Source organism: Psychroflexus halocasei (assembly GCF_900107595.1).
GTDB lineage: Bacteria > Bacteroidota > Bacteroidia > Flavobacteriales > Flavobacteriaceae > Psychroflexus > Psychroflexus halocasei.
This window is the reverse complement of record NZ_FNQF01000003.1, coordinates 1-115,343: the sequence shown is the minus strand read 5'-3', so window position 1 is coordinate 115,343 and position 115,343 is coordinate 1. Positions and strand designations below refer to the sequence as shown.

The following is a 115,343-nucleotide window of genomic DNA, read 5'->3' as shown; positions in this document are numbered from 1 at the left end:
TCAAATAGGTTTTGTTAACATAAAACTTAGTTTTAGAAACTTTTTTCACGTTTAAGCTAATATTTTTTTGTAGTATTTGCTGTTTGTAATTTGTTAGGATAGCTTCTGTTAAGTGATAAATATCTAGTTTTTCAACTTCAATATTTTTTTCTTTGTTGTCAAGTCTTGCCAATACAAGTAATTTTTCCAATGTATTGGCCATGCTGTCTATTTTATAGACATTCTGTTGTATTTCTTCAACATATTCTTCAGTTTGACGCTCTTTACGAATCAAAACTTCTAAGTTACCTTTAATGACAGAAAGTGGTGTTCGTAATTGATGTGAAGCATCAGCAGTAAATTGTTTTTCACGTTTGATAGCTGCATCAATACGGTTTAAGAAATCATTGATTGCTTTCGATAAAGTTTCCAATTCATCTCCACTACGTGGTTCTGGAACACGCTTGTTAAGATTGCTCGAATTGATTTCATCTACTGTTTTGGCAATTAATGTAATTGGCTTAATAGTAACTCTTGAAATAATTCTAGAAGTGAAAAAAGTGACTATTAATAAAATTGGATAGATTATTAATAGTGTGTCAGAAAGAGACTTTAAAAGTAATTCAGAATCATCTATGGACATTGATATAGCCAGGTATCCATATTTTTTCCCTTGATTAATTAAAGGTAATTGAATTTGTCTAATCTTTTTGTTTTCTAAACGCTGATTGACTATAAATTTAGTATTCCTGTTGAGGTCAAACTTAAGTGAGACATTATATAGATTAGGAGACTTATCAATTATGTTACCATTTAAATCAACAATTTCAACATATAAAGGAAAGGTTTGAACTTCTATATGTTCTCGCTCTAACCACTCGTCTTTATACACAAAATAGACGCTGTCATTTACATATGTAAGTTCGTTTAAATGTTTTTGAGCCTCAAAATTTAAATGTTTATCAAATTTATTGAAAATAGTATTTTTAACAGTGAAATAAATAGCTATAAAAACTATTAAAGATAGACTCGCTATACCCAAAACAGAGTATGTAGCAATTCTATTTTTAATTGATAATTTATTCATCATTTGCTATAAAACCAACACCTCTTACGGTTTTGATCAATTTATTTTTTTCAAGTTTTAATTTCTTTCTAATCGCATTCATATAAACGTCTAAAATACCTGTATCATATTCAAAGTGGATATCCCAAACATTTTCAATAATGGATTGTCTAGTACAGACCTCACCCTTATGACGAATTAAATGCGTTAGAAAATTGAATTCTTTATCGGTTAATAATATTTTTTTGTCACCTTTCTTAACGGAATGTTTACTTATATTAATTTGGATATCACCAAGCACTATAATTTCATCAATTTTATAATGTAGCCTTAAATGTGTTTCTACTCTGGCAAGTAATTCTTCAAAGTTAAAAGGTTTCTTAATATAATCATTAGCACCACTCCTTAAGCCTTCAATTGTATCTTCTACTGTGTCTTTGGCAGTTAAGAAAATAACAGGAGTGGTGTTTTTTTTATGTCTTAATTGCTTACATACATCAATACCTTTCATTTTTGGCATCATCCAGTCCAACAATATAATATGAACTGTATTTTGTTCTAATACTTTAAAAACATCTTCGCCATTTTTTACAACCAGACAACGATAGCCTTCTTCACTAAGGCCTAATTTTATAAATTTTGCAATATCAACTTCGTCTTCTGCTATTAGTATTGTAAAGTCTGAATTGTTCATATATTAATGTTAATGTCCAGCTGAATCACCAGTCAATAAATCAAAGGTTCCTTTTGTTAAAAAGACAGTATTCATATCAATTTCAGCGGATGTGATTAAAGGTTTAAATGAATTTTGTTGTTCAGTTTTCTCAACTTCTATTTTTTCAAAAACATAATGATCACCGTCTTGTTGCTTTAACTTTAAAACATAAGTATGTCCATCTAAATCAGCAAAGGCTGATTCGGGTAAGGCAAGTTGTTTTTTGGTATTTTTATTAAATGAAGCTTTTACAAACATCCCAACCTTAAATCGTTCAGATTCTTCTTTAGGATGTGCATGAACCTTGATGCTTCTGTCACTCTCGATTTCAGCACCGATTAACCTCACGTAGCCTTCATAAATACTATCTGAAATTTCAGGAATTTGAAATTCTACAGCTTGATCTGGTTTGATAAAATTGAGATCTTTCTCAAAAACTTTCAATTCTAAATGCACGTGATCAGTATCGATAATTTCCATCATCGGTTCAGATTTAGCTACATAAGTTCCTTGAGAGATAAACATTTTAGAGATTTTTCCAGAAATAGGCGAGTAGATTTTTATCTTTTCAGAGAAATGTCCTTCTAAAATTCTTTTTGAACTTAAGTTCATCAGCTGAATTTTTTTCTTCAAAGCATTGTCTTTTGCCTGAGCAGCTTTATAAAGACTCCGTGTCTCTTGAAAAACTTTTTGTGAAATAACTTGATCATCATAAAGATTTTTCTTGCGCTGAAATTCAGATTCTAAAAACTCTAATCTGGCATTGTTTTCAACATAGTCTTGTTGAATTGTAATATAATCCGGATTAGAAAGCTCGGCTAAAACATCGCCTTTATCGACCATGTCACCGATTAAAAGAGATGTTTCTGAAACATAACCTTCAAAAAAGGTTGACACAGACGCTTTGTTTTTTGGTGGGACATCAATTGAACCTCTAACACTAACTTTATTTGAAAAGTCTAAAGAATCAGCTTTGCCAAGCTCAAAATTTGTTGTTTCAAATTGCGTTTGAGAAACCTCAATATGTTCATCATCATGCGAAAGATTATTTTCATTTTTCTCATCCAAATTTTGATTTGATTCAGAGGAAGTACATCCTGTAATGATGATAAATAGTATATATATAAATTTTAAATTTTTCATGATTAATAGTTTAAGGTGAAGTAATTAAGTTGGATAACGCTTGTATTATAAGCTCTGATCAATTCAATATATGCTAATTTGATGTCTTGTGCATTTTCAATACTTTGCACATATCTAAAGAAATCAATCTCCCCGTTTTTGAAGCTTGATTGAGAACTTTCAATTATTTGATCAGCGACAAGTAATTGGTTTTCCTCAAAGTTATCTAAACTCTTTTTTTGTGTTTTATAAATGTTTAAAAGCTTTTCTTTTTGACTCTCAAAATCTAATTTGGCTTGAGCTTCATTGGCTTGTGCCGCAATTTGTTTATGTTTTTTTGCTTTGATGTCTGATCGATTTCCGAAAAATAATAATGGTACTTTTAAGCCAATTTCATAAATATCATAATTTCTTGAAATGTTTGAATTCGTTTTTATTGAGTAGCCTAAACTAATGTCAGGAAGAAGCTCATTTTTGGCTAAAGCAGCTTCTCGTTCACTGATTTTAGTATTAATTTTTTGTAGCTCTAAACCAGGATTATTTTCTATTTGATTCAAATCTAAGGTCAATCTAGAAAGTTTTTCTCCTTTGAGATTGAGTTTTTCGGCTTGAACAATTTGCTTTAAACTTAAAATTGCATTATCGAGTTCTTGCATCATGTTATTGCGTTGGACTTCAATTTGTTGTTGCTTAGATTTTGCGGTGATTTTCTCTAAATATGTCGATTCGCCTTCTTCAAATTTGCGTTTTGCCATATAGGCAAAGTCTCTGTAAACACTATCTAATTGTCTATAGATATTCAGTTTTTCAGTTGCTGCCAAATAATCTTGATAAGCGATATAAAGTGCTTTCGTTTGAACAATCTCTGAAAGTTGAGTTTGTGTTTCAGCATATAATGTTTTCGTTTTTAACAAACGTTTTTGGGTTCCGTATAAAGTAGGGAATTTAAAATCTTGAGAGATTCCGTACTTCATCATAGGTTCACCTTTCACTGGATCAACTTCCAAGTTATCATATCCGAAACTCAAATTTGTTTTGTCAAACTTAAATGCATTGCCTTCATTCATCTTTTCTGACTCAGCTAAAAGTGTTTGAGCTTTTAAACCTTGATTATTCAGAAGCATCTGATTTTTTAATCTTTCGATTTCAGACTCTTGCGAATAAGCTGAAAAGCTGCAAATAATAAAAATAACAATGCTTAAAGCTGATTTAGAAATTTTCGGTTTTTTTATTTTATTTTCTACAATCATATATAAAACAGGTAAAACAATTAAAGTTAGAATTGTTGAAGTGATAAGACCGCCAATAACAACAGTAGATAAAGGTCTTTGTACTTCAGCACCAGCCCCTGTTGATAAAGCCATTGGTAAAAAACCTAAAGCTGTTGAACTGGCTGTTAATAGAACAGCACGTATACGATCTAAAGTCGCTTTTGTAATGTCATTTTTAGTTAAACGATGTTTGCTCTCTTTAAGATCTTTAAAATATTCTGCGAGAATAATTCCGTTAAGAACTGCAATTCCAAAAAGAGCAATAAAACCAACACCTGCAGAAATACTAAAAGGCATATCACGTAACCATAAAAGGAAAATACCGCCGATAGAAGCAAAAGGTATTGCTGTAAATATCAATAAGGCGTCACGGTGCTTTTTTAATGCGAATAAAAGCATAAGATAGATGAGTACAAGAACAATAGGCACGACAATAAGGAGATGTCTTGTAGCACTTTCTAAATTTTTAAATTCACCGCCATAGGTCAAACTATAACCAACAGGAAGATTTAAATCTGCATTAAGTGTATTTTGGATATCTGTCACCACCGATTTAAGGTCACGGTTTCTCACGTTAACACCTACAACAACTCGTCTTTTTGTTTCGTCCCTTGAAATTTGTGCTGGACCTTTTTGAAGCTGAATATCAGCGACTTCACTTAATGGTATTTTTCCAGAACTAGGCGTGTCAATCATTAAATTTCTGACATCATCAATATCTTGTCTTTTGCTTTCATCTAACCTGACAACAAGGTCAAAACGTTTCTCTCCTTCAAAAACAACACCGACTTGTTTACCTGCAAAACCTGCGGCAAGCATCATGTTAATATCTTCGATGTTGAGACCGTAACGAGAAATTTTTTCACGTTTAAAATTAACAGTCATTTCAGGTAAACCAACTATCTTTTCGACGCTGATGTCAGCGGCACCTTCAATAGATGAAATGAGCGCCCTTGCTTCGTTTCCTTTTTGAGCTAAAACATTAAGATCTTCACCGAAAATTTTAACTGCAATATCAGTTTGAACACCGCTAACCAATTCATTAAAACGCATTTCGATAGGTTGCGTAAACTGGATTTCCATACCTGGTATAACGCTAAGTTCTTCTTTCATTTTATCAGCTAACTCATCTTTTGTTGATGCTGATTCCCATTCTTTTTGAGGTTTTAGTCTAATGATAATATCAGAGTCTTGCATTGACATCGGATCAGTTGGGACTTCGGCAGCACCAATTCTGCTGACAACTTGCGTAACTTCTGGGAATTTATTGAGCAAGATTTGTTCTATTTTTGTCGTTCTTTCGATGGTGCTTTCGAGAGATTTACCTGTTTTTAAGACGGGCTGAATCACAAAATCACCTTCGTCTAAAGTGGGAACAAATTCGCTTCCCATTTTGGAAAAAGTAAAGGCACCAATACCAATTAAAAGAACAGCTGAACCAATAATTATACGTGGATGATCCAAAGACCATTTAAGAACGGGCAAATATCCACGCTTTGTGCTATTGATAATTTTATAAGAGAAAGTTGATTTATTTTCTTTTTTAGGTTTTAGAAATAGACTACATGCAACAGGAATCCATGTAAAACATAAAAACATAGCACCAAGTAGGGCGAAACTAAAAGTTAACGCCATAGGTCTAAACATTTTTCCTTCAACGCCTGAAAGTGTTAGAATAGGTATAAAAACAATCAGAATAATCAATTGTCCGAATATGGCTGAATTCATCATTCTAGAAGCGCCAGAACGAGTTAGTTTGTCTTTAAGATTTTTGAATTCTTCAGAGTTTAATTTATTAAAATCTTTATGTTTCATCATCATTTTAAAAGCGACAAACTCCACAATAATGACGGCACCATCAATGATAATCCCGAAGTCGAGCGCACCCATACTCATGAGGTTTGCATCGATATTAAAGATATACATCAAGCTAATCGCTATGAGGAAACTTAATGGAATAACAGAGGAGATTATAAGTCCAGAGCGTAAATCACCGATTAATAAAATCACGATAAATGCGACAACAAATAATCCGATCAATAAATTTTCTGAAATTGTAGAAGTTGTTCTGCTAATTAATTCACTTCTATCTAAAAACCCGTTGATGTGAACACCTTCAGGTAAAGATTTTTCAATTGAATTGAGACGTTCTTTGACATCATTAATAACTGTATTGGCATCAGCATCTTTAAGCATCATCACTTGACCGAGAATTTTTTCACCTTCTCCGTTTCCTGTAATAGCGCCAAATCTTCTGGCGTGCCCGTACCCAACCTTAGCAATATCACTGATGTAAATAGGATTGCCATTTCTATTTTCGACACTGATGTTTCTGATATCATCAAGACTTTTAACCAAGCCTTCACCACGTATAAAATACGCCTGATTGTTACGCTCGATATAGCTACCGCCTGCAACAGAGTTGTTTTTTTCTAAAGCTGTAAACACCTTATCAATGCTAATATCAAAAGCATCGAGTTTTTCAGTATTAATGGCAACTTCATATTCTTTAAGATAGCCTCCCCAGGTATTAATCTCAACAACACCAGGAATTCCTGAAAGTTGACGTTTCACAATCCAATCCTGAATACTTCTTAACTCCATTACTGAGTATTTGCCTTGGTGTTCTTCTTCAACTTCTAAAGTATATTGATAAATTTCTCCAAGGCCAGTTGTAATTGGTCCCATTTCTGGTGAACCAAATTCTTCAGGAATTTTTTCCTTTGCCGCATTAATTTTTTCTGCAATTAATTGTCGAGGTAAGTAGGTTCCCATATCATCATCGAAGACAATAGTCACAACAGAAAGTCCGAATTTACTGACAGAACGAATTTCAGTCACGCCAGGTAAGTTGGACATCTCTAATTCAATAGGGTAGGTGATGAATTGCTCAACATCAGCGGTTGATAAATGCCTTGAGGTTGTAATAACCTGAATTTGGTTGTTGGTAATATCTGGAACAGCACCAATGGAAATTTTTGTGAGGGAAAATAGTCCAAAACCCACTATAAAAGCTGTTAATAATAGAATGAAGTATTTAGACTTCAAACTAAAATCAATAATTTTAGATAACATGTGTATAAGTATTTAATTAAAAATCTTGTTGAAAACAATATTTAATTAAATCATGCGCGGAGGTTGTAGTATTTTGGAAAGTTCAGCAGAATCAAAGTGCTTAATGTAAGCGACATTGAGTTCTGGTTTGTAATGTTTAAAAATTAACTTAAAATCGAAATTTAAATTTGGTAATGCTAGATTATGATTGTGTGTATGAAATTGACACTCCTTAAAAGGTAAATTTTCATTGTCAGAATGACCGTGATTATCTGCGTGGGATTCTCTATCTATACCAAAATGTTGATCCAAAAAATCATAAACATCATCATTAAACTCTGCTTTATGTAATTGATAATGTTTAAAAAGTTCATTTATGTTATATAAGTTTGTGCTTGTCAACATAAGTGATTGCGACAAAGATAGAAAACTCAATATGTAGATAAATAAAATTTTCATTTCAGCAAAATTACAATAATTTTTATCAAAATAATCAATTTAACCTGATATGATATGTTAAAGAATTTATTAATGGAGTTCACAATAATTATTGAATAAAAGCAGATGAAATAAATTATGTTTAATTTTGTCGAAAATTATATTTCTTGAAAAGATTCATATACCTTTTATTCATTTTTCCTGCGTTTCTTTTTTCGCAAACGAAAGACATTTATTACGAAAGTGATCGAACAAATTTAGATGAAGAAAAGTACCCCGATGCTGTTATTTTTAATAAAGTCAATAATCAAGTTTATTTCAAGCATGAAGGAATAGAGGTGTGGTGTGATCAGGCTTTGTTTTATCAAAAAGATAATTTTTTTAAAGCTTATGGAAATGTGAAAATGAATCAAGGAGATACTATTAAAATGAACAGTAAATACGCTGAATATGATGGGAATCTAAAGTTTGCTTTTGCCAGTAATAATGTCAGTTTAAGAACACCAGATAATCAACTCACGACTGATTCATTGTTTTTTGATCGTCAAAAACAGGAAGCTTTTTACAGAAGTGGCGGAAAAGTTAGAGACTCGTTGAGCACAATTACAAGCCAACGCGGAACTTATTACATGGAAAAGGAAAAGTATAGTTTCCGTCAAGATGTTGTTGTGACGCATCCTGAATATATTATTCACTCTGAGCATATTGATTTTTACACAAAATCTGCACATGCATATTTATACGGGCCTTCAACTATTGAGGGAGAAACCAGCACGGTTTACTGTGAGAGAGGTTTTTATGATACACGAGCAGATGAAGGTTATTTTGTGAGAAATTCACATGTTGAATATGAAAATCGAGATCTTTATGGTGACAGTATTTATTTCAACCGAAATAAAAATTATGCGGCAGCCACAAACGATGTTAAAGTGATCGACACAGCGAATGCATCAACTTTGTATGGTCAATTTGCTGAAGTTTTTAGAGATAAAGATTCATTAATTGTGACAGGTTTACCTCACGTTGCGACCTTACAAGAAGGCGATGCGAAACAAGATTCTCTTTTTATAGCAAGTGATACTTTAATTTTGAAAGGAAAAGAAACAGATAGAGATATCAGCGCTTTTTATGATGTCAGGATTTATAAATCTGATCTCAATGGAAAGTCTGATTCACTTCATACCAATGAAAAAACTGGGTTGACAAAAATGATTGGTAATCCTGTTTTGTGGTCTTTTGATAATCAAATCACAGGCGATACAATTGAATTGATATCAAACACAGAAACTGAAAAGTTAGATTCTTTGAAAGTTTTTGATAATAGTTTTATGATTCAAAAAGACAGTATTGATGGTTATAATCAGGTAAAAGGTCAATATTTATATGGTTTATTTGAAGACAACGAACTCTACGAAGTAAATGTGATTAAAAACACGGAAACAATTTATTACGTTCGTGAAGATGATGGTGAGCTTTTTGGAATAAATAAATCTCTTGCTGCAAAAATCAAGATGCTATTAGAAAACCGTGAAGTGACAGATATTTATTATTACAATCAACCTGAAGATAAAACATATCCAGAGGATGATTTTCCGCCAAACGCAAGGAAGCTTAAAGGTTTTTTATGGCGAGGAGACGAACGACTTCATCAAAAATCAGATTTGTTTTCCAATCGTAAAGCTTACAAGAAAACTGAAATTCAAGGGATAGAAGATCCTGAAGAGGAAGAAGAAAAACCATCTGAATTTAAGATTAATGAAAAATCTTCATTGCGAGAAGCAAAAGATAAAAAAGACAAATTAAAGTCGGAATAATGCAAACAGATTTTAAAAAATTTCAGGCGCAAACAACACCTCATCCATTAGGTTTAGAGGTTGACTATGCAAAAGGAAGTTATATATACACGACAGATGGCGAAGCGCATTTAGATTTTGTTGCTGGCGTTTCTGCTTGTGGTTTGGGACATTCCAATCCTAAAATTATCTCTGCGATTAAAAACCAACTTGATCGCTATATGCACGTGATGGTTTACGGGGAGTATGTTCAAAAACCAGCTGTTGAGTTTGCAAAGCTACTCGCCGAGAATTTACCAGAACCTTTATCAAAAACATACTTGGTAAATAGCGGAACTGAGGCCATTGATGCTTCTATGAAGTTAGCGAGACGCGCAACTGGATGTCAAGAAATTATCGCAGCCAAAAATTGCTATCACGGTAATTCTTTCGGTGCTTTAAGTTTGATGGATTATGAAGAACGCATTGCACCATTTAGACCTTTAATTCCTGAAATTCGTCACATTAATTTTAATGCTGTTGAAGAATTAAATCAAATTACTGAAGAAACCGCAGCTGTTATTTTAGAAACAATTCAAGGTGGCGCAGGTTTTGTTGAACCTCAAAATAATTATTTACAAAAAGTAAAAAAACGCTGTGAAGAGGTAGGCGCTTTATTGATTTTAGATGAAATTCAACCTGGCTTTGGGCGAACAGGAAAGCTTTTTAGCTTTGAATATTACGGCATCGTTCCAGATGTTTTAGTGATTGGTAAAGCGATGGCTTCAGGTTTGCCAATTGGCGGATTTGTGGCTTCAGCTCAGCTGATGGATCAATTGAGCGATCATCCTAAAATGAGTCATATCACAACTTTTGGAGGGAATCCTGTGATCGCATCAGCTGCTTTAGCAACTTTACAAGAGTTATTAAATAGTAATCTTATTGCAGAAACTTTAGAAAAAGAAAAACTGTTTAGAAAGCTTTTAAAACACGATTTAATAGAAGAGGTTAGAAGCAAAGGCTTGATGATTGGCGTTATTTGTAAAAATGAAGATATCGCTAACCAACTTGTTCTTGAGGCTAAAAAGAATAATCTTATTTTGTTTTGGTTGCTTTATGAGAAAAAAGCAGTCAGAATTTCACCTCCTTTAACGATATCAAATGAAGAGATAGAGAAAGGATGTCGTATTATTATCGATATATTAGATAAAATAAAAATTAACCATCAATAGATTGTTGATAAGATTTTAAAGAAAGCAGATGTGATTTCTTTAAAGAGACTTATCTTGAAAAAAAATTTTAGAATGAAGTTAGATCCATTTCAACACGAGGATTTTAATTTTCCGATTGATAAATTTGAGACGATGCTCAAGACTAATGAGATCTTGTTTTTCGACCTCTCTGAGTTCGAAAACATCGTTGGTCATTATATGGATACTGGTAAGATGACTTTAGCAAAAAAGGCTTTAAAGTTAGGTCTTGATCAGCATCCAGTTGCTGTCAATTTACTTTCTTTAAAAGCTGAACTTCTTATTCTCGAGAATCGTTTAGAGGAAGCTAATAACTTGTTGTTTGAGTTGAAATCAATTGAACCTCATAATGAGGAAATCTATATCATGATTGCAAATGTGTTGTCTAAATTGGATCAACACCATGAAGCAATTTCAGTTTTAAATGAAGCTTTAAAATACGCCTCTGAACCAGTAGAAATTCATTCAATGTTAGGGATGGAGTATTTGTTTTTGGAAAATTTCACTTCTGCCAAAGAATCTTATATCGAATGTGTTAAACTTGATAAATCCGATTACACAGCTTTGTATAACGTGATTTATTGCTTTGATTTTTTAGACCAAAAAGCAGAAGCTATTCAGTTTTTGAAGGAGTTTATTAACGAAAATCCTTACTCGGAAATTGCTTGGCACCAAATGGGGAAACTGCATTTTGAAAATCAAAACTATCATAAAGCCATTGAAGCTTTTGATTTTGCGATTATTTCTGACGAATATTTTGTTGGTGCTTATATTGAAAAAGCTAAAGTACTTGAGCGACTCAAAAAATACAAACAAGCCATTTCTATTTATCAATTAACATTGCAACTTGATGATCCTACTGCATTTGTTTATTTAAGAATTGGTAAATGTTACGAGGCTTTAAATGATAGAAAGAAAGCGCTTAAGAATTATAAGCAAGCCATTCATGAAGATCCTTTGATGGATAAAGTTTGGTTGGTTTTATCAGATTTCTATGCTAAAGAAAACGCTTATGAAAAAGCTTACTATCACATCACAAAAGCGATTAATATTGATGAAGAAAATGTTTTGTACTGGAAGCAATTAGCTTTTATCTCTAATGAGCTTGGCAGAAAAGAAGAAAGCATGCATGCTTTAGGTCGCTGCCTTGAGTTGGGCAACTATGAATACGAAACATGGATTACTCGAATAGATTTGCTCGCTGAAATGAATCAATTAGATGCAGCTTTATTAACAATAAGTGAAGCTTTGGACTTTTTTCCAGATGACTTTAAACTTATTTATAGAAAAGCTGGTTTATATTATTATAAAGGAAAACAAGAAGATTCTTTCAAACTTTTAGAGAAAGCTTTGCAGCTGCATACAAGTTATGTGCTTTTAAGTCAAGGTTTATTTCCGCGTTTATTTGAAGAAGATCGAGCGATGGAATTGCTCAAAAAATATTTTAAAGAATAAAACGAATTAATTTCTGATCGTACTCAACTAATTTGAAATTCTTTTCATTTTTGATGTACTCAAGACTTTTTTCACTGTAAAAAAAGACGTGAGTTTCATCATCTTTATAATGCCAGTTCTCGAAATCTTTTTGATTATTTTTTTCAAGAAACAAACTTGTTTTACATAAAAGTTGACCTTTGGGTTTTAGCATTTGTCTTAATTTTTCAAACTCAGCTTTTGGGTTGTAGAAATGCTCCATCACTTCACAACAGATAATAAAATCATATTGATTTTCTAAGACTTCTGGCTTGTTATGAAAGAAAGGATCATAAAGCTTGATATCTGTATAACCTTTCTGTTTTAATACGTAAGTCGCCACTGGGCCAGTTCCGCAGCCATAATCTAAACCTTGATGATGCTCTGAAAATTCCTTTTCAATGGCTTTTGTGATCGGAGAAACAAATCTTTGATATCGCAGATCTGTTACATCGTTATTATGTGTTTCATAGCGCTTTTGCTCATCATTTGAGTTGACATAATCATCTGGACGCATAAAAACTGACGCACAATGTTCACATCTAAAATAGATTTGCATGTGTTTAGATGTTGTAAAAAAAGAAGCTTGACTATTGCACAAAGGACAGGCAAGAGTCAAGCTTAAAATATCATCTGAAACAGACATGTGTTGTTCTTAAAGTTTCCTGATTTGATCTAATTTAGTTTTCCACATGTCAAGATCTTCTTTTCTTTTTTCAATTTTGGTATAAACATCTTTAACCAAAGGATTTTCTTTATTTGCCGTTGAGAAGAATTGGAGGTTATTTTCTAATTGGTTAATCTCCGATTTTGTCTCGTCAATTTTCTTTCTTAAGAAAGACTCTTCACGCTTAATTTTCTTCGTATCAGTCGCTTCATCAAGATCTTGAAGCTTATTTTGATACTTCATCAACTCAGCATCTTTTCTGCTGATATCAACGGTTTTGAAAATTTGGTCAAGCGCACGATTAAATTTTCCTTCAATATATCTTTTGTGCTGAGGTACAAAACCAAGCTGATTCCATTTTTCAATGAATTGCTTAATAACTTCTAGTTTCTCTTCATCTGAGCCCTCAAGTTTTAATGCTTTAAGTTCATTGACCAAATCCTTTTTCTGGTTAAAAGCTTCAAACTCTTCTTTGTTTTCCTCTTTTTTCTGACTGTGATATTTATCGAAATAATGATTGCAAGCCGCCTTAAATTCTTTCCAGATTTTATCAGAATCTTTTCGAGGCACGTGCCCGATTTTCTTCCAATCTTCTTGGATTTTCTTCATTATCGGCGTTGTCTTCTTGAAATCTTCACTGTCTTTATGTTCTTGGGCAACCTTGATTAATTCTTCTTTCTTTTTAAGATTTTCGTATTGCTCTTTCTTTAAGTCTTTATAAAAACGATTTTTCTTTCTATTAAATTCGCGAGTCGCCGTTTTGAAAGCATCCCAAGTTGCTTCATTATCTTTACGCGGCACTTTTCCTGATTTGAAAAACAATTCTCTTAGTTTTTCAACGTTTTTAATTTTCTGTTGCGCGTCATTATGAGAGCTAACATCTTTATGTGCTATTTTTTGAATTTGAGCAATAATGTCATTTTTAACATCAAGATTCTTTTCACGATCTTTATCTAGCTCTTCGAAATGTTGATTGCGTTTATCATGAATTTTCTTGGTAGCTTCACTAAATTTTTGCCAAATATCTTCACGATATTCTCTAGCAACCGGGCCAAGTTCTTCTTTCCACATTTTGTGTAGAAGTTGTAATTCTCTAAACGCGCGATTGATATCCTTTTCATCAGCAAGCTCTTCAGCTCTTGTGATCAGCTTTAATTTTTGATCTAAATTATGCTTAAAGTCAAGATCTCTAAACTCTCTATCTAAGTGTAAAAAGTCGTAAAAACGCTCAACGTGATGATGATAATTATTCCATAGTGTAGAGTAATCTGCTTTAGGAACAGAACCCGCATTTTGCCAACGTTCTTGTATTTTTTTAAATTCTTGAAAGCTTGCAGACATGCTTTCTCCAGAACCAATCATGTTTTTGAGTTCCTCAATAATACCTAAACGAACTTTAAGATTTTCGTTGAGATTTTTCTTGAGTTGAGAGTAATATTTATCTCTTTTCTCACGGTAGTCAAAATATGTTTGGTAGAATTTTTTCTTGATAGGTGAAGAGTAGTGAAAGTCAATGACGTTTCCGCCTTCTTCTACAAATTCTTCTTTTTTCTCTTCAATAATTTCATTGAATTTTTTGTCAAATTCAGTTTTAATCTGATTAACGTGATCACGAATGTTTTGAACTTTTTCGTTTTTAAGCAAACTGTTTAATTCCAAAACGAGTTCGTCGATAGACATCGCCTCATAATCTTTCATCAAGATCTGATGACGACTTGCATTATCAACATCTTCACTTTCCTCCGCATTTGCATCTTCAATTTCTTTGTGATGCTCATCTTCTTTTTCTTCACTTGATGAAGCTTCGGCTTCGTTTTCCACATCAGTATTTTCTTCCGTAGAATCTTCTTGAGGAGAATTAGCTTGTTGATCTTGAGTCGTTTCTTGAGAATTTTCTTGTGAGTCTTTCTCTTGATTTTCAGTAGGCTTTGTGTTGTCAGACATTTGTTTCAATGTTAAAGTTCGTAGAAGTTGGAAATATAAGAACTCGCCAGCAAATACACAAAATAATTGCCATTTATATATGCTTAAAAATCATTTGATTTTAGGCTATTGATGCCAAATTTCCCATGCTTTTTCAGCTTGAAATTCTAACATTTTTTGACCGTTATAAACTTTTGTATCATGTTCTTTCCCGAGTGCTAAAAAAGTTGTGATTGGCGGATTATAAACCAAATCATAAAGCAAGTGCTTATGAGAAAGATATTTGTATGGAATTTGTGGATGATTTTCAATATTTGGGTGTGTGCCAAGCGGCGTACAATTCACAATAACTTGATGATCTTTCATAATCTCGGCATTTAAATCATCGTAAGTTAAAACGCCTTCTGCAGCTGTTCGAGAAACTATCTGAGTTTCAAAACCCATTGAAATCAATGCTTTTTTTATAGCTTTTGAGGCGCCACCACTTCCTAAAATAAGTGCTTTGTGGTGATGATTCTCAATTAAAGGAAAAAATGATTTTGTAAAACCGTAAATATCTGTGTTATAACCTTTTGTCTTTCCTTTTTCAATTTTGATGACATTAACTGCTCCAATTCTTTTAGCAGATTCATCAATTTCATCTAAGTGCTTGATTATTTCTTCTTTGTATGGAATTGTAACATTCAAACCATTCAAGTCAGGATTGCTATTCAAAATATTTTTCAATTCAGATAAGTCTGAAATATCAAAGTTTTGGTAAGTCGCTTCTATTCCTTCGTTAGTGAATTTTTTTTCAAAATATGGTTTGGAAAAGGAGTAATCTATATTTCTTCCTAAAAGTCCGAAATTCTTCATGTCAAGCTTTTGTTCTTTTGGATGACCAAATTAACATTAAAACTATCAAAATCCCAATGATTATAAAACTAATTTCCAGCCAACTTCCCATCATTGAAAGTTTTGGAAAATAACGATCATAAGTTTCAATAATAAAATTGCCATTACTGTCTTTAAGCATTTGTCCAGCTTCATTTGTTTTGATCACTTTTGTTTTCCATGGCCAAACAACGCCTAAACTGCCTGTGATAAATCCGATGATAAATGCAAAGGTTAGGTTTTTGAAATGTTTTAATAAATAACCTAATGCATGTGATAATGTTACTAGTCCGAACATGGAACCCGCTGTAAAAACGGCTAAAACTTTTAATAAATTGATGCGTTCTGGGTTTGAGGTAAAACTGAAATCCCACTTGATAATTTCGGCAAAAGTATCGTATAAGGCATTGACAGAATCGACAAGAAGCAGAACGTAATTTCCTAATAAGATGAGAATGAAGGAGCCTGACAGACCAGGAAGTGTCATGCCAGAAACGCTGATGATACCACATAGAAATACAAACCACAGATTGTCATTTTGTGTTGCTGGTTCAAATAAACTGATGCTTACACCGCCTAAAACGCCAACAACAATCATGGCAATTTCCTTTTTATTGGTGACTTTAAAGTCCATTGCGATATAATATATCGAGCCTAAAATCATCCCGAAAAATAAAGCCCAAACTTTGATTTCATAATGAACTAAGAAATAATCTAATATTTTAGAAACGCTGAAATAGCTAAAAATCATTCCTAAAATCAGTAGACCTAAAAATCTAATATTTAAGTAATTATATAAACTTCTAAATCGACCATTAACCAGTAAAAGAAGAGATTTAGAATTAAACTTTTGAAGAGAGTAAATAAACTCTTCATAAAATCCAGCAACAAAAGCTACAACACCGCCAGACACGCCAGGAACTTTGTTGGCAGCGCCCATGGCAACACCTTTTAGAAAAAGAAGAAGTCTATCTGTAAAAGTCCGTTTCTTTTCCATTAGTTCGTTTTTTTATCGCCTATTTTCTCTAATAAAATGATTGTTAAAAAGCCTACAATAGATAAGAAGATTGCAAAGATCATGTGATTCTCACCATCAAAATTTGTAGGCAGAACAGAGCGTTCAGCAATGATTCTTGTTTTGCCACCAATAATTTCTGTTTTTAAAACTTCTTTCCAAGGCCAAATTTTATTAAGTGAGCCAAGAATAAAACCACCTAACAAAGCGAGAGTCATGTTTTTATAATTGCTAAACAACCATTTTAAGAGTTTTGAAAAGGCCAATAATCCTGTGATACCGCCGATAGCGAAAATTAAAATAATTTCAAAATCTAAACGACTTACAGCTTCGCTCGCATCCTTGTAAACGCCTAAAAGCAGGAGGATAAATGCCCCTGAAATACCAGGAAGTATCATGGCGCAAATTGCAATTGCACCAGAGAAGAAAAAATAAAAAAGACTGTTTGTTCCGCCTGCTGGGGTTAATTGCGTGACACCAAAAGCAATAATGGCACCGAGTGCAAATATAATATAGGTTGATAATCGCCATTTTGTGACTTGTTTGGCGACAAACCAAACGCTAGCTAAAACGAGACCAAAGAAAAAAGCCCAAATTTTGATAGGGTGATTTTCGATCAGAAAATGTGCTAAACGCATCAATGTAAAAAGACTAATACCAATACCTATGGCAAGTGAAATCAGAAAATTTCCGTTAAGTTCTTTCCAGAAGGATTTAATTCCTTCTTTTTTTAAAGTTTTAAAAAGCCCTAAATTTATATTCCCGATGCTTGTGATCAGCTCTTCATAAATTCCTGTAATAAAAGCTATTGTACCACCCGAAACACCAGGGATAACATCTGCAGCTCCCATCGCTAAACCTTTAAGCGAAATGCCGATATAATCTTTAAAATTTCTACTCATGCGTTATTTTCAATTGAAATTTGATGTATATGATATAAACTTAAAACGCTTCGCAAATTACAAATATCATTTGTGGAATGCACTTTTTTATAATCAAAATTATAAGTGTCAAATGAGGATTCATTTTTCTTAAATATTTATTATTTAATTTTTTAAAAGCTTGCTATTAATTAATTGTTAATTGACTTGAGAAGATGTTTTTTGTCTTCATTTTGATAGAAATTTGCATAATGCAAAATACAGAACGCGTTACAGACAAGCGCACAGAAAAAATTATTTTATTAGTCTTAGGAACATTAATTGCAATCGGTCCGCTATCAATTGATATGTATTTGCCGAGTTTTGATCGCATTGCAGATTATTTTCAAACAACAAAAGCACAGGTTGGTTTTTCTTTAACCAGCTACTTTATCGGTATTGCTTTTGGACAATTAGCATACGGTCCCATCATGGATAAATTTGGCCGTAAAAAACCTTTACTCATCGGTTTGGTGATTTATATAATTTCTGCTTTAAGTTGTTTTTACTCACCAACATTATGGTGGTTAATTATTTCAAGATTGTTTTTAGCAATTGGCGCATCAGCTGGCATGGTTGCCGCTAAAGCTGTTGTACGTGATGTTTTTCCACCTGAAGAAGTGGCAAGAGCAATTTCTTTCTTGATGTTGATCATGGGTGCCGCGCCAATTATAGCACCGACTTTGGGCGGATTCATTATTGCTCATTTTACATGGCAAGTTATATTTTTAAGCTTAGCCATTATTGCAAGTTTAATGTTTATCAGTACTTATTTTTTATTACCTGATTATTTTACACCAGATAAAACTGTACAATTAAACGTGAAAGATGTTTTAATAAAATATAAAGACATCTTTAAGGATAAAATATTTTTTACATTTTCCCTGGCAGGAAGCTTAACAGTTGGAGCTTTGTTTGCGTACATTTCAAAAGCACCTGGTTTGTTTATGGATAAATATGAAATGACAGAATCTGAATTTGCGATTTTGTTTGGGATTAATGCTTCAGGACTTATCCTGGGAAGTCAGTTAAATCGTTTTTTACTCAAAAGGATTCGAACTTATGAACTCACTTTAAAAATCAGTTACATTTTAATTTTCTTATCTACAATTTTAGTCGTCAACGCTTACACCTCTCAAAGGTTTGATGTGACTGTTGGAAGTCTTTACTTGATATTGTTTTTATTAGGTTTTCAAAATCCGAATACCACAGCATTATCGCTTTATCCATTTATAAAAAAGGCAGGAAGGGCCTCAGCTTTAATAGGAAGTTTTAAAATGATATTTGGAGCAATAGCTTCTTACATTATCAGCTTATTTGTTGATAAAAACCTCATGCCAATGTCTATTGTTATTTTAGTTAGCTTTGTGCTAAGTAGTTTTTTCTTACTCAGGTTTAAGTTTAGAGAAAAAGATGCTCTTGCACATGTAATGGGATAAAGAGATTTCATTTTTTGCGATTTTTGTTTTGTTTAAAAGCTTCATAAAATTTTTATAATAAAAATTGAGATTCATGTTTCTATTTACTTAGTTTAATTAACTTGTAAGCTAAGCATTACTTCATTTATGAAAATACTTCTTACTGGCGCTACTGGATATATTGGCAAAAGAATTTTACCAATTTTGGCAGGACAAGGTCATCAAATGGTTTGCTGCGTTCGCGATCCGCATCGTTTTAATCCGCCGCAATCGATTAAGGACAATGTTTCTGTTATTCAAGTAGATTTATTAGATGAAGATTCTTTAGATAAAATTCCTCAAGATATTGACGCCGCATATTATCTTGTGCATAGCATGTCAACTTCTGCAGATTACCAGAAAATGGAAGAAGACTGTGCGATTAATTTCAGAAATGCTGTTGAAAAAACCAATGTACAGCATGTTATTTACCTCAGTGGGATTGTTAACGAAAACAATCTATCAAAGCATTTAGAGTCTCGTTTAAATGTTGAAAATAAACTTTCAGAAGGAAATTATAATTTTACAAGTCTTCGTGCTGGAATTATTATTGGTTCTGGGAGCGCTTCTTTTGAAATTATTCGTGATTTAGTTGAAAAACTACCAGTGATGATTGCTCCAAAATGGCTTAATACGAGATGCCAGCCCATCGGGATTTCTGATGTTATGATTTTTTTGACTGAAACTTTGATGAATGAAAAAACCTTTAATCAACATTTTGATATCGGAGGTCCAGACATTTTAACTTATAAAGAAATGCTTCTTGGTTTTTCAGATGCAAGAAATCTGGGACGTAAAATATATACCGTTCCTGTGATGACGCCAAAATTATCATCATATTGGTTATATTTCGTAACTTCTACAACTTATAAATTGGCTTCATCACTTGTCGATAGTATGAAGGTTGAAGTGGTCTGTTCAAATAATGAAATAAACAAAATTTTAGATATTGAACCCATTACTTATTCTGAAGCCTTGAAGAAAGCTTTTCAGAAAATAGAGAGCAATGAAATTTTATCGAGTTGGAAAGATGCTTCTGTCAGTAGTAACTTTCCAGTGAATGCTTCAGAGTTTATCAAAGTTCCAGACTATGGTTGTTTTAAAGATAAAAGATCTAAAGAATTTGCAAGTCGTGAAATATGTTTGGAAAAAATATGGAGTATCGGTGGAGAAACGGGTTGGTATTACGCTACTTTTCTATGGAAAATTAGAGGTGTAATGGATAAGTTTTTAGGAGGTGTTGGTTTGCGTCGTGGTCGAACAAACCTTCATAGAATTGATGTTGGAGATTCTTTAGATTTTTGGCGTGTACTTTATGCAGATAGACAGGAAGGTCGTTTATTATTATATGCTGAAATGAAATTACCAGGAGAAGCTTGGCTTGAATTTAAATTAGAAAAAGATAAATTGGTGCAAACTGCAACTTTCAGACCTATTGGAGTTATGGGACGCTTGTATTGGTATTCTGTTTTGCCATTTCACGCCTTTATTTTTCAAGGTATGTTGAATCGGCTGACATCTAAAAAGTTATCTTGGGTGATTTAGAGATTTTTTTTAAATTTATGAATCAATAAATTTAAGATGTCAGAATTTTTTGAAAAATGGGCTGAATCCGCCTACATTAGTTTAGGTTTTTTCTGGATGGCTTTGTGGGCTTTTATTTTGGGTTATGCTATCAGTGCGATGATTCAAATTTTCGTTACCGAAAAGCGTATGCAAAAAACAATGGGTGATGCTAAAGGGAAAAGTATGTTGCTTGGTACTTTTTTTGGTTTTATCAGTAGTTCGTGCAGCTTTTCAGCATTATCAACCACAAAATCTTTATTTAAGAAAGGTGCTAGCTTTTCATCTTCGATTGCATTTTTACTGTCGTCAACAAACTTAGTGATAGAACTCGGAATTGTGATTTCAATATTTTTAGGATGGCAATTTGTGGTTGGCGAATATATCGGAGGTATTTTATTAATTCTTGTCAGTTGGTTTTTGATTAAAATTTTAAAGCCAAAAAAGCTCATTGAAAATGCTAGAAAAAAATTAGATGATAAAGATAGCTCGCATGATGGAGAAACAACATCTTTTAAAAAGAAAATAAAATCTTCTGAAAGTTGGAAAAAGGTTGGTAGAAAATATGGGATGGAGTGGAAAATGGTATGGAAAGATGTCACAATAGGTTTTACTATAGCCGGGATTATTGCAGCATTTGTGCCGACTTCTTTTTTTGAAACTCTTTTTATTAATTCAGGTTCAGAGCAAAGCTCTTATGATTTTTTAACTTTATTAGCACATACAATTATTGGTCCTATCGCAGCCTTTATTACATTTATAGGTTCTATGGGTAATATTCCATTGGCCGCTTTGCTTTTTGATAATGGTGTTAGTTTTGCAGGAGTCTTTGCTTTTATATTTAGTGACTTGGTCGTGTTTCCTGTGTTGAGAATTAATGCAAAATATTACGGATGGAAAATGTCATTTTTTATTTTATTTCTGCTTTTTGTATCTTTAATAGTGAGTTCAATTTTATTGCATTATGGATTCAATTTTTTTGATGCTTTACCATCTCAACCTGAAAAAAGTATTATTGATCAAACTTACTTTAAGTTGGATTACACTTTTTATATGAATATTATTTTCTTCCTTATTTCAGGTTTATTAATTTATATAGGTTTTTTTAAATCTAAAAATGAAGGACATAATCACAGCATGTCTTCCAAAAGTTCTTTAAGCGAAAAGCTTTTAAAATATTTAGCTATTATAAGCTATGTTTGGCTTTTGGGAGGGATGATACTAAAAATAGCACTATAAAAAAAGCACATTCCAATTGATGAAATGTGCTTTTTGAATTTTATAAAAACATCTTATGAATTAGATGATTTTGTGACGCTTACGGTCAACTTCTTTTAAGTAGATTTTTCTTAAACGTAAAAAGTTAGGTGTCACTTCTACATATTCGTCTTTCTGAATATATTCAAGCGCTTCTTCCAAAGAGAATTTCTTTGCAGGAACTATTTTCGCTTTATCGTCAGCACCAGAAGATCTCACGTTAGAAAGCTTCTTAGTTTTTGTAATATTCACTGTGATATCATCTTGACGAGAGTTTTCACCTATGACTTGTCCTTCATAAATTTCTTCACCTGGATCAACAAAAAACTTACCACGATCTTGTAATTTATCAATAGAATAAGGAATTGCTTTTCCTTTTTCCATAGAAACTAAAGAACCATTTAATCTTTGAGGAATATCTCCTTTAAGCGGTTGGAACTCTTTAAAACGGTGTGCCATAATTGCCTCTCCGGCAGTAGCGGTTAACAACTGATTTCTTAAACCAATGATACCACGAGAAGGAATAATAAACTCAATGACCATTCTTTCACCTCGTGTTTCCATGCTTAGCATTTCGCCCTTACGCATGGTCACCATTTCTACAGCTTTACCAGAAACTTCTTCAGGTAAATCAATTTTTAATTCTTCAACAGGTTCACTTTTAACACCGTCAACTTCTTTGATGATAACTTGTGGTTGCCCGATTTGTAATTCGTAACCTTCACGACGCATCGTTTCGATTAAGACAGATAAGTGCATGACGCCACGTCCATAAACGATAAATTTGTCTGCAGAATCAGTTTCTTCAACACGTAGAGCTAAGTTTTTCTCAAGCTCTTTCATCAAACGATCCTTAATATGTCTTGAAGTCACAAATTTTCCATCTTTTCCGAAAAATGGAGAATCGTTAATTGTAAAAAGCATACTCATCGTAGGCTCATCAATTGTGATTGATTTTAAAGCTTCAGGATTTTCAATATCGGCAACTGTATCACCAATTTCAAAACCTTCTAAGCCCACCAATGCACAGATATCTCCAGCTTTAACCTCCTTAACTCTTAATCGGCCAAGACCTTCAAAAGTATATAATTCTTTAATTTTAGTTTTGGTAATGCTGCCATCTCTTTTGACCAAAGAAACTTGCATACCTTCTTTAAGTGTTCCTCTTTGCAAACGACCAATCGCGATACGACCCGTATATGAAGAGAAATCAAGAGAAGTAATCAGCATTTGAACTGTTCCTTCTTGAACTTTAGGCACTGGAACGTGTTCAACAACCATGTCCAACAAAGGTTCAAGATTTTCAGTTTTCACCTCAGGGTCTTCACTCATCCAGTTGTTTAAGGCAGAACCATAAACAGAAGGGAAGTCAAGTTGCCATTCTTCAGCACCTAATTCAAACATGAGGTCAAAAACCTTCTCGTGTACCTCGTCTGGCGTACAGTTAGGTTTATCAACTTTATTAATAACGACACAAGGTTTTAAACCTAGGTCAATTGCTTTTTGTAATACAAAACGCGTTTGTGGCATTGGGCCTTCAAAAGCATCAACAAGAAGCAAAACACCATCAGCCATGTTAAGAACACGCTCAACCTCTCCGCCAAAATCGGCGTGACCAGGTGTGTCAATCAAGTTTATTTTTGTGTCTTTGTATTGAACAGACACGTTTTTTGAAACAATCGTGATCCCACGTTCGCGTTCCTGATCAATATTATCAAGAACTAAATCTCCAGTATTTTCATTATCTCTAAAAAGTTGACAATGATACATGATTTTGTCAACCAAAGTTGTTTTACCGTGGTCAACGTGGGCTATAATTGCGATATTTCTAATATCCATAAAAAGTGATAAATTTAAGGCTGCGAAGTTAAGTTTTTATTTTTTCTTATCACTTTTTTTTTTGACTTATTCAATTGATAGGCAAAGCCGTATAATTAAAGACTTCATGGATGCTAAACACACTTTGTGTATTGCTGATGTGTGGAATTTCTGTCAATTTTTCGACCATAAATTTCCTAAAAGCTTTCATATCTTCTAAATTAACTTTTAAAAGATAGTCATAGGAACCACTGATGTGAAAACAAGCAACAACTTCGGGTAATTCTTTAATATTTTTTTCAAAATCGGCGATATTTTTAGCTGAATGCTCAGCAAGTTGGAGCATTGCAAAGGCAATAAAATCTTTTTTGACTTTTTGAGGATTGACCATCGCCACGTAATTCAAAATGTAATCATCGCGTTCTAATTTTTTAATACGCTCGTAAACCGCAGTGGGAGAGAGGTTAAGCTTTAGGGATAATTGTTTTGTTGTCAATCGCGCATTTACTTGTAAAAGGTTAAGTAATTTTTTATCAATAATATCGAGTTCTTTCATGCTGAAAATTTTTCTTTATAAATATGTATTTATTAAAAATTAGTGTTTAATTTTCTTTGTTAATTTATTTATTTAGATAAAAAAACTAAATATAACAATACCTATTGATAAAATATCTTATTAAATCGATATTTGATTGAAATAAAATATAATAAAATGAAACATAATCCAGCGAACGCCATTCAAGATGTCCATTATACTGATGCACACGGCGGAATCAATCCAGCAATTTCAGATAGCTCAACTTATACTTTTAAGAAAGCACAAGACATGGCCGATACTTTTGCAGGTGAAAAGTTAGATGCCTTTTTGTATTCTCGTCATTCTTCGCCGAGTACAAATCAGCTTTGTGAAGCCTTATCAGCGATGGAAAACACAGAAGCAGCTCAGGTTTTTGCTTCAGGAATGGGTGCTATCACGTCTGTGATTTTACAATTGTGTAAAGCAGATGACCATATCATTTCTAGCCGTACAATTTACGGAGGAAGCTATGCTTTTATGAAAAATTTTCTACCTGATTTTCATATCAAGACAAATTTTGTAGATATCACGGATTTGAAAAGTGTGAAGGCAGCGATCAAACCAGAAACTAAATTACTTTATTGTGAAGCAGTGAGTAACCCACTTTTGGAAACTGCTGATTTAGAAGCCTTAAAGAAAATAGCAACTGAAAACAACTTGACTTTTGTTGTTGATAATACTTTTACACCACTTGTGATTACGCCAACTGATTTTGGTGCGGATGTGGTTGTTTATAGCTTAACTAAATTCATCAATGGCTCGTCAGATACCGTTGGTGGTGCTGTTTGCGGAACTTTAGATTTTGTTAATAGTTTAAAAGATGTGAATAATGGCGCAGCAATGCTGCTCGGTCAAACTTTAGACAGTTTACGTTCGGCTTCAGTTTTAAAGAATTTACGCACTTTGCCAATTCGTATGGAAAAGCACAGCGAAAACGCACTTTATTTAGCTGAAAAATTTGAAAAAGATGGTTTAAAAGTTGTTTATCCAGGTTTAGAATCTCATCCTTCTCATGATTTAATGTCATCGCAAATCAATAAAGAGTTTGGTTATAGCGGATTACTCACAGTTGACTTTGGCTCAATTGAAAATGCCAATTTGATCATGGAAAAAATGCAGGATAAAAATCTAGGAAGTCTAGCTGTTAGTCTTGGTTTTTATAGAACCTTATTTAGTGCGTCAGGAAGCTCAACATCTTCCGAGATTTCACCAGAAGAACAATCAGAAATGGGACTTACAGAAGGTTTAGTTAGATTTTCTGTAGGTTTAGATTTTGATATTAAGCGTACTTATCAAATGATGAAATCTTGTATTGATGAGGTGATGTCTTAAATTTTAAACTTCAATACAATTGTAAATAAAAGCTCAGAAATATATTTTTACTGAGCTTTTTACTTTAGTTTTTTTTGGATGCTACATGGATTTCCAAAAGCTAAAACATCATTGGGTATATCTTTTGTGACGATGCTACCAGCACCAATTGTTGTATTGCTTCCAATAGTGACACCTGGTAAAATAATTGCGCCACCACCAATCCACACATGATCACCGATAGATACTGGTTTTGCAGAGGTGATATATTTTGTTTGCATATGATCTTTTATGATTCTTCTCTCTGCATTTAACGGATGTTGTGCTGTGTAAATTTGAACATGAGGCGCAATCAGAACGTTTTTACCAATACTAATTTTATTATTATCTGAAAAAATACAATTTGAGTTAATAAATGTATTTTCACCTATACTTATATTTTCACCATACTCACAATAAAAAGGCGCTTCAATCCAAACTCCACTGCTGTTTTGTGCTAAAAGCTTATTGAGTATTTCATTTCTTTCTTGAAGTAACTTAGAATCAAGTTGATTGTATTCTTTTAATAACCTTCGTGATTGATGATACATTTTTAGCAATTCAGAATCTCTAGAATCAAAATCTTCACCGTTTAGCATTTTTTGTTTTTCTGTCATAGGTTATTTTTTAAATTTATAAGTGCCATAATTGAAAAGCTCAAATTCAAGTGAAAGAATTTGAGCTTTTTTAATTTTTTAAAGAAACTTTATTGATTTAATATTCCACATTCGCTTCTAAAACTGTAAAAGTTCCAGGTGATGCTTTATCAACTTCATCCTCTGCTGAAATCACCAATCGTAAAGGTTTATGTGGTGTTGAAGTTTCAAGCTCAGCATATTTTTTTGAACTTAACATCGCTTCTTTTACTTTAATTTGACCCAAATTTTGACTCCCATGTTCTGTTTCAGCCCAAAAAACATAATATTTTTTAGGAGGATTCAATCTGTCAGGCTCAGTGAGGTTATCAATCTCTAATTTGATTTGATAGTTTTCATTATTGTCCTTCTTGACGACAGCTTTAGCTTCAGCAGCAGGAATAATGTCTGATACTGGAAATTCAACCGTGTTGCTGCAAGATGTGAATAATAGGACAGAAAAAATAAATAGTATGTAGTGTGGTTTCATCGTTTTCATGGTTTAAAGGTGCTGCTTTCTAATTTTAATAATTTATTTTTGTATCAAATTTACAATAAAACAAATGAGAATCTTAATTTTTCTATTAGGAATTAGTCTTTTTTCTTGTCAAAGTCCCGATTTAAAAAAAGTCAAAACAACTGGTAAACAAGTTGAAATCAATAAACAAATTGAATCTGATCAAGAAATTGAAGATTTCGTTAAGCCATATCGTGATAAAATAGCTGATGAACTCAACACAGTTTATAGCTACACGCCAAACTCGATGTACAAAAACGATTCACCTTACAACTCTGCAATTGCAAATATGATGGCAGATGCTGTGATTGAACTCGGGAGTCCTGTTTACGAAAAACGAACCAATAATCAAATTGATGCTGTTCTTTTAAACTTTGGTGGTATTCGCTCTGGCATTGACAAAGGCGACATTACGATGCGAACGGCATATAACATTATGCCTTTTGAAAATGAAATTGTCGTGGCTGAACTTTCTGCAAAAGAGATGAAAGAGCTTGCCGATTATCTAGTAAAAAGCAAAGGGAAACATCCGATCTCAGGACTGAAAATTCAACTGAATGCTGATGGTAAACTTGCTTCTTATGAAGTTCAAGGTGATAAAATTAATGATGATGAAACCTATCACGTCGCGACATCTGATTATTTGGTAACGGGTGGAGATCATATGAATTTCTTTAAGAAAGCAAAAAATGTGACTGTTCTCGATTATAAATTGAGAAGTTTACTTGTTGATTATTTTAAATCTAAGGACACGATTGACATCAGTAGTGATGATCGTTTTACGCAAAAAAATAAACATGAAAAGAAGTGATTTTATAAAAACAGGCGTTGCTGCAACTGCTTTAAGTACAAGTGGTTTGAGTTTATTAAGCAGTTTTTCAAAACCTGATCAGCAAAAGCGTATAACAATTTTGCATTCTAATGATGTCCACAGCCATATTGATCCCTTTCCGGCTGATCATTCGAAATATCCCAATTTAGGTGGAGCAGCGCGACGCATGAATTATATTAATAAAGTTAAAGCACAAAATCCAAATACATTAATTTTTGATGCTGGTGATGCTTTTCAAGGCACGCCATATTTTAATTTTTATGGAGGCGAACTTGAGTATAAAGTGATGAGTAAATTAGGTTATCATGCGTCAACCATTGGGAATCATGAGTTTGATAATGGTATTGATAATATTGCGGCACAGCTTGAACACGCTGATTTTGATTTGATTAGTTCAAATTATGACTTAAAAAACACAAGTCTTGATGGTTTGGTGAAAAAGCATCAAATTTATGATGTTGGTCAATTCAAAGTTGGTGTTTTTGGTGTCGGAATTGAGTTAGAAGGTTTAGTCTCAAAAGATTTATACAAAGAAGCAAAATATCTTGATCCGATCGAGATTGCTAAAGATGAAGTGAAGTATTTAAAAGAAGAACAGAAATGTGATTTGGTTATTTGTTTGTCTCATATTGGTTATAAATATAATTCTGATAAAATTGATGATATCAAGCTTGCAAAAGCGACAAAAGATATTGATTTAATTATTGGTGGCCACACGCATACATTTTTAGAGGAGCCACAAGTTTTTAAAAATAGTGCAGGAAAAGATGTGATGGTTAACCAAGTCGGTTGGGCAGGATTGCAGTTAGGTCAAATTGAGTTTTATTTTGATGATGCCAACAATGTGCAAGCTGTGGAAAGTTCAATAGCACATATTTAAAATATAAACTTTGCGCGGATGAATTGAAAAATTATATTTGCATAAGTTAAAATCGGCCTCGTGGCGCAACTGAATAGCGCATCAGATTTCGGCTCTGAGGGTTGCAGGTTTGAATCCTGCCGGGGTCACGAATAAATAGAAAGACCTTAAAAGAGATTAAGCTTGCTTAAAATTTCTTTTAAGGTCTTTCTATTTTCAAAGCGGAGCTTTCAGGAAGCGCGCTAGCGAATCCTGATTCGTGAACTTTTAAATCGGACTATTTTTTTGAAACCAAGCTTGCTTAAAATTTCTTTTAAGGTCTTTTTATTTTCAAAGCGGAGCTTTCAGGAAGCGCATTAGCGAATCCTGCTTCGTGAATTTTCGAATTGGACTGATTTTTTTTGAAATCAAGCTTGCTTAAAATCTCTTTTAAGGTCTTTCTATTTTCAAAGCTGAGCTTTCAGGATGCGCGCAGCGAATCTTCATATTAACTATTTTAAGTTCTCAAGATGATATTAAAAATTATTTCTTTTTACTAAATATTATTTTTGAATGAGGAGTTCTCAGTAAATATAAATTACTGATTAATTAGATTTAAAAATTTATTCAGAATATGTTTTTAACAAAAGTCTTTGTTCTAAAGAATAAGTCATTTATGAGAGCTTGTTTTTAAGTTACTTTCTGGCTATAGCTAATTGTTTGTTTTTAATTAAAGTTTAACTTTGTACATTTAATACAATTCAGTTCAACTGATTTTAATCATTTGATTCCAAGAATTTTAAAAGTAAATTTATATTCTATTCTAAACACATTTGTAAAACAATCTATCATGAAGACTAAATTAATTATCATACAGCTTTTGTTAGTTTTTATAATAAGTTCTTGTAGCGAAAATGAGGTTAAAAAGGAAAATATAATTCATGTCAAAACAGATACAATTACTGCATATGAAAGTGGGAAAAGCATGGTTTTTCCTGGGCGAATTAAAGCAGGTGATGATATCAATCTCTCTTTCAGGATAGCTGGTCCAATAGCTTCATTAAATGTATCCTCAGGGAATTTTGTAAAAAAAGGACAGGTCTTGGCACAAATAGATCCAAGAGATTATCGTACGCAATTATCTGCTACTGAAGCAAAATATAATCAAATTAAAAATGAAGTTGGACGAATTGAAATTCTATATGAAAAAGATGGCATTACAGATAATGAATATGACAAAGCAAAATATGGATTGAAACAGATAAAAGCGAAATATAATGCTCACAGAGACGCTTTAAATGACACTAAACTTATTGCTCCTTTTGATGGTTATATACAAAAAACTTATTACGCTACTCAAGAAACCGTAAATGCAGGAATGCCTGTCGTCTCAATGATAAGCACAAGCTCAATGGAAGTAGAAATAAATATTCCATCTAATGTTTATGCTAAAAAAGATGAAATTGAAAAATTCATTTGCACAACTGATATGTATCCAAATAAAGAATATCCTTTAGAGGTAAAAGGAATCAATAGAAAAGCCAATTTAAACGAACTCTTTACTGTATATCTTAACCTAAAAACTCCTGAAGGCTTCCCACAACTAACACCAGGAATGAATGTCAAAGTTGAAGCCAAATTTAAAAGCAATTCACAAGATCATTATTTAGTACCTATAAATGCATTAATTAGTGGGAAAACAGGAGATTCTGTTTGGGTTTATGATGAACAAAGTGGTACTATTCATAAACGAGACATCAAAACTGATGGTATAAATAATAAAGGATTCTCGATTGTGTTGTCAGGATTAAAAAAAGGAGAAATTGTTATTTCTGCTGGCGCAACTTCATTAGAAGAAGGACAAAAAGTACAGCCTTTAAAAAAACAAAGTAAAACTAATACAGGTAATATATTATGATAGACTTTGGAAAATGGGCATTGAACAATAGCAAGTTTGTTTACTTTATAGTCACAGCTTTAGTTATTGGTGGTATTTTCTCTTACTCTAGTATGAGTAAACTAGAAGACCCAGAAATAAAAGTTAAACAAGCCATGGTCGTAACCACTTATCCTGGCGCTTCTGCACATGAAGTTGAATTAGAATTGACAGAGCCTTTAGAACTTAGCCTAAAGTCAATTAAAGGTGTGGAAACATTGATAAGCAGATCTATGGATGATGTTTCTATCATAGAAGTCAAGCTATTACCTAATGTACCCGATCAAGAGGTTGAGCAAACTTGGGATGTGTTGAGAAGAAAAGTAAGTGATACTAAAAACGCTTTACCGCCAGGTGCAAATCCGCCAGTTATTAAAGATGACTTTGGTGATGTTTTCGGTATGTTTTATGCCATCACAAATGATGGTTATACAGAGCGTGAAATGAATAAATATTTAGAGCTTCTAAAAAGAGAAGTTCAAAACATTGAAGGTATTTCAGCTGTTGATATCTATGGATTACAAAAAGAATGCATAAATATCGAATTACTTCAAGAGAAAATGGCCAATCTGGGTGTGCATCCAATAGAAGTCATTTCTACACTTAATGGTCAAAACGAAACAACCTACTCTGGGTATTACCTAAGTGGCGACCACAGAATTAGAGTTTCTGTTAACGATAGATATAAGAATGTAAATGATATCAGTGAGCTTTTGCTTCAAGGTCATGAACAAGATCAATTGCGACTTGGAGATATTGCATCTATCACTTTAGGAGTAGAGGAAACTATAAGAAACGAAATGTTTTATGATGGTAAAAAGGCTTACGGTTTTTCAGTTTCTGCGCTTAGTGGTAATGATATTACAAAACTAGGAAAAGAAACAGAGGCCGAAATGGAGTTGATAAAAGAAACTCTTTTACCAGCTGGTATTGATTTTCATAAAGTATTCTACCAACCAGAAAGAGTAGAGGATGCTTTGAGTGATTTTTTGGTCAACTTATTGCTATCTGTCGTGATTGTTGTCGTTGTTCTCATGTTTGCTATGGGATTTAAAAGTGGTGTTATCATTGGCGTTAACCTAGTGATTATTGTATTTGGTACTTTTTTGGTTTTAAATAATTTTGACGGGACTTTGCAAAGGGTTTCTTTGGGCGCATTTATACTAGCCATGGGAATGTTAGTAGATAATGCCATTGTAATTATTGATGGCATACTGGTCAATAAACAAAAAGGTTTAGATCGAACTGAAGCGCTTACTTCTGTTGGAAAAAAAACTGCCATACCTTTATTAGGCGCGACATTAATTGCCATTCTTGCATTCTATCCTATTTTTCTTTCACCGGATACTGCAGGTGTTTATGTAAGAGACTTATTTATAGTTTTAGCTGTTTCACTTTTGATAAGCTGGGTTTTAGCTTTAACACTAGTGCCATTACATGCTGGCTTTTCTTTATATCGACATAAAAAATCAACTAATGTCAAAAAAGAAACGAATAATGAGGTTAAGAAGAATGATAATTTAAAAGAAAATAAAACAAATAATTCTCTTCCATATCGTGTTTTAAGAAATGTATTAACATGGGTTCTTGGCCACCGAACAGTTGCTATAATTATAGCCTTTATTTTGGTTATTGCGAGTGTTTTTAGCTATCAACTTTTACCACAAGGTTTTTTTCCTGATATGGAGTATAATCAACTTTATGTAGAATATAAATTACCAGAAGGAACAACAAGTGAAACGATAAAAGAAGATTTGTTTCAACTCTCTAATCATTTAAAGCAAAACGAAAATATTACCCACATAACAACTTCAATTGGAGGGACACCAACGCGATACAATTTGGTAAGAAGTATAGCAGTGCCTTCCATGTCTTATGGTGAACTTATTATCGATTTTAAGTCGCCTGATGCAGCTGTTAAAAGTATTAATGATATTCAAAAACATCTTGTAGAGCATTTTCCTCAAGCTTATGCTAGGGTAAAACGCTATAACTTGATGTATGAAAAATTTCCTATTGAAGCAGAGTTTAGTGGTCCTGATCCAGCGATACTCAGAAATCTGACTTTTCAGGCACAGAACATCATGAACCAAAATGAAAATACGGTATTAGAGCGTATTGATTGGGAGCCAAAAACCCCTGTCGTTGTTGTAAATTATAGTCAACCTGCAGCACGCTCATTAGGGCTTTCCAGAAAAGATATTGCAATTTCATTATTAGCGGCAACTGAAGGAATTCCGACTGGCGTATTTTATGACGGTCGAGATCGTTTTAATATTTATTTAAAAACTGTAAAAAAACCAGGTGTACCTCTCGTAGATTTAAACAATACTCAAGTTTTTGGGACTATACCACCTTTTGAAAATCTTTTAAATAAAGAAACAATTTTAGGGCTCATGAATGGCACTGTAAAAGAAGAAGATGTGATCAGTGAATTATTAAGAACAGTCCCTTTAAGTCAAGCCGCAACAGGAATAACAATAGAGTGGCACGAGCCGCTTGTGATAAGAAGTAATGGCCAGAGAGCAATGCGTGCGCAAAGTGAACCTGCTCCAGGAGTTAGCGCTCAATCTGCGAGAGAAAGTATTTTGCAAGACATAGAAAACATAGACCTTCCTGATGGTTACACTTTAGAATGGCAAGGCGAACATAAAGCAAGCTCACAATCTACAAAGTATTTGTTTAAAAACTTTCCGCTTGCCATTATACTCATGATAGCTGTATTGATTTTATTATTTAAAAATTATAAAAAACCATTAATCATATTGCTATGTATTCCATTGATTTTAATAGGCGTCGTTTTTGGTATGCTGCTATCTGGTAAAGAATTTGGTTTTGTTGCAATTGTCGGGATTTTAGGATTAATAGGGATGATGATAAAAAATGGCGTTGTTCTCATGGAAGAAATTGGAGAGCAATTAAATTCAGATAAATCTCCAATACAAGCCTTGATAGATAGTTCATCTAATAGATTAAGACCTGTCATGATGGCTTCTGTAACTACCATTTTAGGTATGATCCCTTTGTTGGGTGATGCACTATTTGGCTCATTAGCCGTGACCATCATGGGTGGATTATTAATAGGGACAATTATCATCCTCATTTTCATACCTACACTTTATGCCATTTTCTATGGGATAAAAATTAATAAATCTCATAAACGCTTAAAATAACATGAACAAGTCAGGACATACATATATAAGTTTGATAATTGTTTTATCCATTTTTGCAAGCAGTTTTACAATTATCAGTGCTCAAGAAGTAAAGCCTTTAAAAGATAAATTGACGCTTTTAGAGTGTAGAGAAATGGCATTGCAAAACAATTTAAAATTAAAAATTGCTCAAGAGCAAGTGAAAGCTGCCGAATATAAAACAGCCGCTTATAAAACCAACTATTTGCCTAAGTTATCTGCAACAGGACTCTATTTATACAGTGACGCAACTTTAAATGAAAATATAGAAGGCGGATATTTACCTACCTTTATACCTGACGGACAAGGGAACATGATACCTAATGATGGTTTTGCTTATCTACCTGACATTCCTTTGGAACTAAAAGTCGGTGGAACTTATAATGCTGCTTTGCAAGTAGAACAACCTATATATATGGGTGGTAAAGTAACTGCAGCTTATCAAATGGCAAAAAAAGGTCAAGAAATGACTCAAGTTAAAGAAAAACTATCTGCAGTAGAACTTAGTGTTTTATCAGACAAAGCTTATTGGAATACTGTAAAAGTCAAAGCAATGATAACATCCGCAAATCAATATAAAGCTACATTAGAAGAACTTCATAGGACAGTGAAAAATGCTGTGGATGCTGGGATGACACATCGTAAAGATTTACTCTCAGTACAAGTAAAGCTTAATGAAGCAGAACTTAATTTAACACGTGCTAAAAACGGCTATAGACTAGCTATCATGAATCTCAATCACATTATTGGATTACCATTAAATAACGAAACAGAAATAGCAGATTCTTTTACAAATGAGACTGATATCTCAATTTCAGCCGATATTTTAAAAAATTTTAATGAGTTTGATGTGAGTTTGCGTCCTGAGCATCATTTACTTTCAAAACAAATCGAATTAAAAGAGCATCAAGAAAAATTAACGCGAAGCGATTTCTTACCTAATGTAGGTGTTAAAGCTATGTATGGCTATACAAATGGATTAAAACTGAACGATGAAACGATGCTAGATGATACCAATTTTGCAGCAGTATTATCTGTTAATATACCTATTTTTAATTGGGGTGAGGGGAGAAACAAACTAAAAGAAGCTGAAGTGGAACGTTCAATTGCTCAAATGCAGTTGAAATACGCTCAAGAAGAAATGACTTTAGAGGTCACAAAAGCTTTTAATAATTTACAAGAAGCTTTACTTGAAATTACTCTGTCTTCAAAATCGGTAGAGCAAGCTGAACAAAATATGAAAATTAGCAAAGACAGATACAAAGCGGGTATGGAAACGCTTGCCAATTATATGGAAACACAAACAATATGGCAGAAGGCCATGAGTGATCTTATCGCAGCAAAGGCAACATATCAATTATCTCGAACAGAATACTTAAAAGCTGTAGGAAAGCTGTAAATATTAAATTTATTTAAGTTAGTTAATTCATTTAAATTAGATACTACTGAAGAGTTGAGTGCATATATTCAATTTGATTATTGCTCTTGGCTTAGATTTATAATAAATTATAAGCGATAGGAATTGTTGAATACAATCCTTATTTCAGGTTTAAAGCTTTACGATAATGGTTAACTAATTGAAAATAGTGTTGATAAAATCTAATACTTTTCAGTTTTGATACTGTTCAATTATTTTAAAATAATAACGTTAAGGATTGAGAATAAATGCTTTATCATTTGCGAAAGTTTGCTTTCCATTTTTAAATCCTGCCAGTGGTTGAGCGATTGTTCTTATTACATCTGTAGCATTTTTTGCTTCTAAAACAACAAAATTTGCGTGTGCACCTTCATCTATTTCTATTTGATGAGATAGCAATTTTGCAGCATTATGGGTAATCATTTTGTAAATTTCAATGATGTTTTCGTCCTTAGAATATTGCGCAATATTGGCGTACATATTTGCCATTCTCACCAATGAAGCATCACCATAAGGTGTAAATGCATTTAATATATTATTACTTGAAATGGTCGTGTTAATTCCTTTTTGAGCCAATGTATTCGCATCAACCACTCCACGAGGTATAAGTTTTCCATAATCTCTACCGTTTAAAAATAAATCTGTAGCTGGTAAAACTGTTAATGTAATATCAGCTTCTTTCAGATAATCTGTCATACGACTTTTTTGTGTTAAAGACATTGCAGAAAGTTTGGTGACGTGACCTATAGAAACACGACCTTGATATTTACGTTTTTTTGTTTCTTCAACAATTTTGGGAATGCTTGAATTGTCAGGATTTAAGTCGAAATCAAGATGGAAGTCAACATTGACGTTAAATTCCTCTGCAATATCAAATATCATTTCTATATGTTGATCAGGATTCTCGTCCTTGTAAGGACAACCGCCTATAAGGTTGGCACCGTTTTGCAATGCAAGCTTTAGCAAATGTAGTGTCTTTTCATCTTGTGTTAAACCTTCTTGAGCAAAAGCGCAGATTTCTATATCGATAGCGAAATTATAATCATCACGTACTTTTTTTATGGCATTAAAAGAGCGTAATTCGGTTTTAGGGTCTGTCTCAACGAAAGTTCTTAAACCCATCGTTCCTTTTTTTATCGCCATTTCAATTACACGGCTAGCTCGCTGATAAACATCTTTTTCAGAAAAACTCTCTTTGGCTTTTCCAGTTTCTGTTACAGCTTCATCTAAAGTGCCTTCTTCAATTGTGCATCGTTCTAAAATACAAGCTTTATCTAAGTGAATATGACTTTCGTAAAATCCTGAACATACAAATTGTTCTGCCGCATCATATTTTTTCTTTATTAAAATATCATTTGATATTGACTTATTAGCATTGGTGATTTTTGCAATTTTATGATCGTTAACCCAAATATTGACTGGACTTTCATAGTCATTGATCATTGCATTTGTAATAAGTAAGTCAGCTTTTTTATTCATTGTATGATATTTGGATTTCAGAATGAAAAACTACGAGTATAAAAATGAGAAATATTTGGTTAACACAATTTATTTAAACTTTATTTTAATAAGAAATTTATAATTCCGAAAAATAAAAATAGTAATCCTATGAGTTTAATAAATGTGATTTTCTTCATTATAATACAGTTCTTTCATTGTTTAGATATGTATTTTTGTTATTGATTCTGTACTTGTTTGTAGTCAATTAGAATTTTGTTTACTTATTAAATTTTCTATTTGGTAAACCCCATAGCCCTCTCAATAAACCATGAATAATTGCAATTGGTAAAAAAATAATACCAGTTATCAGCATTCCTAATTCATAGAATAAAGAGCTTTTTTTGTAGGGTTGACCTTGAAGTCGAGACAAAAACGCACTAAATGGTATTCCGTAAATGTTTCCTGCTAACATTATTTGGACGGAAGAAAGAATAATTTTGGCTTTTTTTTGACCGTATTCCTTTACAATAGTATCATAAGCGTAACTTTTAGGAATTCCTCTTGCATCAGCAAAATGCTGGGCAAACATGATTGCTTTTGCCTCATTGGGTTTTGTGAATTCATTACCACCACTCAAAAAGGTATTAATTTCTTCATTACTCATACCTTGTTTTAAAGCCATTTGTGTATGCTGATATGAACAAGCTGCACATCCGTTTACTTCGGTTACAGCTAATTGCAGGCGTTTTATAAATTTTTCATCAACTAAGTTATTTTTCTTATTTCTCACTAATTCAATTATCGCTCTTGGTATGAAAATAAGAGAAAGATATAATTCTCTTAGGCTGAATTTTCTTTTGAATTCATCTCTCTTTATGACTGATTCTGCCAGACTAGCTTTTTTTGTTGTTTGCATAATTTTAGTTTTAAACTCATCAAGAATAAGAGTTTAGTTGAGCTTAAGGTAGTAAATTTTCAATGCTAAGTATAAATTTGGATATTAAAAGACTTAATTAAATGCTGAAGAGCGTCTCAAATTCTTAAAACTGTAGTTAAAACATGATTGATTAAGATTATTAAAACGTTGTGCACAAGCTGAAAAAAATCCTATATTTATTTCTCTTTTAATGTCAGTTATCTATCTGACCCAATCTCAGTGAATATAATCCAAACCAGAAAATACTAACGAACAAAAGGAATCTGCTTTGAAATGGATAATTCCAAGATGAATATGATTAAAGAAATTACGCAAGAACTGAATTGCGGAAATGACAGCTAATACAACTTTAAAACTGACAAAATTATAGCAGTTTCGAATTTTTTACTTACTTATCAGACAATCAGCTGCATTTATTTTAATTATTTCCTTTTAATTTTTTTTTGGTGTGTTATCTGTAAACTTGATGTTTTCTATCTTTGCTGTATATTCTTTTCTCTCTGTATTTTCTAATTTCTTCCCATCTTTCAGGATCAACTTTTTGCCAATACCTTCTGTAAAACTTTGTTTTATTTGGTTTATTTGCTCTAATCATTTTCGAAAAATAATCTATCAGTTTAGCTTTATATATGGAGTTTTTAGATAGTAAATCATTGTTATTCATATCAAACACCATAACTGAGGCATAAATTGTTTCTCTGTTTTCAACAGCATTTGCTGCAACTTTAAATTGAGTTGTATCATTATCAAAAAGCTTAACATTATTCCACTGCAATATTGTTTTATTTGCATCATTCTTGAAAGCACGGGTTTTGGATATGACTTCACGAATTATTTGCATAATAAAGTTAACAAAAAAACTAATAAAATAAAACGTAAGTTTATGAAGCTCAAAAGTATAGATACGGCAAAAGCTTAACCTATTTAATTTTTAAAATTTAATTCAGGCGATTTCTTACTTTTTATTCTCAATTAATTTGATTTTTTTAGTTTTCCAATTGAGAATAAACTTTTTATTAAAATTCTTTATAGGTTTTGAGAATCTCAGATTTTTGATATCCCCCAACTTTAAGAAAGTAATCGCCTTCAGGTTTTATGATCATAAAACCTGAAGGCGATTATTATGGAAAAATAGTTTTAAACATTTTGAAATAAACAATAATTGATTGAAAAAATAATACTGTTTTTATATTTTGTTCTTACAGTTAGGAACAATTAGCATTGTAGAATTCAACCAACTCTTTTGTTTTTTTTCGTTTAAATTTCTTTTTGATTTTTTTCACTGTTAAGGGGCAATCTTGAAAATACTCTAAGGCTTTGGATTTAAACCCTTTAAAATTGATAACACTATTATTCCCTAGTTTTGTCGCTATTGGTTCATTTTCTCTCATTGCATAGTAAGATGTTACAGCGCCTGGAGAGCCGCCAACAGAGCCATAATAATGAGTTGATGATAAACTTTCATATAAGTTGCATTTTCCAGAAGCGATTAACTTCATCATTGAGCCGTTGCGCTCACTTATTTTTACATATTGCTTTGTGATTTTTTGTGTTTCTTTTTTATTTTGAATCTCATATTCCACCTTATCTAATTGATTATAAGGTAATTTCAGATTTTCTTTATTTTCAAAAACTAATTTTAAGTATTTCGCTTTACTCGAATATCTTTTAACTTTCAAGATGGTTCCATCCTTTTTAGTTACTGTAATGCTTTCGTTTTGTCCGAATGATAATGATACTGTTAAGAGTAAAATTAGGAAGATTTTTGTTTTCATGTTTTTTCAATTTTAATAATTGGAATATTTAAATTTAAGCTGAATTGTAAGTTTGTTATTTTTGATTCGGGTACAATCTCAAGGACACCGTATTTTAATTGGGTTGATATAACGAAATCTTTATAAAATCTGTAACCTAATGATAAATAAGCTTTTAAGTCAAAATCATTGATGTTTTCTATCTGTTCAGATTTCAATATTAAAGACGGTGTAAACCCAAAACCATAAACTAATTTTGAAGGGACTGCGGAATTATAATTAGAAACACCTAAATCGAAATCAACATAATCATAAATGAAATCTTTTTTGTCTTGAAAGCCATATCGACTATAATGAGGTGTGAAATCAAGATGTAGAAAATCTGAACCAACATCGATGAAGGCATAAATACCAATCTGAAATCCATCAAGACCTTTAAACCGTTTAACGCCTTCTTCTATGGTAATTTGATCACCATCAAAGTTAACTTGATTATCTGGCTTTGAAGGCATTGATTTGGTATAGCCTGCTTTAATTCCAAAAAAATGATTTTGAGCTTGACTATTAACAATAAAAACTAATGTTAAGATTGAGAAAAATATAATTTTTGTATGCATAACTGATATTTAAAAAAGTCTCTTACATAATAAATGAAAGAGAGTTTAATAATGTTTTAATTAATTATAATGAATAAAGAAGCCCAACGTTAAAACTACTTCTTCCGTTTCTAATTGTACTTCCTTCATTTTCTTCAAAAATATCAGTCAAACCTGCTTGTCCATCATATTCAACATATAGTTTGATACTTTCATTAATTTCAAACTTGTAACCAATACCGTAAGCTAAACCAAAGTCATTGCTTTTAAACCCATCTTTAAAATCTATTCCTAATTCTGAATCTTCAGCTTTAACTAAAAAACCAACATAAGGACCAAAGTTTAAGTACCAATTTCTGTTTTTACCAAAATGCCAGTTTGCCATAATTGGAAGAGTGACATAATCTACTTTAAAATCGGTTGTCAAACTAATCATATTTTCATCAGTGATGAAACCGTCAGACCAACCTTTTCTGTCGTAAATCAATTTTGCTTTGACTCCCCATCTGTCTGAAAAATAATATTCTCCAGATGCGCCTGCATTGAATGAAATTAAGGATGATGCGTTGTCTTGGTTATCAATAGTAGAAACATTTGAGATGTTTAATCCCACGCCAAATCCTAATTCAAAGTCACCTTTGTCTTGGGCGTTAGAGCTGAAAATTCCGATTAAAGAAAGCGCGGTAATTAGTAAAGTTTTTTTCATGTGAAAATTTTGATTATGATTTAAATTTTCACCAAATATATGTTATTTTAAGAAATAATTAAGAATCTGATTTTGATAAAATCTACTTAGAATGATGAGTAATCTTATAAATTTTCATCTTTTTCTAGAAGAGACTTTATGGGGTGATCATAATATTCTTGGTAGCCTCTATAAAATTTGCCGTTGGGTTTAATAATGAAAAAAGCTTGACAAAGTTTATGTTCTGTAAAAACATAATTATGAAAAAAACCAGAATCCAACTGATATTCAGGCTTGCGTTCATAAATATCTTTATAAAAAGTTTCTTGAGCATAAACTAAAAAATTAAGCGCATCATTATCTGATGTTATTTGATTTGTGGTTTTAATTAACAAGTCAACAGACTCTTCAAAACTTTCTTTTCCGAAATGTAGACCATGACAGTGAGATGATTTTTGATTATAATTAATGAGAATAGATTTATGAAGTGGAATTTCAGTTTGTAACTCGATTTGCAATTTTTCTATTAATGCCACATACTCACTTTTGCTTAGGGTTCCTTCATAGAGTTTTATGTTTTTTCTAAGATCATGATTGAAAAGTGGATTAACTTTTTTACCGTCAACTTTTATTTTTGTAGAAGAACATGAAGCGATCATGATGATTGTGAATAGATATATTATTCTTAAAGTAATTTTTTTCATATTTTTTAATTAAAATTGATTATTTTATTAAACTAGAAGTTATTAATCTTCTTTCATTTCTATAATGCGTATCGCTATGCCTTCAAGATGTTCTCCGTGTCTTTTATAAAATTTTCCATTTGGTTTAATGATCATAAAAGCTTGACAGACTTTATGGTCTGTAAAAACATTGTCATAGAAAAAACCAGTATCTAAATAATACTCAGCTTTTCGCTCAAATATGTCATTATAAAACATGTCTTTATGATAAATCAAAAGATTAACCGCATCATTGTGAGATGTAAAATTATTAGTGATTCTAATAATATTGCCAATAACATCTTCAAAATTTTCCTTATCCATTTGCATCAGATGACAATTTGGTGCCTTTTGACTGTAATGGATGTGTATAGTTTTACCATTTGGAATTTCTACATTTAATTCTTTTTCAAATTTTTTCTTTAGACTTCGGAATTCATTTTTGCTAAGCTGACCTTCATAAGCTATCATGTTTTCTGCATATTCAGAATTAAAAGCTGCATTAATCTCCATGTCTCCATGCACTACTTTTTTTGAGGAGCATGAAGCTAAAAAGATAAATATAACGGAGTAAAAAAGTGAATTGATGATATTTTTCATAAAGGGAATAACTTAAGATTTAAAAAACTTTTCAGATTCACTCCATACAGTTTGTTTGCCATGTTCACCCAAAAAGTAAAAGTATTCTCCATTTGGCTTTATTAAAATGAAGTTTCCGTACTGAATTTCATATGGAAAAAACAATTTATTGAACAAATTGTTTTTATCTTTAATCCAATTGATCTTTTTATTTCTGTAGTATTCAAGATTATCGTTTTCAGGTGTATGAATAAAAAACTGATTGATATTTGCAATTTTATGAAGTTTCTTGATGTAATTTCTATCTAAAATATTCCAATTTGATTTGGAGTTACTGAAGTTACTTACTTCATCTTTGCTTGGATATAATGTCAAATAATTGATGACAAGGTTCTCAGTTGGGTCAATCTTTTTTTGACTGATTTCTGTGAGATAAGATTTTAAATGATTAAAAGTTTTTTTGTTGAGTTTTCCAAACCTTTTTCTTGTGACTAAAATACCTATTTGAGATGTATCGTTTTCAAAATATACATCCAAATTTTCTTTGTCATTTTTAGCTTTTCTGAATTCATCTTGAGTGATGTTTTTCCCATTTTCATTGTAATAAACCAATGCTTTTTCTTGCGCATTCAACATACATGTGAAAAGAATAAAAATAATAGTAAATCTCATTTATGATATTTTTATGAAATATATAACAATTTACCATAAATCTTATTTTAAAAACCTAAAATTAATACAGAATATCTTTTTAATAATAAACTTTAATGTTTCCTGTTTTTTTATGAAACTGCATAAACTTTCTCATTCTTACAGGTGTTTCTGTATTTTTGAGATAAGTTACTTCCCATTTTTTAAGTAGTTTAACGACTTTTAAAATATCTTTTTCAAAATCTGTTTGAGCTTCTCTGTACTCAATATTTAGGGGTTTATTCAAATTAAAAATTGTATCAATGATTACTTCATTCTCAGATTTTACATGTTTCTGAGAGAAAAAATTTGCTGACATGAGATTTCCGTTTTTGTCAATATCAACAACTACATCGACTCTGTTTTCTCGATATTCTTCTCCATAATCTTTTATTTTAATTTTCCTTAATAGAGAGTCAATATTTTTTAGAGGTTGAACATAGCTAAATTCTCCATCTAAAAATGTGAATGTATATTTATTAATATCAAAATCGTTTGCATGATTTAGTATTTCTTGTTCACGTTTTGGTATCGACCTGTGATGTATAGGTTTAGAGTTGGAGCAAATATTACTGAACCCTAATTGATTTTTCCCTTTGTAAGCATAGACCAACCATTTTTGATTTTTACTTACAGACCAATCGCAGGATGTGTAAACACCAAGGTATTTCCCTTCAGATCTAAGAGTAAATTTTAATTCTTTTGGTTTTTCACCATTTTTGTAATGTTTTGAGATATCAAAAGTAATAGTGTAACTCAATGAATCCTGTGTGTAAACTTTAGAGATAATTTCACCTTCGAAAACGTACTCTGAATTTTGAAATTCAAGTATTGGCTTGGGAACATCACAATCACAGGCATTCATTTCCATAAATGGAAAAATAATGAAGAGTAGAAACTCAAGCTTTCTCATATTAATCAAATTAATGTTTTATTGTAATTAAGGTTGAATGATTAATATGATCTTCAAGAGTTATACCATACTGAAATCTAATTTAGATGATTAATTATGTTTTCCGTATTCGTTAAAATGTCAAATCATTTTACACTATTTATATAAAAGATTATCGATTTTTTTTCATCTCTTTTTGATATTCTTGAGCGAGTTCAGTTTTTTGAGATTCCGTAAAAACTTTACCTGCTAATTGAAAAAAGCTATGTTCTTCATCTTCTAAATGATGCTCAACCTTATCGCATAATTGTTTGGCATAAGTCAGCCAAGCCGGAGAATCCATATCTGTATCATCAATTTTTTCGATGAGTTCGTCCATTTCATGATGCTCAGCAATGCCGTGGCGGGCGTGTTCTTGCATCATGTCGTTATCGATTAAGGGCGAATAAAAAGCGCGCTCCTCAGCATTAGCATGGATTTGTAATTCGTGTTTTAAATTTTTCCAATATTGCTTTCTTTCACTTGTATCGCCTGATGTTGTAGTGACTTGTTTACAAAGTTCACGTTGTATATCATGGTCTTTTCTTATTGCTTCAAAAATATTCATATTCTTGTATATTTAAAATTAATTGATATAATTAAAATTAAATAAACCTATAGATATGTGGTAGAGTTGATGGTAATAATCATTGATTGATATAGTAATTTAAAACAATTCTAAGGTTGGAGTTTTAAATATTAGTTTTCCGTGATTTTAAAAGCAATTTGGCTTACGCGTTTAGTAATTTTATTTTCAATAGCTTCCTCACGAATCATTTTTTGAGCTGATTCTGAATGAAAAACTTGCTCTAAGTTTTTAATCATTGCACAAGGAACGGATCGTTTTTCCATATCTTTTAAAATGTCATCAGAGTTTTTCTCAATAACTTGAGATTGAATTAAGCGCTCTAATTCTGTTCTGTTTTTGATGCGATTCTGAACATGAGAAAATCTTTCATCTTCAGCTAAGTGAGATAAACCTATATAATGAACTAGTTTTTTAAAATGCAAGTTACTTCCAATTGCAAAAATAATTCTCTGATTGTCTTTTGTCTGAAATATTTCACCATAAGGAGCAATATTAGGATGTAATGAGCCTTGAGGTTTTGGAATAAAAGCTTGCATTAAATAATTCGAAGCTTGATTGGTTAAAGCCGAAATTGCAGCATCGTAAAGCGAGACATTAATGACTTGTCCTGTTTTTTGATCTTGCTGTGATTGATTTAATAAAGCTAACAAAATGCCTTCCTTTAATTGATGGGCCGCCATGACATCAATCAAAGCCACTGGCATTTTTACCGGGCCACTTTCTGGCGTTCCATTCATCGACATGAAACCAGTATCAGCTTGTAAAATCAAATCATAAGCCACGCGAGAAGATTTTTCTCCATAGCCTGAAATTTTACCGATAATGATTGCAGGATTAATTTTTAATAAAGCCTCATCAGTGATTTTTAGTTTTTCTTGACTTGAAGTTTTAAAATTCATCAACAAAACATCAGCTTCTTCTACCATTTCAAATAATTCCTGTCTGTCTTTTTCTTTTGAAAAATCTAAAAATAAATACTTCTTTTTATAATTAATGCTTGAGAAATAAGCACTGATTGATGAATCTTGTTTTTCTGAGGTCAGTTTCCAAGACCTTGTCACATCTTGATGAATTGGATGTTCAATTTTAGTCACATCTGCGCCAAGTTCAGCAAAAAATGTTCCTACAGATGGACCCGCCAAAACAGTTGATAAATCAATGACTTTGAGATTTGATAATGAGTTTTTATACATGTTTTTTAAGGAAATGTGATTCAATATACATTCTTTAAATTACTCTTTCTCGAAGTATGAATCTATCAGCGATGAAGCTTTTTCTTTATCTGATTCATCAACTCGGATCTCGATATAACCAAATAAACCTGCGTAAGATCTGTCGGTTTTATCAATATACTGAAGTTCAATACCTTCCTCTTCGAGAAGGTGCTTAATTCCCATAGCTTCGATCTTTGATTGCGTTGTAAAAACTTTTTCTAACATGAGTTTTGATTTGTTTATAATTTACGAATTTAAAAATGAAAATTCGATGTATAATTTATAAAACAATTCCAGCGATTATTCTTTCTGAATCATGAACGATTAAAAGAATCTAAATGTTGAGCTTTATAGCTTGAAACTTTTTTCATGAACTTATGAATTCTCGGGATATTTGCTTTAACTTTTATAAAGTAATGATCACGATAAATAGAGTATTTCTCTGCTTTCCCTTTGTATAAGTTGAGTTTATAATAAGGAATAACGAGAGCGTAAGTTTCTAAAATAGATCTAAAAATCACAATAATTCCTTTTGGTCTTATCTCGATACCACAAGTGTTGAGGTAACTATCTAGGATGAGTAAATTATGGATTTCAATACTTGTGCTGGTGATAAATAACTTGCCAGAACCTATTCCTTTCATTTTAATACGCTCCATAAAACTAAAAGCAGGGCCGACTTCTTCGTCAATCTTTGCTTTTATTTTGGGTCTGTTGTAAGAAACGTTGAGTAGCATATTCAGTAAATGATAATTCAAGTTTAAAACTATTTAAATCTCATTATAGTTAGTCTAAAAAACATGAATTTTTAAGATTATTTTACTAAACTTTCACAGATGATCGATTAGAGAAATTACATTATGTTTATGAAGTGGCTAACTCAGTATTATCTTTTTATCTGTCTATATTTGCAAACTCTTTGGTTTGGATTTATCTTTTTTACAAAAGCTAAATTTTATTCTCAAAGAGCTTTATCATCAACATCTTTCTAAGCTTTAAAATATAATTTTTGATGTTGATAAAATTAATGAAGAATGAAAAATAATATTCTATTTATATTCTTTAAGTTTCACTTGTGTTTTATCAGCACAAGAGCAGAAAGTTTCTGTCAAAAAAAGAATCATTTTTATAGGAAATGCAGGTGAGAAGTCAAAAATTCAATCTGCGATTATTTCTGATGCAGCTCAACAAATTATTCCAAATCAATCTATAACAGTTTATTTAGGAAACAATATTTATCCTGATGGAATGTCACTGAAAGAAAGTGATCGGAAAGAAAAACATAAAGCAATTTTAGAGTCTCAATACCAACCTATGCGAGATCATGACGCTGAAGTTTTTTCCTTCCTGGTCAACGCGATTGGGATAATGCTGGTGTCAAAGGTTTTGAAAAACTCAAAGAACAATCGGCTATCATTGCAGCGCAAAATGATCCACTTTTAAAAATGTTGCCGGCAAATGCTTGTCCAGGGCCAAGTGTCACGAATATTTCTGATGATCTAGTGATGCTGAGTTTAGATAGCCAATGGTGGTTACACCAATTTGTTAAAAACTCTGGAGATGGAAATTGCAATAATCTTAATACGAAAGATATAGAAAATGCTTTAAGGGAAAAATTAGTCGACAATATGGATAAAACCATTTTGGTAGTGACGCATCATCCTTTTGAAAGTTATGGAAATTTTGGAGGGAAATTTTCTTGGAAGGACCATGTTTTCCCTTTAACAGCTTTACATCCAAATTTTTATTTACCACTTCCAGGAGTTGGGAGTTTATATCCTTTATCAAAAAAAGCTTTTCCTAATCGTGAAGATTTAGATCATCCATGGTATCAAGAAATGAAACGCATGATTTCTAAAGTTTTTAGAGGTTTTCCTAATGTGATTCAGGTATCATCACATGAAAATGGTTTGCAACATATCAATCATCCAGAAAACTATATTTCACATCAAATTGTAACTGGCATTGGTCAAAAACCCGCTTATGTTACAAACGGAGTTTATAGCAAATTTAGTTCTTCAACACCAGGTTATGTGGTTGCAGATTGGATGACTGACAAAAGTTTGCAATTCAAATTTTATGCTTTTAATAATGATGAAATTAGTGAAGTTTATCATTTTAAAAAATCTTATAAAGATTTTAAAGAGTGGGAGAGTCCTGTTTATAAACCTTTAAAAAAGGATAGCATCATTACGTCGATACAACCAAAATATATTAAAAAGGACAAGCTTTGGCGCGCTTTAGTTGGCGAAAATTATCGTGATGCATGGGCTGAACCAGTTAAATTACCTGTGTTACAAATTTCAGAACTTAATAGCGGATTAAAAGTCAGAAAAGTAGGTGGTGGACATCAAACTAAATCTTTGAGATTAAAAGATTCTACTGGCGTTCAATATGTTTTGCGTAGTGTTGAAAAAACACCAGATCGCGTTATTCCTGAGAGATTTTACAGTCCTTTCACACGTGATATTGTTTCAGACTTTTATAGTTCTCAACATCCATATTCAGCTTTAGCAGTGCCTCCAATCGCTGAAGCGGCTGGCGTTCCGCACACAAATCCTGTGATTGGTTATGTGGCACCAGACAAAGAACTTGGTATTTATCAAGAACTTTTTGCGGGTGAAGTTAATTTATTTGAGCAGTGGGAGCCGCTTCGTCCAACTGACAATTATACTAAAGGACTTGATAAACTTGTGCATGATAATGACAATACTTTTGATGCTGATAATTTTCTGAAAGCACGCTTAGTTGATTTGATTATTGGTGATTGGGATCGCCATTATGATCAATGGCGTTTTCACGATAGAAGCGGAGATAAAAACATAAAGACTATTTGATTGTCCCTAGAGATCGCGATATGGCAATGAATGTCACGCATGGTTTGTTGGTCAGTTTTGGGAAATATTTCTTTCTAAAACCTCATGTTTATGGTTTTAAAGGAAATCTGAAAGGACAAATTAATCAGTATTTATATAAATCAGATTTCTTAAACGCTCATCCTTCTAATCAAATGAATTATGAGCATTATAAAAATATTGTTGAAGAGGTACAAAAATCAGTCACTGACTCAGTATTGACAGCTGCAGTTAATGCGATGCCAAAAGAATTAGACGCAGAACTACAAGAGAAAACGTTTCAAGATCTAAAAATACGCCGTGATCAACTTTCCGAAGCAATGGATACTTATTATAATTTTAGTAACAGAATTGTTGATATACGTGGAACAAATAGCAAAGAATTTGTTTCTATAAAAAGTCTGGACGAGAGAGATGCGCTTCATGTTGAAATGCGAAAAATCAACAAACATGGTAAGATTAGACATCAGCTAATGTCTAAAACTTATCCAAAGTCAACAACTAAAGAAATCAGACTTTATTTAGAAGGTGACAGAGATAGTGTGGTGATTGATAACAAAAATTCGACTATCAAACTTAGAATTATTGGAGGTGAATCAAAAGATGATCGCCATAAATCTTATGTTGTCAAAAACAGTAAAAAGAAAGTCCGTATTTATGATTACGAAACCGAAAATTATGAAGGTTTAACCAATAGACTTAAAATCAAAACCTCAAAAGATTCAACACATACAGCATTTAAACCTGTCAATTTATATCACGATTGGATTCCAGCTGCAACTGCTGGTTATAATAGGGATAATGGACTGATATTTGGACTCGGCGTTAAGTTTATTCAACAAGCTGGTTTCAGAAAAGAACCTTACACAGCGATGCATAAGCTTATGCTGAGCTATGCATTTTCTACTAAAGCTTATGGAATTCAATATAATGCTGAATGGATAGATTTGTTTGGAAAAGCCAACTTTTTAATAGATACCGATGTGAGAGCTCCTGAAAATACGGATAACTTTTTTGGGATTGGAAACACCGTTGCTTATGATAAAAACCATCATTATTTTAAAGCAAACTATAATTTATATAAGCTGAAAACATCTTTAAAATGGGAGACTCACCTGGGTGGAAGCTTTAGTTTTGGTCCTGCTTTTCAATATTATCACTACAATCCTAATAAAAATAATGATCGCTTTATTGAAGATGGCGTCATCAATTACACTTATGATCGTGATATTATTGATCAAGATAAATATCACATTGGCTTAGTTGCTGATTATGAAATAGATAAGCGAAATGACGATTTGTTGCCAACAAAAGGAATTTATTTACACTCGGAGCTTTCAGGTTGGAAGGGAGTTAATTCATATTCTAAAGATTATTTAAAGTTTAAAGGCGAGTTTTCTTTTCATAAAAATCTTAATGCGAGTGAAACTTTGGTTCTGTCAAACCGAATTGGAGGTGAAATAACAGCTGGTGACCCTACTTTTTATCAGCATGCTTATTTAGGAGGTAAAGGAAATTTATTGGGGTACAGACAAAACAGATTTGCGGGTGAGCATTCAGTTTATAACAACCTTGAAATGCGACTTGCAATTGCCGATTTTGGGAACTTGTTTTTTAAAGGTCAACTCGGCCTAACAGGTTTTTATGACATTGGTAGAGTTTGGGTTGATGGTGAGCAATCACACAAATGGCATGATGGTGTTGGCGGCGGAATTTATTTTGCGCCAGCATATTCATTATTATTAAATTTCCAAATGGGTTACGCAGATGAAGGTTGGTACCCTTATTTCTCACTTGGTTTACGTTTTTAGAAAGAAATTTTAATAAGATCCGATATCTATTTTAAGCTTGATGTTGTTTGTTAATTTTTTTCCATCAAACGTCATGATTTCAAAATTGAATTGATAAACATCTTGAGCGAAATTAGCATTTTCAATAAATTTTTCTCCAAAAACAATTGACGAATAACCATCAGCAACTAAGTGGAATATATCATCAATATTAATTAGGTTTGTTCCACTTTCAATGCGTTGACCATTGTAGGTAAAGGCTTTATTTGATGTGACTTTAAAGCTGTCTTTGATCAATTCATTTCGGTAAGTATCTCTCATTCCAAAACATGATTCCGCAACAGCAGTTGGCAATAAATTAATTTGAAAATTTGTGTCGGTGACTAAAAGTTCATAAATAACATCTATGCTAAATGCACCTTTTATGAGTCCGATTTCATCTTCTTAATAAATGCGATTTGTCATAAAATCATTTGAAGTGATACGACCGCTTTCCATTATTTGATAATTATATACATCGCAACACGAGTAGGCGAGGACAGATACGATTATAAAAGTCAAATAAATTTTAAAAGTGTTTTTAGCTTTTTTCATTATTAGATTTTGGAAGTATAATTTAAGTAATTAATAAATTTAGTCTAAAAAAAAAGCCTATTAATTAAAATAGGCTTTTCCTGAATATATGTTTTCAATTGTGATTAAACAACTTTGACATTTACTGCATTTAATCCTTTTCTTCCTTCTTCTACATCGTAGCTTACTTTGTCACCTTCATCAATGTCATCAATAAGACCATTTGCATGTACAAATACATCTTTGCTGCCATCTTCTGGGGTAATAAATCCAAATCCTTTAGAATTATTGAAGAATTTTACTGTTCCGTTACTCATAATAAAGTTTATAAAATATTAATTAAAGTAGAAAAGTAATGAATCAAAAGAGAAATAACTAATTTTTTATTAAAAAATATGATTTTAATTGCATTGAGATTTTTTAATCATTTTTGACAATATTAATTTTGCCATTGTCTAAATCGTAAACCGCACCTATTATTTTGATCTTAGTATCTTTTTCTAAACCACTAATAATAGAGCTCTTTTCTTTTATGTCAGCAATGGTTTTTTAACGTAATTTTTGATAACATCAACAAAATAATCTTTGTTTTTTCATCTCTAATACCTTCAGTCATTTCAATTGATGGCTCAATCTCGTTTAATAAAGAAGTCATATTGATACTACCAACATCTACTTGTTGTATTGCTGATTTTACGGCTCTACAACTCTCGTGACCTAAAACCATTAATAATTTCGAATCTGCAGCAGCCGAGCCATAATTAACTGTCTATTGTTTTTCTCAATTTTGATTTTTTAATTTCATAATTACGAGTTAAGACAATGATTCATAGAGTTGATGAATGCGTTCTAAATCTTTTTCATTTTCGATAGCTTTTTGTGCATCATGATAAAGAAGTTCAGCTTCAGTTTTTAATGTCTTGTGATAATCTTCCACATATTTTTCTTGTAATAGTAAATACTTCAGCATAATGAAGAGTTTTTGAACACATGTCATATCATGTTTACAATAAGTTCTGTAAGAAACCATAACTTGATAAATCAGTTCTTTAAAATTAACAGTTGTTACAAATATCAAAGCTTCATCATCTTCGGATGTCACTATAGTTTGATCATTTTTCTGAAGTCTTTTAGCTAATAATTCAGTGAGATAATCAATTGTGCTTATGGCTGTGCCAGGATCGTTAATGCCAGGCGACATCGCTTTAATGCCGATTTCAGTAATTTGCTTAAATGCGAGAACGTAATTATCTTCAACAAATTCGCCTCTGGCAAAATTAAAATTTGACAGAATTTTTTTGACAAGCTCATCATCTACTTGTTGACTAACCTTTATGATCGGAATGTCTTTCAGTATAAATTCTCCTTGTACAACGAGAATTTTAATTTGTATCTCATTTTCTTGACAGATATTTACTAAATTATTGATTGCTATGTTTTGAAAATAACCAGTTTTAGAACTGTGATAGGTTTTCCAATCTGAAGTATCAGGAAAAGATGGCGTTTTATCGGTCTCTTCATTTATTAAAACATCTAAACGTTGATTGGCTTTTCTGTAAATGCTTTCTAAAATATTATTCGCCTGAATAGATTGAGATATAGAATGTATAAAATACAAAAAAGAACCCAAGCAAATAACTGTAAAAATTATTCCTATAAGTACAGAAAAACCTGGTAATTGATATTTTTCAGTGTCTTTTGGGTCTATACCAACTAAAGTAAAAACGTTGTATAAAATTGTGGCCAGATATGCACCTAAAACATATTGATGATTTTTATTTGAAATCAAATCAGGTAACACACGAGGTGAGTAATTACTGGAAGCTTGATTAAGTAAAACCATGACCATTGAAAAGCTGAAAACCATGATAGATATAATACCAGCAGTCAAGATGTTGAGCAGTGTTTTTGCTGTATCAGCGTTGTCAATTACTAATTGAGGGACGCGTGCAGAAACGTAAGCTGAAACTCCGATTTTTTCTAAATACAACATCAGCATTGCAAAGGCAAAACCTCCAACACCAAATAGAGTTGGGTAAAAAGCAATTTTACCTTTAATTGTGATAATAAAACTCAGAAACTTATTGTAAATGGATTTCATAGAAATACTTGAGCTTACAATTTATGGTTTTTTGAGATAACTAATCACTTAATTTAAATCAAAAAAACACCAACTTTTAATAAAATAATTTACAAAGTTGGTATTTGGATACGCTAAAAATATAAACTAATTCACTTTGAATCCAACGGCAATATAAGGCATTCCGTAGTTTGGAACTGGCCCCCCTAAACCGTAAAAGTTAGATTCAATAAATTCGATGTTCCCTTGAACTTCAGGAAAAGGATTAGAGAAATCTGTTTTTTGAAAAATTTGTCCGATTGTTTCAGGTAAACTTGCGTTACTATTGATGGTTCTTCTTACTAAAATAACATCACCAGTATTAACTGTAATAGGAGTAATAGCTTGATAATCAATCTGTTTTTGTGAAAAAGAGTGAACGCCTGAATAAGAGTCATTTGTTGTTTCATTAGTCACTTCCATGGTGTAATCTCCAGTATAAACAGCTGGATTTTTGTAACCTATTGTACAAATTTCTCCGTTTGCATTTATTCTCATTTTGTACTCATGGGTTTGTAAATCCATGGTTTCAATAAATTGATAGTTGTTAGCTGGCGTAAATGTCGTGTTGATAATTGCATCAACATAAGTATCATCACAAAAGTTATTTGTGGCATCATCATCATTATCACATGATAAAGTTATTGCACTTAAGGCGAATAGAAATAAGATTTTTTTGAGTTTCATTTTATTAGGTTTTAATAGATTATGATTGTTCGTGTAAACTTCTCACTTAGATATCAATATAGTTTTAAAAATGTTACCCTTAATCAAGTAGTAAAACTCAAAGTTTTTTTAATTTAAAGGATGAACCCGATAAATGTTTGCAATCTAGAACTTCATAAAATGAAATTGATGGATGTTTAAATTTATTCTTTGTGAAGAATAGTTGGGTTTATAAAAAACTCTTCATGATCAATATTATTTTGGAAAAATTGAAGTAAGTCTTTTTGAGATTGAATTTCACTTTTTAAAAGTTTGTCATTCACTTCATAATATGTGAGTTGATCTTGATGAACAGAAATTTTATAAAATATATTGGTTGTTCTGTCGTTTGTTTTTTCGATTAAATTCAGAATAAGATGACCATCAATATTATTGATAAAGGCTGATAACTCATCAGGCTTTTCTTCATTGACCTTAATTGAAACATGATACATCTTTCTATTTTTTTTAGTAAATATCAAGACATCGTTCTTGTTATTTGGATCTGTCCACTTACCTAGAAGTTCAGGGGCTATCTTTTCATTGTTAGGCAAAGCATATTCAGATTCAAGTGAACAACTCAGTACCAAACTTATGCTAAAAAAAACAATGAGTAACTTTTTAAAATATTTCATGATTTATGTTTTTAAGTTATTTTTTGTTGAAAACTGGTTTTTTTAAAACACCAAACTAAAAAGTAAAAAACGATAAAAGAATAGCCGATTTCAGATAAAACAATTTCTTGTTGGTTTATAAATAACATCATAAGATAACTGAATGTCAGTAAAACAGACAAACTCAACACCCATTTCTTTTGAATGATATTTTTCACATCAGTTATTTAAAATAATAGACAATTAAGATAATGTTTTTTTTAAGGTTTAAAAAATTCTACACTCTTTTAAATTAATTTCTCTCCTATAATACCAATCAAAAAACCCAAACAAGCACCGAGTGAAGGCAAAAACTTATTTTCTAATTTACTTTCAGGAATAATATCTCTGATGAGTAAGTAAAGAATTCCTCCACTGGCAAACGTCATAAGATGAGCTGTTAATTTAGGAGACTTACTGAAATAAAAATGACCAATAAGCGCAGCGATAATTCCAAAAAAACTTAAACCCAAAAGAATTAATAGTGTTTTTTTAATTGTAAAGCCACTCAAGGTTAAATCTCTATATGAGTTAAAGGCTTCGGGTAAATTTTGTAAACCTATGAAAACCGCAAGCAATGTTGCTGTATTTGGATCGACGGCAAAAACTGCTCCCAATGCAATAGATTCTGGAACAAAATCCATCATCATAGCTAATAAAGTTGCTGTTTGCCCGCCTTTTTTATCTAAATTTTGATCGATTAATAAAAAAATAATTGCTCCTGCTGAAAATGAAATAATGATAGGGAAGAGCTCTAGTTCTTCCATTCCTTTTGGAATCAAGACCAAAGCTAAAGCTGATAAAATAATGCCAGCGCCAAAAGACATTAAGCCATGAATCACTTCATATTTAACGGGGCTATCTTTTACATGATGATTAAATAAGTTTGCTAATAAACCACCACAAATGACAGTGATTCCTGCAAAACCTGAATAAAGAATGAGTTCTGTTATCATAATTATCTAATTTTTTTGACTTCTTTTATTTAAAAAAATAGCTAGTTAAGCTTAGTCTTTTTAATTCTGTTTAGATAAGTTAGAAGCACAAATTAGAATTTTTTAAATCATAAAATTTAACTAAATTTAGATTTAACATAATCCTAAATGTTATTTTTAATACTTTTCTAAAAAAAATTTATGTCAAAGATTTACACATTACTATTTATATTATTAAGTTATTTTTCTTTTGCACAGACAGATTCACTTCAAAACGCTGTTAATCAAACTCTAACCATCGGTGTGACGCATACACCGCCTTTTATTGATGAAACAGGAAGCGAACTTCAGGGATTAAGCGTCAAATCTTGGGAGTTAATTAATGATGAGCTGAACTGGGAATATGAATACAAGTCTTATGAAAACTTAGGTGAGATGCTAGATGCTGTAGAAAAAGGTGAGGTTGATTTCAGTATCAATCCAGTGACAGTCACAGATAATCGAATGGAAAGGTTAGATTTTTCTCAACCCTATTTTATTTCAAATACTGCCATTGCAAAACAGAGTGAATCTGTAGTTTGGTCTGTTATTAAAAATTTATGGAGCTGGAAGTTTATTTCAGCACTTCTCGGTTTATTAGCAGTCATTTTTATTTTTGGATTTCTAGTTTGGATTTTCGAGAGAAGAAAAAATACTGAGGAGTTTGGTGGTAAAAAAGGTCTTTTTGATGGCTTTTGGTGGAGTGCAGTAACCATGACAACTGTTGGTTATGGCGATAAGTCTCCTCAAAGTTTAGGCGGCCGTATTATTGGTCTAATTTGGATGTTTATGGCTGTGATTATTTTATCGAGTCTAACCGCTGGTATCGCTTCGGCTTTAACAGTGCAATCAATCAACGACGATATTTCTTCAATAAATGATTTAAGTCGATTTAGTGTTGCAACTGTTGAAAATTCAAGCTCGCAAGAACTTTTGGATCTTTATGGTATCAAATATCAAATTGTTGAAAATGGAGAGGAAGGTATTAAGAAATTAGCTGATGAAGATTTTCAACTTTTTATTTACGATAAACCTATTTTACAATATGAAGTAGAGAAGCAAGATCTTTCAGATGATTTAATGGTTTTGGAAAATTCATTAAAGAAAGATTACTTTAGCTATAGTTTTCCTAAAGGTTCTCAGCTCATTGAAAAAATTAATCCTGAATTGATTTCTGTTCTAAAATCTATGGAATGGAATCGATTGACAGAGTCTCTTTAAACATATTATTTATCATGAAATGAAAAATGCCGAATCAATTTTGATTCGGCATTTTTTGGTTTAAATCTGTTTTTAAAACAATTTATCTAACAATTAGCTTTTCAGTTATTTCATGCTGATCACTGCTAAATTTCAAGAAATATAAGCCTTGAGGTAAAGAAAAATCAATTGTATTTTTATTTTCACTCAACTTAACCTCTTTCATTAATTGCCCATTGATGTTATAAAATTTCAGGGTTTCAAATCCATTTTTATTATTTAATTGAATATAATTTTTAGCAGGATTTGGGTAAATATTGATTTGACTTATTTTAGGCGTTTCAGTTCCTAACGTAACACAAGTCCATTCAGAAAAATCAACAAGGCCTAAAGAAGTGTCATCATTTTCATGAAAAATAACATCTTCAATTTCAGTTGCAGTTGCACTTTCATTACTCTCAATCCAGCAATTACCCATTGCGTTTAAATCGATATTAGTGTTGTTATACAAAGCATAAGTCACTCCATTATTCCCATTATTGGAAAATCTATTGTAACCTAAGTCTGCTGAAGTTCCCAAGTCAATTGAGGCTTGATTAATGACCGTAATTCCCCATAAGTTACCTCTGATTTCATTTTCTCTAGCGATAATTGTTTGCGTGTCACTAGAGCTATTTACCGAGATTCCACTACCTCCAATTGCAGGATTGTTTTGTGTATTATTGTTTTCAATAATATTTCCTTTTATCATCGCGTAAGCATTTCCGCCAGCAACTGTAATCCCGTATCTGTTATTTTGAATGACGTTATCTTCAATTTCTGTAATGATATTATAACCCAAAAAGTTTGAAACAGAAATACCACCTGCTTTCGTTACCGCAGGATCACCAATAATTGTATTACCTTTAATTTTTAAAGTATCTGAACCAGTTGGTCCCATATTGAGCTGAGGTCTGTTTTGGTTTGATTGCGTGTTTTTTTCTATTAAATTATTTATAATATGAGCAGACACTTCTTGATTTGCACCCGAACCTACAGCAGGCAAGTCATTTTTATAAAAAACATTATTTTGAATTAAAGGTGAACCATTTGATAATGAAATTGTCGAGCCGGTTGCTGCACCAGAAACATTATAAGCTAAATAGCTATTTTTAATAACAAAATCACTTGTAATCACTTTTAAACCACCACTATAAGTGATTTCAACATTATTAAACAAACCAGCTGAAAGATCTTGGTAACGCACACCATCAAAAGGATTCAATGTGTCAGTCGCTCTCAAAACAAACTTTGATTCATTATCTGGAATATCAATAATGAATTGACCTTCAACAGTAATTCTTTTGTCAGCATCGACAAAAAGAGTGTCTGTCGTATTAATGATCAAGCCATCATCGCCGGCAATGGTTAAATCATCGCTTAAAGTATATTTGGTTCCATCAAAGCTTAAAATGCTAGGGTCGAGATCTGATAACTCAGATAAGTTGTAATAGACGCCCGTCCCTGGTGTCACCAGTTGAGCGTAGCTTAGTGTACTCAGAAGAATACTAAAAATAAAAAATGTAATTTTTTTCATGGATATTACTTTTAGGGTTAATTTTTTATTGATTGTAAAGATACAAAAACCAATCTTTATCTAATTTTTAAGAAATTTATCATGTTCGATATATATGTAATTTTAATCTAATAATTTATTTTAAGAAATAAAGTTAAATTTACACTGAAAGAATATGGTTTATGATACAACTCAACAATTTGAGATGTTTTTTCCATCTCTTATGTTATAAACGATAAGGACGCTATTAATATGAAATATTTAAACGAGTTACCTACCAGAACTAAAGCCGCTTTTATGAGATTTCCTGTAACCATTATTTGGTCAATAGTAGGAAGCGTTTATGTAACTTGGCTTATAGGTTTAGATACACGAATTTTCAATGAGTTTACGAGTTTAATCTTTACTTTAATATTAGGTGTAAGTTGGCTTATTGGTACTCAATTTTTAATAGAAAGTTTGCGTATTTATAAATACAGTTGGCTTTTAAAACTTGGCGTTATCGGATTACTAATCATTTATTATTTTTCTTTTAATGAAGAGGATTTTGATGATAACCCTATACAAATAACACGCTGGTTTTTACTTTTCTTAGCTGGTCACATTTTTGTTTTTTTTGCACCTTTTTTAAAGGAGTGGAACAAAATTGATTATTGGAATTATTTACAACAAATTGTCATAAGCATTACCAGAGCTGCTTTATTTACTTTTGTGATTTTTGGAGGTTTAGCATTAGCTATTTTGGCTGTAGATAATTTATTTAATGTTCATATAAATGATAATGTTTATGGACAATTGTATGTCATTTGTTTAGGCATAATAAATACATTTATTTATCTGGCAGATTTCCCTAAAAAAATACATAATACTCAAAAACTGGCCTACAGTAAGGCCTTAGATGTGTTTTTGAAATTTATACTAATTCCTATTCTTGTCATTTATTTGATTATCGTGTATGCCTACACATTTCAAATTTTAATTTTATGGGAACTTCCACAAGGCTGGGTATCTTATCTTATCAGCATTCTTGCGATTATTGGTCTTATTATTCAAATTATTATTGAACCTTTAAGACAAACTCACCCTAACATATTGATAAGAAAATTTTACCCTTATTTTTATATTTTACTTTTTCCGCTCCTTATTTTGCTTTTTGTGGCTATTTATACACGCATAGCAGATTACAATTTTACAGAAAATAGATATTTTTTGGTCGTGTTAGCCTTCTGGATTTTTGGCATTAGTTTATACATGATATTTAGCAACAAGAAGAAGTTAAAAATCATTCCGATTTCCCTTTTTATTTTAATTATTCTTGCCAGTTATGGACCTTGGAGTGCTTTTAATGTATCCATTAATGCACAGGTTAAAGAATTAGAAGAGATGATCAATAAAATAAAATCTAATTCTGATGAATTTATCACAGTAGAAGAAGATTCACAATTTAGAAACATTACAAGATATTTAAAAAAACGAAATCGTTTAAATGAGTTAGACGCTTCATTGGGTTTTAAAACTAGTTATTTACAAAACAGCTATACAGCAGGCAATCAACTTTTAGATTCTCTTTATGGAAGTGATAGAGATATGTCAAGCCGAACAGCTATTGAAAATAAATATTATCATTACAATCAACTTAATTATAAGCATCAATTTAATTTAGATGTAAAAGATTATCAAACTATGGTAGAGATAGCCTTAAACCAAAACGAAAGTCATCGCTATCAAATATCACATCAACCAAATTCTTTGACAATAAATGACCAAGATGAAAAAATATTAGAAGTTGACATCGATAGTTTACTTTTAGAGAGTCTAAAAAAATATCCGAATTTTAAAGATATTCCTCAAGAAGAGTTAAATTATACTTTTAAAAACACTAAGGGAACTTTTAGCTTAATATTAAAAAACTTCAGATTTCATAAAACCAACAAAACGTCTTTAAATTTCATCCATTTAAGCGGATACCTGCTTGTAAATGAGAATATTGAGTAGAAGTAGCTTAGAATTAAAAAACACATTTTTAAGTGTAGTGACGTCTTATAATTTTTTTGATGTAAATTTCTTTTTGTTCCGTTTATAATTATCTCGAAATTCTATGTAAAAAATTTAAACCTAAGATTGATGAGATGTTCAAAATTTTAAAAAATTGTTTTAGACGCTATTAAAGCATGATCTATTTTTTTCAATACTTCTTGACTCACTTCATGTTTGCCATCAAATTCATGAATTTCTAAATTTTCAGGAAATAACTTTTGAGCCATATCAATTTGTTTTTTAAGCTTTTCAGAGTGAATGTATTGATCAGAATTACCGTAAACTAAATGTGTTTTTGTATTAACGTTATTCACAAAATCTTCAGGTGTAAATTCATTTGGAATACTCCCTGAATGCAAAATAAGTCTCTCGCAATTGACGTTTCTTTTCTGAAGCCAACGCATCACTATTGAAACGCCTTGAGAGTAACCTAAAAGAATCACTTTTTTATCTTGTAGTTTCTCCTTTTCATAAACTGCATCAAGGTAATTGAGAACATTCTCAATCTCAATCGCTTTGTTCTCTCTTGTCAGCCATGAAGCACCAACATACTTAAAAGCTCTGGTTTGGTAGTATTTTGCAGGCGCTTGTGGTGCAATAACGAAATTTTTATCAGGATCTAATACTTCAAAATATTTAATAAAATAACGACTTAAATAGGCGATGCCGTGGCAAGCAACCCAAATGTATTCAGTTTTAGAGGTCAACTTATTTAAAGTTGAATATGTGTTTGTTGTTTCGTAGTTTACCTGAAGTTCTTTGGATGACATATGAAAAAGCTTTTGTAATTTTACACAACAAATTAAAGCAAACTCATGAACATTCCGAAGTCCGAAATCTTAAAAAGATGTAACGCTTATGTCCCTAACACTTTAATGGAAACCTTAAGTATTGATTATGTTGATGTTGGCGACGATTTTTTAACAGCGCGTATGCCAGTCACATCCAAAGTTCATCAACCTGATGGTGTTTTGCATGGTGGTGCAATGGTTGCATTAGCCGAAAGTGTAGGAAGTGCGGCCTGTTTCATTTTTTTAGATGCGCAAAATTTCATGATTCGAGGACTTGAGATTTCTGCAAACCATATCAGAAGTATTGCCTCTGGAAATGTTTTCGCAACAGCAAAATTTATACATAAAGGAAGAACAACGCAAGTTTGGGATATTAAAATCACAGATGAAGATGAGCGTTTAATTTCTGCTGTTAAACTCACAACAATTGCTTTACCTAAAAAATAATATGTCAGATTTTTTTAAAATATTAGATGATCATCATAAGGCTCAATTGCCATTTGTCATTTATCATAAACCCAATGCTGAACAGGTTTTCTTTCATCGAATGAACACTGATAAATTATTCCGTATTAATTCTTTTGAAGGTTCAGGTTATGTGTTTGCACCATTTGATTTAAAGGAAAAAGCGATTCTTTTTCCTCAGAAGGATTTAGAAAGTTATTACATTGATTTATCTGATATTGATTTAGATGAACTCACTTTCGAAAAGAAAGAGATTGATGAGAATCCAAATGAAAAACAAATTTATCTTGATCTACTTGAACTCACTTTAAAAGAGATTTCAGGAGATGAAAATCTTGATAAAATTGTCACTTCTCGACAAATCAATTTTCACAAAAAGGATTTGAATGTCTCATTACTCTTCAAAAGAATGCTCAAGGCTTATCCAAATGCAATGACCTACATTTGGTTTCATCCAAAAGTCGGTTTATGGGCGGGAGCCACACCAGAAACCTTAATTAAACTAAAAAGAAATCAGCTGCAAACGATGGCTTTGGCTGGTACGAGGCATGAAAATGTGATTGAAAGTCAACCTTTTACTGAAAAAGAAAAAAAGGAACAAGCTTTTGTAACTGAGCAAATATTAGAAGCTTTACGCCAGACTAAAGCAACGGATATTCAAACATCAGATTTAAAAGTCGCGCCAGCAGCTGAACTTTTCCATTTATTGACAGAAATTCAAGCACAAATACAGCCTGAAAATTTTGATGCTGTTCTCAAAGCAATTCATCCAACACCAGCAGTTTGTGGCTTACCTAAAGAAAAATCTTTCAACTTTTTATTGAAAAATGAAAATTATGATCGTCAGTTTTACGCAGGATTTTTAGGTGAATTAAACTGGAAATCAGAAAAAGTAAGATCGAACAGACAGCGTAATCAGGAAAATCAAGTTTTTAAATCTATTCAAAAAACATCAGATTTATATGTCAATTTAAGATGTCTTTCTTATAAAAATGAAAAAATTTCACTTTATGTCGGTGGTGGCATCACTGCTGAAAGTCAACCTGAAGATGAATGGGAGGAAACCCAAAATAAATCTCAAACGATGTTAAAAGTGCTTTAAGAAGTCAAGCTTTTCGTTGACTTATCCTTTTACAAAATTACCTTTGTAAGTATGACAGATCAAATATTTTCTTCGATACCAACAGCGCAGCTGATTGTAGAATATTGTAAACGTTACAGCATTTTAGATGTTGTTATTTCGCCAGGCTCAAGAAATGCGCCTTTAACGATTGGTTTTTCTAATGATAAAACCATTCAAACTTACAGCGTTGTCGATGAGCGTTGCGCTGCATTTTTCGCTTTAGGAATTGCTCAGAAAAAAGGAAAACCAGTCGCTGTTATTTGCACTTCTGGCTCTGCAGTAGCCAATTATTATCCAGCTGTGACTGAGGCTTATTACAGCAATATTCCATTGGTGGTTATCTCTGCTGATCGACCAAAACATTTGATTGATATCGGAGATGGACAAACGATTCAGCAAGAAAACTTTTTCCAGAATCATGTCTGTTCATCAGCTAATTTAAAGGATGATACTTACCAAGATGCTTCAAAATCACCACTTTCTTTTAATTCAGAAAAACTAAAAACAACTTTAGCGAAATGTCTTGAGAACTCTTTGCCAATACATATTAACGCTGCATTTGATGAGCCTTTATATCATACAGAAAATGCAATTTTACCTGAAGTTAAAGCCGAGTTGGAAGCTGTACAAATCAGGCATCTTGAGTCTCTTGATGATCAAGAAGAGTTTGTCAATAACTGGAATTCTGCCAAGCGTAAACTGGTTTTAATCGGCGTGAATCATTCAGCGCATATTGACGAGGAGATTCTTGATATGTTGGCTAACGATCCATCTGTTATCGTGATGACAGAAGTGACTTCAAATGCTGCTCACAAAGACTTTTTCCAAAGTATTGATTCAATTTTAGCGCCCATAGAAAAATCTGAAAATAAAGATGAACTCTTTAAAAAACTTCAACCAGATATGTTGATAACAATGGGAGGGATGTTGGTTTCTAAAAAAATCAAAAAATATTTACGTGAATATCAACCTAAACAGCATTATCATATCGGTGAGAATAAGGCTTTGGATACTTTTTTCTGTTCACCAAAACATTTAAAAATTAAAATTAATTCTTTTTTTAAAAATGTTTTAAAGGATTTAGAAATAGTTAATTCTGATTATTTTAAATTTTGGAATCCTTTAAAATTGGAAACCGATCAACTTTTAGAAAATTACGTTAAGGAAATTGAGTATTCAGATTTTAAAGTTTTTTCACAATTATTCGCACATTTTCCAGAACATGAAAATGTTCATTTTGCAAATAGTTCAACAGTAAGATATGCAAATTTATTTGATGCAAGAAAAAAGATTAACGCGTTCTCAAATCGTGGAACAAGTGGTATTGATGGGAGTACGTCAACTTCTATTGGTTATGCAGTTGCAAGTCAACAACCAACGACTTTAATCACTGGCGACTTGAGTTTCTTTTACGACTCAAATGCGTTGTGGAATCAATATATTCCTTCTGATTTTAAAATTATTGTGATCAATAATTCAGGTGGAGGTATTTTTAGAATTTTACCAGGTGATAAAGAGAATCAGTATTTTCAAAAATATTTTGAAACCAGACATCAACTCACAGCTGAACATTTGAGTAAAATGTATAATTTCAATTATGCAAAAGTTGATAATATGAAGGATTTAGAAAATACACTTCCTCAATTCTTTTCTCAAAAAGACAATCCTCAACTGCTAGAAATCATGACACCAACTGAGGTGAATGATAAAGTTTTACTAGATTTCTTTAATTATCTTCTTCCTGTTTTTGATGGTGAATTTTAATGTTTTTATGATTGTTTTATCCTAACTTTGCACAAAAATTTGCAAATGTTAGAGTTAGGGATAAAACACAAATTAGTTATTGATAGAGATACAGCGCCAGGATTATTTTTAAAAAATGAAGCTGGCGATGAAGTTTTATTGCCTAATAAATATAAACCAGAAACATTTGAGATTGGAGATGAGTTAGAAGTTTTCGTATATCTAGATTTTGATGAACGTCCAGTTGCGACTAATCTTGAACCAAAAATCATGCTCGATGAGTTCGCAATGCTTGAATGTGTTGATGTAAGCGATCACGGTGCATTTTTAGATTGGGGACTAGAGAAGCATTTATTTGTTCCATATATTGAACAATCTTACAAAATGCATGTTGGTGAAAAATATCTCGTTTTTTGTTATCTCGATGAAGAAACGAATCGATTAGTTGCTTCAAGTAGAGTTAATAAATTTGTTGATAATTCAGTTCTCACAGTTGAAGAATTTGATGAGGTTGATTTAATTGTAACAAACAAAACTGAACTTGGTTATAATTTAATCATCAATGAAATTCATAGCGGATTACTTTATAATGATGAGGTTTATAAAGAATTAAGAACAGGTGATCGCTTAACAGGCTACATCAGAAAAATTAGAAAAGATTCTAAAATTGATGTCACTCTCCAGAAATTTGGTTATAAAAGTATTGAGCCAAATTCACAAATCGTTTTGGATGAGTTAAAAAAGACAGAAGATGGATTTATTGGAATTCATGACAAATCTCATCCTGAATTGATTTATCAAAAATTTCATTTGAGTAAGAAAGCTTTCAAGAAAGCAATTGGCAGTTTATATAAATCAAAAGATATTAAAATCGTCAAAGGTGAAGGCATTCAATTGCTCAGTGATAAAGAATAGATTAATAGGCACCAATATAAAACCTAGCTCTGTTTTTGTCTCGATTTCTATACGAATTGTGATATGAAGGTGAGTAGAAACCTGTTCGATATTTAAATCTATCACCTAAATCTTCATAAACAGAATTTTTTACACGATTTGAACCTGAGTAAATCGGTTGATCGTTATAAGATGGTGAGTATAAGTTGACTGAATTATCGAGTTTGGGCTTGTTAGCTTCAAAAGATGCTAATTGTCTTTTTACAAAACTAAACTCATCAAGACTTCTATTTTTTTGTTGTTTTTTGTGCTCAATCGCAGCAACCATATTAATTTGACGTTTCTCACGAAAGGGATCAACATTTAAATCAATTCTCATCGTCGAGATGCTATTTTCAATTTGATTGTTTACAGAAAAAGGATCGTCGAGTACACTTAAACTTGGAGCGTCAAAAATTTCAAAAAGTTGACCTCGAAATTCTTGAGCTTGTAAAGCATAGAAACTAAGTGAAATAAAATAAAAGAGGAATAACTTTTTCATAATCACAAAGATAAACAAAAATAATGCCGATTACAATGTGATGAGATTCTGTTAACATTCCTTTTTATGCCATTCCATGATTGATTCATTTTTCCATAACTGAGGGAAGAATTTACGTTGTTGGAATTTTGGATGTAAATATTTTTTCCATTCAGATCCGCCAGTTGCTGCTTTTTGTTCTCCTTTTTTCTCAAGATATTGCGTTGCTGTTCTTAAATGTATCAGTGGCCATTTAACATTGTATGCATTATCAAAATCACGAGCAGCATTCAATAATTTTTCTGAAGGATGCTCAAACTTTAACAGTACTTCATTAACAGTTTGACCTGTCATTTTTTTGGCGAGTCTGATAAATTCATCTAAGTATTTATCTTCAAAAGCTTTGAGTGTATGTGATTTCTTACCTGTTTTTTTATCTAAACCTGCGCTTTGCCAATAAATATGTTTAAACAAAGTTTCAGTATCAGGGTTTTCAGGAAGATTCTCTTTTTCTTTCTTGTTAATCAAATTAAAAATAGGTGTTGCATAAATCTCTAAAAATCTGAATTGTGCTGATTGAAATCCACTTGCTGGAGTCAATGTCATCCTGAATTTGTTGTAATCATCATAACTCATTCCATCTTTCATAACACTAAATGAAGTGATCAACATATCTGTATAACGTTGTAACCTATAGAGCTTATCAATGAAAAAATCTTCTGTTATATCTTCTTCTTCACAAATTTGTGAGATTTCATGAATCATTAATTTTAACACTAATTCTGTGATTTGATGATACATGATGAATACGGATTCATCTTTAAAATCTGTTCGTGTATTTTGTAAAGAAAGAAGTGTATCAACTTGTATATAATCCCAGTAATTAATGGGTTTTGCGTAAACTAAACCTTCTAAGTATGCGTCAGGGTTTTCACCTAAAGATTCATATTTTTTATTGACTTTATCGAGAATATCTTGATTCATTTTGTGTTTAAGTTTTAACAAAGCTAATAAATTTGTTTGAAACAGATTTGTAGTTGCTGACTTTGACTAAAATCAAAAATGATGATAAGATTGGCGTAATCTTCACAAGAGATTATGACGGCTTGTTTTGAAATTCTTGCTACATTTGTAGTTAAAATTATTACATATGTCAGAAAATTTGGAACGTATAAAATGTTTGATTATTGGTTCAGGTCCTGCAGGTTATACTGCAGCTATTTATGCAGCAAGAGCTGATATGAAACCAGTTGTTTATACAGGAATGGAGCCAGGAGGTCAGTTAACGACAACAACTGAAGTTGATAACTTTCCAGGTTATCCTGAAGGAATCGACGGACCACAAATGATGGTTGATTTACAAAAACAAGCTGAGCGCTTCGGTACAGAAGTTCGTATTGGGATGGTGACTAAAGTTAAATTCTCTGAGAAAGAAGGCGGAGTTCATAAAGCTCAAATTGATAATAAAGAATGGGTAGAAGCAAACTCTGTAATTATTTCAACAGGTGCTTCAGCTAAATATTTAGGCTTGCCAAGTGAACAAAGATTGCGTGGAGGCGGTGTTTCAGCATGTGCAGTTTGTGATGGTTTCTTTTATAAAGGTCAAGATGTTGCTATTGTTGGAGGTGGAGATACTGCTTGTGAAGAAGCAACTTACCTTGCTAACATTTGCTCTAAAGTAACAATGCTTGTTCGTAAAGGTGAAATGAGAGCTTCTATGGCAATGCAACATAGAGTTAAAAATACCAAAAACATTGATTTGAGATATTTTACTGAAATAGATGAAGTCTTGGGTGATCAAGTTGTTGAAGGTTTGCGTATGGTCAATAATCAAACGCAAGAGAAAGAGGAAATTAAAATTACAGGTCTATTTATCGCTATCGGTCATAAACCAAATACAGATATTTTTAAGGGTATCCTAACGATGGATGATGCAGGTTATGTCATTACTCAAGGTAAATCAACAAAAACAAATATGCCTGGCGTATTTGCTTCTGGTGATGTTCAAGATAATGAGTACAGACAAGCAGTAACTGCAGCAGGAACAGGCTGTATGGCAGCTTTAGATGCTGAAAGATATATGGCTAGAACTGACATGATTGAAACTAATGAGCCTTTAGCACAAGCTGATTAATTTCATTTTATAAAATTGATAAAAAGCTGTTTCAAATATTTTGAAACAGCTTTTTTTATGCTTTTTTGTAAGCTTCAAAAGCTTTATATATCATCTCATTGTTGACTTCACAATCTAAAACAGGCTGACCTATGTTAGAAAGAAGAACAAAGTTGATGCGTCCTTTTGTATTTTTTTTATCGTGTTTTAAAAGCTTTACGACTTCTGAAATATCCTTTTCTGAAAACTCAACTTTAGTAAAATAAGTTTTAATGAGTTTAACATATTTCTCATACATATCTTTTTTGAAGCTTTGTGTTTGTACTGAAAGGTTTAAGGCTAGAATCATACCGACGGCAACAGCTTCACCATGAAGAAGTTTTGGGAAGTTATCATTTTCAATGCTGTATGATTCAATTGCGTGACCTAATGTATGTCCAAAATTAAGAGCTTTTCGCATTCCTTTTTCATGTGGATCATTTTCAGAAATTTCTGTTTTAATTTCAATTGATCTTTCTATGAGTTCCGTGAGTTTTTCTACACTAAATGCTGATAAATCTAAAAACGTATCTAAATAAGCTTGATCAGCAATAAAACCATGTTTAATCATTTCAGCTAAACCACTACGCATTTCAGCTTGATTTAGAGTTGATAAAAAGCGTGGATCAATCATCACTTTTTCGGGAGTGTTAATGACGCCGATTTGATTTTTAAGAGTACCAGCATTCACACCATTTTTTCCGCCAATTGCAGCATCAACCATGCCTAAAAGTGTTGTTGGAATATGTATAAATGAAAGGCCTCTTTTAAAAGTTGAAGCAATAAAACCACCAATATCAGTCACTACGCCGCCACCCAGGTTTAAAACAAGAGAAGCTTTATCAGCATCAAGGTCAGCTAAGGTTTGCCAAAGTTGATTGCAAGTTTTTATGGATTTGTATGCTTCACCAACCTCAATTTCTATGATTTCTATTTCTAAATCTGTTTCAATTTCTTCTAAAAATAATTTGAGACAATGTTGATGAGAATTTGAATCGACGAGCACAAATATTTTAGAAAAGTCACGGCCTGAAATCCATTTATTAACTTCTTGATAACCTGTGTTTAAGAAATGAATTGAATAGTCCTTTAATTGTAGTAAATTCATGGAGAATAAATCTTAAATTTTGCTGTAAAATTACCATCTTTTTGTAAAGGTTTAAGATATTCAATAAGTATATTTGATAAAATTATTTTCGCATGTTAGACACAAAAATATTTAACGATACAAAGCACGCTTTTATACTCAAAGATAACGATGATTTAAAGCGTTCATTATTCATTTTTTCAATGATGAATATTCCTTTTTTTGTACCTGTCTCAACTGTTGCTTTAAATGTAGCGCTCTCAATTAAGTTACCGATACAACCATTGATCAAAAAAACAATTTTTAAACAGTTTTGTGGAGGAGAAACACAAGAAGAAACTTTGCCTCTAATTAAGTTGATGTACACCAAAAATGTACATTCTGTTTTGGATTATTCGGTTGAAGGTAAAGAAACTGAAGAAGATTTTGATAAAGCTGCTGAAACTAAAATTGAGATTATCAAATTTGCATCAACAGCTAAGGAGCTTCCTTTTGCTGTCGCAAAGCCTACTGGTTTAGGTCGATTTGAGATTTGGGAAAAGGTGTCAGCCGAAGCTGTCTTGACAGATAAGGAAACAGAAGAATGGGACAGAATACAGGCAAGATTATATAGTATAGCTGAAGCAGCTGTGAAGTATGATACAAAACTACTTATTGACGCTGAAGAGTCGTGGATGCAAAAAGCTGCAGATGATTTATGTTTTAGGCTAATGCAAGAGTTTAATAAAGAAAAAACTTATGTTTATAATACTTTACAATGTTATAGATGGGATAGACTTTCTTATGTCAAAGAAATTCACGAGTACGCTCAAGCAAATAATTTTAGATTAGGTTTTAAAATTGTGAGAGGAGCTTACATGGAAAAAGAAAATAAGAGGGCAAAAAAAATGGGATACCCTACACCAATTTGTGAAGACAAAGAGGCAACAGATGTTAACTTTAACGCAACAATGGGCTATTGCATCAACAACATAGATGATATTTCTTTATTTATTGGAACGCACAATGAAGTCAGTACTTATATGGCTTTACAATCTATGGAGCAAAAAGGAATTCCGCTGGATGATGATAGAGTTTGGTTTGGTCAACTTTATGGTATGAGTGATCACATTACCTATAATATTGCTAAAGAGAACTCAAACGCGATAAAATTACTTCCATTTGGTCCTGTTAAAGATGTTGTTCCTTATTTGATTAGAAGGGCACAAGAGAATTCATCTGTTCAAGGACAAACAGGTCGTGAACTTGCATTGCTAAGAGAAGAAAAGGATAGGAGAGACGGTCAATACGTTAAACGTATCGAATAGCTTTCAAAATATCACGAAAAACAAAAACGCTTGTGAATTTATTTCTACAAGCGTTTTTATATTTAAATAAATCTTCTTTATTAAAACTGATTAATTGTTTTTCTGATTTCAGTTAGCTTATGCATCAAACTATTTAAATGCTTAATATCTAACATATTTGCTCCATCGCTTTTAGCTTCGCTAGGGTTAAAATGTGTTTCTATAAAAAGTCCATCAACATTATTGACAATCCCAGCTTTAGCAATTGTTTCTATCATTTCTGGTCGTCCACCAGTCACACCAGATGATTGGTTGGGTTGCTGAAGTGAATGTGTCACATCTAAAACTGTAGAGGCATACTTTTTCATTGTCGGAATCCCCCTAAAATCTACAATTAAATCTTGATAGCCAAACATTGTTCCTCTATCTGTGATCATCGCTTTCTGATTTCCAGAATCAATAACTTTCTGTACGGTATGTTGCATACTTTCAGGACTCATAAATTGTCCTTTTTTGAGGTTGACAGCTTTACCTGTTTGTGCAGCAGCAACAACTAAATCTGTTTGTCTGACCAAAAATGCAGGTATTTGAAGTACATCAACATATTGAGCAGCCATCGCTGCGTCTTCAGCTTGGTGAATATCCGTAACTGTAGGAACATCAAATTTTTCAGAAACTTTTTTTAAAATTTCTAATGCTTTTTGATCACCTATTCCTGTAAAACTATCAATTCGGCTACGATTTGCTTTTTTGAAAGAACCTTTAAAAATAAAAGGGATTTGATATTTATCCGTGATTTTTAAAATTTCTTCAGCGATTTGCATTGCCATGTCTTCACCTTCAATAGCGCAAGGGCCAGCCAGCAAGAAGAAGTTATTAGAATCCGTATGTTTAAGTTTTGGAATAAGATTTAAATCCATGTTTTTTAATTTTTGGTAAAATTACGAAATGAATTGCTATCGGCTTAATTTCTTTTTGAAGATATCCAATTTTAAATTTATTCCTAATTTCTTCAAATTTTAACAGTAAATATAATTAGAGTGAATATATTTGGGCAAAAAATATCTCAATGAGAAAAATACTATTGATTTTAGTTACTATTTTTACGACTCACCTTAATGCACAAATTCAAACTCCTCAACCGAGTCCGAAAGCAAATCTTAAACAAATTGTTGGTCTGACGACTATCAAAATTGATTATTCTCGACCTGCCATGCGGGATCGTGAAGTTTTTGGGAATTTAGTTCCTTTTGATAAAGTATGGAGAACAGGCGCAAACGAAAACTCCGTGATTCACTTTGAACATGATGTCAAAATTAATCAACAAATGTTAGAAGCTGGCTCTTACGCAATTTATACAAAGCCTTCAAAGAACAATTGGGAAGTTTATTTCTACGAGAAAACTGATAACTGGGGTTTACCACAAGAATGGGATGCTTCTAAAATAGCAGCTTCTGCTATAGTTCCTGTCAAAAAGTTGAGTCACAAACAAGAATCATTTACGATAGGGATTAATGAAATTAAAAATGATTACGCACACCTTCAAATTTCATGGGAGAATACTTTAGTTGAAGTGCCTATTCATTTTATTACAGATGAACTTGTGACTGAAAGTATTGATTCTGTGATGAATGGACCTAGTGCAAATGATTATTATAATGCAGCAGTTTATTATATGACAGCCGACAAAGATATTTCATTATCTGTAAAATGGATTGAAAAAGCAGTTTCAATGATGGATGCAACTCCTTACTGGGTATTAAGACAGCAATCTTTAATCTATGCGAAAGCAGGAAATAAAAAGAAAGCAATTTCTGTAGCTGAGAAATCTTTAAAAGCTGCTGAAAAAGCAGGAAATAGTGATTATATAAAAATGAATAAAGAGAGTTTAGCTGAATGGAAATAAAATTCTAAACTTTTCACAAATAGAAAAACCCCATAAATCTTGATTTATGGGGTTTTTTAAATTCTAAATTATCTTACTAATTACTAAATATTAAAAGTTTTCTTTAATTTTTCTACATAATTCAATTCTTCCCATGTGAAAAGATCAACCTCATGAGTTACTTCTCCTGAGTAATCAGATTTATAAACTTTCTTTATTTTTCGAGATTCTTTACCCATGTGTCCATAAGCTGAAGTTTCTCTATAAATCGGATTTCTAAGCTTAAGGCGTTTTTCAATCATGCCTGGTCGCATATCAAAAATCTTTTTGATTTTTTCTGCGATTTCTCCATCAGACATTTCAATGTTTTTATTTGTGGTATTGATGAAAATAGAAGTTGGTTCACTCACACCAATAGCATAAGAAACTTGAACTAAAACTTCATCAGCAATACCAGCTGCAACCATGTTTTTGGCAATATGTCGCGAAGCATAAGCTGCTGACCTATCCACTTTACTCGGATCTTTTCCAGAAAAAGCACCACCACCGTGGGCACCTTTTCCGCCGTAAGTATCCACAATGATTTTACGCCCCGTTAAACCTGAATCACCGTGTGGTCCTCCAATTACAAATTTTCCTGTTGGATTAATATGGTATTTTATTTCATCATTAAATAGTGATTTTATCTTATCTTCATAAGAATCTCTAACACGAGGAATTAAAATATTTTTAAGATCATCACTGATTTTCTGAAGCATGGCTTCATCTTCATCAAACTCGTCATGTTGAGTAGAAATTACAATTGTATCAATACGAATTGGTTTATGATCATCGCTATACTCAATTGTTACTTGGGCTTTTGCGTCAGGTCTTAAGTAAGTGATTTCATCATTTTCACGTCTTAACTTTGCCAGCTCAATCATGAGTTTATGAGAAATATCAAGCGCCAAAGGCATATAACTTTCCGTTTCGTTTGTAGCGTAGCCAAACATCATTCCCTGGTCGCCAGCACCTTGTTCTTCTAAGGATTCACGCTCAACACCCTGATTGATTTCTTTTGATTGCTCATGAATCAAAGACACTACGCCACAGGAATCGCCACTAAATCTGTATTCACCTTTTGTGTAACCGATATCATTTATCACATCGCGAGCGACTTGCTGCACGTCGATGTAAGTTTTGCTATTGATTTCACCAGCAAGAACAACCTGACCTGTTGTCACAAGTGTTTCTGCTGCAACTTTTGAATTTTTATCAAAAGCTAAAAAGTAATCTAATAAAGCATCACTAATCTGATCTGCAATTTTATCTGGATGTCCTTCAGAGACACTCTCAGATGTAAATAAATATGACATAATATTAAAGTTTTGTTGCGTAGGAAAGCAATGTGCAACTTGCAAGATCTAGAGACCTATGACTGTGTTTAGCATTTTTAGAGGTTGCAAGCAGATCAAATTTTTCCTCGAATGGCAAATTTACAATTTTTATTTTACTCTGTTTTAACTTAACTTTTATTTAGCAGACAATCACTTGGTAAATGTCTTACTTTGTGAATAAATAAAATTACTTTTTCTATGAAAATTAACCTTCAAAAAAAGAAAGATAGTAGTGTTCATTTTGAAGCGATGAACACCAATGGCGATAAAGTCGAAATGTGTAATTCTTCAGCAGGAAATCAGCAAGCAGCAAGCCCGATGGAGCTGATTCTGATGGGGGTTTCAGGTTGTAGCAGTATTGATATTGTTCATATTTTAGAAAAACAAAATCTTAAAGTTGATGATTTACAAATGGAAGTCGAAGGTCACAGAAACGAGACCATTCCAAAAGTTTTTCACCGCATTGATTTATTAGTAAAAATAAAAGGAGATATTCCTGCTAACAAAGCACAACGCGCTGCAGATTTATCTTTTGAGAAATACTGCTCTGTGTCCAAAATGTTAGAAAAATCAGTTGATATCCATTATAAAGTTGAACTCAACGGAGAATTGATTTCTTAATTCATTAAACGATGAAATTTATAAAAAAGCTGAATTTGATTCAAATTCAGCTTTTTTGTTTCTAAATAAATCACTTCACAATATTTCTAAAAGTGAGATTGATACGTGGTTGATACACTTTTTTTGTTTTGGGAAGTTGATGTAGCCAATACTTTTGAGTTTCTCCTCTCATCAGTAATAAACTTCCTGATGCTAAATGAAAATCAACTTTTTCTTTCGTAGATTTATGTTTAAAAGAGAATTTTCGAACTGCGCCAAAACTTAAAGAGGCAATCACGCCTTTTTCTTCTAACTCTTTTTCATCATCGGTGTGCCAGCCCATGCCTTCATTACCATCGTGGTATAAATTGAGCAAACAGGTATTTAATTTAATGTCAAATTGAGTTTCTAAATCAGCCTTGATTGATTTTAAATCTTCTGTCCAAGGCAAAGCGGTTTTTTCTTTGTTGGAGTAAGTGTAAGTTTTGCCAGAATTACCATAAAATGCAACTTTACGTTTGGTCACTATTTTTTTGCCAAACATGTTGAGTTCTTCATGCTTCCATGTGATATTGTCTAAAAGTTGCTGATAGAAATACTCTGATTTTTTGAGAGCATAAAAATCCTCAATATAATTAACGATGCCATCATTGGGTAAATAATTTTTAAGTGAATCTAAATTGTCAAGCTTCATAAATTAATTTAATCATAGAGCAGGTATTGAGCTCTCATTTTTTTATAATTTTCCAAACCTTCTTTCCAAGTTGCTTTAACTTCTTCGGCTGAAAGTCCAGTTTTTATTTGTTCTTGCAAAGTTTTGTTTCCAGCAAGTTTATTAAAGAAATCATTAAAAAAATCATTTTGATCTGAAGTGTTTTTATAAGCTTCAATAAGCCATTCTAAATTAATTTGAGAAAGATTTTTATGCTGCGTTAAATCTTTCCCATAACATACTTCGTTTTCGTGTTTTGGATATTTTGCGCCTGGGTTGGAAACGGGTGTGTAACTGTAATCGAAATGATTATGATTTAAAAAAGGTGAACCAAATATTTGAAATTGCTGATTTGTCCCACGACCTGCATTCACATTTGTTCCTTCAAAGAAGCACAAACTTGTATAAAGATTAATGGCTTGATCATTAGGTAGGTTCGGCGAAGGTTTAATCGGCAAGTTATAATTCATTTCTCGATTATAATTTTTAATTTTAATCACTTCAAGATCTGCTTGAATATCATTTTTAAGCCATTTTTCACCATTAATCATTTTTGCATATTCACCAATTGTAAGGCCATGAACAATTGGCACTGGATGCATGCCTACAAAGCTCTGATATTCTTTTTCGAGAATTGGTCCATCGATATAATGTCCATTTGGATTTGGTCTGTCAAGGACTAAAACGATCACATCATTTTCGGCTGCAGCTTCCATGATGTAATGTAAACTTGAAATATAGGTGTAAAAGCGAGCCCCGACGTCTTGAATATCAAAAACAATAACATCTATCTCTTTTAAATCATCAGCCTTTGGTTTTTTATGGTTTCCGTAAAGCGAAACGATGGGTAAGCCTGTTATTTGATCAATACCATCCTTTACAATTTCACCAGCATCAGCTTTTCCTCTGAAACCGTGTTCAGGAGCAAAAACTTTTTTGATTTTTATCTCTCTTTTTAAAAGAGAATCAACCAAATGAATATAGCCACTTTCTTTAAAAATAACTGAAGTTTGATTACCAACAACAGCGATATTTTTATTCTTTAAAAACGGAATATAGTTTTGAGTTTGATTGGCACCCACTTGAATGATCTTATTTTTTTCTAAAATTTCTTCTTTTTCTTGTGCTTGACAAGCGAGATTAAATAAAACCAGAAATAAAACTGTATTTTTGAGCAGATTTCTAAAAAGGTGATGCATTGAATTTTGAATATTTTGTTTCCAAACGCTTAAGTGCGAAAAGTGACCATAAAAGTAGTGTTTCGGCTCCAATTATAAAAATTGCAACCGTAGCAATCGCATTGGGAGTCATTGTGATGCTTATTGCTTTTGGAACAGGCTTGGGCTTACAAAATAAAATTCGTGATAAAATTGCTGCCTTTAATGGACATGTCGTCATTCAAGGATTTTCAAGTAATGAATCTAAGGAGAACCTCAATCCGATCAAGAAAAATCAAGATTTTTACCCTGATTTTGAATCAATACCAAGTGTCTCACATATACAAGCGACAGCAACAAAATGGGGCGTTATTCGGACAGAAACGGATTTTGATGGGGTCGCGCTTAAAGGTGTTGATAGTTTATACCAATGGAATTTTTTAAAAGAGTTTTTAATAGAAGGTCGCTTACCTCATTTTGAGCAGCGCGCAAGCAATGAAATTTTAATTTCAGATTATTTAGCAAAGCGTTTAAAATTTGAATTAGGTGATAAAGTGATTATGTATTTTATGCGTAAAAATACAGAGAATAAATTACCGCGTCCACTTGGTTTAGAAATTGTAGGTATTTATTCATCTGGTTTTCAAGATTTCGATAAAACTTTTGTAATTGGTGATATTAGGCAAGTACAACGTTTAAATCAATGGTCAGAAAATGAAATCGGACAGTTTGAGGTCTTTACGGATGATTTCAATAAGATAGAAAGTTTCTCCCAAGAAATTTATCAAAACATAGGTTCATTTTTAAACTCTGAATCCATTATTAATCTTTATCCAGCAATTTTCGATTGGCTTAATTTATTTGATTTTAATATCATCATCATATTATGGATCATGATTTTGGTTGCAGGGATTAACATGATTACTGCTCTTTTAGTTCTTATTCTTGAAAGACGTCAAATGATCGGCGTTTTTAAAGCCCTAGGTGCCTCAAATTGGACGATTAGAAAAATATTTTTATACAATACTTTGTTTCTTATTCTTAAAGGATTGTTTTACGGAAACATCATCGGATTGAGTATTTTATTTTTACAGAAATACTTTGAAATCATTCCGTTAGATCCGAGTTCTTACTACGTCACAAGCGTTCCTATTGAAATTAATTTGACTTATATTTTAGCAGTTAATATAGGAACTGTGATATTATGTATGTTGATGTTAGTTGTCCCGTCCTTAATTATTTCTAAAATAACGCCTGTAAAAGCCCTGAAATTTGATTAAAGTCTCTTAATTTCTGCTAAAGTCTATTAATTTTATATTTTTGCAGACTCAAAATTAAGATATGGATTATTCAGAAAACATCATTGAAACAATTGGGAATACCCCGATGGTTAAAATGAATAAAATTGTTTCTGAAATTGATGCACTTGTTTTGGCAAAATATGAAACTTTTAATCCTGGTAATTCCGTTAAAGATAGAATGGCTTTACAAATGATTAAAGATGCAGAAGATGACGGCCGCTTAAAACCAGGCGGAATAATCATAGAAGGAACATCGGGAAATACAGGCATGGGCTTGGCTTTAGTTGCTATCGTGAAAGGATATAAAGTCATTTGCGTTATCAGCGACAAGCAAAGCAAAGAAAAAATGGATATTCTTAAGGCCGTAGGTTGTGAGGTTCATGTTTGCCCAACTGATGTAGCTCCAGGCGATCCACGTTCATATTATTCAACTGCAAAGCGTTTAGCCGAAGAAACACCAAATTCTTGGTATGTTAATCAATACGATAATCCTTCAAATACAAAAGCACATTATTTGACAACCGGACCGGAAATTTGGAAACAAACGGATGGCAAAGTCACACACTTTGTTGTCGGAGTTGGGACTGGTGGAACTATTTCAGGAGTCGGGAAGTATCTTAAAGAGAAAAACCCTGACATTAAAATATGGGGAATTGACACTTATGGTTCCGTTTTTAAGAAATATCATGAAACTGGTATTTTTGATGACAATGAAATTTATCCTTACGTTACAGAAGGCATTGGTGAAGATATTTTACCTAAAAATGTAAATTTTGATATCATTGATGGGTTTATAAAAGTGACTGACAAAGATGCTGCTGTTTACACACAGAAATTAGCTAAGGAAGAAGGTATGTTTCTTGGAAACTCAGCTGGAACAGCGATTAAGGGCTTATTACAATTAAAAGAAAATTTTAGTAAAAATGATGTTGTGGTTGTTTTGTTTCACGATCACGGAAGTAGATATGTTGGTAAAATGTATAACAACGAATGGATGAAAAGTATGGGTTACCTTGATTGTTAAATGATAAAATCCTGCCAATAAAAGCAGGATTTTTTTATGCAGATAACTCAAAAATAGATATTTAGAATTTTAGAAATTAATAGAATTATTTAAGAATTAAAGAACAACTTATGAATTTAAAAAACAGATTGTTTTATTTTTTAATATTATTAACCACTTCTTTTTATGCGCAAAATCAAGATTTAAAGCAACAAAAAACTTTACATGTTGATGTAGAGCTCAAAAACCCATCTTCTGAAATTAATGATGGTGAAGCCACTTTAATTGTAAGCGGAGGAGAAGCGCCTTACACTTACAAATGGTCAAATCAAGAAACAAGCCTTGAGTCTAAAAAATCAACTGGGCTTATCGAAGGAATGCCCCATACAGTTGTGGTTACTGATGCTAAAGGAAATAAAGTTGAAAAAACTTTTGAATTAGAAGCAGAATCAATTACTGAGATTTTTAATAGTGGCGTTCAGCCTGCTGTTGATTATTTAGGGATGGTTTTGTTCTGGGATCCTTTTGAGGCGATCGGAATATATGATCCTCTGGTTTATACTTCTCATAAACTTGTACCAGTTCCAGAATGGGATCCATCATCTGCACCTTCTTATACATTAAAAAAATGGTTGATAGAAGAAAATGCTCATGTCAACGAAGGTGATGAAATAGCAGTTGTTGAAACTGGTGACGGAAGAGAATTAACAGCAAAATCAGATGGTGACGGGAAGATTAAATATCTGGCAAAAGAAGGTCAAGTTATTTATGATCCCGAGAGTACGGAAGATGTGATTGTGGCAGATGCGCACATGATTGCAGAAATTGAATTTGATGATCCACAACCTTTATTGCATGCCAACGGAGACATTCGTAAAAATTCAATTCCTTTTATCGTGATTTGGCTTATTCTAGGAAGTATATTTTTTACTTTTCGACTGGGCTTTATTAACATTAGAGGCTTTAAACACTCTATTGAATTAGCCAGAGGAAAGTATGATGATCCTGCTGCTCCAGGCCGTATTACGCACTTTCAAGCAATGGCAACTGCTGTTTCTGCAACAGTTGGCTTAGGGAATATTGCTGGTGTTGCTGTTGCCATTTCATTAGGTGGCGCTGGAGCAACTTTCTGGATGTTTATGGCTGGATTTTTTGCCATGTCGCTCAAATTTGTAGAGTGTACACTTGGTGTAAAGTATCGTTTTATCAATAAAGAAGGTCGAATTTTTGGTGGACCAATGAACTATTTACGCTATGGTTTAGAGAAAAAAGGAATGAAAGGTTTAGGTAAATTTTTAGCTGTTTTGTTTGCGGTTCTTGGTGTTGGTGCTTCTTCAGGAGGCGGAAACATGCTGCAGTCTAACCAAGCTTTTAAAATTGTCTCTGAACAACTTCCTATTTTGCAAGGTCAAGGTTTTTGGTTCGGAATTATGTTTGCCGTATTAGTTGGCGTTGTCATTATTGGCGGTATTAATAGTATTGCACGCGTTACAGGTCGTGTTGTTCCTTTTATGGCGGCTGTTTATATCATTGGATGTTTAGTTGTGATCGGTACAAATTTTCAAAACATTGGTAATGCATTCGAAGCTATTTTTAACGGTGCCTTGCATGCTGATGCTTTAAAAGGTGGGTTTATCGGTGTTCTGATTATTGGTCTTCAGCGAGCTGCTTTCTCTAGTGAAGCTGGTGTAGGTTCTGCTGCGATTGCTCACTCAGCATCTAAAACTAATAATCCTGTTGCAGATGGTTTTACATCTATAGTTGAACCATTTATTGATACGATGGTTGTTTGTACAATGACAGCTTTGGTTTTAATTTTTACAGGAATGCATCAAGAATCCACAGGAATGGGAGGTGTTGAATTAACTTCTCAAGCTTTTGGGAGTGTTGTTTCTTGGTTTCCCGTTGTATTGGCATTTGCAGTTTTCTTATTTGCTTTCTCAACAATGGTTTCTTGGTCATATTACGGAATGCGTTCTTGGACATTCCTTTTTGGTAGAAGTAAAAAATCTGAAATGGTTTATAAAGTTTTATTTTTAATTTTTGTTGTCTTGGGCGCATCAGTGAGTTTAGGAGCTGTTTTAAGCTTCTCAGATATGATGATTCTCGCGATGTCTTTCCCAAACATTATAGGTCTTTATATTATGTCGTCTGAAGTTCGTGCTGATGTAAAAGATTATTTACAACGACTTAAGGATGATAAGATATTTGTGCATCCACGTTTTAGAGAAGAAAAAACTGAGGCGTAATAACCTAGTAGTTTATAAATAAAAAAGGCGATGAATTTCTATAATTCATCGCCTTTTTTGATTTGAAATGATTGATCAATAATTAATATTGTTCATTTTCATCAGGAAACTTTTGAGACTTTACATCATCTTTATATTGTTTTAACGCATCAGTCATCACTGTGTGTAAATCTGCATAACGGCGTAGAAATCTTGGACTAAATTCTTTATTCATACCCAACATGTCGTGTATCACTAAAACTTGACCATCAACACCACCACCAGCGCCAATTCCAATCACAGGAATGCTTACACTTTCAGCAACTTCTTTTGCTAATTTTGCAGGAACTTTCTCTAAAACAATTGCAAAACAACCAATTCTTTCGAGCATTTTAGCATCTTCTTTTAATTTTTTAGCCTCGTATTCTTCTTTTGCTCTTACGGTGTATGTTCCAAATTTATAAATTGATTGAGGCGTTAAGCCCAAATGTCCCATTACAGGAATACCGGCTTTTAAAATGCGCTTAATCGAATCTTTGATTTCTTTGCCACCTTCCATTTTAACAGCGTGAGCACCGCTTTCCTTCATAATTCTTATCGAAGAACGCAAAGCTTCTTTTGGATCTGATTGGTAACTTCCGAAAGGTAAATCAACAACAACAAGAGCTCTTTGAATACCGCGAATAACACTTGAGGCGTGATAAATCATTTGGTCTAAAGTGATTGGTAAAGTTGTTTCATGACCAGCCATCACATTTGAAGCTGAATCTCCAACCAAAACCACATCAATTTCAGAATGATCAACAATTTGTGCCATAGTGTAATCGTAGGCAGTAATCATTGATATTTTTTCATCGTTTTTTTTCATTTCAGTCAAAGATTTGACTGTAACTCTTTTATATTGTTTTTTTGCTGTTGACATTGTTTTTTATTTTAATGTGCGTAAATTTAGCCAAATAAAATTTGAATAAAAAAATCAACGGATGAATATTGTATTATTTGATGATGAGCATCGTCACAACTTTTTACCACTCACATATACAAGACCAATTGCCGATTTGAGAATCGGAATAAGAAAAATTTCAGAAAAGTACGAAAACATTTTTGAGACTTCTGTTTTTTACGAAACTGAAGATTATCTTCAAGAAAAATTTCAAAAATCCGACGGCTCTGAAGAATCAATTTATATCAATAGCCGTTTTTTACCTGATCAACATTTAATTGAATCCATTGAATCTCTGTCTTTTGATGAAGTTTTACAAACGGAATCAACTGTTGTGGCTTATAAGTTGAAATCTGGTGCTACTTTAGACACTTCAACTCTAAAGAAAGTTGACTTTAAACATCAAAATATTGAAATCAAGAATGTTTGGGATATTTTTGCTCAAAACCATCAAGCCATTCAAGATGATTTTGAACGAATAACTTCTGGTCGAACTTCACAAGAAATTCCTTCGCATGTTTACGCTGTTAATCCTTCTCAAATTTTTATAGAAGAAGGCGCTACAGTTCACAATGCAACTTTAAACGCAAGTGAAGGAGCAATTTACATTGGAAAAAATGCTGAGGTTATGGAAAATACAGCTGTTCGAGGACCATTTGCTTTATGTGAATCTTCAACTTTGAAAATGGGTGCAAAAATATATACAGGAACGACAATTGGACCTCATTCAAAAGTAGGAGGAGAGGTGAGTAATTCTGTAATTACTGGCTATTCAAACAAAGGTCATGATGGCTTTTTAGGAAATTCTATTTTAGGTGAATGGTGCAATATTGGCGCAGATTCAAATACATCTAATCTCAAAAATAATTATGCGAGTGTAAAGTTATGGGATTACTCGAAGAAAGGTTTTACATATACTGGATTGCAATTTTGTGGTTTAATTATGGGCGATCACTCTAAATCTGCAATCAACACGATGTTTAACACAGGAACGATTATTGGTGTTTCGACTAATATTTTCGGATCAGGTTTTCCAAGAAATTTTGTTCCAAGTTTTTCATGGGGAGGAAATCAAGGTGTTAAAACTTACAACTTAAAAAAAGCGATGGAAGTTGCTGATATTGTAATGAAAAGACGACAATTGGAACTGAATTCAGTAGAGCAAAATATACTTGAAAAAGTTCATGAGTTGACACAGCCTTATCGACGTGACTAAATTGAAATAACAACTATAAAAAATCTATTTTTTCAGTAAAATGAAGAGATAGATTTTTTATTTAATCGAGATACATTTTTTGATAATTTGGTTTGTTTTGATGATCTTCAAAAATGACTTCAACTTCTTGTTGATTTATTTTTGAAGGTTTACTTCTAGCTACGCCAATAATGTTAAGCGCTTCTGACAATAAACTTTCAGAAGTATCACCAAAAGCTTTTGCATCTCGAAAATCTTCAGTTTTCTGAAACTGCGGAATTAAACCTTCTGCATAATCGCCTTGACCATTTGCATTTTCGAGCTTAGAGATAAGTGGTTGCAAAGCATAAGTATGGCCAATATTCGCATTGCTTTTATTGTAATTAGGAGAATCATACAAAGTTCTGGAAGCTTCAAATTTACCAACAGTCGTTTCTCCGATTTGTACAACATCGATGTAAGCGTTTAGAGAATTGATCAATAACTCACTTGCTGAAGCAGAATTGCGGCTTGTTAAAATATAAACTTTTGATAAGTTTAGTGAATTGATAGATTCACCACTTCTAATAGTTGAATCAAAAAATAATTCATCAGGATCAAAATTTGAGTTATAAATTTGTCTTGCAAAAACCTGATTATTAAATTGACCAGTAATCATGCTTGCTAAATCTTTACAGGACTCAACACTTCCGCCAGAGTTGTATCTTAAATCAATAATGAGCTCATCAACATTATTTGCATTAAAATTTTGAAAAACAGCATTTAATTCAGAATCAAAATCTCCTCTGAAATTGTTATACACCAAATAACCGATTTTGGCTGTATCAAAATTGAGAACTTCAGAATAATGAACAGGGTTTTCTTGTATAACTCTTTTCTCTAAAATCACACTTTGATCAATTGATACTAATTCATCATCGACAAATTGTGCTAATTGAATTGTGTAAGAATTTCCGCTTGTTAATTCTAAAAAATTAGAATCAATAGTGAGTGTTTCATCATTTATTTTATTAAAAATCATTCCGCGTTCTAAGCCTTTTTCATCAGCTGATGAACCTGGTAATACATAACGAATAAACCCATAAACTTGATTACTTCCTGATTGTTGAAGATATGTTATTCTTAAACCTGTCGATTGATTGACGCCACTTAAACTGTTTTCTAGTGCTGTGTAATCGCTAACAATAATCGAAAATCTATCTTGTGTTGCGAGTAAATCTTCAAAAAGATTTTCAGGAGAATTATAACTTTTTAGATAATTGATAAATTCTTCTTGAGTTGAAAATCTATCATTTCCTAAATCAGGTGAATCTGCTTTGTAAAGATAAAAGTCATTCATTGCTCGCCATACGAAATTTTGAATGTCAATTGTTTCAGTTGGCTCAATGATGTCATCAAAATCATCTTTACAACTGATTATTGATAAACTCATTAGAAAAATGAATAAATAGCGGATTTTCATAACAGAAAAAATTAGGTTCCTGTAAATTTATAAAAAAAAGTGTAACAAATCAGAAATATGCTCGTCATGATATTGAAGAGCGCAGCAACAATGAACGAATCTCAGTTTTTAAATCATTTTAAAAATGCACAACCAAAAATGTATCGGTTAGCAAAAAGATTATTAAAATCTGATGATTTGGCTCAAGACGCTGTTCAAGAAGTGATGTTGAAATTATGGATGAAAAAAGATCAACTTTCTGGAATTAATAATTCTGAGGCTTACGCGATGACGATGATCAAAAATTATGCTTATGACATTTTAAAATCTAAACGCCACAATCACCTTGAACTTGTGCAGGAACGTGTTTCAGATTCAGAGGAGAATGCAGAAGAAAAATTAGAGAAAAAACAAAGTTTAGCACTTTTAGAAAAAGCTCTTGATCAGATGAGTTATAAAGACAAAACGATTATTCAATTGAGAGAAATTGAAAGGTTTGAATTTGATCAAATTGCAGAAATATTAGAAATGACGCCTGTCAATGTGAGAGTAAGTTTATCAAGAGCTAGAAAAAAATTACATGAAAAAATGAAAATAATATTGGCACAATGAAAATGAAGGAAGATGATATCCGTGAGTTGTTGAAATTGTACGATTTAGGAGAAACAACAATAGAGCAAGAAGAAACTTTACGAGATTTCTTTTTGGAGAACACTGATATTCCTGAAGATTTAGAAATATATCAACAAATGTTTGTTGGATTTCAGGAAGCAAAAAAAGAAGATTATGATGAATTTAAATTTGAAAAGCCAAAGTCTAAAAAATTAACGCATCAATTTTATAAATTGGCTGCTGTCCTTATAGTTCTCATCGCTAGTAGCTTTTATCTCAATAGTCATTATCAAGATTACAAACAAAAAGAAGAAGCTAGATTAGTTTTTAAACAGACGAAAGAAGTTTTGGATAAACTTTCTTTTGAAATGAATAAAGCAAGTTCAAATTTGAAGTACATTAATAAATTAGAAGAAACCAAAAAACGATTAATACAATAAGAAGATGAAAAAAATAATTCTGTTACTAGGCATCATGATTGCCACATTATCAAGTGAAATCAAGGCTCAAAACTTTGATAATTTCGAAAATATGGAAGGTGTGACCTCAATGATTTTTACACAACAAATGTTTAAGTTAATGAGTAAACTAGACCTGGATAGTCAAGATCAAGAAGTGAAAGCTTACTTGGATTTAGTCGAGAGTATTGAAAACATTAAAATTTTTCAAACAGAAAACAAAGTTGCTGCCGATAAAATTAGGGTTGATACTGAATCTTATCTGAAGAACTCGAATCTAGATTTATTAATGCGTGTTAATGAAGATGATAGTGACATTAAGTTTTATGTCAAACCAGGTAAGACCGATGATGTTGTTAAAGAATTGATCATGTTGCTTCACAACCCTAAAAAATCTCAAAGTGTCTTGATGATGATCACTGGTAATGTTGATCTAACTAAAATTTCAGCATTGACCAAAAAAATGAACATACCAGGAGCTGAATCTTTAGATGATTTAAACGAAGAAAAATAAAACTTAAGATCATGAAAAAATATTTAACAATTATCATTTTAGCTTTGTTGGTGTCTTGTCAAAATCAACAATCTGTTCAGGAATACCTTGTAGAAAAACAAAATGATCCTGCTTTTAAAACCATGAGTTTAACGCCTGATATACTTTTAGCGAGTTATGATGGTTTGTCAGAAGAGCAAATCAAGACTGTTAAAAAAATAAAGTCTGTCAACTTTGCTTACTTAAGTCATGATGATCAGAAGTTTACATCAGAGTCTGAAACTTTAGAAAATATTATTAAACTTGAAAGCTATGAATCATTAATGCGAATGAATGACGGTTCTCAAAAAATGAACTTACTTTATTTAGGAGAGCCAGAAGATATCGATGAACTTTTATTTTACGGGAAAAGCGAAAATTTTGGAATGATTTTGTCCCGAGTCAATAGCAAAGAATTAGAACCAAATGACATGGTTAAAATTGTAAAGATTTTGGAGAAATTAGAACTTGATCAAGTTGGCGATTTTATGGAGTCTATTATTTCTGAAAACAAAAATGGTAATCAAAGTAAAAACGTTTCAATATAAATTTTAGAAATTGTTTTTAAGTCTATATTTCTTGATATGATGTCGCATATCTTCAAAGAAAAGCTTGAACTCTTGGTCAAATTTACTTTGGTGTTCACGCATCACTGAAACAGCAGCAGATAAATCGACGCGGTGTTTAATCCGTCGGTTCATTTGCTTTAAAATTTGGTCAATCCCATCAACATCTTTATAATTAACCAACCAATTATACTCAATCATAATTGGCAGAAAATTCTGTACATTTTTAGTTAAAAATTCTTTGTGCTCAGTTAAGGTTTGATAAACATCGTTAACGTATTTATCTAATTGTTGCTCATGGTATTCACTCCAGTTTTTTGCTAATACATGATCGTAAAGAACATCAACAGCAACGCCGCTGTAGTGATGTAAAATAGGGTGAAATCTCTTTTTGCTCTGCATCACAAGCGGATGCGCATCCGTGAAAGTGTCAATTTCTCTGTGTAATAAAATGCCACGCTGAATGCCTTCTTCATATTTGAGGAAGTCTTTTCCCTTGATGCTATCAGCCATAAAGTTGCCTAACATAACTTTCGTGTCATCGCCAGATAAATAGATGTGTGCCAAGTAATTCATGCGATGAAAGTAGCTTTTTTAAACGAGTTGTCTTAAATTTTAGGAATAAAATAAGATGACTTGTATATTTACAAAAAATTAGAAACCAATCTTATGACACTCATCAAATCTATTTCAGGAATACGCGGAACAATTGGCGGTAAACCTGAGGAAAATTTAACACCAATTGACACAGTCAACTTTGCATCAGCTTATGGTACTTGGATAAAAGAACAACGCAACAAAGAAAAATATAAAGTTGTTGTTGGTCGAGATGCGCGTATTTCTGGCCAAATGATTCAAGGTTTGGTGATGCAAACTTTAGTGGGTTTGGGAATTGATGTGGTCGACTTAGGTTTGTCAACAACTCCAACAGTTGAAATGGCTGTAAAGCTTGAGCATGCTGATGGTGGGATTATCTTAACAGCGAGTCATAATCCTAAAGAATGGAATGCACTGAAATTACTGAATAAAGAAGGTGAATTTTTGAATGCAGAAGAAGGACAAAAAATCATTGATTATGTTCAGAAATCAAATTTCGATTTTGCTGAAGTTGATGATTTAGGACAGGTTTACAGAAATGATGCTTATATCGATTTACATATTGAAGAAGTTTTGAAGCATCAATTAGTTGATGTTCATAAAGTTAAAAAAGCAAAACTCAGAGTTGTTTTTGATGGGGTTAACTCTACAGGAGGAATTTCAATTCCACCGCTATTAGAGATGATGGGAGTTGAGGTTGTAAAACTTTACTGTGAGCCAACTGGTCATTTTCCGCATAATCCAGAACCTTTAGCAGAACATTTGACAGCTTTGTCAGAGGCTGTTGTTAAAGAAAAAGCTGATTTCGGAATTACAGTCGATCCAGATGTTGATCGCTTAGCTTTTATGGATGAAAATGGAGAAATGTTCGGCGAAGAATATACTTTAGTGAGCATTGCTGATTACGTTTTAAGCAAGAAAAAAGGTCCAACAGTCAGCAACTTATCATCATCTCGTGCCTTGAGAGATGTCACTGAAAAACATGGTGAAACTTATTATGCAAGTGCTGTAGGTGAAGTCAATGTTGTAGCTAAAATGAAAGAAGTGGATGCTGTAATTGGAGGCGAAGGTAATGGCGGAATCATTGATCCACAGTTGCATTATGGTCGAGACAGCTTGATTGGCGTTGCTTTGTTTTTAACACATTTTGCTGAAAAAGAAATGACAATGTCAGCCCTAAAAGCATCTTATCCACAATATTTTATGACTAAAGAGAAAGTTCAATTAACATCGGATTTAGATGTTGATGGAATTTTAAAAACGATTGAAACACGATATTCAAATGAAGATGTGACTACAATTGATGGTGTGAAAATTGACTTTCCTGAAAATTGGGTTCATTTGAGAAAATCTAACACCGAACCCATTATTAGAATATACACTGAAGCTCAATCGCAGCAAGAAGCTGATGATTTAGCTCAAAAATTTATTACTGAATTACAAGAGATTGCACAGGCATAATTGATTGCGTATTGTGAACAAACAGAAAAGCTTGTTTTAATTTAAAACAAGCTTTTTATATAAATGAACTCCACGTCTGTTTAGAAACTGATCATAAAACTTCTTTGATGTTTTCTGGAGGTCTTCCAATAACAGCTTTTTCTCCATTGACAACGATTGGTCGTTCAATGAGTTTAGGATTTTCAATCATCGCTTGAATGATCTCATCATCGGTAAGCTTTTCAACTTTTTCTTTGTAGTTTTCTTTCCATATTTTCTCGTTTTTCCTCACAAGAGCAATGGGTTTAATGTTTAAAAGCTTTAAAATTTCCTTTAATTCATCAATTGACAAAGGTTCTTTCAAGTATTGAATGACTTCATGTTCTTGACCGCTTTCTTTTAGTATTTCTAATCCTTGTCTTGATTTTGAACATCTTGGGTTGTGATATATTTTTATCATAATGTATCTTCTTTATCAGTTTTTTGTCCTTCAGACATTAAGTAAGTTTTTAAGAATTCATCAATTTGTCCATCCATAACTGCATCAACATTTCCTGTTTCGTGTCCGGTTCTTACATCTTTCACAAGTTTGTATGGATGCATAACATAATTTCTAATTTGTGAACCCCACTCAATACTTTTCTTTTCAGACTCGATTTCGTTTCTGGCTTCTTGTTGTTTTTGAATCTCAATTTCATAGAGTTGAGATTTCAACATTTGCATCGCTTTTTCACGATTTTCAAGCTGAGAACGTGTTTCTGAATTATGGATCACAATTCCTGTTGGGTGGTGTGTTAAAATGGCTTTTGTTTCAACTTTGTTTACATTTTGTCCGCCCGCACCACCAGACCTTGCAAAATCCCATTTGATGTCTGCTGGATTGACATCGATTTCAATATTATCGTCAACAAGTGGATAAACATAGACTGAAACGAAAGATGTGTGTCTTTTCGCGTTACTATCAAAAGGAGAAATTCGGACAAGGCGATGGACACCATTTTCACCTTTAAGCCAACCAAAGGCATAATCGCCTTCAATTTCTAAAGTGACTGTTTTTATGCCAGCAACATCACCTTCTTGGTAGTTAAGTTCTTTAATTTTGAAGCCTTTATGTTCAGCCCACATCATGTACATTCGCATGAGCATACCAGCCCAATCACAACTTTCAGTGCCACCAGCACCAGCTGTGATTTGTATCACTGCAGTGAGTTTATCACTTTCATCAGAAAGCATATTTTTGAACTCTAATTCCTCGATAAGTGAAAGCGCATGATCATGCTTCTTGATAAGTTCGGATTCTTCAACTTCACCTTCTTTAAAAAACTCGTACAATGTTTCGGCATCTTCAACCTGAGTTTTTGCAGCTTCATAATCCTTGATCCACTGCTTTTCTTGGTTGAGTTCTTGCATTATTTTTTGGGCTTTCTGAGAGTCATTCCAAAAGTCAGGTGCGAATGTCTTTTCTTCTTGGTTACTTATTTCTATGGCTTTGGCATCTAAGTCAAAGATACTGTTTTAGGGCAGTGAGACGTTCTTTGAGTGTTTTGATATGATCTGATGTAATTTGCATTTTCTAGTTTTTCAACAAATTTAGGAAATATAAAAAGTGTATTCAATAGAATTATCTTTATTTTGAAATAAAAAACAATGATTGATTTAAGAAGTGATACAGTGACAAAACCGACTCCAGATATGCTGAAATATATGATGGAAGCTGAAGTTGGAGATGATGTTTATAAGGAAGACCCAAGTGTGAATCAGCTAGAAGAATATATGGCTGAATTATTTGGGATGGATGCAGCGCTTTATTTTCCAACAGGAACAATGGCAAATCAGGCTGCAATTAAACTATTGACAAATCCAAGCGAGCAATTGATTTGTGATAAATGGGCACATGTTTACAATTATGAGGGTGGAGGTGTTGCTTTTAATAGTGGTGTTTCATGTAAATTAATAGATGGTGACCGCGGTAAAATTACAGCCGACCAAGTGCAAAAAGCTATTAACCCGCCAGACTTTTATCATAGTCCAATGTCAACTTTGGTTTGTTTAGAAAACACAACAAATAAAGGAGGTGGTGCTTGTTACCATCTTGACGACATTAAAGCTATTAAAAAAGTTTGTGATGAAAATGATTTAAAATTACATTTAGATGGTGCGCGATTGTTTAATGCCATTGTTGCAAACAATCACGATCCTAAAGAATTTGGAGCCTTATTCGATACAATTTCTATTTGTCTTTCAAAAGGATTGGGTGCACCAATGGGAACTATTCTTTTAGGTAAAAAAGAAGTGATGCAGAATGCAATGCGAGTGCGAAAAGTTTTAGGCGGAGGCATGCGTCAAGTTGGTTTTGCAGCTTCAGCTGTTTATTACGCATTGCATCATCATGTTGATCGCATGGTTGATGATCATCGTCGTGCTAAAGAAATTTCAGATGTTTTAAAAACTGAAAACTATGTTTCTAAAGTTGAAAAAACAGAGACTAATATTGTTATTTTTTATTTGAATGAAAGTGTCATTAAAGAAGCTGAATTTTTAAGTTATTTAGAAAACAATAAAATAAGAATTAGCACAATGGGAGAGGGGAAGATGAGAATCGTTACGCATCTAGATTATTCTGAAGAGGATCATCAGAAAATACTTGAGGTGTTAAAAATATAGTTCTCTCTCTAAATATATCAAATAAAAATCCCTGAGACTTATGAAGTTTCAGGGATTTTTTAATAGAAATAAAATCTACTTAAGATTTTGATTTGTTATGGTCAGCTAAAAACTTTTCTAAACCGATGTCAGTCAAAGGATGTTTTAACAAACCTTCAATGGATGAAAGTGGACCTGTCATCACATCTGCGCCTAATTTAGCACAATCAACAATGTGCATTGTGTGTCTGACAGAAGCAGCTAAAATTTCAGTTTCAAACATATAGTTGTCATAAACCAAACGAATTTCTTCAATCAGGTTCAATCCATCAGTTGAAATATCATCCAATCTTCCAATAAATGGAGAAACATAAGTTGCACCAGCTTTCGCGGCTAAAATCGCTTGACCAACTGAAAAGACCAATGTACAATTTGTTTTAATGCCTTTATCTGAAAAGTATTTGATGGCTTTGATCCCTTCTTTAATCATCGGAACTTTAACGACAATTTGGTCATTCAGCGCAGCTAAAGCTTCACCTTCTTTAACCATACCTTCAAAGTCTGTTGAAATCACTTCAGCGCTAACGTCACCATCAACAATTTCACATATTTTTTTGTAATGATCAATTATGCTTTGGTCACCAGTAATGCCTTCTTTCGCCATTAATGATGGGTTTGTTGTTACACCATCTAAGATTCCTAAATCTTGTGCTTCTTTAATCTGGTCAAGATTTGCTGTGTCTATGAAAAATTTCATTTTGTTGTGTTTTTAAAGTTTATAATGATTTGCTAATATTCTTTCGTAAAATTTATCTGATAAAAGACCTTTGAGTTTTGGTGATATCTTTTGAAGAAAGTCACCAACTTTATAATGCACTTTTGGTTCTTTTTTCTGAATAACTTGATAGACTTTTTCTGCCATTTCCTGCGGATTCATGCCGTTATCAACATGTTCATCCATCAAGTTTAATGAGCGTTCGTAATTATCTTTGTAAGCTGAGTCTTCTTTAACTGGTGCATGATAGCGACCAGCTGCAATATTCGTTGCAAAATCTCCTGGTGCAATCGTTGTTAATTTAATCGATGTATGCCTTAACTCTAAACGATAAGCCTCTGTAATTGTTTGTAAGGCACCTTTACTAGCAGAATAATGTCCGCGAAAAGGTAAGCCCATATAACCTGCAATTGAAGTAATGTTAATAATCAAACCTTTGTTTGCTTTTCGCATAAAAGGCAACACACGATTGATGAGTTGAACTGGGCCAAAATAATTTGTTTGAAATACATTCAGTGTTTGTTCATCAGGAATTTCTTCAACAGGACCAGTAATTCCAACACCAGCATTATTGATTAAGATATCGATTTTTCCTTCGCGTTTAATCAATTCTTGAGTTGCTTTTTCAATACTTTCAGTTGAAGTGATATCAAGAGCGAGAAAGTGTATTCCGTTTTTAAAATCTTGTTTTGGCTGACGACTTGTGCCGTAAACTTTGTAGTTTTTTTGCGCGAGAAATTCACCTATAGATCGGCCAATGCCAGATGAAGCTCCAGTGATAAAAACAATTTCTTGCGCCATGATTATTTTTGCGCAAATATCCGATAAATTGGGTTAAGAAAAAAATGAGTTAGAGGAAAATAAAGGGAATAAAAAATGGCAAGCTACCTACATCACACCGCTACGACCATTTACCTTTGCTGCGTTCCCGCCCTGGAGGATTCAACAGGAGCTGGTTGTGTAGGACTTGCCGCTGCAAATATACAATCTAATTTAAATTTAACAAGCGAGTTTTACTTTAAAATTCCTATTTTAGCAAAAACTTTTTTAAGAAGAATTGCCCATGTTTCCTAATAAATTGATAGTCATTCTCTTAGTGATGACACTTTATGCTTGCTCAACACCAAAAAAAACAGATTTTAAAATTTATCTTCTCAATGAAAAGGAGTTGAACACAAGCCAAGACTTAAAACTAAAGGTTCTCAACCCTAAGGAACATCAGATTAATTCAATAATGATTCGTTTTTTAGATCAAGAAGTTAATGCAGATGCAAACACAGAAGTAAATCTTCAATTGAAAGGTGCAAAGTTAGGATCGCATACCGTTTATGCTGATATTAATGTGGATGGTGAAAAAATAGAACTTCAGCAGAATGTGATTATTCATAATGACAAAAAACCTGATTTTTATACATACAAGATTACCAATACATTTCCTCATGACATTAAAGCTTATACACAAGGTTTAGAGTTTTATAAAGATACTTTATATGAAAGTACAGGGAGACGAGGCCATTCAAGCTTGAGAAAAGTAGATTATAAAACCGGTGAAGTTTACGAGAAAATCAATTTAGAAGATTATTACTTTGGTGAAGGCATTACTTTTGTTGACGACAGAATTATCATGCTCACCTATCAATCAGAAGAAGGTTTAATTTATGATGCCAATAAATTTGAACGTATTGGGAAATTTAAATATAACAAAAGTAAAGAAGGTTGGGGGCTTTCTTATGATGGTGAATGGCTCTATAAAACTGATGGATCAGATAAAATCTGGCGATTAAATCCTGAAACTTTAGAAGAAGTTGATTACTTCCAAGCAGTCACGAATTCAACATTACTAAAAGGCTTAAATGAATTAGAATATGTTGATGGAAAAATTTATGCCAATACTTATTTAAAAGATGGCGTTGTTATTTTTGACCCAAAAACTGGTGCGGTTGAAGGTTTAATTGATTTGAGAGGCCTTAAATCTAAAGTCAAAAAGCATCCTGAATTAGACGTTTTAAACGGAATCGCTTACAACCCAAAAACAGAAAAGTTTTATGTAACAGGTAAAAACTGGGATAAACTTTTTGAAATTGAACTGATTAAAAAATAAATCAATCATGCTAAAAAATCTTATAGGAATTATAGCTGTTTTTTTCTTAATTGTTAGCGTGAGCTCTTGTCGTGAAGATTTTAGCACGACAATAAGTACATCTGATAACTTAAGATTTTCAAAAGATACGCTTTATCTAGATACCATTTTTTCAAATATTGGGTCGAGCACTTATCAAATGAAAGTTTACAATCAATCGGATAAAGACATCAGTATTCCGCAAGTGAATTTGGAGAAAGGCGATAATTCTTACTTTCGTTTAAATGTCAACGGACGCTCTGGAAAAATGTTGAATGATGTTGAAATTTTAGCAAATGATAGCATCTTCGTTTTTGTTGAAGTCACCGCAGATATTAAAAACTTAAGTCAAAATGATGTTGAGTTTTTATACACAGATAAATTAATTTTTGACCATGCTTCATCTCAACAAGAAGTGCAACTGGTCAGTCTTATTAAAGATGCAGTATTTTTATTTCCAGAACGTTATCCTGATGGAACAACAGAAACACTTTTATTAGGTTTAGACGCTGATGGTGAAGAAATCCGTATTGATGGATTTTACCTTGAAGATAACGAACTTACAATGACTGACGAAAAACCTTATGTGATATATGGCTTTGCAGGAATTCCACCTCAAAAAACTTTAGAAATTCAGCCAGGCGCACGATTACACTTTCATGAAAATAGTGGTTTAATTGCTGCAAATCAAGCTTCAATTCATGCCATTGGCGATTATAGCAGTGATGCTGAATTATTAGAAAACGAAATTATTTTTGAGTCTGATCGTCTTGAACCAGAATATTCAGATGTGCCAGGCCAGTGGAACTCAATTTGGTTAACGCAGGGCAGTACTAATCATAAGTTTGAGCATGTGACCATCAAAAATGCAAGTGTTGGTCTTTTGATGGATTCAAATGATGGGACAGCAAATCCGACTTTACAAATTAAAAATACACAGATTTACAATTCATCTAATGTTGGATTATTGGCAAGAACTGGTCATGTTGTTGCAGAAAATCTCGTGATTAATAACTCAGGTCAAGCCTCATTAAATTTGTCATTAGGTGGAATTTACGATTTTAAGCATTCGACTTTTGCCAATTATTGGCAGAATAGTTACCGTGAATTTCCAAGTGTTTTGATTGAAAACAAACTTGAAACACAAGATCAAATTTTTGTAGCTGATTTAAAAGCTGATTTTTCAAATTGTATCATTTACGGAAATGAAAATATTGAACTCCTCTATTCAATTTCTGATCAAGCAAATTTTGACGTTAATTTTGATCATTCGTTGATCAGGTTTAATGATTACAGCAATAAATATGCAGATGAAGCAATTTATGATTTTTCAGATTCATCTATTTATCAAAATTTGATTTTAAATGAGAATCCAGAATTCAAAAAACCATTTGATAATGAACTTATTATCAGTGATGAATCTTCAGCAAATGGAACTGCAAATCCAGTAACGGCTAATCAAGTTCCACTTGATCTTTTAGGTATTGACAGAACTTCTAATCCTGATATGGGAGCTTATCAAAGTATACTTTTTGAGGAAGATTAATTTTCTTCTAAATTTTCATTAAAAGCCGAAGGAAGTAGAGTAGGTATCAATTTAATAATGATCGGTAATAGAACGCTTCCGCCTGGAATTGCAAAAATGGCAAGAGAAGGAATGCTTTTAAAAATATCCATCAATTGTCGCTTAACAATTTTCTTTTCATCATGACTTAAGTCAGTGTGAGTTGATTTTTTAAGTAAAATCAAGAGTTCTTTGCTTTGCGAAATCTCTTTTATCAATCGATTTTTATTTCTAATAATTAATAGGGAAGTACTTCTATACGTTTTATCATAAAAATTTTTGATAGGATTCGCATTATTGAAATAAGGAATTTTATCGTAATTCTCTCTTACAAAACTCGATATGCTTTTGATGCTTTCATGAATTTCATCTGATGAAAGTTTAAGAAGTTGACCCAATTCATGAATGAATTTTCGCTCTTGATCATCAACAATTTCATCACTAAAAATACTCATAGCCGCAGCATCCAGAATATAAAGTTTAGTTGATTTATTTTTAAACTGATTGAAATTAATCAAATTGATATTTTCAAAATTCTCAATTTGTGTATCCTGATAGCGCAGTGAGCTTTCTAGTAACTTAATAAGCAATTCTTCGTAATTACTTTTGTTAGATTTTTTATGTAAACCAATACTAATGACGTTGATAAGAGTCGCTTCAAGATGTGATGCAAATTCAATAATTTGCTTGTGACCTTGGCAGAAAGCTTTAAAACACTCAACATCAATATTTAAAAGGGTGTTGGTTACAATATTGCTAAAGTTTTTCTCTAATAAATTTGTCTTTGCTTTGATGCGTTGATGCATCAATTTTTCAATCTGGACATCTGGTTTTGACTTAAAACTAGGCCATTCAAAAAATTTATGTTTCTTTTCAATTTGAATTTGACCATAAAAAGAAATTAATTTATCCTGAAAGTCTGAAAGATCTCGATTTGGAAATTCGATTTGATGGACATAAAACAAAGCGGATAATAGATTAAGCTTTGCTAATTCTTCCCGAGTGTAATTGAGTTTATGTGGAGTAGAAGCATATATTTCATTTAAATTGGTGCCATAAATAAATCCATTTTTTCTTAATAAGGGATATAATTTTTCAGCACCTATATTTTGATTTTTTAAAATATTTAGAAGCTTAATGACCCAAGCATTTGCGGAAGGATTTACACTCATGTTTAATTATCGTTTGCGAGTAAAAGTAATAAAAAAGAGGCTGTTTAGAAAGTCACAAGATTTTGAATTCATCTTATGGTTTTAAAAACAGCCTCAGTTATAAAAATTTTAAAAAGTATTTATTTTTTCAGTGTAATTTCTCTTTTGACTGTATTGAAAGGTCCTTCAACAGGATTATCATTTTCATCAACTAATTGAAGTTCAATAGTATTTTTACCCATTGGCATACCTTTAATTAAATAAGGTTGCCATTTGTCAATTTCAAATTCTTGGCCATTAATTCTAGCCAAAACTTTATTACCATCTTTAGATAAATCCGTGTTGACTAAAAAGAAATCTAATAAAACTTTTTTGGTATCTTTTCCTTCGTAAGTTCCTTTGGGTCTGCTGTAAAATAAGTGTTCAGCTTCAAAGTCAACATCCATTTTCTGATTGTCATTTGGTTCGCCAACTTTTAATTTTCTGACTAAAAATGAATTTTCATTTTTCACAGATTCATGATAAGATCTCGATAAGAATGCTAACATGACGTGCTCACCTTGATCAAATTTTTTAGTCACATCACTCTCATAATGCGCAGAATATGGTTCATTATCAATAATAACATGAATATGTTGTCCTTTATCAGAATTTGCGATGCCTGTCATGTTCTCAGTTTCAGTTGGAATACCTAATTCATAATTTTCGACATCAAACTTAAAAGTCGATTCGCCTTCTTTTAGATCAATTTCTTGTTCGCCTTTCAGTTTTAAGCTTGCATCTGGAAACTTATCAGAGGCATTAAATGGAGTGATACTGATTTTTTTAGCTTCACCAGTTTTCTTCATTTCTTTTTTCTCCTGCTTATCTTCTTTCTTTTCAGTGTTTGTTTGACATGATATTGTCATTACTGAGAGTATTAACAAACTTGCAATAATTTTTGTTTTCATGATTTTATTTTTTTGTTTGAATAAAATTACAAATCAGAAAAATCAACTCAACTCATTTTTTGTTTTATTAACACTTATTTTAGTAAGATTTCTTATTTGAAGTCCAACCTAGTTGAAACAAAAAAGCTGCAAATTATAATAACTTACAGCTTTTTCAATAATTTGATAAAATATTTTAGAAGTTATAAGTGTTATCTTCAGTCACTTTATCAGCGATAATGTTCCTTAATTCAACAACATTTGGATAGTTGTCATACTTCGTAAATCTTTTTAAGCCCATGAGCATCATTTTTTGCTCGTCACCTTCAGCAAATGAAATAATTCCTTCTTTTGCTTTTTGCGAAATTTTTTCAACAGCTTGGTAAAGTCTTAATTTAGCCATTGCAATTTGAACTTTCTGAGCTTCTTCTCCTTCTTTTTTGGCATTCTTTTCAGCTCTTAAAAGAGCAGATTCAGCCATGTAAATCTCGATAAGAATATCTGAAGAAGCTAATAGCAATTGCTGATGATCTTCAAGTTCAGCACCAAATTTTTGTGCGGCACTACCTGATACCATCAAAAAGACTTTTTTCAACTTCTGAAGCATTGCTTTTTCTTCTGAAAATAATTCGGAATAGTCAGGCGTGTCGAAAGATGGAATTCCGGTTAACTCATCAGCGACAGCTTGAGCAGGCCCCATATAATCGATATGACCTTTCATTGCTTTCTTCATAAGCATACCGACTGAAAGCATTCTGTTAATTTCGTTTGTCCCTTCATAAATACGAGAAATACGCGCATCTCTCCAAGCTGATTCCATTGGTGTATCAGCAGAAAAGCCCATACCACCGTAAATCTGGATTCCTTCATCAGTACAATCTTGAGCATCTTCTGAAACTGCAACTTTTAAGATGGAGCATTCAATTGCAAATTCCTCAACACCTTTTAATTCAGCTTCTTGAGGAGAATTTCCGCTTTCTTTTCTTAGGTGAATTCTATCTTCAATATTTTTTGCGGCTCTGTATGAAGCAGCTTCATCAGTATAAACTGCTGTCGCCATTTCAGCTAATTTCGAACGAATGGCTCCAAATTTTGCAATTGGTGTATTGAATTGTACACGGTCATTTGCATATTTAACAGCAGAATCAATCACACGGCGTTGAGCATCTAAGCATGCAGCAGCTAATTTGATACGGCCAACGTTTAAAGCATTCATTGCGATTTTGAATCCTCCATTTCTTTCACCTAAAATGTTTTCAACTGGTACTTTTGTATCGCTAAAGAAAACTTGTCGCGTAGAAGAGGAGTGAATTCCTAATTTTTTTTCTTCTTCTCCTAAAGAGATGCCATTGTCAAGATCTTTTTCGACAATAAATCCGGTGATGTTTTTATCATCTTCAATACGAGCAAAAACAATGAATAAGTCGCAAAAGCCAGCATTGGAAATCCACATTTTTTGACCAGAAATTTTATAGTGCTTTCCATCTTCAGTTAAAACAGCTTTTGTTTTTCCTGAATTTGCGTCAGATCCTGCATCAGGTTCAGTTAAACAATAAGCACCAAACCATTCGCCAGTTGCTAGTTTTGGAATATATTTTTTCTTTTGCTCCTCAGTTCCGTATAATGTAATCGGTAAAGTTCCAATTCCTGTATGTGCTCCAAAAGCTGTTGCAATTGAGCCAGTTGCTCCAGAAATATAATCACAAACCAACATTGTTGAAACGAAATCCATTCCTAAACCATCATATTCTTCAGGAACGGCGACGCCTAAAAATCCGAGCTCACCAGCTTTACGCATAATTTCTTCGGTTAAGTCGTAGTTTTTCTTTTCGAATTCTTCTTTTTTAGGCCATATTTCTCTATCAACGAACTCTTTTACAGAGTCGCGCATCATTTTTTGTTCATCTGAAAAATCTTCTGGTGTGAAGACATCTTCAGCTTTAGTTTCGGTGACAATGAATTGTCCACCGCGAATCATATCATCTTTTGCTTCCATTTTTATTTTTGTTTTAGTATTCAGTAATCTAGTATTTAGTTGATAGTAATTAGTAGTCAGTATTGAGTATCAAGTCATAAGTATTCAGTTGTTTAAGTCATTGATTTGGATTGAATAAGCTTGTATAACATTCTTTGTATTTCATTATTTTCATAATCATGAATAATTTATACTCACCACTCAGTACTCACCACTTATTATTCTATTTTAAAAACTCATAAACGCCTGCAGCACCTTGTCCTGTTCCAACGCACATTGTTACCATAGCGTATTTATCATTAAGTTGACGTTTTCTCATTTCATCAAAAATCTGAACTGAGAGTTTAGCGCCAGTACATCCAAGAGGGTGTCCCATAGCTATTGCGCCGCCATTGACATTCAGAATGTCTTGATTGATGCCGAGTTCTCTTTTCACAGCTAAAGATTGTGAAGCAAAGGCTTCATTTAATTCAATTAAGCTGATATCGTCAAGTTTTAAACCTGCTTGTTTTAAGGCTTTTGGAATTGCTTTCACAGGTCCGATTCCCATAATACGAGGTTCAACACCAACAGCTGCGTAACTGACCAGTCTTGCAATGGGTTCGAGATTTAATTCTTTCACCATCTCTTCGCTCATCACCATCACAAATGCAGCACCATCACTCATTTGTGATGAATTCCCAGCTGTCACACTTCCTTTTTCTGCAAAAACGGGTCTGAGTTTATTTAAAACTTCAATTGATGTATCTGCACGTGGGCCTTGATCTTTATTGACCGTGTATTTTTTAGATTGTTTTTTGTTATTCTTATCGACAAAAATATCTTCAACTTCAATTGGAGCAATTTGATCTTGAAAACGATCTTCTTTTTGAGCTTTTATTGCCTTTTGATGTGAGTTGTAAGCAAATTCATTTTGGTCTTCTTTAGAGACATTGTATTCTTTTGCGACAGCTTCAGCCGTTAGGCCCATTCCCCAATAGTAACTTTCGTTTCCTGCTTTTGCAGTTTTGTAATTCGGAACAGGCTTGTAACCTCCCATAGGGATATAACTCATGCTTTCTGTACCGCCAGCAATAATACAATCGGCCATTCCGCTTTGTATTTTTGCAGTTGCCATTGCAATTGTTTCTAGGCCAGATGCACAATATCTATTTACAGTTACACCAGGAACGGCTTCTGTTTCTAATCCCATTAGAGAGATTAAACGCCCAACATTTAGGCCTTGTTCAGCTTCTGGCATTGCGTTTCCGACAATGACGTCGTCTATTCTATTTTTATCGAATTCAGGCAATTGCTTCATCATATAATTGATGGTTTCAGCAGCCAAATCATCAGGTCTTTTAAACCTGAAAACACCTTTTGGCGCCTTGCCAACTGCTGTTCGATATCCTTTTACTATATATGCTGTTTTCATATTGAATTTTAGATTTCAGAACTTAGACATAAGATTTAATTGTTCTTACTTTCTAAGTTTTGATTAAATTTATAGATTATTTTCTGTATTTCGTTAATATCTTTCTCTAGCTGATTAAGCTTATCGTTGTCAATAAAATTCAAACGATTGCTAATAATAAGCTGAGTATTGAGCTCATTTAAAGATCCTTTAGAAATTGATAAAAACCTTCTAAAATCTTTGTTGCTATTTCTACCAGCTCCTTCAGCAATATTTGATGGAACTGAAATAGCACTTCTTTTTATTTGATCAATCAAACCATATTTTTCAGAAAGAGGTAATTCTCTGATAAGTTGAAACACATTTTCAACTAAATCAATAGACTTCTGCCAAATTTTCAATTCTTTATAATTGTGCATAAATTAAAAACTACTTCTATCTAAAATCTATGGTCTAACATCCAACTTTTAATTCCTTAATGGTTTCCCTTTCTTTATCATGTGTTGTAAACGTTCTAATGTTTTTCTTTCACCACATAATGATAAGAATGCTTCTCGTTCTAAATCGAGTAAGTATTGCTCTGATACATATTGTGGACTCGTTAAATCTCCACCCGACATAACATAAGCTAACTTGTTAGCGATTTTCTGATCGTGTTCACTGATGTATCTACCTGCTTTCATTTGATCTGTACCAACTAAAAATGCACCTAAGGCTTGTCTTCCTAATACTTTAATATTATTGGTTTTGACTGGTTGTGTATATCCGTTTTCTGCCATCATTAAAGCATGTTGCTTTGCTATAGCGAGTTGACGATCACGACTGACAACAACAATGTCTTTTCCGCGTTCTAAGATATTTAAATCATAAGCTTCGTGTGCCGATTTAGCGACTTTAGCCATTCCGATAGTTAGGAAGTTTTCGCGTAAACGATTCAATTCAACATCATCTTTTTGGTAAGTCATTGCTGCACGGCGAGCCATTTCTTTGGATCCGCCTCCGCCAGGAATAACACCAACGCCAAACTCAACTAAACCGATGTAAGTTTCTGCGTGAGCGACAATTTTATCAGCATGCATAGAAATTTCGCATCCGCCACCTAAAGCCATTTGATGTGGCGCAGCAACAACTGGAATTGATGAGTAACGCATACGCATCATCGTGTCTTGGAAATATTTAATCGCGCCATGCAACTCTTCATATTCTTGCTCAACTGCAAACATGAAAATCATACCGATGTTAGCACCAACTGAAAAATTATCACCCGTATTTGAAATGACAACACCATCAAAATCACGTTCAGCAATATCCATGGATGTGTTAATACCATTAAGAACATCGCCACCAATTGAGTTCATTTTGCTTCTGAACTCAATATTTAAAATGCCATCACCTAAATCTGTTGCGACTAAATCTTTATTACTAAAGACTTCATTGCTCTGACGGATATTGTCTAAAATGATAAAGTCATCTTGGCCAGGAATTTTTGCGAAAGATTTTTGATCGATATCATAATATAATGTTTGACCATCTTTAACGCTGTAAAATGAATTGTGTTCGCTTTTGCTAAGTTCTTCAATCCATTCTGCAACTTCGTAGCCTTCAGCTTTCATCAGCTCGATTCCTTTGTCTAGACCTACGGCGTCCCATATTTGGAAAGGACCGTGTTTCCAACCAAATCCAGCTTTCATCGCATCATCAATTTTATATAATGCATCTGTAATTTCAGGAATACGATGTTGTACATAAGCAAATAAAGCTGCAAAATTCTTACGGTAGAATTCTCCAGCTTTATCTTTACCTTCAATTAATATCGGAAAACGATCTGCGACAACATCAACTGATTTTGTTTTGTCCAGCACATCGAATTTTGCACGTTTTTTTTCACGATACTCAAGTGTGTTTAAATCAAGAGATTTGATTTCACTTGAGCCATCTTCTTTCTTAACTTTTTTATAAAAGCCTTGACCAGTTTTGCTTCCCAACCATTTGTTATCCATCATTTTTTCGATGAAATCTGGAAGCTTAAATAAATCATGGCGTTCATCTTTTGGTACATTGTCATAAAGACCATTAGCAACATGAACCAAAGTATCTAAACCAACAACATCAACAGTTCTGAAGGTTGCAGATTTTGGTCTACCGATCACGGGACCAGTCAATTTGTCAACTTCTTCAATTGTCATATCCATTTCTTTAACCATATGGAAAAGACTCATGATGCTGAAAATACCGATTCTGTTACCGATAAATGCAGGCGTATCTTTAGCAACTACAGTTGTTTTGCCTAAGAATTTCTCACCATAATTGTTTAAAAATTCTAAAACTTCTTCTGAGGTCTCAGGACCGGGAATAATCTCTAAGAGTTTGAGGTATCTCGGTGGATTAAAGAAGTGCGTTCCGCAGAAGTGTTTCTTGAAATCATCACTTCTGTCTTTTGTCATAAATTTAATAGGAATACCAGAAGTGTTTGAAGAAATCAAAGTACCTGGCGTTCTATGTTTTTCAAGTTTTTCAAAAACTTGTTGCTTGATGTCAAGACGTTCAACAACGACCTCAATAATCCAATCAACATCTTTAACCTTCTTGATGTCGTCTTCTAAATTTCCTGTTGTAATTCTTTTAGCAAAATCTTGATGATAAATAGGAGAAGGATTAGACTTGAGAGATGTTTTTAAAGCATCATCAACAATTCTATTTCTCACAGACTTATCTTCTAAACTTTTACCTTGTTTCTTTTCTTTTTCGCTGAGTTCATTCGGGACGATGTCTAGCAAAATAACTTCCACACCAATATTGGCGAAGTGACAAGCAATTGCGCTACCCATAATTCCTGAACCAACAACAGCTACTTTTTTGATTCTTCTCTTCATTGATTATGCGTTTTTATAAACTTTATTTTTGTAAATCGATTTTTCTGTAATCATGTCTTGGATTTTCTCAGCCACTTCTAAAAAAGTGTCTAATTTTTCCTGAGGAATATTTTCCTTTACCGCTTGATCAAAACCTAACACAACCTCTTTGGAGAAGTCGCGCATATCAAGGCCAAAATCTGTCAGGTGTATTAAAACACTTCTTCCATCTTTGGGATTTTTAGTACGTGTGATCAAACCTTTGTCTTGCATGTTCTTTAAAGTTCTTGACAAGCTCGTTGACTCAACACCCATTTTTGGACCTAAAGCAGTTGATGGCGTTCCTTTTTCAGGGTCAATGCTTAACAAAGCAAAGCCTGTTGACATTGTGCTTCCTTTTTTAGCAGCCTCTTCATTATACATTTTAGTCACGGCAATCCAAGTTGATTTTAATATGTAATCTATTGTTTTGTCTCTCATTTTTATTTTATAGTCCTCCAAATGTAATAAAAATTTACTATGCACGCATAATAAATTGAAAAATTTATGAGCTCTTTTTTCTTTTCTTCATAAAATTCTGAATAAGTTTTATCTTCGTCGCATGAATGCATCAAAACTGCAAACACCGATTGAATATCTAAAAGGGGTTGGACCTCAAAAAGCTGAAGTTCTTAAAAAGGAATTTGATGTTTTTGTGTTTCAGGATCTTCTAAATATTTTTCCGAATAGATATATAGACAAATCATCATACAGAAAAATTTCTGAGTTAAGAGAGGCTTCAGTTGAAGTTCAGATTATTGGAAAAATTACAGGTATTCGTTATGTGAAGCAGAAAAAGGGAAAACGTTTAGTTGCCGATTTTGAAGATGAAACCGGACATATTGAGTTAGTTTGGTTTCGCTCATATAAATGGATTCTTGATAAACTAAAAACAAATGTAACGTATGTTGTTTTCGGAAAATTGAATTATTTTAATGGACAATTTAGCATTGCCCATCCTGAAATTGAACTTCTTGAAACACATAAGAATAAAGGAAGAATTCCACTTCAACCTGTCTATCCTTCTTCAGAAAAACTCATCCGAAAAGGAGTTTCAAATACATTGTTGATGAAGTCGATTTATCAATTGCTATCAACAGCGCAATCTGTTTTTGTCGAAAATTTACCTAAATCGATTTGTGAAGATTTAAAGCTGATGGATAGAGCAGAAGCGATGCGACATATTCATTTTCCGAAAAGCTTAGATCATTTATCGAAAGCACAGTTTAGGTTTAAGTTTGAAGAATTCTTTTTTGTACAACTTCGATTACTCAGACAAAAAATTGTTAACCAAAAAAAAATTAAAGGATACACTTTTTCAAAAGTCGGCACATACTTTAATGAATTTTATAAAAACGGATTGAGTTTTGAATTGACTAACGCTCAAAAACGTGTGTTACGAGAAATCAGAAAAGATGTCGGTAGCAATGCACAAATGAACCGTTTATTACAAGGCGATGTAGGCTCTGGTAAAACGATTGTTGGTTTTATGAGTATGTTGATGGCGATTGATAATGGCTTTCAGGCTTGCTTAATGGCACCAACAGAAATTCTTGCGCAACAACATTATGAAGGTATTTCAGAGTTGTGTGAATCTTTAGACTTGAATGTTGCCGTTCTGACAGGTTCTTCAAAAACGAAGGAAAGAAAAAAGATTCATGACGATTTGATGAGTGGAGAGTTGCATTTGCTTATTGGGACGCATGCCTTGATAGAAGATAAAGTTCAATTTAAAAATTTAGGTCTTGCCATTATTGATGAGCAACACAGATTTGGTGTTAAACAACGTGCAAAATTATGGAAAAAAAATGATTTGCCACCACATGTTTTGGTGATGACAGCGACACCGATCCCACGAACTTTAGCAATGAGTTTGTATGGAGATCTTGATATTTCAGTTATAGATGAACTTCCTCCAGGCCGAAAACCCATTAAAACTGTTCATCGGTTTGATAGCCATCGATTGAGTGTTTTTCAGTTTATTCGTGATGAAATTGATAAAGGCAGACAAGTTTATATTGTTTATCCGCTCATTGAAGAATCTTCAAATTTTGATTACAAAGACTTGATGGATGGTTATGAAAGTATTGCGCGCGATTTCCCAATGCCAAAATATCAAACCTCTATTTTGCATGGACAAATGAAACCTGAAGATAAGGCTTATGAAATGCAACGTTTTGCAGAAGGGAAAACACATATTATGGTGGCAACAACCGTGATAGAAGTTGGTGTTAATGTGCCTAATGCAAGTGTCATGATTATTGAAAGTGCTGAGCGATTTGGTTTATCACAATTACATCAATTACGTGGACGTGTTGGGCGAGGAGCAGAGCAAAGTTATTGTATATTAATGACAGGTAAGAAATTAGGTGAAGATGCAAAAACCAGAATGCAAGCCATGACGCAAACCAATGACGGATTTAAACTTTCAGAAATTGACTTAAAATTACGCGGCCCAGGAGATTTAATGGGAACGCAACAAAGTGGTGTTTTAGATTTAAAAATCGCTGATTTAGTTAAAGATAATCAGCTCTTAAAAACGGCGAGAAGTTATGCGCAACATATTGTAAAAAACGATCCAGGATTTGAACATCCAGAGCATCAAGTTTTAATTTCAACTTACAATCAACTGACTAAAGGAAAAACAATCTGGAATTACATCTCATAAATGATAAGAATAGCTAGCAGTAAACCATAATCTGTTTCTAAAACCTGAAACGAGATAATCATCAGTTCGCCAGTCTAACCCGATTTCAAAATCACTTTTTGAGTTAATCAAAAAACCTAAGCCTAAATAAACTCTATTTTCAATATCATCAGATTGAGATTCTCTGATATAAAGTGTTTCAAGTGACGTTACTAAATATTTGTCTCCAGTTGATAACGCTTCCTCTTTAAATTTGAAAACAGTTTTGACACGATATCTGAATCTAAATGTTGGCTTCTCATCAGAAAAAGTTTGATCCGTTCGCAAACGATGACTTATAGGTAAACCAGCAATTGCCTTTTTAAAAGAAAATTGTTGAGTCATTCTGTGATAATAGCGATTACCTTCTTTAATCCTGAATAGATAACCTACACCAACCGAAGATTTTTCAGAAGTGATGAAACCTAAAATATTTTGGACATCAATTTTATTGAATTGAAGGTTGAAGTTATCTTCTTTATTGTAGAAAATTTCTTGTAATTCAAAGCCATGTTTGACAAAAACACGTTCAGATAATTTATAGTCTAAATTAAATTCAGGAATAACACCTATTGAAAATCTCTGTTGCGCTTGCATTTGAGAATGACTTAAAGCGAAAAAAGTAATAAGAATTATAAAATACTTGATGAGATTTACTGAATTCATAAAAAATAATTACAAAAGATGCATCTAATTTTAGTTTTTCAAAAAGCAAGCAATTTAAGATTCTAACTGATATAAATGAGATAAAAGCACTTTTTCATTTAACAATAATTGTCAAAAATGAAATACTTTAAATCTTGCTTAATTCAATGTTGCAAAATAAATCAATTTTGGGCTAATGCTTGACGACTCTTGTATCTTTTTTAAGAATTCTATCAGGAAATTTTATTTATAATTGTAAGATTATTTATCTTCAATTCATGCTTTCAGAATTTCAACAACTTTTATCTGATCAATTTCCGGAATTAAAAGAATCTTCTTTTTTGATTGCATGCAGCGGAGGCGTGGATAGTATGGTTTTGACAGATTTATGTTTAAAAAGTCATTTGGATTTTGCTTTGGCACATTGCAATTTTCAGCTCAGAGAAAACGAAGCTGATAAGGATGAAGCATTTGTGAAAGATTATGCTCATCAAAATAAGGTCAAAATTTTTAATCAAACTTTTGATACACATGCTTTTGCTGAAAAAGAAAAACTTTCTATTCAAGAAGCAGCAAGGAAATTGAGGTACACGTGGTTTAAAGAATTGTTGAAAAACACCAAGTATGATTATCTCATCACTGCGCATCACCTTAACGATTCCATAGAAACTTTCATGATTAATTTATTTCGCGGAACTGGATTAGCGGGTTTAACCGGAATACCAGATAAAAATGATAAGATTCTTAGACCTTTATTGGTTTTCTCGCGAGCGCAAATTGAAGATTATGCAAATAAGAATGAATTAAAATGGAAGGAAGATGTCACGAATGCTTCAACAAAATATGTTAGAAACGCAATTCGACATGAAGTGACTCCTGTTTTAGAAAAACAAACGCCTCAATTTTACGCGTCTTTCTTAAAAACCTTAGATCATTTAAAAGCAGATCAAAATTTATTAAACGATTATATTTCTCAAATAAAAGCTGAGGTTTGTGTTAGTGATAAACAAAAGCTTAAGATTTCAATTGAGAAGTTAAAGACTTACAAAAACGAGAAAACAGTTTTATTTCATTTATTAAAAGATAAAGGATTTAAATCTTGGGATAATATAGTCGATTTACTTACTGCAGAAACAGGGAAATTCAAGAAAAGTCACACACATATTTTGATGAAAGATAGAGAATTTTTGATTTGTGAAAAACTTCAAGATAAGCTAAAAGCTGATGAGGTTATCGAAATTAATTCTATCACAGATAAAGTTTGTATTGATGGATATCAAATTACATTAAATAAAACTGATTTTGAGTTAAATAACTATAAAAATCAGGCGCATATTAATCCTAAAAAACTTAATTTTCCACTTTTTCTAAGAAAGGTTAAAAGTAATGACAAATTTTCTCCTTTAGGAATGACATCTCGAAAGAGAGTTTGGGATTATTTAAAGGATAAAAAAGTTCCTGTTTTAGATAGGAAACAACAATGGGTATTGACTGATAAAACTAATATTATTTGGGTTGTCGGGCATCAAATAGATGAAAATTATAAAGTGTTAAATAAAGATCAAAAATGCATAAAAGTAGTTTTAGTAAAGCCTTAAGGCGAATGTTTTTGTTAACCTTTTTAGGTGTTATGTTTAGTGCAAACGCACAATTTGGTTATGATCCTAGTGATGAAGTAGACCCGATTAGTTTTTCAACTGAGGTTGAGCAAGATTCAGAAGATGTTTACATCGTTAAAGTCACTGCGAAGTTGGTTGACGGCTGGCATTTGCCTTCCCAGCGGTTACTGAAAGAAGACGAATTAGGGCCAGAGCCAACTGAATTGAATTTTTCTTTTGAAGGAAGTGAAGCTTATGAAATAATAGGTGAAACCATTGAGCCAGAAGGGATAGAAGCTTATGATGAAATTTTCAGAACAGACTTAAAATACTTCTTAGAATCTGTCACTTTTGAACAGAAAATCAAAGTTGTAGACGCGAGTGAAAAACTTAATTTAGAAATTTTATTTTCTGTTTGTGACGATGAAAAATGTTTACCACAAGATCAAAAGTACTATACTTATGAAGTTGTCGATGGTGCTTTAACTCTTGTTGATAACGAAAAAGTTGAGATTACTGAAGCAGATTCAGAGCTTCAAAATCAATTAAAAGTTGATATAAAAAACACTAAATCTTTTTCTAAAGATTTAGAAAGAAGTGAAGAAGAATCAAGTATTTGGACAGTCTTCTTTTTAGGTTTTATAGGTGGTTTTATCGCATTATTAACACCCTGCGTTTTCCCAATGATTCCTTTAACAGTTTCATTTTTCACAAAAAGCGCGACTAATAAACGCTTAGGTATGATGAATGCAATCCTTTATGGCGTATTCATTTTTGCAATTTACGTTTTATTAAGCTTACCTTTCCATTTACTTGACTCAGTTAATCCTGAGATTCTCAATAATATTTCGACAAATACAACTTTAAATATCATCTTCTTTGTGATTTTTATGGTTTTTGCTTTCTCATTTTTCGGATATTATGAAATCACTTTACCCAATTCTTGGAGTGATAAATTAGACCAAAAAGCAACATCAGTTGGTGGTGTTATTGGCATCTTTTTTATGGCATTAACTTTAGCTATTGTTTCTTTCTCATGTACAGGTCCAATTTTAGGATCATTGTTAGGAGGTTCGCTGTCAGCAAGTGGAGGCGCAATGTTATTAAGTTTTGGTATGGCAGGTTTTGGTTTGGCATTAGCTTTACCATTTGCTTTATTCGCTTTATTCCCAAACTGGTTAAACTCATTACCAAAAAGTGGTGGATGGTTAAATACAGTAAAAGTTGTTCTTGGATTTTTAGAAGTTGGTTTAGCTTTCAAATTTTTATCAAACGCTGACTTAGTTGAAAACTGGGGCTTTCTTAAACGTGAAGTTTTCATTGGAATATGGGTTGTCGTTGGACTTTTACTTACCTTATATTTATTTGGTAAAATTAGATTTCCACACGATGGACCAAAACAACCTTTATCTAAAGGAAGATTAATGATTGCTACAGTTTGTTTAGCATTTACAGTTTATTTATTACCAGGTTTAACAAATACTTCATATGCAAACTTAAAATTATTGAGTGGTTTCCCACCTCCATTATTTTACAGTCTTTATCCATCAGATGCAAACGAAGGAAACGGACCATTAGGTCTCACAGCTTATCATGAATTTGAAAAAGGTGTTGCCTTTGCAAAAGAGCAAAATAAGCCAATATTACTTGACTTTACCGGTTGGGCATGTGTTAACTGCCGAAAAATGGAAGAACAGGTTTGGAGTATACCTGAGGTTTACCAAACCATTAAAGATGATTACGTTCTCATATCTCTTTATATTGACGAAAGAAAAGAGCTTTCTGAAGATGAAAAATTTACAATAGAACGTGATAATGGAACAGTTAAACATATTAGAACTGTTGGCGACAAGTGGGCGACATTTCAGACCTTAAATTTTAAGAACAACTCTCAACCTTTTTATGTGTTATTGTCACCTGAGCTTGAGCTCTTAAATTCACCTTCAGGATATGAATCAAACTCTGACAAGTATCTTGAATGGTTAAAAAAAGGTGTTGAGAACTTTAAAAGTAAATAAGACAAATCTTAATATCGATAAGTATTTTTCAGAAAACGATCTCATGATGAGATCGTTTTTGTTTTGAAAATAATTTGACTTATTAAACTTATTTTAAAATTTGTGTTTGCTTAATTATTAATGATTTTTTTGAATTATAGATAATAAAATTGAAGATAAGCTTTGTTCTAAATGCTTAGAAAAGAAATCATACTTTTTTATATTTAAATTGATAAATTAAAAAACCATTTAGATGTCACATCTAAATGGTTTAAATAAGTCTTATTTTAAGTGAAATTTATTCCTTGCGAAGTTCAATTAAACCCTTCAGCTCTTTCCCGTATAATGACTTCTTAACCTTACGATTTAATGTTTTATAAATGGTATCAAGATACTTGACATTGGCATCATAGATTTCTGCGACAGTAACATAAGGTGCAACTTCTAAATCTTTATTATTGACAGCAAAATTGACTGTATAAAGGTATTTTCTTTTAAGAAGAGAGTTGAATTGCTTGGTCAAGCTATCAATTTGTTTAATGTCATTTTCGTTAGTTTCATCTAACTTTAACCCAGCTGCAATTAGATCAAGATTTTTATTATTAAATTTATTAATCATCTCGTTGTATTCTTCATATTTTGAGTGATTTTTAGAGGCTGTCTCAATTTTTACTTTATTTGAGAAGTTCTTCATTTTAGTCTGAATGTCATAATCACCAGTTTCAGCAAAAAACTTGATGATCTCTTGATTTTCATCACCACTGTTATCGTCTAACCTTAAAAACATAATTTGTGGTTCATCAATGTGAGCTTCAAAGCTAAAATGAGCATCTCCACTTATCATCAGAGAGTCTAAGCTTTGAAAACTTGAATCAGCGTATTTTTCTAAAAACAATTTCCCTTTTTTGAGACCATCAACATAACCTGTGACATTCAAATTTGATTCCTTAGAGGATTGGCAAGAAATGATGAAAGATAAAGTAAGTAAACTAAATAATATTTTTTTCATGAGTAATTAAATGTGTTATAAATTTGAAGCACCTTCCATTAAAAAAGTCGTTAATAAAGCAGCGTAAGTACCAACAACATAACCAAATACAGCAAGTAATACGCCAACACTTGCTAGTGAAGGGTGAAATGCACTTGCTACAACTGGAGCAGAAGCAGCACCGCCCACGTTTGCTTGACTACCAACAGCCAAAAAGAAGTAAGGCGCTTTAATGAGTTTTGCAACCAATATGAGTAACCCAGCATGTATAGCCATCCAAACTAAACCAATCAGGATTAAGCCTGGATTTTCAAAAACCATGCTTAAATCCATTTTCATACCGATAGTGGCTACCAAGAAGTAGATAAAAACGCTACCTAAAGTACTTGCGCCAGCACCTTCATATTTTTTCGCTTTTGTAAAAGATAAAGCCACTCCAATAGTTGTGGCTATTGTAATCATCCAAAAGAATTTAGAAGTAAATGAAGATAAAGAAGACGTCTTGTCATTAAATACATCGAAATTTGTTGTCAAATATGATGAAATTCCATCTGCACCCCAATGTGCAATCCCAACAGCTGTAAATGCAATACCAAGCATAACCATATAGTCTGTTAGATTTGGTTTGCGTGAAACACTTTTTGTGTAGTTTGTGACGCGTTCTTTCAAATTTTCAATAGCAGTTGTATCTGACTTTAACCATTTGTCAATTGCATTTTTACGCCCGATTCCTAAAAGAATAATTGCCATCCATAAATTGGCAACAACAATGTCAACGAGTACCATTCCGCCATATTTCTCTGGATTATATTTGAAAATTTCAAGCATCGCGGCTTGGTTAGCACCGCCGCCAATCCAGCTTCCCGCTAAGGTTGAAAGCCCTCTCCAAACAGCATCAAAGCCTTGTCCGCCAACTGTTTCAGGAGAGAAAGTTGAGATGATCAAAATCGCTAATGGACCTCCAATAACAATACCCACCGTTCCTGTGAAGAACATAATCAATGCTTTAAATCCTAGATTTTTTATTGCTTTTAAGTCAATACTAATTGTCATTAAAACAAGTGAAGCTGGTAGGAAATAACGACTCGCGACATGGTATAAACTTGATGTAGAGTCATCAATAATTCCTAAAGAATTAAAAATAGCTGGAATCAAATAACACATTAATAGAGCAGGGACAAACTTGTAAAACTTAGCCCAGAAACCTGTTTTCTTTGAAGATGTATAAAAAATAAGCCCAATGCTGAGCATTAAAATACCTAAAACAATCGCGTCATTGTTAAAATAAGTAGAAGGGTTATCCATAACTTGTATCTAAAATTTAAAAAATAAAATGAAAATTCAACACTACTAAAATTAATTGGAATTAGCATGTAGTTTGATGAATTTTTCGATGTCATCAATAAGCTTTTGTGAAACAGGATGCTCAGGATCATTATATGATTTCATATTGACTTGTTGCCCGCTAACTATTTTTAAAACATGATTCATATCCTCAATAATCAGTAACTCAGAGTTTTTTGCAGATTTATGCAGATCTTCTGCATCAGAAACAGGAACTTGAAGATCTCTATCGCCATTAACGACCAAAATTGGTAAATCATTTAGTTTTTCTATTTCTAAAGAAGGATCATATTTCATATAATTAACAATGAATTTTTGATTCTGTTTTGCAAAAATAGATAAGATTATCGGGTTATCCATGCCAACTAATTTAGAATTGTTTTGAAGCCTTTTAAAATTGTCTTTGACTTGATCTAACAATTGTGGCATTTGTTTTTCTATTTGTTCAATGATAATTTCATCGGCAGTTCTTGAAGTGCCTGAAAGTGATATTATTGAAGCGACTATCTCTTTTTGAGCCGCCAATATTGCAACTAAAGAGCCTTGACTGTGACCAATAAGATGAATGTTAGTGTAGCCTTTATCTTTAAAATGTTGAATAATTTCTATTTGATCATTAACAAAATCATCAAATAAAATTGTATCATTTAGGTTTTGATCTCGCAACATTTTCACAGTTCGCTTATCGTATGTAAATGTGTTTATTCCTTTATTGTTAAGTGCTTCATAAAGCATTTTACTATGATCACTTTTTAATCCAGATCCGTTTCCATTACGATCAGTAGGTCCAGAGCCTTGTATTAAAATCGCTAGAGGAGCATTACTATCGATCTTCACAAAAGTCCCTTCAATAAATTGATTAATTTTTAGTGTATCAGTTTGTGCAGAAATTTTAGTTATGAGGCAAAGAAAAAGTATAAGTAAAAAGTGTTTCATTTTTTTAGATTTTATTATGTAAAAATATAATTAAAGTCTCCATCGTCATTATATATTTGAAAAAAAAAATAATTTAAAAGATGAAGCACTTATTACTATTGATGTTTTTAGTTCAATTCACAAATATCAAAGCTAGTGAAGATTGGGGGCAAAATGGTCACAGAGTTATAGGTGAAGTGGCCGAACAAAATTTATCTAAAAAAGCTAAAAGAAAAATCAATCGTTTGCTCAAAGGTGATGGTTTAGCCATGATTTCAACTTATGCCGATGAAATTAAAAGTGATTTAAAGTATGATGAATTTAAGGCTTGGCATTATGCGAATGTTGATTTTGACAAAACATATAATGAGTCTGAAAAAAATGAACAAGGTGATATTGTTATTGGTATCAATAAATGTGTATCCATATTAAAAGATAAGTCTGCTTCAGAAAAAGATAAAATCTTTCATCTTAAAATGTTGGTTCATTTAATAGGAGATATGCACCAACCTTTGCATTTTGGATTGAAAGAGGATCGTGGAGGAAATGATTTCAAAGTTAAATGGTTTTATAAAGAATCAAACATTCACCGTGTTTGGGATACTCAAATGATTGAAAGTTACAAAATGAGCTACACGGAGTTAACAGATAACCTTCCAGTATTGTCAAAAGCTCAAACAAAATTTGTTAAGTCAGGTGAAGTTGTAGATTGGGTTGAAAGCACAAGAGGCTTAACTAAAAAGATTTATGGCGAGACTGAAGAAAACACTAATTTAAGTTACAGATATATGTATGACTGGTTTGATGTCGTCAGAATGCAACTTAAAAAAGGAGGTCTTCGATTAGCAACGATCCTTAATGATATTTATGGATAATCTTTTTAGATTTAGAGATTTTGTTGTGAGTGATATGCTTTTGTCTAGAAGACTTAAATCTACTCACATCATCTAATCTTAATTTTTGATGTTTAGCGCTTCTTCCTTGAACGCGTTTGCGCCACATTTTAAAGCTTGAAGCTTTCATGTGTTTGCGCATCAATTTAATAACATCATTTTCATCAATACCAAATTGAAAGTGAATAGCTTCAAATGGCGTGCGATCTTCCCACGCCATTTCTATTATCCTGTCAATTTCTCTTTCTGTAAATTCTTTTATCATAATTATATATAAATGTAAGCCCACCAAATCAAGAAGAATTGAAGAGGGATTCTTAATATTAATATCCATTGCGGAATACCTCTTGACGTCTTCTTGTTTCTCAACATATTAAAATGAACAATTAAGAAGATGAAAAGCATCAATATGATGCCTGTCGCTGATATAGATCTAGTTTGACTAAACAGCAAACCAATAGCTAAAATGATTTCAATCAAACCTGCTAACAAATTCAACTTTGATTTCTGAGGAAGAAAGTCAGGAATAATTGCGATATACATTCTAGGTTTGATAAAATGCATGGCGCCAGCAAGTACATATATAATAGACATAAAAATTAAACCTGTATCCATAGATTACTAAATTACTAAAAATGAAAACATGTAAGCAATTAGTACTAAAAAATTATACTAAGATTTAGAAATGTTGGTATTTCATAAGAAGCGAAATTTGATATTAATTTTTTTAAATAAATTTCCATTTCTAACCCCTTGGTTTTCTATTGATTAAAATTTATTTCAAATTTCTTTTAAAAAGTTCATTGTTAAGATGAAAAAAGGTTGTAGTTTTGCACCCGCAATAACGCATTGCATGATCATTGAGAGTTGGGTGTTAGAGAAGGGTTTTAGGGGGATAAGATCTTTTGTTGGTTTGAGTTTTAAAGAGGTTCAAAAAAATAAAAAATTTTTCTCAAAAACATTTTGTCAAAGTAAAAATTAGTTTTACATTTGCATCCGCAAAATAACAGAACTTATCAGCAGGGATGTTGAGGGTTTGGCAAGAATTTTTTAAAGAAGTTCATTGACATATTGAATTGACAATTTTAAGTGCTAGAGATAGTATTTAGATGTATAATGAAGCATTAAGACTAGAAGTTAATTTTGAGTTTTTATTTGGAGAGATTTGAATAAATAGTTGTAGAGTCTATTTAAGATATTTAAAAG

At 32.4% G+C, this 115,343-nt stretch carries 103 protein-coding genes, 1 tRNA gene, 1 other RNA gene and 1 pseudogene (1 of these 106 running past the window's edge); 41 read left to right on the top strand and 65 right to left on the bottom strand.

Annotated elements, in window-relative coordinates; all coding sequences use genetic code 11:
- The 5 genes in view from BLV84_RS04625 to BLV84_RS04605 are tightly spaced (at most 45 nt apart) and all read right to left on the bottom strand, a layout consistent with a single transcriptional unit that may run on beyond the window.
- Window positions 1-1,066: the 5' portion of a sensor histidine kinase gene (locus BLV84_RS04625; protein ID WP_093241098.1), read on the bottom strand. Its footprint begins 320 nt before the window's first position; the window shows 1,066 of its 1,386 coding nt (coding positions 1-1,066); its start codon is at window positions 1,064-1,066; the stop codon falls past the left edge of the window.
- Window positions 1,059-1,739, bottom strand: a complete 681-nt coding sequence (locus tag BLV84_RS04620) for a response regulator transcription factor (protein WP_093240505.1) — start codon at window positions 1,737-1,739, stop codon at window positions 1,059-1,061. Before BLV84_RS04620 ends, BLV84_RS04625 begins: the two co-directional genes overlap by 8 nt.
- 9 nt (window positions 1,740-1,748) lie before the next feature.
- Window positions 1,749-2,903 carry an efflux RND transporter periplasmic adaptor subunit gene (locus tag BLV84_RS04615; RefSeq protein WP_093240502.1) on the bottom strand — a complete coding sequence of 385 codons (1,155 nt, stop codon included), beginning with the start codon at window positions 2,901-2,903 and terminating at the stop codon, window positions 1,749-1,751.
- Window positions 2,904-2,905: 2 nt separating this feature from the next.
- Complete coding sequence (locus BLV84_RS04610) at window positions 2,906-7,228, bottom strand: CusA/CzcA family heavy metal efflux RND transporter (protein ID WP_093240498.1); 4,323 nt, start codon at window positions 7,226-7,228, stop codon at window positions 2,906-2,908.
- A 45-nt stretch (window positions 7,229-7,273) separates the two neighbouring features.
- Window positions 7,274-7,666, bottom strand: coding sequence for a hypothetical protein (locus BLV84_RS04605; protein ID WP_143521323.1), 393 nt, complete (start codon window positions 7,664-7,666; stop codon window positions 7,274-7,276).
- Window positions 7,667-7,812: 146 nt separating this feature from the next.
- Here BLV84_RS04605 and BLV84_RS04600 point away from each other — a divergent pair, with 146 nt between their 5' ends.
- The 3 genes from BLV84_RS04600 to BLV84_RS04590 all read left to right on the top strand — a co-directional run bounded on the left by BLV84_RS04600 (window position 7,813) and on the right by BLV84_RS04590 (window position 12,122).
- The gene (locus BLV84_RS04600; protein ID WP_093240488.1) at window positions 7,813-9,459 is read left to right on the top strand and encodes an OstA-like protein; all 1,647 of its coding nucleotides are present in this window, start codon (window positions 7,813-7,815) and stop codon (window positions 9,457-9,459) included.
- Window positions 9,459-10,649 carry an aspartate aminotransferase family protein gene (locus tag BLV84_RS04595; RefSeq protein ID WP_093240447.1) on the top strand — a complete coding sequence of 397 codons (1,191 nt, stop codon included), beginning with the start codon at window positions 9,459-9,461 and terminating at the stop codon, window positions 10,647-10,649. Before BLV84_RS04600 ends, BLV84_RS04595 begins: the two co-directional genes overlap by 1 nt.
- A 72-nt stretch (window positions 10,650-10,721) precedes the next feature.
- Entirely contained in the window at window positions 10,722-12,122 is a 1,401-nt protein-coding gene (locus tag BLV84_RS04590; RefSeq protein WP_093240443.1) for a tetratricopeptide repeat protein, read from the top strand.
- On the opposite strand, the gene BLV84_RS04585 is transcribed toward BLV84_RS04590, so the two are convergent.
- The 5 genes from BLV84_RS04585 to BLV84_RS04565 form a co-directional block, all read right to left on the bottom strand.
- Entirely contained in the window at window positions 12,112-12,786 is a 675-nt protein-coding gene (locus BLV84_RS04585) for a class I SAM-dependent methyltransferase (protein WP_093240440.1), read from the bottom strand. The two genes, BLV84_RS04590 and BLV84_RS04585, sit on opposite strands and share 11 nt — an antisense overlap.
- A gap of 9 nt (window positions 12,787-12,795) precedes the next feature.
- Complete coding sequence (locus tag BLV84_RS04580; RefSeq protein ID WP_093240437.1) at window positions 12,796-14,751, bottom strand: DUF349 domain-containing protein; 1,956 nt, start codon at window positions 14,749-14,751, stop codon at window positions 12,796-12,798.
- Between the two features lie 105 nt (window positions 14,752-14,856).
- Window positions 14,857-15,585, bottom strand: a complete 729-nt coding sequence (locus tag BLV84_RS04575; RefSeq protein WP_093240434.1) for a shikimate dehydrogenase family protein — start codon at window positions 15,583-15,585, stop codon at window positions 14,857-14,859.
- Between the two features lies 1 nt (window position 15,586).
- Window positions 15,587-16,600, bottom strand: coding sequence for a DUF368 domain-containing protein (locus tag BLV84_RS04570; RefSeq protein WP_093240431.1), 1,014 nt, complete (start codon window positions 16,598-16,600; stop codon window positions 15,587-15,589).
- Window positions 16,600-17,520 carry a DUF368 domain-containing protein gene (locus tag BLV84_RS04565; protein ID WP_093240428.1) on the bottom strand — a complete coding sequence of 307 codons (921 nt, stop codon included), beginning with the start codon at window positions 17,518-17,520 and terminating at the stop codon, window positions 16,600-16,602. Before BLV84_RS04565 ends, BLV84_RS04570 begins: the two co-directional genes overlap by 1 nt.
- 230 nt (window positions 17,521-17,750) lie before the next feature.
- Here BLV84_RS04565 and BLV84_RS04560 point away from each other — a divergent pair, with 230 nt between their 5' ends.
- The 3 genes from BLV84_RS04560 to BLV84_RS04550 all read left to right on the top strand — a co-directional run bounded on the left by BLV84_RS04560 (window position 17,751) and on the right by BLV84_RS04550 (window position 21,797).
- On the top strand, window positions 17,751-18,977 hold the full coding sequence (locus tag BLV84_RS04560) for a multidrug effflux MFS transporter (RefSeq protein WP_093240425.1): 1,227 nt from the start codon (window positions 17,751-17,753) through the stop codon (window positions 18,975-18,977).
- A gap of 126 nt (window positions 18,978-19,103) precedes the next feature.
- The gene (locus BLV84_RS04555) at window positions 19,104-20,540 is read left to right on the top strand and encodes an SDR family oxidoreductase (RefSeq protein WP_093240421.1); all 1,437 of its coding nucleotides are present in this window, start codon (window positions 19,104-19,106) and stop codon (window positions 20,538-20,540) included.
- A gap of 36 nt (window positions 20,541-20,576) precedes the next feature.
- Window positions 20,577-21,797 (top strand): permease, encoded by a 1,221-nt coding sequence (locus tag BLV84_RS04550; RefSeq protein ID WP_093240418.1) that lies wholly within the window; start codon window positions 20,577-20,579, stop codon window positions 21,795-21,797.
- 60 nt (window positions 21,798-21,857) lie between these two features.
- Here the strand turns inward: BLV84_RS04550 and typA are convergent, their stop codons facing one another.
- Both typA and BLV84_RS04540 read right to left on the bottom strand, forming a co-directional pair.
- Window positions 21,858-23,654 carry a translational GTPase TypA gene (gene typA, locus BLV84_RS04545; RefSeq protein WP_093240414.1) on the bottom strand — a complete coding sequence of 599 codons (1,797 nt, stop codon included), beginning with the start codon at window positions 23,652-23,654 and terminating at the stop codon, window positions 21,858-21,860.
- 70 nt (window positions 23,655-23,724) lie between these two features.
- Window positions 23,725-24,189: an Lrp/AsnC family transcriptional regulator gene (locus BLV84_RS04540; RefSeq protein ID WP_093240410.1), complete on the bottom strand. Its 465-nt coding sequence runs from the start codon at window positions 24,187-24,189 to the stop codon at window positions 23,725-23,727.
- 156 nt (window positions 24,190-24,345) lie between these two features.
- Here BLV84_RS04540 and BLV84_RS04535 point away from each other — a divergent pair, with 156 nt between their 5' ends.
- Window positions 24,346-25,542 carry an aminotransferase class I/II-fold pyridoxal phosphate-dependent enzyme gene (locus BLV84_RS04535; protein WP_093240407.1) on the top strand — a complete coding sequence of 399 codons (1,197 nt, stop codon included), beginning with the start codon at window positions 24,346-24,348 and terminating at the stop codon, window positions 25,540-25,542.
- Between the two features lie 59 nt (window positions 25,543-25,601).
- On the opposite strand, the gene BLV84_RS04530 is transcribed toward BLV84_RS04535, so the two are convergent.
- Both BLV84_RS04530 and BLV84_RS04525 read right to left on the bottom strand, forming a co-directional pair.
- A complete protein-coding gene (locus BLV84_RS04530; protein WP_093240404.1) occupies window positions 25,602-26,177 on the bottom strand; it encodes a sugar O-acetyltransferase in 576 nt (191 codons plus the stop codon).
- Between the two features lie 97 nt (window positions 26,178-26,274).
- Complete coding sequence (locus tag BLV84_RS04525) at window positions 26,275-26,694, bottom strand: hypothetical protein (protein WP_093240400.1); 420 nt, start codon at window positions 26,692-26,694, stop codon at window positions 26,275-26,277.
- A 64-nt stretch (window positions 26,695-26,758) separates the two neighbouring features.
- Here BLV84_RS04525 and BLV84_RS04520 point away from each other — a divergent pair, with 64 nt between their 5' ends.
- From BLV84_RS04520 to BLV84_RS04495, 6 genes are all read left to right on the top strand, one after another.
- Window positions 26,759-27,523, top strand: coding sequence for a 5'-nucleotidase C-terminal domain-containing protein (locus BLV84_RS04520; protein WP_093240395.1), 765 nt, complete (start codon window positions 26,759-26,761; stop codon window positions 27,521-27,523).
- The gene (locus tag BLV84_RS04515) at window positions 27,510-28,424 is read left to right on the top strand and encodes a metallophosphatase (protein WP_093241095.1); all 915 of its coding nucleotides are present in this window, start codon (window positions 27,510-27,512) and stop codon (window positions 28,422-28,424) included. The genes BLV84_RS04520 and BLV84_RS04515 overlap by 14 nt, the downstream gene beginning before the upstream one ends.
- Before the next feature lie 54 nt (window positions 28,425-28,478).
- A tRNA-Arg gene (locus tag BLV84_RS04510) sits at window positions 28,479-28,552 on the top strand.
- A gap of 680 nt (window positions 28,553-29,232) precedes the next feature.
- Window positions 29,233-30,300, top strand: coding sequence for an efflux RND transporter periplasmic adaptor subunit (locus BLV84_RS04505; RefSeq protein WP_093240392.1), 1,068 nt, complete (start codon window positions 29,233-29,235; stop codon window positions 30,298-30,300).
- A complete protein-coding gene (locus BLV84_RS04500; RefSeq protein WP_093240388.1) occupies window positions 30,297-33,491 on the top strand; it encodes an efflux RND transporter permease subunit in 3,195 nt (1,064 codons plus the stop codon). The genes BLV84_RS04505 and BLV84_RS04500 overlap by 4 nt, the downstream gene beginning before the upstream one ends.
- Window position 33,492: 1 nt before the next feature.
- Window positions 33,493-34,908, top strand: a complete 1,416-nt coding sequence (locus BLV84_RS04495) for a TolC family protein (protein WP_093240385.1) — start codon at window positions 33,493-33,495, stop codon at window positions 34,906-34,908.
- A gap of 249 nt (window positions 34,909-35,157) precedes the next feature.
- Here BLV84_RS04495 and BLV84_RS04490 read toward each other — a convergent pair whose 3' ends face one another.
- The 14 genes from BLV84_RS04490 to BLV84_RS04425 form a co-directional block, all read right to left on the bottom strand.
- Window positions 35,158-36,405: an amidohydrolase family protein gene (locus tag BLV84_RS04490; protein ID WP_093240381.1), complete on the bottom strand. Its 1,248-nt coding sequence runs from the start codon at window positions 36,403-36,405 to the stop codon at window positions 35,158-35,160.
- Between the two features lie 238 nt (window positions 36,406-36,643).
- Window positions 36,644-37,282 (bottom strand): carboxymuconolactone decarboxylase family protein, encoded by a 639-nt coding sequence (locus BLV84_RS04485; protein WP_093240377.1) that lies wholly within the window; start codon window positions 37,280-37,282, stop codon window positions 36,644-36,646.
- A 472-nt stretch (window positions 37,283-37,754) separates the two neighbouring features.
- Window positions 37,755-38,078, bottom strand: a complete 324-nt coding sequence (locus BLV84_RS04480) for a hypothetical protein (RefSeq protein WP_143521322.1) — start codon at window positions 38,076-38,078, stop codon at window positions 37,755-37,757.
- Window positions 38,079-38,508: 430 nt separating this feature from the next.
- A complete protein-coding gene (locus BLV84_RS04475; protein ID WP_093240367.1) occupies window positions 38,509-39,078 on the bottom strand; it encodes a hypothetical protein in 570 nt (189 codons plus the stop codon).
- On the bottom strand, window positions 39,075-39,674 hold the full coding sequence (locus BLV84_RS04470; protein ID WP_093240361.1) for a hypothetical protein: 600 nt from the start codon (window positions 39,672-39,674) through the stop codon (window positions 39,075-39,077). The genes BLV84_RS04475 and BLV84_RS04470 overlap by 4 nt, the downstream gene beginning before the upstream one ends.
- A gap of 64 nt (window positions 39,675-39,738) precedes the next feature.
- Window positions 39,739-40,359: a porin family protein gene (locus tag BLV84_RS04465; RefSeq protein ID WP_093240356.1), complete on the bottom strand. Its 621-nt coding sequence runs from the start codon at window positions 40,357-40,359 to the stop codon at window positions 39,739-39,741.
- Window positions 40,360-40,463: 104 nt separating this feature from the next.
- Window positions 40,464-41,042, bottom strand: a complete 579-nt coding sequence (locus BLV84_RS04460; RefSeq protein WP_143521321.1) for a hypothetical protein — start codon at window positions 41,040-41,042, stop codon at window positions 40,464-40,466.
- Window positions 41,043-41,084: 42 nt separating this feature from the next.
- On the bottom strand, window positions 41,085-41,660 hold the full coding sequence (locus BLV84_RS04455) for a hypothetical protein (protein WP_093240347.1): 576 nt from the start codon (window positions 41,658-41,660) through the stop codon (window positions 41,085-41,087).
- 12 nt (window positions 41,661-41,672) lie between these two features.
- The gene (locus tag BLV84_RS04450) at window positions 41,673-42,311 is read right to left on the bottom strand and encodes a hypothetical protein (RefSeq protein ID WP_093240343.1); all 639 of its coding nucleotides are present in this window, start codon (window positions 42,309-42,311) and stop codon (window positions 41,673-41,675) included.
- 79 nt (window positions 42,312-42,390) lie between these two features.
- Window positions 42,391-43,242 (bottom strand): hypothetical protein, encoded by an 852-nt coding sequence (locus BLV84_RS04445; RefSeq protein ID WP_143521320.1) that lies wholly within the window; start codon window positions 43,240-43,242, stop codon window positions 42,391-42,393.
- 151 nt (window positions 43,243-43,393) lie between these two features.
- The gene (locus tag BLV84_RS04440; RefSeq protein WP_093240338.1) at window positions 43,394-43,828 is read right to left on the bottom strand and encodes a hemerythrin domain-containing protein; all 435 of its coding nucleotides are present in this window, start codon (window positions 43,826-43,828) and stop codon (window positions 43,394-43,396) included.
- A gap of 131 nt (window positions 43,829-43,959) precedes the next feature.
- A complete protein-coding gene (locus BLV84_RS04435) occupies window positions 43,960-45,042 on the bottom strand; it encodes a CaiB/BaiF CoA transferase family protein (protein WP_093240335.1) in 1,083 nt (360 codons plus the stop codon).
- 39 nt (window positions 45,043-45,081) lie between these two features.
- Window positions 45,082-45,288 carry a putative signal transducing protein gene (locus tag BLV84_RS04430; RefSeq protein WP_093240332.1) on the bottom strand — a complete coding sequence of 69 codons (207 nt, stop codon included), beginning with the start codon at window positions 45,286-45,288 and terminating at the stop codon, window positions 45,082-45,084.
- Window positions 45,289-45,377: 89 nt separating this feature from the next.
- Window positions 45,378-45,800 (bottom strand): hypothetical protein, encoded by a 423-nt coding sequence (locus BLV84_RS04425; protein ID WP_093240330.1) that lies wholly within the window; start codon window positions 45,798-45,800, stop codon window positions 45,378-45,380.
- A 708-nt stretch (window positions 45,801-46,508) separates the two neighbouring features.
- On the opposite strand from BLV84_RS04425, the gene BLV84_RS04415 reads away from it, so the two are divergent.
- Both BLV84_RS04415 and BLV84_RS04410 read left to right on the top strand, forming a co-directional pair.
- Window positions 46,509-47,900 (top strand): hypothetical protein, encoded by a 1,392-nt coding sequence (locus BLV84_RS04415; protein ID WP_093240325.1) that lies wholly within the window; start codon window positions 46,509-46,511, stop codon window positions 47,898-47,900.
- A complete protein-coding gene (locus tag BLV84_RS04410; protein ID WP_093240323.1) occupies window positions 47,897-49,729 on the top strand; it encodes a BamA/TamA family outer membrane protein in 1,833 nt (610 codons plus the stop codon). The genes BLV84_RS04415 and BLV84_RS04410 overlap by 4 nt, the downstream gene beginning before the upstream one ends.
- A gap of 9 nt (window positions 49,730-49,738) precedes the next feature.
- On the opposite strand, the gene BLV84_RS04405 is transcribed toward BLV84_RS04410, so the two are convergent.
- The 7 genes and pseudogenes from BLV84_RS04405 to BLV84_RS04375 form a co-directional block, all read right to left on the bottom strand.
- Window positions 49,739-50,029 carry a hypothetical protein gene (locus BLV84_RS04405; protein ID WP_143521319.1) on the bottom strand — a complete coding sequence of 97 codons (291 nt, stop codon included), beginning with the start codon at window positions 50,027-50,029 and terminating at the stop codon, window positions 49,739-49,741.
- A gap of 377 nt (window positions 50,030-50,406) precedes the next feature.
- Window positions 50,407-50,598 carry a cold-shock protein gene (locus BLV84_RS04400; RefSeq protein ID WP_093240315.1) on the bottom strand — a complete coding sequence of 64 codons (192 nt, stop codon included), beginning with the start codon at window positions 50,596-50,598 and terminating at the stop codon, window positions 50,407-50,409.
- Between the two features lie 218 nt (window positions 50,599-50,816).
- Window positions 50,817-51,035, bottom strand: a pseudogene (locus BLV84_RS12680) (carbonic anhydrase); the annotation flags it as partial.
- 60 nt (window positions 51,036-51,095) lie between these two features.
- Entirely contained in the window at window positions 51,096-52,382 is a 1,287-nt protein-coding gene (locus BLV84_RS04390; protein WP_093240305.1) for a DUF2254 domain-containing protein, read from the bottom strand.
- A gap of 126 nt (window positions 52,383-52,508) precedes the next feature.
- On the bottom strand, window positions 52,509-53,087 hold the full coding sequence (locus tag BLV84_RS04385; RefSeq protein WP_093240300.1) for a hypothetical protein: 579 nt from the start codon (window positions 53,085-53,087) through the stop codon (window positions 52,509-52,511).
- Window positions 53,088-53,269: 182 nt separating this feature from the next.
- Window positions 53,270-53,740: a hypothetical protein gene (locus tag BLV84_RS04380; RefSeq protein WP_093240296.1), complete on the bottom strand. Its 471-nt coding sequence runs from the start codon at window positions 53,738-53,740 to the stop codon at window positions 53,270-53,272.
- Window positions 53,741-54,006: 266 nt separating this feature from the next.
- The gene (locus tag BLV84_RS04375; RefSeq protein WP_093240292.1) at window positions 54,007-54,714 is read right to left on the bottom strand and encodes a ZIP family metal transporter; all 708 of its coding nucleotides are present in this window, start codon (window positions 54,712-54,714) and stop codon (window positions 54,007-54,009) included.
- Window positions 54,715-54,894: 180 nt separating this feature from the next.
- Here BLV84_RS04375 and BLV84_RS04370 point away from each other — a divergent pair, with 180 nt between their 5' ends.
- Entirely contained in the window at window positions 54,895-55,953 is a 1,059-nt protein-coding gene (locus BLV84_RS04370; RefSeq protein WP_093240289.1) for a transporter substrate-binding domain-containing protein, read from the top strand.
- 82 nt (window positions 55,954-56,035) lie between these two features.
- Here BLV84_RS04370 and BLV84_RS04365 read toward each other — a convergent pair whose 3' ends face one another.
- The gene (locus BLV84_RS04365) at window positions 56,036-57,508 is read right to left on the bottom strand and encodes a T9SS type A sorting domain-containing protein (protein ID WP_093240285.1); all 1,473 of its coding nucleotides are present in this window, start codon (window positions 57,506-57,508) and stop codon (window positions 56,036-56,038) included.
- A 276-nt stretch (window positions 57,509-57,784) separates the two neighbouring features.
- Here BLV84_RS04365 and BLV84_RS04360 point away from each other — a divergent pair, with 276 nt between their 5' ends.
- Entirely contained in the window at window positions 57,785-59,482 is a 1,698-nt protein-coding gene (locus BLV84_RS04360) for a DUF4153 domain-containing protein (RefSeq protein ID WP_159429390.1), read from the top strand.
- Window positions 59,483-59,628: 146 nt separating this feature from the next.
- On the opposite strand, the gene BLV84_RS04355 is transcribed toward BLV84_RS04360, so the two are convergent.
- Window positions 59,629-60,294: an alpha/beta hydrolase gene (locus tag BLV84_RS04355; protein ID WP_093240276.1), complete on the bottom strand. Its 666-nt coding sequence runs from the start codon at window positions 60,292-60,294 to the stop codon at window positions 59,629-59,631.
- Between the two features lie 45 nt (window positions 60,295-60,339).
- On the opposite strand from BLV84_RS04355, the gene BLV84_RS04350 reads away from it, so the two are divergent.
- The 4 genes from BLV84_RS04350 to BLV84_RS04335 are packed head-to-tail and all read left to right on the top strand — an operon-like array spanning window position 60,340 to window position 64,561.
- Window positions 60,340-60,762, top strand: coding sequence for a PaaI family thioesterase (locus BLV84_RS04350; protein ID WP_093240272.1), 423 nt, complete (start codon window positions 60,340-60,342; stop codon window positions 60,760-60,762).
- Window position 60,763: 1 nt separating this feature from the next.
- The gene (locus BLV84_RS04345) at window positions 60,764-61,882 is read left to right on the top strand and encodes a chorismate-binding protein (protein ID WP_093240267.1); all 1,119 of its coding nucleotides are present in this window, start codon (window positions 60,764-60,766) and stop codon (window positions 61,880-61,882) included.
- Window positions 61,883-61,933: 51 nt separating this feature from the next.
- Window positions 61,934-63,667, top strand: a complete 1,734-nt coding sequence (gene menD, locus BLV84_RS04340; protein WP_093240264.1) for a 2-succinyl-5-enolpyruvyl-6-hydroxy-3-cyclohexene-1-carboxylic-acid synthase — start codon at window positions 61,934-61,936, stop codon at window positions 63,665-63,667.
- A 45-nt stretch (window positions 63,668-63,712) separates the two neighbouring features.
- Window positions 63,713-64,561, top strand: coding sequence for a CvfB family protein (locus BLV84_RS04335; protein ID WP_093240260.1), 849 nt, complete (start codon window positions 63,713-63,715; stop codon window positions 64,559-64,561).
- A 1-nt stretch (window position 64,562) separates the two neighbouring features.
- Here the strand turns inward: BLV84_RS04335 and BLV84_RS04330 are convergent, their stop codons facing one another.
- On the bottom strand, window positions 64,563-65,081 hold the full coding sequence (locus tag BLV84_RS04330) for a hypothetical protein (RefSeq protein ID WP_093240257.1): 519 nt from the start codon (window positions 65,079-65,081) through the stop codon (window positions 64,563-64,565).
- A 51-nt stretch (window positions 65,082-65,132) separates the two neighbouring features.
- Window positions 65,133-66,065: a tryptophan 2,3-dioxygenase family protein gene (locus tag BLV84_RS04325; protein WP_317041004.1), complete on the bottom strand. Its 933-nt coding sequence runs from the start codon at window positions 66,063-66,065 to the stop codon at window positions 65,133-65,135.
- Window positions 66,066-66,210: 145 nt separating this feature from the next.
- Between BLV84_RS04325 and trxB the strand changes: the two genes are divergently transcribed.
- Window positions 66,211-67,194, top strand: a complete 984-nt coding sequence (gene trxB, locus BLV84_RS04320; RefSeq protein ID WP_093240249.1) for a thioredoxin-disulfide reductase — start codon at window positions 66,211-66,213, stop codon at window positions 67,192-67,194.
- 55 nt (window positions 67,195-67,249) lie between these two features.
- Here trxB and aroB read toward each other — a convergent pair whose 3' ends face one another.
- The gene (aroB, locus tag BLV84_RS04315) at window positions 67,250-68,320 is read right to left on the bottom strand and encodes a 3-dehydroquinate synthase (RefSeq protein WP_093240245.1); all 1,071 of its coding nucleotides are present in this window, start codon (window positions 68,318-68,320) and stop codon (window positions 67,250-67,252) included.
- Between the two features lie 92 nt (window positions 68,321-68,412).
- Here aroB and BLV84_RS04310 point away from each other — a divergent pair, with 92 nt between their 5' ends.
- Window positions 68,413-69,606 (top strand): proline dehydrogenase family protein, encoded by a 1,194-nt coding sequence (locus BLV84_RS04310; RefSeq protein WP_093240240.1) that lies wholly within the window; start codon window positions 68,413-68,415, stop codon window positions 69,604-69,606.
- Between the two features lie 80 nt (window positions 69,607-69,686).
- Here BLV84_RS04310 and kdsA read toward each other — a convergent pair whose 3' ends face one another.
- Window positions 69,687-70,505, bottom strand: coding sequence for a 3-deoxy-8-phosphooctulonate synthase (gene kdsA, locus BLV84_RS04305; protein ID WP_093240236.1), 819 nt, complete (start codon window positions 70,503-70,505; stop codon window positions 69,687-69,689).
- Between the two features lie 149 nt (window positions 70,506-70,654).
- Between kdsA and BLV84_RS04300 the strand changes: the two genes are divergently transcribed.
- Window positions 70,655-71,491 (top strand): DUF2911 domain-containing protein, encoded by an 837-nt coding sequence (locus BLV84_RS04300; RefSeq protein WP_093240231.1) that lies wholly within the window; start codon window positions 70,655-70,657, stop codon window positions 71,489-71,491.
- An 83-nt stretch (window positions 71,492-71,574) separates the two neighbouring features.
- On the opposite strand, the gene metK is transcribed toward BLV84_RS04300, so the two are convergent.
- Window positions 71,575-72,825, bottom strand: a complete 1,251-nt coding sequence (metK, locus tag BLV84_RS04295; protein WP_093240227.1) for a methionine adenosyltransferase — start codon at window positions 72,823-72,825, stop codon at window positions 71,575-71,577.
- 219 nt (window positions 72,826-73,044) lie between these two features.
- On the opposite strand from metK, the gene BLV84_RS04290 reads away from it, so the two are divergent.
- On the top strand, window positions 73,045-73,467 hold the full coding sequence (locus BLV84_RS04290; protein WP_093240223.1) for an OsmC family protein: 423 nt from the start codon (window positions 73,045-73,047) through the stop codon (window positions 73,465-73,467).
- Window positions 73,468-73,537: 70 nt separating this feature from the next.
- On the opposite strand, the gene BLV84_RS04285 is transcribed toward BLV84_RS04290, so the two are convergent.
- Both BLV84_RS04285 and BLV84_RS04280 read right to left on the bottom strand, forming a co-directional pair.
- Window positions 73,538-74,140, bottom strand: a complete 603-nt coding sequence (locus BLV84_RS04285; protein WP_093240218.1) for an alpha-ketoglutarate-dependent dioxygenase AlkB family protein — start codon at window positions 74,138-74,140, stop codon at window positions 73,538-73,540.
- Between the two features lie 8 nt (window positions 74,141-74,148).
- Window positions 74,149-75,357: an exo-beta-N-acetylmuramidase NamZ family protein gene (locus tag BLV84_RS04280; protein ID WP_093240213.1), complete on the bottom strand. Its 1,209-nt coding sequence runs from the start codon at window positions 75,355-75,357 to the stop codon at window positions 74,149-74,151.
- Here BLV84_RS04280 and BLV84_RS04275 point away from each other — a divergent pair.
- From BLV84_RS04275 to BLV84_RS04265, 3 genes are all read left to right on the top strand, one after another.
- On the top strand, window positions 75,357-76,595 hold the full coding sequence (locus BLV84_RS04275; protein ID WP_093240208.1) for an ABC transporter permease: 1,239 nt from the start codon (window positions 75,357-75,359) through the stop codon (window positions 76,593-76,595). The genes BLV84_RS04280 and BLV84_RS04275 overlap by 1 nt on opposite strands.
- A 61-nt stretch (window positions 76,596-76,656) precedes the next feature.
- The gene (locus tag BLV84_RS04270) at window positions 76,657-77,640 is read left to right on the top strand and encodes a PLP-dependent cysteine synthase family protein (RefSeq protein WP_093240203.1); all 984 of its coding nucleotides are present in this window, start codon (window positions 76,657-76,659) and stop codon (window positions 77,638-77,640) included.
- A 110-nt stretch (window positions 77,641-77,750) separates the two neighbouring features.
- Complete coding sequence (locus BLV84_RS04265) at window positions 77,751-79,868, top strand: amino acid carrier protein (RefSeq protein WP_093240200.1); 2,118 nt, start codon at window positions 77,751-77,753, stop codon at window positions 79,866-79,868.
- An 82-nt stretch (window positions 79,869-79,950) separates the two neighbouring features.
- Here the strand turns inward: BLV84_RS04265 and panB are convergent, their stop codons facing one another.
- Window positions 79,951-80,769, bottom strand: coding sequence for a 3-methyl-2-oxobutanoate hydroxymethyltransferase (panB, locus tag BLV84_RS04260; RefSeq protein ID WP_093240195.1), 819 nt, complete (start codon window positions 80,767-80,769; stop codon window positions 79,951-79,953).
- A gap of 61 nt (window positions 80,770-80,830) precedes the next feature.
- Here panB and BLV84_RS04255 point away from each other — a divergent pair, with 61 nt between their 5' ends.
- A complete protein-coding gene (locus BLV84_RS04255; protein WP_093240190.1) occupies window positions 80,831-82,006 on the top strand; it encodes a GlmU family protein in 1,176 nt (391 codons plus the stop codon).
- A 61-nt stretch (window positions 82,007-82,067) separates the two neighbouring features.
- Here BLV84_RS04255 and BLV84_RS04250 read toward each other — a convergent pair whose 3' ends face one another.
- Window positions 82,068-83,417, bottom strand: a complete 1,350-nt coding sequence (locus BLV84_RS04250; RefSeq protein ID WP_234953093.1) for a S41 family peptidase — start codon at window positions 83,415-83,417, stop codon at window positions 82,068-82,070.
- A 96-nt stretch (window positions 83,418-83,513) separates the two neighbouring features.
- On the opposite strand from BLV84_RS04250, the gene BLV84_RS04245 reads away from it, so the two are divergent.
- The 4 genes from BLV84_RS04245 to BLV84_RS04230 are packed head-to-tail and all read left to right on the top strand — an operon-like array spanning window position 83,514 to window position 85,576.
- The gene (locus tag BLV84_RS04245; RefSeq protein ID WP_159429389.1) at window positions 83,514-84,038 is read left to right on the top strand and encodes an RNA polymerase sigma factor; all 525 of its coding nucleotides are present in this window, start codon (window positions 83,514-83,516) and stop codon (window positions 84,036-84,038) included.
- On the top strand, window positions 84,035-84,478 hold the full coding sequence (locus tag BLV84_RS04240; RefSeq protein ID WP_093240177.1) for a hypothetical protein: 444 nt from the start codon (window positions 84,035-84,037) through the stop codon (window positions 84,476-84,478). The genes BLV84_RS04245 and BLV84_RS04240 overlap by 4 nt, the downstream gene beginning before the upstream one ends.
- A gap of 4 nt (window positions 84,479-84,482) precedes the next feature.
- Entirely contained in the window at window positions 84,483-85,010 is a 528-nt protein-coding gene (locus tag BLV84_RS04235; protein ID WP_093240172.1) for a DUF4252 domain-containing protein, read from the top strand.
- 11 nt (window positions 85,011-85,021) lie between these two features.
- The gene (locus tag BLV84_RS04230) at window positions 85,022-85,576 is read left to right on the top strand and encodes a DUF4252 domain-containing protein (RefSeq protein WP_093240169.1); all 555 of its coding nucleotides are present in this window, start codon (window positions 85,022-85,024) and stop codon (window positions 85,574-85,576) included.
- 3 nt (window positions 85,577-85,579) lie between these two features.
- On the opposite strand, the gene BLV84_RS04225 is transcribed toward BLV84_RS04230, so the two are convergent.
- Window positions 85,580-86,170, bottom strand: coding sequence for an acyl carrier protein phosphodiesterase (locus tag BLV84_RS04225; protein ID WP_093240164.1), 591 nt, complete (start codon window positions 86,168-86,170; stop codon window positions 85,580-85,582).
- A 93-nt stretch (window positions 86,171-86,263) separates the two neighbouring features.
- Here BLV84_RS04225 and glmM point away from each other — a divergent pair, with 93 nt between their 5' ends.
- A complete protein-coding gene (gene glmM, locus BLV84_RS04220; RefSeq protein ID WP_093240159.1) occupies window positions 86,264-87,652 on the top strand; it encodes a phosphoglucosamine mutase in 1,389 nt (462 codons plus the stop codon).
- 91 nt (window positions 87,653-87,743) lie between these two features.
- On the opposite strand, the gene arsC is transcribed toward glmM, so the two are convergent.
- Together arsC and prfB are read right to left on the bottom strand one after the other, a co-directional pair.
- A complete protein-coding gene (arsC, locus tag BLV84_RS04215; protein ID WP_093240156.1) occupies window positions 87,744-88,091 on the bottom strand; it encodes an arsenate reductase (glutaredoxin) in 348 nt (115 codons plus the stop codon).
- A protein-coding gene (gene prfB, locus BLV84_RS04210) for a peptide chain release factor 2 (RefSeq protein WP_143521318.1) occupies window positions 88,088-89,201 on the bottom strand; the annotation gives its coding sequence in 2 pieces (ribosomal slippage) (window positions 88,088-89,134 and window positions 89,136-89,201; 1,113 coding nt in all). Before prfB ends, arsC begins: the two co-directional genes overlap by 4 nt.
- Window positions 89,202-89,278: 77 nt before the next feature.
- Here prfB and BLV84_RS04205 point away from each other — a divergent pair.
- On the top strand, window positions 89,279-90,295 hold the full coding sequence (locus BLV84_RS04205; protein ID WP_093240152.1) for a threonine aldolase family protein: 1,017 nt from the start codon (window positions 89,279-89,281) through the stop codon (window positions 90,293-90,295).
- Between the two features lie 79 nt (window positions 90,296-90,374).
- Here the strand turns inward: BLV84_RS04205 and fsa are convergent, their stop codons facing one another.
- From fsa to ffs, 3 genes are all read right to left on the bottom strand, one after another.
- The gene (gene fsa, locus BLV84_RS04200; protein ID WP_093240147.1) at window positions 90,375-91,031 is read right to left on the bottom strand and encodes a fructose-6-phosphate aldolase; all 657 of its coding nucleotides are present in this window, start codon (window positions 91,029-91,031) and stop codon (window positions 90,375-90,377) included.
- 12 nt (window positions 91,032-91,043) lie between these two features.
- Window positions 91,044-91,850, bottom strand: a complete 807-nt coding sequence (locus tag BLV84_RS04195) for an SDR family oxidoreductase (RefSeq protein WP_093240143.1) — start codon at window positions 91,848-91,850, stop codon at window positions 91,044-91,046.
- Between the two features lie 73 nt (window positions 91,851-91,923).
- Window positions 91,924-92,022, bottom strand: an RNA gene (ffs, locus tag BLV84_RS04190) — signal recognition particle sRNA small type.
- 90 nt (window positions 92,023-92,112) lie between these two features.
- On the opposite strand from ffs, the gene BLV84_RS04185 reads away from it, so the two are divergent.
- Together BLV84_RS04185 and BLV84_RS04180 are read left to right on the top strand one after the other, a co-directional pair.
- Window positions 92,113-93,150 (top strand): glutaminyl-peptide cyclotransferase, encoded by a 1,038-nt coding sequence (locus tag BLV84_RS04185; RefSeq protein ID WP_093240138.1) that lies wholly within the window; start codon window positions 92,113-92,115, stop codon window positions 93,148-93,150.
- A gap of 7 nt (window positions 93,151-93,157) precedes the next feature.
- Entirely contained in the window at window positions 93,158-94,714 is a 1,557-nt protein-coding gene (locus tag BLV84_RS04180; protein ID WP_093240133.1) for a hypothetical protein, read from the top strand.
- Here the strand turns inward: BLV84_RS04180 and BLV84_RS04175 are convergent.
- The 7 genes from BLV84_RS04175 to BLV84_RS04145 all read right to left on the bottom strand — a co-directional run bounded on the left by BLV84_RS04175 (window position 94,711) and on the right by BLV84_RS04145 (window position 103,512).
- Complete coding sequence (locus tag BLV84_RS04175) at window positions 94,711-95,904, bottom strand: LETM1-related biofilm-associated protein (protein WP_093240129.1); 1,194 nt, start codon at window positions 95,902-95,904, stop codon at window positions 94,711-94,713. The two genes, BLV84_RS04180 and BLV84_RS04175, sit on opposite strands and share 4 nt — an antisense overlap.
- 119 nt (window positions 95,905-96,023) lie before the next feature.
- Entirely contained in the window at window positions 96,024-96,833 is an 810-nt protein-coding gene (locus tag BLV84_RS04170; RefSeq protein ID WP_093240125.1) for a hypothetical protein, read from the bottom strand.
- 175 nt (window positions 96,834-97,008) lie between these two features.
- The gene (locus BLV84_RS04165; RefSeq protein WP_093240121.1) at window positions 97,009-98,808 is read right to left on the bottom strand and encodes an acyl-CoA dehydrogenase family protein; all 1,800 of its coding nucleotides are present in this window, start codon (window positions 98,806-98,808) and stop codon (window positions 97,009-97,011) included.
- Between the two features lie 202 nt (window positions 98,809-99,010).
- Window positions 99,011-100,201, bottom strand: coding sequence for an acetyl-CoA C-acyltransferase (locus tag BLV84_RS04160; protein WP_093240117.1), 1,191 nt, complete (start codon window positions 100,199-100,201; stop codon window positions 99,011-99,013).
- A 35-nt stretch (window positions 100,202-100,236) separates the two neighbouring features.
- Complete coding sequence (locus BLV84_RS04155; protein WP_093240114.1) at window positions 100,237-100,599, bottom strand: four helix bundle protein; 363 nt, start codon at window positions 100,597-100,599, stop codon at window positions 100,237-100,239.
- A 48-nt stretch (window positions 100,600-100,647) separates the two neighbouring features.
- Entirely contained in the window at window positions 100,648-103,053 is a 2,406-nt protein-coding gene (locus BLV84_RS04150) for a 3-hydroxyacyl-CoA dehydrogenase/enoyl-CoA hydratase family protein (RefSeq protein ID WP_093240109.1), read from the bottom strand.
- A 3-nt stretch (window positions 103,054-103,056) separates the two neighbouring features.
- Window positions 103,057-103,512 carry a MarR family winged helix-turn-helix transcriptional regulator gene (locus BLV84_RS04145; RefSeq protein ID WP_093240104.1) on the bottom strand — a complete coding sequence of 152 codons (456 nt, stop codon included), beginning with the start codon at window positions 103,510-103,512 and terminating at the stop codon, window positions 103,057-103,059.
- A gap of 121 nt (window positions 103,513-103,633) precedes the next feature.
- Here BLV84_RS04145 and recG point away from each other — a divergent pair, with 121 nt between their 5' ends.
- Window positions 103,634-105,739 carry an ATP-dependent DNA helicase RecG gene (gene recG, locus BLV84_RS04140; RefSeq protein WP_093240099.1) on the top strand — a complete coding sequence of 702 codons (2,106 nt, stop codon included), beginning with the start codon at window positions 103,634-103,636 and terminating at the stop codon, window positions 105,737-105,739.
- Here the strand turns inward: recG and BLV84_RS04135 are convergent.
- A complete protein-coding gene (locus tag BLV84_RS04135; protein ID WP_093240096.1) occupies window positions 105,734-106,423 on the bottom strand; it encodes a DUF2490 domain-containing protein in 690 nt (229 codons plus the stop codon). The genes recG and BLV84_RS04135 overlap by 6 nt on opposite strands.
- Before the next feature lie 257 nt (window positions 106,424-106,680).
- Between BLV84_RS04135 and tilS the strand changes: the two genes are divergently transcribed.
- Entirely contained in the window at window positions 106,681-108,000 is a 1,320-nt protein-coding gene (tilS, locus tag BLV84_RS04130; RefSeq protein ID WP_093240091.1) for a tRNA lysidine(34) synthetase TilS, read from the top strand.
- Window positions 107,970-110,018, top strand: coding sequence for a protein-disulfide reductase DsbD family protein (locus BLV84_RS04125; RefSeq protein WP_234953092.1), 2,049 nt, complete (start codon window positions 107,970-107,972; stop codon window positions 110,016-110,018). Before tilS ends, BLV84_RS04125 begins: the two co-directional genes overlap by 31 nt.
- 277 nt (window positions 110,019-110,295) lie before the next feature.
- Here the strand turns inward: BLV84_RS04125 and BLV84_RS04120 are convergent, their stop codons facing one another.
- From BLV84_RS04120 to BLV84_RS04110, 3 genes are read right to left on the bottom strand one after another with little or no spacing between them, the layout of a single operon-like run.
- Window positions 110,296-111,006 carry a DUF4369 domain-containing protein gene (locus tag BLV84_RS04120; RefSeq protein ID WP_093240082.1) on the bottom strand — a complete coding sequence of 237 codons (711 nt, stop codon included), beginning with the start codon at window positions 111,004-111,006 and terminating at the stop codon, window positions 110,296-110,298.
- Window positions 111,007-111,021: 15 nt separating this feature from the next.
- Window positions 111,022-112,290 (bottom strand): DUF819 family protein, encoded by a 1,269-nt coding sequence (locus BLV84_RS04115; protein ID WP_093240077.1) that lies wholly within the window; start codon window positions 112,288-112,290, stop codon window positions 111,022-111,024.
- A gap of 51 nt (window positions 112,291-112,341) precedes the next feature.
- On the bottom strand, window positions 112,342-113,265 hold the full coding sequence (locus tag BLV84_RS04110; protein ID WP_093240074.1) for an alpha/beta hydrolase family protein: 924 nt from the start codon (window positions 113,263-113,265) through the stop codon (window positions 112,342-112,344).
- A gap of 80 nt (window positions 113,266-113,345) precedes the next feature.
- Between BLV84_RS04110 and BLV84_RS04105 the strand changes: the two genes are divergently transcribed.
- Window positions 113,346-114,119 (top strand): S1/P1 nuclease, encoded by a 774-nt coding sequence (locus tag BLV84_RS04105; protein WP_093240070.1) that lies wholly within the window; start codon window positions 113,346-113,348, stop codon window positions 114,117-114,119.
- Here the strand turns inward: BLV84_RS04105 and BLV84_RS04100 are convergent.
- Together BLV84_RS04100 and BLV84_RS04095 are read right to left on the bottom strand one after the other, a co-directional pair.
- Window positions 114,100-114,402: a TIGR03643 family protein gene (locus BLV84_RS04100; RefSeq protein ID WP_093240066.1), complete on the bottom strand. Its 303-nt coding sequence runs from the start codon at window positions 114,400-114,402 to the stop codon at window positions 114,100-114,102. The genes BLV84_RS04105 and BLV84_RS04100 overlap by 20 nt on opposite strands.
- A 2-nt stretch (window positions 114,403-114,404) precedes the next feature.
- A complete protein-coding gene (locus tag BLV84_RS04095) occupies window positions 114,405-114,752 on the bottom strand; it encodes a DoxX family protein (RefSeq protein ID WP_093240062.1) in 348 nt (115 codons plus the stop codon).
- Between the last annotated feature and the right edge of the window lie 591 nt (window positions 114,753-115,343).

Coding starts and splice junctions, on each gene's coding strand:
- BLV84_RS04430 (WP_093240332.1), bottom strand. CDS start 45,288: ATGTTAGAAAAAGTTTTTACAACGCAATCAAAGATCGAAGCTATGGGA.
- BLV84_RS04265 (WP_093240200.1), top strand. CDS start 77,751: ATGAATTTAAAAAACAGATTGTTTTATTTTTTAATATTATTAACCACT.
- BLV84_RS04450 (WP_093240343.1), bottom strand. CDS start 42,311: ATGAGATTTACTATTATTTTTATTCTTTTCACATGTATGTTGAATGCG.
- BLV84_RS04230 (WP_093240169.1), top strand. CDS start 85,022: ATGAAAAAATATTTAACAATTATCATTTTAGCTTTGTTGGTGTCTTGT.
- BLV84_RS04535 (WP_093240407.1), top strand. CDS start 24,346: ATGAAACATAATCCAGCGAACGCCATTCAAGATGTCCATTATACTGAT.
- BLV84_RS04185 (WP_093240138.1), top strand. CDS start 92,113: ATGTTTCCTAATAAATTGATAGTCATTCTCTTAGTGATGACACTTTAT.
- BLV84_RS04105 (WP_093240070.1), top strand. CDS start 113,346: ATGAAGCACTTATTACTATTGATGTTTTTAGTTCAATTCACAAATATC.
- BLV84_RS04435 (WP_093240335.1), bottom strand. CDS start 45,042: ATGTATAAAAACTCATTATCAAATCTCAAAGTCATTGATTTATCAACT.
- BLV84_RS04470 (WP_093240361.1), bottom strand. CDS start 39,674: ATGCATACAAAAATTATATTTTTCTCAATCTTAACATTAGTTTTTATT.
- fsa (WP_093240147.1), bottom strand. CDS start 91,031: ATGAAATTTTTCATAGACACAGCAAATCTTGACCAGATTAAAGAAGCA.
- panB (WP_093240195.1), bottom strand. CDS start 80,769: ATGTCAACAGCAAAAAAACAATATAAAAGAGTTACAGTCAAATCTTTG.
- BLV84_RS04385 (WP_093240300.1), bottom strand. CDS start 53,087: ATGAAACTCAAAAAAATCTTATTTCTATTCGCCTTAAGTGCAATAACT.
- trxB (WP_093240249.1), top strand. CDS start 66,211: ATGTCAGAAAATTTGGAACGTATAAAATGTTTGATTATTGGTTCAGGT.
- BLV84_RS04585 (WP_093240440.1), bottom strand. CDS start 12,786: ATGTCTGTTTCAGATGATATTTTAAGCTTGACTCTTGCCTGTCCTTTG.
- BLV84_RS04550 (WP_093240418.1), top strand. CDS start 20,577: ATGTCAGAATTTTTTGAAAAATGGGCTGAATCCGCCTACATTAGTTTA.
- arsC (WP_093240156.1), bottom strand. CDS start 88,091: ATGATAAAAATATATCACAACCCAAGATGTTCAAAATCAAGACAAGGA.
- BLV84_RS04270 (WP_093240203.1), top strand. CDS start 76,657: ATGGATTATTCAGAAAACATCATTGAAACAATTGGGAATACCCCGATG.
- tilS (WP_093240091.1), top strand. CDS start 106,681: ATGCTTTCAGAATTTCAACAACTTTTATCTGATCAATTTCCGGAATTA.
- BLV84_RS04145 (WP_093240104.1), bottom strand. CDS start 103,512: ATGAGAGACAAAACAATAGATTACATATTAAAATCAACTTGGATTGCC.
- BLV84_RS04155 (WP_093240114.1), bottom strand. CDS start 100,599: ATGCACAATTATAAAGAATTGAAAATTTGGCAGAAGTCTATTGATTTA.
- BLV84_RS04555 (WP_093240421.1), top strand. CDS start 19,104: ATGAAAATACTTCTTACTGGCGCTACTGGATATATTGGCAAAAGAATT.
- BLV84_RS04515 (WP_093241095.1), top strand. CDS start 27,510: ATGAAAAGAAGTGATTTTATAAAAACAGGCGTTGCTGCAACTGCTTTA.
- BLV84_RS04335 (WP_093240260.1), top strand. CDS start 63,713: ATGTTAGAGTTAGGGATAAAACACAAATTAGTTATTGATAGAGATACA.
- BLV84_RS04580 (WP_093240437.1), bottom strand. CDS start 14,751: ATGTCTGACAACACAAAGCCTACTGAAAATCAAGAGAAAGACTCACAA.
- BLV84_RS04445 (WP_143521320.1), bottom strand. CDS start 43,242: ATGAGAAAGCTTGAGTTTCTACTCTTCATTATTTTTCCATTTATGGAA.
- BLV84_RS04400 (WP_093240315.1), bottom strand. CDS start 50,598: ATGAGTAACGGAACAGTAAAATTCTTCAATAATTCTAAAGGATTTGGA.
- BLV84_RS04465 (WP_093240356.1), bottom strand. CDS start 40,359: ATGAAAAAAACTTTACTAATTACCGCGCTTTCTTTAATCGGAATTTTC.
- BLV84_RS04360 (WP_159429390.1), top strand. CDS start 57,785: ATGAGATTTCCTGTAACCATTATTTGGTCAATAGTAGGAAGCGTTTAT.
- BLV84_RS04570 (WP_093240431.1), bottom strand. CDS start 16,600: ATGGAAAAGAAACGGACTTTTACAGATAGACTTCTTCTTTTTCTAAAA.
- BLV84_RS04500 (WP_093240388.1), top strand. CDS start 30,297: ATGATAGACTTTGGAAAATGGGCATTGAACAATAGCAAGTTTGTTTAC.
- BLV84_RS04285 (WP_093240218.1), bottom strand. CDS start 74,140: ATGAAGCTTGACAATTTAGATTCACTTAAAAATTATTTACCCAATGAT.
- BLV84_RS04280 (WP_093240213.1), bottom strand. CDS start 75,357: ATGCATCACCTTTTTAGAAATCTGCTCAAAAATACAGTTTTATTTCTG.
- BLV84_RS04250 (WP_234953093.1), bottom strand. CDS start 83,417: ATGAGTTTATCAATAATCAGTTGTAAAGATGATTTTGATGACATCATT.
- metK (WP_093240227.1), bottom strand. CDS start 72,825: ATGTCATATTTATTTACATCTGAGAGTGTCTCTGAAGGACATCCAGAT.
- BLV84_RS04415 (WP_093240325.1), top strand. CDS start 46,509: ATGTTGCCGGCAAATGCTTGTCCAGGGCCAAGTGTCACGAATATTTCT.
- BLV84_RS04610 (WP_093240498.1), bottom strand. CDS start 7,228: ATGTTATCTAAAATTATTGATTTTAGTTTGAAGTCTAAATACTTCATT.
- BLV84_RS04495 (WP_093240385.1), top strand. CDS start 33,493: ATGAACAAGTCAGGACATACATATATAAGTTTGATAATTGTTTTATCC.
- BLV84_RS04180 (WP_093240133.1), top strand. CDS start 93,158: ATGCTAAAAAATCTTATAGGAATTATAGCTGTTTTTTTCTTAATTGTT.
- BLV84_RS04245 (WP_159429389.1), top strand. CDS start 83,514: ATGATATTGAAGAGCGCAGCAACAATGAACGAATCTCAGTTTTTAAAT.
- BLV84_RS04170 (WP_093240125.1), bottom strand. CDS start 96,833: ATGAAAACAAAAATTATTGCAAGTTTGTTAATACTCTCAGTAATGACA.
- BLV84_RS04520 (WP_093240395.1), top strand. CDS start 26,759: ATGAGAATCTTAATTTTTCTATTAGGAATTAGTCTTTTTTCTTGTCAA.
- BLV84_RS04165 (WP_093240121.1), bottom strand. CDS start 98,808: ATGGAAGCAAAAGATGATATGATTCGCGGTGGACAATTCATTGTCACC.
- BLV84_RS04565 (WP_093240428.1), bottom strand. CDS start 17,520: ATGAGTAGAAATTTTAAAGATTATATCGGCATTTCGCTTAAAGGTTTA.
- BLV84_RS04300 (WP_093240231.1), top strand. CDS start 70,655: ATGAGAAAAATACTATTGATTTTAGTTACTATTTTTACGACTCACCTT.
- BLV84_RS04330 (WP_093240257.1), bottom strand. CDS start 65,081: ATGAAAAAGTTATTCCTCTTTTATTTTATTTCACTTAGTTTCTATGCT.
- BLV84_RS04240 (WP_093240177.1), top strand. CDS start 84,035: ATGAAAATGAAGGAAGATGATATCCGTGAGTTGTTGAAATTGTACGAT.
- menD (WP_093240264.1), top strand. CDS start 61,934: ATGACAGATCAAATATTTTCTTCGATACCAACAGCGCAGCTGATTGTA.
- BLV84_RS04485 (WP_093240377.1), bottom strand. CDS start 37,282: ATGCAAACAACAAAAAAAGCTAGTCTGGCAGAATCAGTCATAAAGAGA.
- BLV84_RS04540 (WP_093240410.1), bottom strand. CDS start 24,189: ATGAAAGAACTCGATATTATTGATAAAAAATTACTTAACCTTTTACAA.
- BLV84_RS04115 (WP_093240077.1), bottom strand. CDS start 112,290: ATGGATAACCCTTCTACTTATTTTAACAATGACGCGATTGTTTTAGGT.
- BLV84_RS04560 (WP_093240425.1), top strand. CDS start 17,751: ATGCAAAATACAGAACGCGTTACAGACAAGCGCACAGAAAAAATTATT.
- BLV84_RS04390 (WP_093240305.1), bottom strand. CDS start 52,382: ATGAAATCCATTTACAATAAGTTTCTGAGTTTTATTATCACAATTAAA.
- typA (WP_093240414.1), bottom strand. CDS start 23,654: ATGGATATTAGAAATATCGCAATTATAGCCCACGTTGACCACGGTAAA.
- BLV84_RS04175 (WP_093240129.1), bottom strand. CDS start 95,904: ATGAGTGTAAATCCTTCCGCAAATGCTTGGGTCATTAAGCTTCTAAAT.
- aroB (WP_093240245.1), bottom strand. CDS start 68,320: ATGAATTTACTACAATTAAAGGACTATTCAATTCATTTCTTAAACACA.
- BLV84_RS04225 (WP_093240164.1), bottom strand. CDS start 86,170: ATGAATTACTTGGCACACATCTATTTATCTGGCGATGACACGAAAGTT.
- BLV84_RS04595 (WP_093240447.1), top strand. CDS start 9,459: ATGCAAACAGATTTTAAAAAATTTCAGGCGCAAACAACACCTCATCCA.
- BLV84_RS04150 (WP_093240109.1), bottom strand. CDS start 103,053: ATGAAGAGAAGAATCAAAAAAGTAGCTGTTGTTGGTTCAGGAATTATG.
- BLV84_RS04345 (WP_093240267.1), top strand. CDS start 60,764: ATGTCAGATTTTTTTAAAATATTAGATGATCATCATAAGGCTCAATTG.
- BLV84_RS04365 (WP_093240285.1), bottom strand. CDS start 57,508: ATGAAAAAAATTACATTTTTTATTTTTAGTATTCTTCTGAGTACACTA.
- BLV84_RS04575 (WP_093240434.1), bottom strand. CDS start 15,585: ATGAAGAATTTCGGACTTTTAGGAAGAAATATAGATTACTCCTTTTCC.
- BLV84_RS04455 (WP_093240347.1), bottom strand. CDS start 41,660: ATGAAAAATATCATCAATTCACTTTTTTACTCCGTTATATTTATCTTT.
- BLV84_RS04460 (WP_143521321.1), bottom strand. CDS start 41,042: ATGAAAAAAATTACTTTAAGAATAATATATCTATTCACAATCATCATG.
- BLV84_RS04290 (WP_093240223.1), top strand. CDS start 73,045: ATGAAAATTAACCTTCAAAAAAAGAAAGATAGTAGTGTTCATTTTGAA.
- BLV84_RS04160 (WP_093240117.1), bottom strand. CDS start 100,201: ATGAAAACAGCATATATAGTAAAAGGATATCGAACAGCAGTTGGCAAG.
- BLV84_RS04615 (WP_093240502.1), bottom strand. CDS start 2,903: ATGAAAAATTTAAAATTTATATATATACTATTTATCATCATTACAGGA.
- BLV84_RS04120 (WP_093240082.1), bottom strand. CDS start 111,006: ATGAAAAAAATATTATTTAGTTTACTTACTTTATCTTTCATCATTTCT.
- BLV84_RS04370 (WP_093240289.1), top strand. CDS start 54,895: ATGTCAAAGATTTACACATTACTATTTATATTATTAAGTTATTTTTCT.
- BLV84_RS04375 (WP_093240292.1), bottom strand. CDS start 54,714: ATGATAACAGAACTCATTCTTTATTCAGGTTTTGCAGGAATCACTGTC.
- BLV84_RS04440 (WP_093240338.1), bottom strand. CDS start 43,828: ATGAATATTTTTGAAGCAATAAGAAAAGACCATGATATACAACGTGAA.
- BLV84_RS04135 (WP_093240096.1), bottom strand. CDS start 106,423: ATGAATTCAGTAAATCTCATCAAGTATTTTATAATTCTTATTACTTTT.
- BLV84_RS04100 (WP_093240066.1), bottom strand. CDS start 114,402: ATGATAAAAGAATTTACAGAAAGAGAAATTGACAGGATAATAGAAATG.
- BLV84_RS04405 (WP_143521319.1), bottom strand. CDS start 50,029: ATGAGAGATACTTACCGAAATGAATTGATCAAAGACAGCTTTAAAGTC.
- BLV84_RS04125 (WP_234953092.1), top strand. CDS start 107,970: ATGCATAAAAGTAGTTTTAGTAAAGCCTTAAGGCGAATGTTTTTGTTA.
- BLV84_RS04530 (WP_093240404.1), bottom strand. CDS start 26,177: ATGACAGAAAAACAAAAAATGCTAAACGGTGAAGATTTTGATTCTAGA.
- BLV84_RS04255 (WP_093240190.1), top strand. CDS start 80,831: ATGAATATTGTATTATTTGATGATGAGCATCGTCACAACTTTTTACCA.
- BLV84_RS04590 (WP_093240443.1), top strand. CDS start 10,722: ATGAAGTTAGATCCATTTCAACACGAGGATTTTAATTTTCCGATTGAT.
- BLV84_RS04490 (WP_093240381.1), bottom strand. CDS start 36,405: ATGAATAAAAAAGCTGACTTACTTATTACAAATGCAATGATCAATGAC.
- BLV84_RS04310 (WP_093240240.1), top strand. CDS start 68,413: ATGTTAGACACAAAAATATTTAACGATACAAAGCACGCTTTTATACTC.
- BLV84_RS04525 (WP_093240400.1), bottom strand. CDS start 26,694: ATGAAAACGATGAAACCACACTACATACTATTTATTTTTTCTGTCCTA.
- BLV84_RS04110 (WP_093240074.1), bottom strand. CDS start 113,265: ATGAAACACTTTTTACTTATACTTTTTCTTTGCCTCATAACTAAAATT.
- BLV84_RS04620 (WP_093240505.1), bottom strand. CDS start 1,739: ATGAACAATTCAGACTTTACAATACTAATAGCAGAAGACGAAGTTGAT.
- glmM (WP_093240159.1), top strand. CDS start 86,264: ATGACACTCATCAAATCTATTTCAGGAATACGCGGAACAATTGGCGGT.
- BLV84_RS04475 (WP_093240367.1), bottom strand. CDS start 39,078: ATGAAAACAAAAATCTTCCTAATTTTACTCTTAACAGTATCATTATCA.
- BLV84_RS04235 (WP_093240172.1), top strand. CDS start 84,483: ATGAAAAAAATAATTCTGTTACTAGGCATCATGATTGCCACATTATCA.
- BLV84_RS04505 (WP_093240392.1), top strand. CDS start 29,233: ATGAAGACTAAATTAATTATCATACAGCTTTTGTTAGTTTTTATAATA.
- kdsA (WP_093240236.1), bottom strand. CDS start 70,505: ATGGATTTAAATCTTATTCCAAAACTTAAACATACGGATTCTAATAAC.
- BLV84_RS04350 (WP_093240272.1), top strand. CDS start 60,340: ATGAACATTCCGAAGTCCGAAATCTTAAAAAGATGTAACGCTTATGTC.
- BLV84_RS04605 (WP_143521323.1), bottom strand. CDS start 7,666: ATGAAAATTTTATTTATCTACATATTGAGTTTTCTATCTTTGTCGCAA.
- BLV84_RS04095 (WP_093240062.1), bottom strand. CDS start 114,752: ATGGATACAGGTTTAATTTTTATGTCTATTATATATGTACTTGCTGGC.
- recG (WP_093240099.1), top strand. CDS start 103,634: ATGAATGCATCAAAACTGCAAACACCGATTGAATATCTAAAAGGGGTT.
- BLV84_RS04195 (WP_093240143.1), bottom strand. CDS start 91,850: ATGGCGCAAGAAATTGTTTTTATCACTGGAGCTTCATCTGGCATTGGC.
- BLV84_RS04205 (WP_093240152.1), top strand. CDS start 89,279: ATGATTGATTTAAGAAGTGATACAGTGACAAAACCGACTCCAGATATG.
- BLV84_RS04355 (WP_093240276.1), bottom strand. CDS start 60,294: ATGTCATCCAAAGAACTTCAGGTAAACTACGAAACAACAAACACATAT.
- BLV84_RS04380 (WP_093240296.1), bottom strand. CDS start 53,740: ATGAAATATTTTAAAAAGTTACTCATTGTTTTTTTTAGCATAAGTTTG.
- BLV84_RS04425 (WP_093240330.1), bottom strand. CDS start 45,800: ATGCTACTCAACGTTTCTTACAACAGACCCAAAATAAAAGCAAAGATT.